The sequence below is a fragment of the Proteus terrae genome (genome assembly GCF_003144325.1).
Lineage (GTDB): Bacteria > Pseudomonadota > Gammaproteobacteria > Enterobacterales > Enterobacteriaceae > Proteus > Proteus terrae.
Window position 1 is genome coordinate 226,038 of record NZ_PENS01000002.1, and the last position, 109,088, is coordinate 335,125.

A 109,088-nucleotide genomic window follows, 5' to 3' on the forward strand; every position below is an offset into this window, starting at 1 on the left:
GAAAGTTTCATGGGAAAGAGAAGGTAATGCCTGTGTGGGTAATGATAAACATAAGCTTAATGCTATTGCATGTGCTAAAGGATTTTTTATTAGCATAATCAGATTTCCTGCAAATAAAAAAGGAACGCAAGTGCGTTCCTTTTAGTGATATCAAGAGAGAGGTGAAAGTTTGATTTCTTGTGGAATACCAAAGTAACTGGTAAACGTTAGTTCAGTGTTATCACCTGAAACGTTATATTTTACGCCACTATTTTTATCAGTAGGTTGCCATTTCCCGTTGATGGTGACATTGATAGTAACGGCAGTTGCTGCTTTCTGACGTGTCATGTTTAAATCTGGTGTAACAGCACTAACAGTGAGTGTATTTCCTTGATGATGAGTCATCACAATCGCAGGTTTATCAACCTTTTTGATCCATTTATCTTCGATTGAAGCAGATTGATAAAAGGCGTATCCCGTCACGTTGCTGAGTTTATCGTAAATAATATGAACATCTTTATCTTTACGAAGAACCTGATATAACCCATTATTTTCACGGAATTTTTTAGCCATTACTCCCATTTTTTCAGGAGTTGCATCTAAAAAGACCATATACTCATAACTAGAATCTTTAGGTTGAACACTGTGATCAATCCACGCTGAACTGAAGTTTCCTTCTGTTGGCTGGCGGTTTTTATTTTCAGCCGAAGTCTGGTGTTGACGACTGATATTCACTTTTTCAGCTTGAGTAATTAAATAACCATTACCGTTGCTATCAATTAACCAATCACCTTGTTTTAGTGTTGCTTGATAAGGAAACGCTTCAACTTTTTGTCCATTAATCCAAATGGTATTTAATGATGGCGTTATGGCATGTTGAAATAAGGTTGTTTCAACATCTTTATTCTTATCACTGCTATTTATATTGCTGCCAATAAAAATTAAGTGGTTATCAGCAGCTAATACACTCTTTTTCGCGGTAAAATTAGGATCAAAACGCTCAAGATTAGCAGGATAAATCAGATCGAATGCCATCATGCCATATTGACCTTCAAGAGCTGATGTTCCGCTAAATCCACGCTCGCCACGTTGCATTAATGTATGAGGTTTAGGGCTGTCTAATTCTTTAAGAGGAAGGTGAATTGTGGTTGCCCCTGGCATCCTATTCCAATCCCAACCTTCTTGCTGATAGCCCTGTGAAAGCTGCGAACCATTACTCACTATTTGAGCGACACCATGACTTTGATAACGACCATAACGGTTATCTTTGTTATAAATTTCAGATGACCAAACATTGGTATTATAAGCTTTCAGTGTCACCATTTTATCTTGCCAGCGATGAATACCAAAAGCCCCGCCATTAAAGGAATAGAAACCTTGAGGCAAAGCAGCTGGCGCAATAGTTTCTCCAAAAATAGCATTCGATTCGCTTTGTGTTTTATCACTTATTGCAAGATAAATAGACGCGAGTGTTTTATCTGGAGACGGTTTTGCAGACATGGCAAGCCAGTAGTAGCCTTGTGCGACGGATTTTAACGAAGGTGAGTTAAAGGGGTGTCGCCCAGCAAGAGGTAACCCAACTTCAGGGTTACTGTAAATCCACGCTGAGACCATTGCTTTTTTCAGGTTATTCCAACCGCTTTCACCCACTGAAAATGGTGTGCCACGTAGTAAATAAATGAGCTGAGAGGCATTTTTAAAGGCAGGGAAAGAGTAACCTGGATAGTTACCTTCATGGCGCCACGCCGTGCCATCAGGACGTAAACCATCTTTACCGCCTGGTGGTACCTGAGTTAACGCCCCTGTGATGTAATGACTGAAAGTATTAACTAAGTTGATGCGCTTTTGATCATCAGGCTCTAGTAGTAATAAAGCTAAGTGCTGACGAGATAAGGTATTGAAATAGTCTAAGTCTGAACTATCTGCTCCTACCTTCATATCAAAACTACTTTTAAACTCTCGTGAATACCACAGTAATGAATCATAAACTTGAGTTTGTAGATTTGCTTCTTTTAAGGCATCAGACATTAATAGTGTAGAAATGTACCACCAACGAGAACTGTACCCCCAGTGATGGGTTGTGACTAATGCACTTCCTTTAACAAAGCCTTGGTCTAATAAATGCTTTGTCATTAATAAGTACATTTGTTTTAACTGGGCTTTTTGTGACGGATCTTTTTCAAGGACATAAGCACGGCTGATATTAAACATTAATGTTGTGTAGTTACCAAGAATGACATAATTATCAAAAAGTGGCTTATCTTGAGCATTAAGGTTTTCTGGCTGATAAATAATAGTTTGTTTATCTGTGATCAGATGTCGCCCTTGTATTCCACCATCCGCTAAAGTGCGAATATTGAGTGCATCAAAGTCACTTTTTAATTTACTAATATTTTCTTCTAGCGCGAGATTTGTCTCTTTTTCACCACCGACAAATTCATTAATCAAGCGTTGACGAATAAGATCAATCGCCGCTAAATTTTCAGGTGTCACGGGTAACTGAGGTTGTACGTTATGAAATTGGATCTCAGGCTCTGATAAGCGTGTTTTAACTTGATAATCAGACCATTGATAGCGAGCATCATCGATAGAAAACATAATACGATCGATATAGATTTCACCCTGACCTACATTTGATGGGGCTTTAAATCGAATGCTATCGACATTAGCACCTAAAGAGCGCCCAATGCTGTCTTGAGTACCATCAGAAGAGGTATTCATTGCATTTAAGGACATCTCTCGATTTTCAAGATCATTATTTAAAGAGATCCCAATAGCACGCCAGCCAGTGAAATTTAGTTTTACTTTAAAACCCGCTTGCGCTTCGCTCGTTGAATTCAGCTTCTCTCCAAAATCGATAGTAAGATAGCCATCAATGGGTTTTTCATTATAAAGCCAAAATGATAAAACAGGTGTTGATGCACGTCCCCATGCTTTAGACGCTTCTTTATCTGTTGGGACAATAAGTTTTTTATGCAAAGTAAAACTGCTGCCACCTTTCCATTTCCACAAAAGGGATTGGCTTCCCATAACACTACGTTTATCAGATAACGTCAGTGTTGAGTTTTTATCTGATGAAAAGTCCGCTAATGGGTTACTTTGCGCAAAGTGATAGATTTCTGACTGCATCAGATGTTTAGGATCAAATGCAGGATTGCTGGTAGCTGCAAGTGCATTATAAGGGGCTGATAATAGCCCCAGTGTCATAGCAAGTGCAGTAAAGCGAAATATCGGCATTATTTTTCTCCTTAGAAACGTTGGCTAACGGTGAAGCCAATACGTCCTTCATTGAATTTGTCATAACGCTGATATCCCATTGTTGTGCCTAAATTTAACGATTGGGTAATATCGAGATTTGCCCCTAATTCAGCACTAATAATGTCGCCACCAACACGATTTCCTTTAATATCGAAGGTACTTCCTCCAGTATTAAAATATGTGAGGCTATGACGTTGATTAATATTATTGTCACCTGCAATATCTTTGAAATAACGCAGATTAAGGGATGGAGTTAATTTGCCATAAGTGGTTTGATAGCTATTCCATAAAGCAACTGAACCACCTAATTGATTAACAGCATAGCGTTGACCATAAGTTCGCATAGATAATGCAGAGCCTGTTTCTTCCCATGAATCAATATTTAGCCATTGATATTGGTAAGTCAGCATTGGTTTAATATGGATGAAATCAAAATCAAAATAGGTTCCAGCGTTAATTTGATAACCTAATTGCACACCAGAATAGTTGCCTTTTGCTTTGGTATTTCCTTCCCATCCAGTATTACCACCGATATCTCGTTCGCTATCGACAGTGTAATAACCAATATTTAAATTACCGTTTAGGAATAATGTGTCACTATACCAACCGGTGTAAGGCATAAATTCAAAATGGTTAATTTCTTTACTTGCGTTACGTTGTTTGGCATCAGCTTTTGCGTAGTTATAAGCAAAAGAAACACCGATAAGAGCATCTTGATTAATTTCGTAATCAGTACCGATTTGAATGCCAGTACGGTAGGTGTTGTAACCGTTAACTCCACCTTGATTACTTTGCGTACCATAACCGTACAGCACATTAGCCCAGCTATTCCAGCCAGCTTCTCTTTCTTCAATTGGTAATTGGTTATCATAGCGTAAATAGCGATGAGCAATATTATTGCGCATATCTTCAACCATGATTAATCCCGCTTGAATATCACTACCATCAGCTATAGGGGCTAAATCATTCGATAATGCAGCAATATTATTATCGTCATTTCCAGCTGCGACTAATAGACTCAGTGCTTCATCTGAAACTTGGCTACGCGTATTATTAAATTCATTTAGTACAGTTGGAATAACAAAATTAGCTGCTGCTAATCCATTTTCACTAACACCACCACGTTCGGCAGCACTAATAAAGTTATTACCACCTTCGTAGCTAATACCATAACGCGCAACTAACTGGTTACCACTAACACCACCGCTAATATTAGGTGGTGTAGTTTCTAACCATGAATCTGTTTTTTCTAATAAAGGAGAAACATCGGGTGCAATAGCATTTGCATCTGTAACCGTAATCCCAGCTTCATCTTTAATGGCTGAATTGGAAGAAATTAAAACAATATCTTTATTTATGATGTTATCGACACTGGTGCCTTTAAAATCTAGCTTGGCTTGGCTACCTTTCTTAAAGGTGACATCACCGTCAACATGAAGAATGGTTTCATCGGTATTGGTATTGTCATCAAGGCGGAAAATAAGCTGGCTATTTTCCTTATTCATGAAATTACCTTCCCAGTGGATCGTTCTATCTTTTCCTTGGATAGTTAAATTGCCGTGGTTTTCAATTAATGGAACACCTGTAATTTTATATCCATCAAATAGGGCATTTTGAGCACCACCTTGATAAGCGAAATTTATTTTAGTATCCGCATGGCTATTTCCTAAAACATCACCGTGGATCTCACCATTTACATCACTTCTAAAACCTGTTTTCAGTGTCCTAAAATCAATGGCTGCGGTTTTTCCACGAATAATGGCACCGTCTCTGATATAAACTCCCGTGCCTCGTTTAGGAAAATCACCTTCAACCAATATGGCTGTACCATTTTCACTGGTCACATTAGCGCCATTTAAGTTGATATTACTGCTAAAAGAAGCCCCTTGATTTATTTTGATGGCACTGGCTCCATCACCAGTAACAGTAATATTTTTTGTAATTGCTTGAGCTTTGTATTCTGTTGATGAGCCATTAAATACAACACCATCACCTTGAGAAACAGTAACATCTTTATTTATTTGAGCCGTATTCCCGTCATTAATATTAACTGTTTCACAGATATTTAAAGTAGGATCACATTCTGCCGCCCATGCTGAACCATAAATAGCTGATAAAATAGCAGCGCTCAAAAGTAACAATTTTTTATTTTTCACAATATAACTCCATAAACAATTATATGGTTTTAATTATTAGAATGTTGCTCGGAATGAAACTTTGAAATAATCCTGAGTTGATTTACTACCATCGTTTTTATTTTCAACTCGTTCATTATAATATTCCGTCATGACTCGCCATTGAGGTGATATTTGATAAGCCATTTGTAAGGTATAACGTGTCATATCTTTTTCGATATAAACGCCTTTATTTGTTCTATCTTCTATTTTCCCGAAAATAGATTTACGCATTGATGGAGAAACAATTAATCCTATTGGAGTTGTCCAGTTTACATACATACGTAATTGTTGATTATGGTTTGTTTCTTTTGTGTCGTATTCTTCATGTCGTATTGCTTGTTTACCACCATCAAAATAAGCCACAGTTGTATTAATATTAGGAGTGACAAAATAACGTAGACCTGGTTCAATTTCCCAGCCTAAGTAATCCGTATTTGTGATGCCATTACTGCGTTTGTCTTCTTTCTTTTGTAAGCCAAATAAAACGCTACCCGTTAAAACCCAATCTTTATTAATTGGAAATTGGTAATTAGTTTTTGATTCATAAAAATCAATAGTTAAGCGGCTACCATTATCATAATTAGTTAGATCTTGACGTACTTTTAAACCGGGTTGGATCCAACCATTATTTAATTTAAAGCGATAACTACCCTGTAAATCATAACGCTGATAACGATTTTTATTGTCATGCTCACGTTGACGAAAACCAACATCAAAATACCAGTTAGACTTATCTGGATTAATATTGAAATCTACACGATAACCAGCATAGTTATTTGATGTATCGTAATCTGCCGTTTCCCAAGAAAACATGGCATTGACATTAGCTGCCTGAGAATGAAAAGAAGTTAAACCTAAGCCAAGAAGAGGTAAAAAAAGAGCAATACGAAGTTTGTTCATGGTATATATCCAATTCTTTATTCGCTTTTATTTGTGTCAATTTTTAGGTGTAGGACATCTTTCCCTTTACTTTATTAAAAGGATTTTTTATATCAGCGAATTGGGTTTATATATAGCGCCATAAAACTATGGCGCAGATATTTTTATTATTTTTCTTTACATGTCGATATTGTTTTATTTAATTTATTGGTTGTTGCCGTAATAAATTCAGTGGCGCGCCAAGAATCTCCTGTTTTTTCCAACCAAGGGGTTAATTCTTCTTTAATTAATTTCTCAATTAAAGGCATATTATCTTTGGCAATATTTTTCATTTGATATGGATCGTTCACATTGTCATATAAAGTATATTTCAATGGTTGCCCATCTTGTCTATCTATAACCAAAGTATGAGTTTTGGTTCTTACACCTCGTTTACCAAATGAAGGTTCACCATAAGGAATAAAGAGATAAAGCTGAGAGTTTGCTGTGTCGCCTTTGCCTGTGACTACTCTATCTGCAAGATCAGTACCTTCTACTGAATCAGGGATCCATTCTGATAAACCAAGTAGCCCTAAGATTGTCGGATAAATATCAGGTGCTGACATTAATGCATCGTCAGTACCTGGTTTAATTTTACCTGGTAAACGAAACATCATAGGAACACGCATGGATTCTTCATAAGGATTATTTTTTGTTGCTTGTCCATTTGCCCCTAAGCAACTACCATGATCAGAGAAGAAAACAACGAGAGTATTATCAGCAAGGCCTTGTTTTTCTAATTCATCTACGATGCGACCAAATTGCTCATCAACACCGTTGACCATTGCCATATATTCTTTGAAATATTGAGGGCCATAGCCTTCTTGATATTCAGTATCCCACTGTACATTAGGGCGTGTATTGAGCTCTTTTGATGTCTTACCTTGATAAGCATCGAGGTATTTTTTCGGTACTTGATCATAAGGTGAATGAGGTGGATTCATTGAAACCACTAATGCAAATGGTTTTGAATTATCTCTAAATTGATTGTTTTCATTTTTGAGGAACTTGATTGCCATATCAGCTTCATGTTCAGGCCCCCATTGATCAATGTAAATTGGTTTATCACGAGGTGTATCGTTTGCCCAATACATTGGTTTTAAATGTAAATCGTAAGTACCATAAGAATACCAAAAATCAAAACCATGGCGTCTATCTGGTGCAGCCCATTCATTCCAATAACGACCTTCCATTGGGTTGTTGTAACTTTCAATAAATGGTTCGTAAGGTGCATCAAGGTGCCATTTTCCGATATAGCCTGTGCTGTAGTCGAGTGATTTTAAAACATCAGACCAACATTTTGCATAAGGAGATAAATCAATACCTACTTTGCCACCATAATCGTGAGCATTTCCTGTAATACCATTACGAACAGGGTATTGACCTGTCATAAACATGCCTCGGAATGGAGAACAAAGAGGGTAGTTTGAAGCCATCTGCGTCATTACTTTGGCTTGCTTCGCAAATTTATTCAAATTAGGTGTAATTGAAGGGTCTTCCCCCATAAACTGTAATGCGTGAGCACGCATTTCATCTGGGAAAACAATTAATAGATTAGGGGCATTCTCTGGACGCGATCGCGTGTTAGAAGCTGAATTTCCTGAATTAGCAATAACAGGGGTAGAAACAGTCATTGCTGCACCGCTGGCTGCGAGTCCTTTGATAAAAGTTCTGCGGGAAACAGTCATTGCTTCCTCCTATTTTACGTTTACTTTCGAATTGGTGTCTTTTATCTTATTTATACTTTTGTATAAGATCAAAAAGTAAGTTAACGAAAGATCAAGAATTGAAAGGGAGATCACAGAATGATGTCAAATTGTAAGCAATTTGACAGCCAAAATAGGAGTTGGAATATTGTTAAGAATAGATTAACTTTTTATTGTTTTATGTATCGTACTGATTTATATGGTTATTGTTTGTTTTGTGATGGCGATAGCAAAAATACTTAAAAGCCTCCATTTTTAGCTAGAAAACTGAATAAAAGAAAGTGTAAGTATTTTTCTTTCGTTTGTTTTCATTGTCCTTTAATGACCCACCAAGATGTGCCTTTAAACTCAAAATTTTTAACGATCTCCATACCTAGTTTTTGATGTGCTTTTAGTGATCGAATATTTTCACTATTCACAAATGCAATAGGATGCCCGCCATGTAAAGAAGAGATTTGCTGGTAGAGATCTTTTAATAGAGATTTTCCACGATGCAATTTATCTATACAAACAGGACCGTAAAACCAATTATTTTGTGTTATTTCTGGAAAGTGTTGATTAATAGCTTGAGCAATTGGAGGGATCGAAAAAGAGGTAACAGGAAAGCTAAAAACAACAGCCACAATATTTGCTTGATAAAGTGCAATGATGGCGTTAGTGCTACTTTGATACATCGCCTCAACTTTATTTAGAGGGTATTCGCCATATAATCCACCTTGCTGAGATTCAGAATTTGCCTGTAATAATAGTGCGACTGCATTAATATCTTTAGCGGTCATTTTTTGAAATATATAATTCATTTTTTATTCCTTTTTTCTCTAGCTTATAATCCTAGTATATAAAAAATAGTCTATATTACAAAAAATATATTAGAGATACTAAAGTTAAACTTATCGATCTCTCTTTAAATGGCTCATTTTTATTAAATTGCTAATTACGTTTTTTATAAACAAGCGGTAATATTACTTAGATATTACCGCTTTAATTATAAAGTTATTTTTTAATAATATTCTGATTATAGAAAAGAAAATCGATTACCAACCATAAGCTAATCCACCACCAATAATAATTTCCTTTTCACTATTAATGGAGGAGTTTAATCGAAATGCAATATCATTATTCGGTTTATATTGTACACCTCCAGCAAATGCTGTGCCTGTTCGATAATTACTAATACCGATTCCGCCACTTAAGGTGTGATGAGTAAGATAAGGAATGCTAGTCATTGCAACAGATGAAGCAATGCCAGCAAATACTTTCTTCTCTAACGCGATAATTTCTTTATCTAAATTTGCAATTGAATCTGTGATTTCAGCTTGTCTTTTTCTATAATAATTATCAAAATCATTAACATGGGTTTTAAGATCACTGATATCTGTACTGACAGTTCTTTTTAATTGATTAATGGCGTTAGTTGTTGTTATTCTATTTTTATCTACCAATTTCTTAGTTTGAATAAGATTTACTGCATCTGTATTATTTTTACCATCACTAATATTGACTAATCGAGAAGTATGATTATTTTCAATATTACCAAATGACACTGTGTTTTCTTCAGTTGCTAATGAATTAGCTCCTATAGCAACTGAATGTGTATTTTTAGCTTGGCTATTTGTTCCTATTGCAATTGAACCGTTACCAGATGCTTTACTTTTTTCGCCTAATGAAATACTGGGAATATTTACGATTATTGGTTCTTCTTTATTTTCTTTTATTGAATGCGTATTTGAATAGGAGAAAGCTGGAAATAAGAAAACAATTAAAAATAATTTTTTAAATAGCATTTAATTTAATCCTTTAATGATCTTTGGTGGTATGAATTAATGCTAAATGATTGCTTTTCTCATCACAAATGAAACATTCTGGATTTACTCTTAAAAATAGTTTTCAATAAGATACTAAGCTATTTAATATTTTATTAATAGTTGAGATAATATTCAATTAAATAGCATTTTAAAAATTATTTATTTTATGAAAAACTGCACCTTAATTAAGGTGCAGTTTGGGGTAAAATATCATTAACGTTTTTTTCTAAAAGCAAAAGCGACGGAAATTGCTTGTAGTAAACACATTGTTGACGTTTGAGAACGAAAGGTTTTTATTTGAGCTTCTTTAACTGTTAAACAAACATCGCTTAGACTCGCTAATGGGCTAATTGGACTATCAGTAACAATAATCTGTTTTGCTTCTTTGTAAGTCGCCATTTCACACATTTTTTGCATTTCATCTGAATACGGGTGGAAGTGAATGCCAAAGAGCACATCACGATGTGTAATATTTCTCAATTGCTCTTTGTACATCCCTCCTAAACTGTTAACAAAAACAGTCTCACAAGAGATATGCGAGAGAGCATGAAAAAAATAACTTGCAGCACTGAATGAGTGATGAAAGCCACAAATATAAATTGTTTCAGCGTGTTCCAGTAATTGTAATGTTTTATTTAACATTTCTCTGTGAGTCTGATTTGCCAATTGTTGCAATGAATGGCTATTTGCTTGCGCAAATTCTTGCAAAATATAGGCAGGCTCATTCAGATTAGGAGGCTCCTCTTTATATTTTTGTTTATAAGTTAAATTTTCATTTTCGTTTACCATTTCATTCATCAGATGATTTTGAAATAATTGTTTCATTTCATTAAAGCCATTGAAATGAAAAGCATTGGCAAAACGAATTAATGTCGATGGAGGAACATTTGCTTTATCTGCAAGGATCGCAATTGTATCAAATGCCACACTGTTTTTATTATCAAGTAGATAATGTGCAACCTGCTGTAGCCTTTTACTTAATCCATTATAGCGGGAGCGAACTTGTTCCTGTAGTTCATTCAGATTTGTTGCAGTAGACATGGTGCCCTCAATAAAAATACTATTGTAATTGTAGTGTTTTTTGCTTGGGATTTGAATGTTTTTAGCTAATAGTAATTAAAATGAAATATAGAGTTAATTCCAATTAAATGAATGACCTAAAGGTAATTATTTGATGTTTAAAACTCTATTTTATTTATTCTTTATTGCTTTTATTATCACTTTGTGAAATTAATTTTCTTTATTTGAAATTAAATGAAATTATTATTTCGTTCGTCTAAGTTGATATTAATAAGGATATTGGATTTAGTTGAATGGATTATACGTATTTGACATTATTCATTTTATATTATTGGGAATTTAACTTAAATTTTTATTTTTATTTGGTAATGTTGTCTCTATTTAAAATGTGAAGTGTTTTAATATCTTTGTGCGCGATGATTGATATTTATAATACGACGCTTGTTTTATTTGTTAATGATAGTAATTTATCACTATCTTAATTTAAATTTATTTTTATTGGTTGAAATTTTTATATGCAAAACGATCACTCGTGGATTAATTTATTAATGCACTATTGTCATGATCACTACTCAGAAATGATGCCTGTTATATTTTTTGTTTGTATTGTTGGTATTATTTTTGGTGTTGTACGTGAAATGCGCTGGTTATCCGTTTTTTTTACGGTCCCTCTCATTATTATCGTATTTTGTTTAATAAGTTCTAATTTAGAATAAGTGAAAAATACAATTGTTTTTATGGTTGGACAATTGTTGTATTGATCTTATTTAGCTTCTTATTTTTACTTCTCTATTTATTCTTTTTATTATGTATATAAACACCTGCTAATACACCTATCTTATTGTGAAAAAAACTGATCCAACAATGTCATTGATTAGATAATCAACAGAGTGACTAATAAGAGCTCATTACTTATTGATTATTATTGATAATGATAAGCAAATTATTTGTTGAATTATGGGCTAACAATTTATTCTCAATACACTAAACTAGATAACATTATTTTAATGAATTAGAAACTATTGGGTTTTTATTATGCAATGGCGAAATAATGTGTCTCGCTATGGTCACTTATCACTCCTTTTACACTGGGGGTCTGCGCTGACTGTCTATGGCATGTTTGCTTTAGGGCTGTGGATGGTGACGTTAGGATATTATGATAGCTGGTATCATTCTGCACCTGAAATACATAAGAGCATTGGTATTCTTTTATTTATTATTCTGATAGTACGTGTGATTTGGCGTTGGGTCTCACCACCTCCTAAAGCTTTATCAAGTTACAGTCAATTGACACGCATTAGCGCTCATATTGCACATATGCTTCTATATTTAATCTTATTTTCTATTCTGATTAGTGGTTATTTAATTTCAACCGCAGATGGACAAGCTATATCTGTATTTGATTGGTTTTCTGTACCTGCCATTTTTACAGGGGAAGCCGAACAAGCGGATTTAGCTGGTGATATTCATCTTTATCTAGCTTGGGCAGTGGTTTTGTTATCGCTGTTACATGCGGCTGGTGCTTTAAAACATCATTTTATTGATAAAGATGTCACGTTAAAACGCATGTTAGGAATGCGAACTAAATAATTAAACTTATAAAACGAAATTATGGAGATAACAATGTTTAAGAAAGCTTTATTAGGTTTAACCGCAAGTGCGTTGTTATTTAATGCAAGTACTGCTTTAGCAGCAGATTATGCTATTGATAAACAAGGCCAACACGCATTTGTACAGTTTCGTATCCAACATTTAGGCTATAGCTGGTTATACGGCACTTTTAAAGATTTCGATGGTACATTTAGTTACGATAAAGAAGATCCATCGAAAGACAAAGTTGATGTTGTGATTAAAACAGGAAGCTTAGATACTAATCATGCAGAACGTGATAAGCACTTACGTAGCGCTGATTTCTTTAATGTAAGCAAATATCCTGAAGCTCGATTTGTTTCAACTCAAGTCATTCGTGATGGCGAAAACTATGTAGTTACAGGTGATTTAACATTAAATGGTGTGACTAAACCTGTTTCATTAAATGCAAAATTAATTGGCGAAGGAACTGATCCTTGGAAAGGTTATCGCGCTGGTTTTGAAGCAACAGGTAAAGTGAATCTGAAAGAGTTTAATTTTAAATCAGATTTAGGACCAAAATCACAAGAAGCAGAATTAATTATCTCTGTTGAAGGTGTAAAAAAAGCGTAATTAAATGCTTTTTTAAGGCAATAAAGCCTCTTATTGCCTAGATGATTTATAAACCGATACTTTAACGTATCGGTTTTTTTATGCACAATTATGATGAATGATCTTATACTTAAATAATAATTCTTATTTTTTAATAGGATTAATATTTATGTTGAGGCTTTATCTATTCTAAGTCGGTGCAAAGAAAGGTCATAACAAAGAAGCCATCCATTCGTTTAACAGGAAAGAATCATAATGAAAAAATTACGCCATACTTTTTTGGGTACTCTACTTATCTCTGGTTTTTTCACAGTAGGTATTACTGATGTTGATGCATGTACTCGGCTTGTTTATTTAGGCGACAATAATCAAATTATTACAGCTCGCTCGATGGACTGGAAATATGATATAGGAACAAATTTATGGGTATTTCCACAAGGAATGCAACGCTCTGGAGAAGCTGGCGATAACTCGATAAAATGGACATCTAAATATGGAAGTGTGATTGCATCAGGTTATGATATTTCTACGACCGATGGTATGAATGAAAAAGGTTTAGTGGCTAATTTATTGTGGTTGGCTGAATCAGATTATCCAGCGTATACCAAAGAAAAACCGGCGATTTCAATTTCTGCATGGGCGCAGTATGTATTAGATAATTTTGCTTCAGTTGAAGAAGCTGTCAATGCATTAGACAGTGAGCCTTTTATTGTATTAACAGATAAAGTTCCTGGACAAGATAGAATGGCAACGTTACATCTCTCGCTTTCAGATGCAACGGGAGATAGCGCTATTATTGAATATATTAATGGTAAGCAAGTGATTCATCATAGCAAAGAGTATCAAGTGATGACGAACTCTCCTATTTTTTCAGAACAATTAGCGTTGAACAGTTATTGGCAACAAATTGGTGGAACCGTGATGTTACCGGGGACTAATCGAGCCTCAGATCGTTTTGCTAGAGCTTCTTTTTATGTGAATGCCATTCCTAAAGCTCAATCGAGTAAAAAATCGCTTGCCAGTGTATTTGGTGTGATCAGAAATGTATCTGTACCTTATGGACTAAGTACGGCTGAATCACCAGAAATTTCATCCACACGCTGGAGAACTGTCGCTGATCATAAAAACCAATTATATTTTTTTGAATCAGCATTATCGCCAAATACCTTTTGGGTTAATTTAAAGGAAATTGATTTTTCAAAAGAGAGTGGGAAAGTGATGACATTACCATTAGGTGAAGAGCAGTCGATAATCTATTCTGCAAATGCGACAAGTCATTTTAAACCCGCAGAACCTTTTAAATTTCAAGGATTAGATAATATTCCTTTAAATAACTAGCTGAGTATTTACGATATCTAATATGAAATTATCCGCAATACTGAATGTAATAGAGACATCTAAAGTGACAAGAAAAATGATGTCTTTATTACTTATCTTAAATGGTACTTTTATCATTTACTCTATTTTGCTGTCTCGTGGTATTTATCTGGATTGGGAAATCCATGGGGTTTCAGCATGGCTTAAATCTTTAGGTGTATTAAAACTTCTTGATATACCCAAGGTCATGTTAGCTTGTGCCTTAATCTTGCTTTCAATATTTATGTATCTGGGCGCTAGAATTGCGTGGTGCGTCTCGTTGATTTTATTAGCCACCATTATTTTTCTTGATGTTGCTGTTTATCAGCAAATGGGTTTTCAATCCTATTTTTCTTTTATTTTAGCTATTGGGTTGCTGATGAGTTGGCGTGCATTTCCGCATCATAGTTTAACTAGTGCTGGCTTTGTGGCTTTTATCTGTATCCTTTCTTTGCTGTTATTCTCAATGCTGGGAAGTCTTTATATTGGTGATGAGTTTAAGCCACATATAACAACGCTGATGGATGCGTTCTATTTTTCTATTGTCTGTATGACGACGCTAGGATTTGGCGATATTGTGCCAGTTAGCACGAATGCACGTATTTTTACTCTTACTGTTGTTATCTTGGGAATAACTGTTTTTACCACGTCCATTGTGTATGTCATGGGATTTCTTGCGCGTGGTACTCGCGATATTGTTAAGAAGAGGATAGCTAAAATGCATAATCATTTTATTATTATTGGTTCATCGGTATTAGCTTCTCAATTAGAAAAAGGGTTAAGAGAGCAAGGGAAACAGGTTATTGCGATTTGTACCGATAAAAGCAAAGCTTCTTATGATGCGCAAGCCAATATTATTGAAGGCGATCCTACTAATCTTAAAACATTACTATCTGCCAATATTGCAAAAGCGAGTTGGGTGGCGACTTTATCTGAAAGTGATGCAGAAAATACCTTTATTTTACTGACTATCCAAGAATGTTCTAATGTTAATGCCAAATTGATCACTATTATTAATCAAGATGAGAATAGAGATAAAATCAGTCGGTTACGCCCAAATATGCTGTTTTCTTTAGCATCATTAGGTAAAGAAATTATGATGAAAGTTTTGTGTGGTGAATCTATTTCTTCATCAGATGTGACTGATTTGCTTTTAAATAAATATTTAAAATCATAATTTTGATAAAACCTTCTTTACGAAAGATAATGATTACCATAAGATGTATTTAGAATGCATCTTAATTGAGGTTGAATTATGGAACTTGTAAGTTATAAAACAATGCCTGAGTGGACTCGTACATCCATTCCTTTAGCGTTATTAGAACGTCACAATACAAAGGAAGGCACTTATGCCCAAATGCGGGTATTGCAAGGTAACATGACATTTGTTGTTTTTAATGATGATGGTTCACAGATTTCAGTGGAGTGTGATACTGACAATCAGCCACCTTTAATTCAACCTCAACAGTGGCATAAAATAGATAAAGCGAGCGATGATGTTCGTTGCCAACTCTCTTTTTTATGTGCTCCAGAAGATAAGCTATTTAAAGAAAATGACTTATCATTACCACATTCTGAAGTACGTTATATGGCAACATTTACCCAGCCTTGTAAGGTGTTAGATTTAGGTGCTGGTCGTGGTCGAAATAGTTTCTATTTGGCATCTCAAGGTTATGATGTAACAGCGTTAGATATTAATGCCTCGCATATTGATGCTATTGAAACTGTTAAAACCAAAACAGGGTTAGCGGTAAAAAGCGGCTTATATGATATTAATGAAGCTTCACTGACAGATAAATACGATATTATTCTTTCAACTGTTGTCTTGATGTTTTGTCAACGAGAACGTATTGAAAGTATTATTAAAAATATGCAGGAATGTACCAACTCTAATGGTATTAATGTGATTGTTTGCCCTGTTAAAACGCCAAATAGTGATCCTGCTGAAATCCCATTTAAAACCTTTTTACGTCCAAATGAATTAGCTGATTATTATAAAGAATGGGAGATTATTAAATATAATGAAAACCCAGGGCATTTACATAAAACAGATGCAAATGGCAATCGTATCGCCCTAAACTTTGCTACTTTAATCGCACGTAAAAAATAGTTAAGTACAATCGTCTCTTTTTAAATACCCCAAATAATTGGGGTATTTTTTTATCTGTTTAAGCGAGTTTTATTGTTGTGGTAATTTATCGTTTTTAATGTCATTGGCTTTGTTTGTTTGCTCTTTTTCCTCAGATTTTTGCAATATTCGTTCTAATAAAACGGTATAAATAGGGCGACCACCTAATAGTTGTGCCAACATTGTTGCACCTAAGCAGGTAATGATCATCGGTAGGATAAGTTGATAATTATCAGTCATTTCTAATACGAGGACGATCCCTGTTAGAGGTGCTCTTACGGTTGCTGCAAATAAAGCTCCCATTCCAGCAATGGCAAATGTACCAATTTGAATTTGATAATCAGGGAAAAGTAAGGTTGCAGTTAATCCGAAGGCGCTACCAAATAACGTACCTAATGCCAGAGTTGGGGCGAATATACCGCCAGGAGCACCTGAAGCAAAACTGATAATGGATGTTATGGTTCGTAAAACAAAGAAAAGTAATAGGGCGATAAGAGAGTATTGTCCTGTGCTTAATGCTGGAATAATACTAAATCCACCACCGGTTATTTCAGGAATAATTAATGCTAATAAGCCACAAAGCCCGCCGATGATCCCACCTGTTAAAACAAAACGTGATGTTTTATCTTGATAAAAATGTTGAAACTGGGTTTGAATATAAAAAAGTAATTTACTGAAAATAACGCCAATAATGCCAAATAACATACCCAAAACTAAATATAACCAGAGTGTGTTTAGTGGTGCAGATGAAAACTTACCGATATGAATAATACCGCCTTCACCATTAAATAGGCGAAAAACAATGCAAGACATAATAACGCCAATAAAAACTGCTTTAATTGAAATAAGGCTGTATTTAAATTGAGGACGCATCTCTTCAATAATAAATAAAATACCAGCTAGAGGGGCATTAAAAGCTGCGGTTAATCCTGCTGCGGCTCCGGTAGCTAATAGAGTATGGCGTGACTCTTTATCTTTTACTTTAGAAATATCATTTACGAGCTGGCCGATATTGGCACCCAATTGTACTGTTGGGCCTTCTCGTCCTAATACCATACCAGAACCTAACGTCCCAATACTGGCAATAAATTTTACAGGCAATACTCGCCACCAACGAACTGGGCGAATATCTATCATGGCCCCTTCAATTTCAGGTATTCCGGATCCCCCTGATTCGGGTGAAAATTTCTTGACTAAATAATATCCAAGCATTGCCAGAATAGAGGAAAAAAGTAATGTACAGATTGCTAGGATATAAGGATTAGTAAAGGTTTTAATAAATTCTTCTTGTCGAAAATGAATCACCCAACTAACACTTTTTTCAAATAAAACACCCACTAGTCCAGCCAAAGAGCCAACTATAGCGGACAATAACAGGATTTTTAGTGGTGCAAGATTGGTTTCTTGCGCTTTTCTGAACAGATTAAAGCGTCGTTCATTTTGGCTGTTTTGTACTGATTTATGATTATGCATAACTTTGATTGAAGTATTGTAACGATGAACCTAATGATAGCGTAATTTAATAATGAAGTGATATTTCTCACATAACTAAGCCAATTTTAGAGTTAGTTGTTTTTTTTTCTAGCATATTTTCCTTTTTTCATCTTTAGTGTAATTGATAACAAAAAATACATATTTAGATAACATTTGGACGAGAAAGGGTAAATTATGGATTTCATCACAAATATATTAAGCGCTATAAATGGCGTGGTATGGGGAGTTCCGATGCTTGTCGGCATTCTCGGTATCGGCCTTTTTATGCAGTTTCGACTTGGCTTTTTACCTATTAGGAAGTTAGGAACAGGGTTTAAGCTTTTATTTGAAAAAAATGACAAAAGAGGTGAAGGGCAAATATCGCCATTTAATGCCTTAATGACCGCGCTTTCTGCCACTATTGGAACTGGTAATATTGCCGGTGTTGCAACAGCTGTTGTCTTAGGTGGCCCCGGTGCGTTGTTTTGGATGTGGATGACCGCATTAGTGGGAATGGCAACCAAATATTCAGAAGCCGTGCTTGCTGTACGTTTTCGTGAAGTTGATAAATACGGAAACTATGTCGGTGGCCCAATGTATTACATCAAAAATGGCTTAGGTAAAAATTGGGTTTGGTTAGGCACTGTTTTTGCTGTTTTTGGTAGTTTTGCAGGATTTGGTATTGGTAATACAGTGCAAGCAAACTCTGTCGCTGATGTACTGGAAAGTAACTTTGGTATTTCGACAACAATAACAGCTATTGTGCTCGTTGTTTTAGTCGGTGCTGTACTCATTGGAGGCATTAAGCGTATTGCTGATGTTGCCGGTAAATTAGTTCCTATTATGACCGTTGGCTATTTTGGTGCAGGTATTGTTGTCCTCGCACTGAATGCGACTGCGATCCCAGATGCAATTGTCCTTATTGTTAAATCTGCGTTTACACCTGTTGCTGCTCAAGGTGGTTTCGCGGGTGCAGCTGTTTGGGCTGCGATCCGCTTTGGTGTAGCGCGTGGTGTTTTCTCAAATGAAGCAGGATTGGGTAGTGCGCCAATTGCCCATGCGACAGCAAAAACACAAAACCCTGTTCGCCAAGGTTTGATTGCGATGTTGGGGACTTTTATTGATACCATCATCGTTTGTTCTGTTACAGGATTAACCATTATTATTACAGGACAATGGTTAACAGGGCAAAGTGGAGCAACATTAACCGCCGCATCATTCTCTACGGCTATTCCGGGTGGTAACTATATTGTGGCAATTGCATTAGCCATTTTTGCTTTTACCACCATTTTAGGCTGGAGTTTTTACGGTGAAAAATGTGTGCAATATCTTTTTGGACCTAAAGCGATTATGCCATTTAGGGTTGCATGGCTAATTGCGTTACCAATTGGTGCGACACAATCGTTAGAGTTTGTGTGGTTGTTAGCCGATACACTCAATGCAATGATGGCTATTCCTAACTTAATTGCATTGGCTTTATTAAGTCCTGTTGTTTATCGCTTAACAAGAGAGCATATAAAAGATGTTAACGCCGATAATATTGAATTAGATAAAGAAACTCACTCAGTGAGTAAAAAAGAAGCTGAAGTAGAGTAACTCGTTCTTACTTATGAGCTAACAACACAACATAAAACCGTATGCTTTATAGCGATAAGTATGCGGTTTTTTTTATGGTAATAATGTGGGGTTTGAGGAAATTACAGATAATAAAAAGCCTTCTGGGGAGAAGGCGAAGAGATGAGTATAGATATTATATTTATAAGAATTTAGAAAAGAGAGAAAATTTTATTCTTTCATACTGATAAAGATGTTTTTCACTTGGCTATAAGCATCTAACATCATTTTATGTGTTTCACGTCCTAAACCTGATTTCTTGTACCCCCCAAAAGGCGCGTGAGCAGGGAGTTCGTGATAAGTGTTAACCCACATACGACCGGTTCTTACTGCTTTTGCAACTCGTAAGGCACGGTTAATATCTTGAGTCCAAACACCACCACCAAGGCCATATTCAGAGTCATTCGCCATTTCGATCACTTCATCTTCATTATCGAATGGAATAACACATAACACAGGCCCAAAAATTTCTTCTCGGGCAACACGCATTTGGTTTGTTGCGTTGATGATGATAGTTGGACGAACAAAGAAGCCGTCATCATAACCTTCACCAGTAATACGCTCACCACCGGTTAAAACAGTTGCACCTTCTTTTTTCGCGAGTTCAACGTAGCCTAAGATGGTATCCATTTGATCTTGGCTAACTTGTGTACCCATTTGTGTATTCGGATCAAGTGGATCGCCGACACGTATACTCTCAAATTCAGCTTTTAATGCTTTCAAAAATTCATCATGAATATCTTTATGTAAGAACAAACGTGAACCTGATTCACAGGCTTGTCCTTGGTTCATCAATATTGCCAATGCTGAATATTTGACTGCTTTTTTCATGTTCGCATCAGGGAACACGATATTGGCTGATTTACCGCCTAATTCCAATGTTGCTGGGACCATTTTTTTCGCAGCAGCTTCTGCTACGGTATAACCCACATTGGTAGAGCCAGTAAACGCAAGTTTATCAATATCTTCGTGTTCTAAAATAGCTTGTCCTACAACAGATCCGCGTCCGGTAACAATATTAATCACACCCGCGGGTAATATTTCATTTAAAATACGACCTAGCTCTAATAATGAAAGGGAAGTCAGTGTTGCTGGATTAATAACCACTGTGTCACCCGCTGCAATCGCCGGTGCTAATTTCCATGCTGCCATTAATAATGGGAAGTTCCATGGAATAATTTGCCCCACAACACCAATAGGTTCGCGAATAACAAGGCTAATGGTATTTTCGTCTAGGACGGCACTTTCATCGGTATGAGAGCGTATCACGCCTGCAAAATATCGAAAATGGTCAATAGAGGCAGGTAAATCTATGTTTTTCGACTCATTGAGTGGCTTACCATTATCTAATGACTCAATCCAAGCAAAGCGTTCTTGTTCTTGCTCTAAGCGATCTGCGATTTTTAATAAGAGGGCTTGACGCTCAGCAGGTGACGTTTTACTCCATGTTTTGAATGCCTTACGTGCAGCACTGACTGCGCGTTCAACATCTTCAGCACTACCCGATTGGTATTCACTTAATAATTCACCCGTAGCTGGGCTATAGGTTTTCGTTGTTTTTTGCGATGTACTAGATACCCATTCTCCTCCAATTAGCATTTTGTAGCTTTCTAGAGGGCGAAATTCTGATGGAACATTATTTAATTTAATCATTTTTAATCTCCAATGTAGGGATGAGTATCATCCAAATGTGTAGTTTCATTTCGTAATACTCGTGCTAATAACATATCTCAATTGAAATAATTTTATTAGCTATTGATGCAATAGGTGATATTAACTATAAAAAATAGTAATGAATATTGCTGTTCTAACAAAAATGAATAAACTTAATCGTTTCATCTCTCAGTCTTTATATGATTAGATAAAAAACAACCATCAATAATTGTTAAATATTCCTTCTCATTTAGTCATCATCGGCACAATGCAATAGCACTCTCTTTTTTGGAAAAATTATTTTGAGGCTTAAGCAAAATCAAAGGATAAAAAAAGAGATATTAAAAGATTTGCTAAAAATTGCGTTAGATCAAACAACATTCAAATTGTTCAATATTGCACTTTCTCTCTTATAAAAATGGCGTATTCTTATGTTGCATATAGAATGCAACTTATAAAAATAAAGCGTTATCTTTTATTAGAAGGAATACGATATGTATTGTGTGCAATGTGAACAAACAATGAAAACGCCTGTAGGTAATGGTTGTGCCTATGCGCAAGGTATGTGTGGTAAAACAGCAGAAACTTCAGATCTTCAAGATTTACTCGTTGCAGTATTAGAAGGACTTTCAGCGTGGGCTTTGGCTGCGCGTAGTGTCGGTATTATTGATCATGATGTAGATAGCTTTGCTCCTCGTGCTTTTTTCTCTACGTTAACTAACGTCAACTTTGATTCTGATCGTATTGTCGGTTATGCGAAAGAAGCTATCTATTTCCGTGAAAGCTTGAAATCTCGTACTTTAGCGAAAAATGCAGCAATTCAAGTCACTAATCCAAGAGCTGAAATTCAATTAGCCGGTAGCGATTTAGACAGCTTACAAAAACAAGCTCAGCTTTTTGCTTTAAATGCAGATAAAGCGCAAATCGGTGATGATCTTCATGGGTTACGTATGCTGTGCCTGTATGGCTTAAAAGGGGCTGCGGCTTATATGGAGCACGCGCATGTTTTAGGTCAGTATGACAATGAAATTTATGCAGAATATCATCGCTATATGGCGTGGTTAGGCACTGATCCTTCAGATATGAATGAGTTGTTAGAAAATGCGATGGGCATTGGTCAAATGAACTTCCGTATTATGGCTATTCTTGATAAAGGCGAAACTCAAGCTTACGGCAACCCTACACCCGTTACTGTTAACGTTCGCCCTGTTGCAGGTAAAGCTATTTTAATTTCAGGTCATGATCTGAAAGATCTGCAAATGCTTCTTGAGCAAACTGAAGGTAAAGGGATCAACATTTATACTCATGGTGAAATGTTACCTGCTCATGGTTACCCAGAACTTAAAAAATACAAACACTTAGTGGGTAACTACGGTAGTGGTTGGCAGAATCAGCAAATTGAGTTTGCAAAATTTCCTGGCCCTGTATTAATGACTTCAAACTGTATTATTGACCCAAATGTAGGTAATTACGGTGACCGTATTTGGACACGTAGTATTGTTGGTTGGCCGGGTGTGAAACATATTACTGGTGATGATTTCTCTGAAATGATTGAACAAGCACAATCATTAGAAGGTTTCCCATACAATGAAATTGAGCATTTAATTACTGTCGGTTTCGGTCGTGAAACACTATTAAATGCTGCTGATACTGTGATTGATTTAGTCTCACAGAAAAAATTACGTCATGTTTTCTTAGTGGGGGGTTGTGATGGTAGCCGTGGTGAACGTAGTTACTACACCGATCTTGCAAGAGAAATTCCACAAGATTGTTTAATTATGACCTTAGCGTGTGGTAAATACCGTTTCAATAAACTGGATTTCGGTACTTTAGAAGGCTTACCACGCTTACTTGATGTGGGTCAGTGTAACGATGCTTACTCAGCGATTATGCTAGCCGTTAACCTTGCTGAGAAATTAGGTTGTGGTGTGAATGACTTGCCACTGTCTTTAATTCTCTCTTGGTTCGAGCAAAAAGCGATTGTTATCTTATTGACTCTGCTTTCATTAGGCGTGAAAAACATTTATACCGGTCCAACAGCACCAGCGTTCTTAACTGACAATCTGCTGGCGGTATTAAATGAGAAATTTGGTATGCGCTCTATTACTACACCAGAACAAGATCTTAAAGATATTCTTTCTGCTTAATGTTTTAAATTCATTATCATTACCGAAGCCTGCGGGCTTCGGTGAAGGATCAATATCCATGACGATGCCTACTTCTCTTTGTCCTAATCGTATGCAAGTTCACTCTATTAATCAGGAAACACCTGAAGTGTGGACGCTAAATTTAATTAATCATGACTTTTATTCTTATAAACCGGGCCAATTTGCACTGGTGAGTATCAATAATAGTGATGAAACATTGCGCGCTTATACCATTTCATCTTCTCCGGGATTAAGCCCATTTATCACCTTAACCGTTCGTCGTTTAGAAAATGGCATAGGCTCAGGTTGGTTAACATCACAAGTAAAACCAGGTGATTATCTTTGGTTATCTGATGCTCAGGGTGAGTTTACTTGTGCGGGTAAAGAAGGTGCGCGCTATTTAATGTTGGCGGCCGGATGTGGTGTGACGCCGGTTATGTCGATGACACGTTGGTTGTTAAATAATCAACCTAAAGCGGATATCACGGTTATTTTTAATATTCGCGAGCAAAGTCAGTTTATTTTTGAGAAAGAGTGGATCGAATTAGCAAATGCATATCCATACAATCTCAATTTTATCATGATGCCAAAATTGCCTGATAATAAAGGGTTGTTTAGTGGACGCATTTCTCAAGAAAAATTAGCTGCATTAGTCCCTGATATTGCGAGTCGTACTGTCATGTGCTGTGGTCCAAATAGCTATATGGAAGACACAGGACGTTTTGCAAGAAATCTTGGTGTACCTGCTGAGAATATCTTTATGGAACGTTTTGGTGATGAGCCTGTTTGTGTTGATGAAAATGAACAATTAACCATGACTATTCGTCATCCATTATCACAAATTAAAGTTCCTGTTGGTGTAACTTTATTATCAGCAATGGAAGAAAATAAAGTTCCTGTCTTTGCAGCTTGTCGTGCAGGAGTTTGCGGTAGTTGCAAAACTCGCATTGCGAGTGGTGATTATGATGTCAGCAGTACCAGTACATTAACGGCTGAAGAGATAGCTCAAGGTTATGTCTTAGCATGTAGCTGTCGTTTAAAAGGAGATGTTGAGCTCGCTTAACCTCTTTTTATTAAGTATTCCCTTCTATTTTCCTGTTTTTTTGCCCTGTTAATTTATTAACAGGGTTTTTTATGTCTATTCCTCCCATTAAAAAAACGAATAATCTGGAAAATGCTTCCCTTTATTTTAAATTAAAGATGGTTTTTATTTATTCAGAATAATAAAAATATTGGAAATGATGACTCATTAAAAATATATTTTAGTTAGTGGGGAGTTTCCTTATAAACATTCTGCTATTATTTAAACTATTGACTGGGTAGGGGGGATATATGAAAAAATTGTTAGTTATTTGTTTGTTTAGTGTCATGTTATCTGGCTGTGAAAAACCTCAACAAACCCTTGATGGCTCTAATGTAGAATCGCTACGTATCTCAATTGTTGAAATGCGCAATTCACTCCCCCTTGATGAACAAACGCGTTTTGATGAAGCAATAGAATTAGCTATTCTTAATGATATTAATTTTAATGATTTAGTTATCGCAGGGCGTCATAAAAATGCGGATATTATCACTCGTAAAATGTGTCAATCATTAGATGGTAAAACGGTAAAAGAGATATTTTTGCAAGCAGAAGAAATAAGAGTACAAAAATTAGCATTTAAATAATCAATTAATAAACAAATTCCTTCTTAGTATACGATTTTAACTTTCGTAGGAAAGCTTCATTTCTTTTTTATATATTAATTTCTAATGGAATTATATTATTTAATTGTATGATGAATGTCGTGAACTATTTTTCAATAGAACTTAAACAAAATCGTTATCGGGCTTTTCATTATATTGTGAGTGGTTATAATGCGCGCCGCATTCGCAAGAAAAGTGCAGTATCTCGTTAGGCGAGGCTCCTATACAAACACAGGTTACTGATCTGACGACGTCGAGAGACGCCCAAGATTAGGACAGGATATATCGACCGAAGGTATATCCCCATGTAACTTCCAGTATTCATCGGATACGTTGTATAGTGCTAAAACCGAGACGTGTAGATAGCTTTTGCATTCTCGCTTCTGGTTTCGCCCCTATGGAGAACTGATTTGCTAAACACAAACAGTAATAGGGAACCACAAAAATGAAATTCAATACTCAAAACAAAATGGATGCTGTATTAGTTGCAGATGCATCCTTAAACACACCTAAAAACAACTCAACTCAAGACCAATACAATCGTTTAAAAGATGATGCAACTGTTAGCGCATATATGAGCCAGTCCTATATTGCCATTTCTGTCGCTGATTCTGTTGAAAATGTGAAAGCTCAATTGGTTAATGATTTAAAAGATGAATTAATTCCAACCTATTTATATGTAGTGGATAAAGATAACTATCTAAATGGGATTTTGCCCGTTAAATCATTATTAACAGCTGCGAATGATCTATTTGTTTCTGATGTGATGCGTCAAACCTTTTTTTCTGTTTCACCAGAACAGAATCGTCATGATGTTTATCAACTGATTAGCCATAGCGGTTTAGACAGCGTACCGGTGATGCATTTTGGAAAGTTAGTCGGTGTTTTACGTCCTCAAGATATTGCTGAATTAATTGAAGATGAAAATACATTGGATGCACAAATGCAGGGTGCAACCTCACCTTTAGAGCAGCCTTATTTAGAAACTAGTCCAGTGACATTATGGCGTAAACGTGTTGTGTGGTTATTGATGCTGTTTGTGGCAGAAGCGTATACTAGTACGGTATTACATGCCTTTGAAGACAGATTAGAAGCTGCGATTTCATTAGCTTTCTTTATTCCATTGCTAATTGGTACAGGCGGGAATAGTGGTACACAGATCACCTCAACATTAGTACGTGCTATGGCATTAGGGGAAGTGAGCTTACGTAATGTTTGGTCTGTATTAAGAAAAGAGATAACCACATCCATAATGGTCGCACTAACTATGGGTATTGCCGGTTTTGTGCGTGCTTGGTTTTTAGGTGTGGGTATGGAAGTGATGATTGTTGTTGGCTTAACTCTCATTTCAATCACTGTTTGGAGTGCGATTGTATCGTCTGTAATTCCAATGGTATTAAAGCGTTTAGGTATCGATCCTGCGGTTGTTTCAGCACCGTTTATCGCAACCTTAATTGATGGTACAGGTCTTATTATTTACTTTGAAATCGCATCTCATGTGATGAGCGAGTTTGCTTAATACAATCCCACATATTTATTATCAAGATAAAGCCGATGTGACTTAATCAATACATCGGCTTTATTTTTATCTACACGAGTTCGTGTTCTATAAATTGTAAAATTGACTGACAATGACGGCAACGATATTGAGTTTCACCACGTAATACCTTGTTATGACGCCGAATTGTAAGTTGATGTTCTTCTTCACATTGGCAAGCATAAGGAAAGGTCTTAGCTTTAACGGCGCTGACATCAAAATGATGAGTACGTTTAGCTGAAACTTGTAATACAGTTTCCATCATCCATTTCCACTCTTTCCCATGAGGTGCTACACGACCAAAATGGCGATTAACTAATAAATGCGCTAATTCATGAGGAATAACTTCTTCAATAAAATTCTGTTTATTTTCAATCAATAATGTAGGATTAATACGGATTTCCCAATTTGCATAATAGGCACTGCCTGCAATAGTTCCTCTCTGATTATAATGTAGAGTAGGTTCTGGGTAATTTGTATTAAGATAAAGATTAGCCTGCTGCAATTTTTCACGCAGTGTTCGCATAACGCTTTGCACTAAGGCAATGGGGACTCTTACCGTTTTCATGTTACAGAGCATATAGCGCCTTATACAAACACGCAATAAAAAGAAAACTTGCACAATATATAAATTAACATATTATTAAAAAGTATATTGATTATGGAGTTTACCATGACACAACGAGTTCAACCTGATTTATTAGATGCAATGAAATTGGCGGCTAATGAAGCGTCTAGTATGCTTAAGACGTTAGGAAATGGCGATCGCCTCTTATTATTGTGTCAGCTAAGTCAGGGCGAAAAAAGTGTGAGTGAATTAGAAGAGAGTTTAGGTATTCGTCAACCGACGCTTTCTCAACAGCTAACCGTTTTGCGTAATGAAGGGTTAGTGAATACTCGTCGTGATGGAAAACGTATCTTTTATTCTATTGCTGATGAAAAAGTTCTTGTGCTACTCAATACGCTTTATCAGCTTTATTGTCCGATAGCAGGTTAATGTATGAATATAGATTGGGTTCACTTTACGCCTTTAAGTGCGGCAATTGGTGGGCTTATGATAGGTGCAGCTGCCGCCATTTTACTGTTATTTAATGGCCGCATTGCAGGAATAAGCGGTATTTTAGGTGGTGTGTTATCAATAAAGCAGCAAGGAAATGGTTGGCGTTGGGCATTTTTACTTGGCATGCTAATCGCACCTACTTTGTTTTATTTTTTTGATAAACCTTTATCACCAGTAATTGAAACGTCGCCTTGGATGCTAATTATTGCCGGGGTGCTGGTGGGAGCAGGCACTCGTTTAGGTAATGGTTGTACTAGCGGTCATGGTATTTGTGGGTTAGCACGATTATCTCGTCGCTCGATGGTGGCAGTTTTAGTCTTTATGGTGACTGCATTTATTACCGTTTATATTCAGCGCCACGTAATAGGAATAGGAGGCTAAGAAAATGACTAAGTTTGTTGCTTTTCTTTGTGGTCTTCTATTTAGTGCAGGATTGATTGTTGGTGGAATGAGCAATCCGCAAAAAATTCTAGGCTTTTTGGATATTACAGGAAACTGGGATCCCTCTTTATTGATCATTATGGGGGCAGGATTGCTTGTCAGTGTGATTGGCTACCAATTAACACGCCGTAGACAGCAAAGTGTTTTAGCGTGTCCTCTAAATATTCCGACCAATAAAGTGATTGATAAACCACTCGTGTTGGGCAGTGTATTATTTGGTCTTGGTTGGGGATTAGCTGGAATTTGCCCAGGGCCTGGTTTGGTATTAGCAGGTGCTGGATTTTATCAAGGTATTTTATTTGTCCTTGCCATGATAGTGGGTTGGTTGCTCGTTGGGCTTTTTCGTAAAACGCAATAATGACAACTTGCTATCATAACTTTAGCGAATATGTTAAACGGGAAGCCTGTGCTTCCCGTTTGTGTATTTAATACATTTGAGCGTTATTTAAAATCTGCATAAGGAATAAGAGGATTTGGCGGTAAATCTAAATCACCATTCCAACCATCAAATGAATAACGTAAGTACATTAATGCATGGCTTGGGGTATAGTTTTTTGCTTGTTGAATATCAATAGCCGCACCAATAAACCAATGCGGTGTAACTCGATGTTCGACTAGTGCTCTTGCGGTATAACCAAAACCATTACTGGAGTCCCCTTCATCAACAGCATCACGCTCTTGATAATAAAGTCTCATCATCTCTTCTCGATCTTCAGGGCTAAATCCATTGATATAGCGATTGAATTTATCGGGCGAAATGAGATTTTGTAAAGGATAGCGCTTCCTGTCATCTGTTTGGGAGTAAGACCAAGAAAGAGAGCCTGATAATTCCCAAGACCAATTTTCAGTGCGTTCACGATAATTAATCGGGATCCCTAAAGAGGCATATTTTTGAGGGCTATAATAACCACCTTGACCTAAAGTGTATCCGCTTAAGTCTTTATCATAATGCCAAAGCATTGTGCTTAATCCGACGGAAACGCGGCGATTGTTCTCATTGATAAGTTTGTAATAATAGCCACCCATTCCTCGAACACTGCTATTATCTTCAACGTTTTTACCCGTCAGTTTATCAACAGAAACCTCGCCCCAATAACCGTCTTTTCCGCCTAAGTCATAGCTTCCGCTTAAACGAATACCGGTTCTTCTCACTCCGCCCCATGTTTGGTTAGTCCAAATATCTCGTTGACCAGCAAAAGCCAGTTGAGAGCTATTTACTGGACGACGGTGAACATCAAATGCCCAGCCAACATTAAAAAGATCATGATTATAGGCGATTTTACCGACCCAATCAGTTACTTCGAAACCCAGTGGTGTTGTACCAAAATCCCATTGCCATTGACTATTTTCCCAGCCAATTGCGGGGCTCACACCAAAGGATTTTTGCTCTAACGGGAAACAGCCTGTACGATAACAAGTCCCAAATTTAGAGTCATAAGGTGATGTACCCAGTTTGCCACTGCTGAGATTAACTAAATCTGCCCGCCAAAAGAAACGACCATCATAAACAGGGTGATCGAGTTGTAACATCGTGGTGTGAGCGCGTAGTTTCGAATAACCTTTGCTACCACTAGAGCCCCAATAATCATGTTCAAGAGTAAAACGCCACTCTTGTTGACGATAAAGAGTGTGAGCATCAGCTCGTAGGCTTCGAGATAACCAGTTATCTTTTTCGTCATTACGCATTAATGTGGTGTACTCAATATTATCTTTTGGCAATCTATCTGTTATTCCATCCTTGATCATCGCTTGTTGATAATAATAGTGGGCTTGTTGACTATGTTGCTCATCACGCTGAAAACGAGCAATATCGCGCAATACTAAAGGATCAGCACTGTCCGGCTCTGTTTCGATTTTTTGCGTTAAATATGCAAAGTAATGTTGTGCTTTTTCTGTATTACCCACCTCTTTTTCTGCATTAGCAACGCGTCTAAGAGAATTGCTACTAAATTGATTGGGTGAAAGGGTTTCAATTTTAGCAAGATAATATTTTGCTTGTGTTTTTTGCCCTTGTTCTAAGACAATATCTGTTGCGCCTAATAATGCTGATTCATTGTTAGGCTCTAGATTTAGAACGGTATGATAATAACTTAAAGCTTGTTCAAGGTTATTTCGCTCTTGAGCCCAGTCTGCTAATAGCAAATAAGTCTGAATTTTCTGCTCTGGCGGAATATGAGCAAAAAGATAATCAACAGCTTGTTTTTCTTGTCCTTTTGCGCGTAGAGACTCTGCATGCGCTAATATTTCACCAAAACGTAATTGACTATCTAACGCTTTCATACTCTCACTACGTTGAGACAAAGGAATTGTTTTTAGTGTATTGAGTGCTTGAGGTTCTCGTCCTGTTTTATTGAGATATAGCGCATAGGCGTAAAGACGAGATGGATCATTAGGGAGACGGCGATTAAGTTGATTAAAATACTCTTCAGCTTCAGAGTCTTGTTGAGTTATTAATAAATCATCAGTAAGGCGATAAATATTCCAAACATCATTAGGATAATCTTTAGCAATTGCCTTACGTTTTTCAATCGCACTAAGGTATTGCTCTTTGTGTTCATCATCAGAGGCTAAATCTTGTCTTATGCCTGAGATAATATAGCCATAATCTTCAGCCAAATTTTTATATTGTCTTGGTGTTAAGCTATTAATAAATTGCTGAGCTTTATCATGTGACTGTTGGCGATAAAGTGCTGCGAGACTATGTAAAGTTGCGGGGTGATTAGGATGATATTTTAAGGCTTGTAAATAATGGCTTTCTGCAACATCCAATTGGTGCTGTGCAACGGCAATGTTACCTAAACCAATATAAGGCTCGCTTTCATAAGGACTTAACTTATTGAGTTGATTAAAATATCGTTCAGCTAATTTATAATCTTGCTTTAATAGCGCTTCATCGCCTTTTGAAAGTAAATGCCAATATTGATTAGCCTGAAACATGGATCGCCATTGACCGCTATTATCATGATTGGGTGATAATTTCAGCGCTTGTGAAAGATAATAAATAGCCGCACCACGTTGATTTGCGCGAGAATAACGCACTCCTAAAGCACCTACAACATCCGCATTATCAGGTTGTTGTCGTACTTTTTGTTTTAAAGTCGCAATAGGCAATGAGGCAACATCTGTTTTAGGTTTTACAGTGGAAGCCGTACTGGTTGTGCTTGTTGTAACTGTCGATTTTGATTGTTGCTGATAGAGATTGGCTATTTTCGCATTCTGAGGATATTGGCGATAAATATGATGAAGCCTATCTACCTTATCATCATGAGATGATTGCATAAGCACTTGAATATATTCCAGTGCTAAAGTCTCATCAGGTGGCACTCCGCGATAAATTTCATCGTATAAATTTAGTGCATCATCATAGCGTCCAGCTGTACGGTAAAGTTGAGCTCGCTGTAATTTTTGCCTATTAACATCCGTTGTCAGTGATAAAGTTTTTATTGCACGTTGATATTGCTCTGATTGAGGAAACTGAGTACCTAATTGAGTAAATAACTGTTGTGCTTTTGCATTATCTTTCTGTTTAACGGCAAACTGAATTTGCATTAATAAGATATTAGGATCATTGGGTTTAATTAACGCTAAACGATGCAACGATTGAGCCACTAACGCTTCATTTCCCGTGGATGTTCCTAATCTTACTTGCTCTTGCAAAAAGACTTCCGTTGCCTCTTCGCTGGCTTGTGTGACAGGCAAAATGCCTGTCAGCAAAAAGAGAGCAATAACAGAGTGGCGATGTGTGTGACCAAATTGCCACATAGCTTAATCCTTAGCCGCTAAACGACGTTGGCTTCTTATTTTCATTGCTCGCCAAATAAGAAGAGAGACAAGAATAATGCCGATAATTGCCGCTAAACCAAGCCATATAGGGTGAGATGCAAACACATACCAAACTTCTTCCCACCAAGGTAAATAACCGACGAAATAAGTGTCACCCACACGTAAGCTATTTACACCAGACTCTCTGACTAATACCACTGAACCATGCATTGCATCGCGCTTACCGCTATCACTAATTGCCTCATTTAACAGTTTGTAACCTTGTGTACTATCAGCTAATAGAGCGACAACGCTACGTTGTGAAAAGAATGGGGATTGGAAACCAATAATTGCACCCATTGAGCCTTTAGACGTCAGGGAGATACGGCTATCAGGACGTTTATCAGTGGGTTGATAACTTGTGTGGCTAAAGATACTGATCTCACGAGAAGGCAGAGTAATTTCACTACGTGCTTTATCAATCAGTACATTCATCTGTTTATCATTATTTAATGCAGGTGGAATTGTGCCGATAAGTAGCAAATCTACATCCCTTTTTTGCACATCCTCTAATGAATCGGTTAATGAAACATTCAGTGCAGGATAACCTGTTTGAGCACCGATATTCCCGGTTGAAATTAATAGAGTAGACAACTGAGTTGGAGATGGTTGCTGATTAACAAAAATCAGAGTTTCGGACAGATCTGCATAACGGCTAAATGGGAAGCCTGCGTGGCTGTAAACCCGCAAGTCAGGCAATGCAATATAGTGTCGATAATCACCGGTGAAGTTAAAACTAGATAAATCATCAATTGCCACTGCATTTGGAACAGGTTGATAAGTAATACATTGATCTACTGATCCCCCCGGAATTGGATTGGTATAATCAAAGGCAAATGTAATTTGGTTACGTTCACCTAGTTTTACAGCAGGAATATTCAATAAATTCTTATGCTCAATCCAGCCCTGAATAAGCGGTAAATAAGCGATAACAAGATTATCTTTTTTATCTTTCTCAAGAGGATAAGCTTTAATGAAATGGTCGTTTACTGAGATAGACATACGAGAGGCATCTTGAAACGCAGGTGCGGTATAACGATAACGCAATTGCATTTGTAATCCCGTATTATTAAACATAAAGAGATCAGGCGGTAACGTCATATTCAACGTAATAGGATTCGGTTTTAATCCGCGAGATTGCAACTGGCCTTCGTAGTCTTGCAATGTATTAAAATAGATAGGTTTATTCAACTGTACCCATTTGGGCGCATCATAAGGCTCACGAGGGATCAATTTTTCTACTTCATTAATTGTAACGATATTTCCTCTGAAAATAACTTGTCCACGGGCTATTCCGTTTACGGCAGTGATCAAATCATTATCATCCCGTCCCATAATAAGAAGTAATTTAATATAAGGATTGGTTGGGTGTGTCAGCATTTCGATAGTTGGCGCTTTAACATCGGGATGCTGTTTTAAAAATACTGGTTTTTGTTTATTAGTTGCAAAAACAATACTGTGTTGATTTGGTAAAGCATCATAATAAACAGGGTAATTTTGCTTACGCCAATCAACTTGAGTACCAAACCAAGAAGAGAGTATAGCAGCCGCCTTTTGTTGAACTAAATTAGGTGATTGATTGAATACCATCGGCAGTGTTAATTCACCAAAATCACGGCTGTCAAAAAATGGCTCTGGGAAGTACGCTAATTCATTACCTAAACGGAGTGAATGAAAGGTCAAATTTAATTGACTACTTTTACTCACATCAAGCCAGAGTGTCGTATTTGCTTGGTTTTCACAAATTTCACGATAATGGCCAATAAAAGAGAGTTTTATATGATTAAAATCTTGAATAAATAAAGGATCAATTGGGATCGTAATTTGGTTTTTCTTACCTAAATCTTCCTGTTTTAAGGTAATAACTCCCATCAATTCATCATTCAAATAGACATTAAGATGAGATTCCACAGGAAGGAGTGACGGAGATGGTGTAAATTCTAAATCGAGAGTCGCTTTTGAAACATATTCATCACTACGTACACCAAATTCTAAATAGCCGTCAGGGCTAACACCTGTTAAATGAAGAGCGCCATAACTAGGTGCTGTCTCTGCAAATTTTAATATCTTCTGACGAGTAGAAGGTATGACATCAGCAGAAGGCAGTTGTGTATTTCCAATACCTACTTGAGAAATAACTTCAGGAGCTGCTTCAGTTAGTGTAACGGGGGGGGCTGAAATATTAGTTTGCGCCTCTTGCGTTTCATTTCCATGAACCGAAGAAGTGAGCATAAATAAGGCAAATATGAGAAAACGTTTTTTCATTATTGTTACCCATGATCTTATTGTTTATGAATAAATTCCCAGAAAACTGAGTTTTTCCTTCAAGACTGATGAAATATTTGTGAAACATTAACGCGTTGAGGGAGTAACGATGAAAGCCACAGCAAAAACAAACCGAGTAAGCGAAATGTGGCGTAAATAAAGTAAGGTGCACGCTTTAACAAGGTGTTATAACCTTGCATGCTGATAAAAATAATGTTCTTGAGACTGTTTAAAGGCCTGTCGGCTGGGAGTTCGTTTTGCCAATCAGCCCATGTATCGGCTCGCTCAAAAGTACAAGCGGTAAATTGGATAGCTTTTTGTGTTGTCATTTCAAGAAGTTGTAATCCAATAATTTGCCCATCAATACGTGAAATATTGGCATTAAAGGCATGTTCGCGCTGATTTTCACTGAGTAATAGAGTGATGTTTTCATTTGTAGAGAGTGAAAGAGTGACATTATCAGGTAATAGAATGGCACAGCTATTATCAGAAAAATCATAGAGATAACAGCGATAGAGAGAGCCATTATTTAACAGCAACATAGCAGGAACTTTAACGCGAACGCGAGGGAAACGGCGTTGTTGCTTTGTTTCGACAGAAACTGCAATTGCAACACCGAGTAAGATAAGGTTATAGCAAACCCACAATAAACACATCACAACAGCCCAAACTTCATCAGGATCGCCTGTTGCAATACGCCAAAAGGCAAACAAAATACCCAGTAAATTTAGGTTGAGAAAGAGTAAATAAGGGCGGTTAATTCGCCAATCGACAAAGCCTTTTTCCATCACGCCACCCTTGCCAGTAACGTTGAAAGTTCCTTTATGAGGAGAGAAAAGAGTACTCAACACTGGGCGGGTGGTGTACCACGCCAAAATCGTTTCATAAACTTCACCCCAAAATGAGTGGCGATAAGTACCTTGTAACTTCGCACTCGCGAGTGAAATATGGATCAAATACGGCACAACATAGAGGGCGATGGCAACCGCAGGCGCATAAATGATATAGGCATGGAAAAAAAGAAACGTCAGCGGTGCAAGTAAGAAAACCATCCGTGGAATGCCAGAGAAAAAGTGCAACATGGCATTTAAGTAACAAAGACGTTGTGGCAGGCTCAAGCCTTTACCAAAGAGTGGATTATCAAGTCGGAATATTTGCACCATTCCTCTCGCCCAACGAATGCGTTGACCTATATGAGCGGATAATGATTCTGTCGCTAAACCAGCGGCTTGTGGAATACGAATATAAGCTGATCTCCAGCCATGACGGTGTAAACGTAATGAGGTATGTGCATCTTCTGTAACTGTTTCAACAGCAATACCACCAATTTCATCCAATGCACTACGACGTAAAACGGCACATGAGCCACAGAAAAACGTTGCATTCCAAGTGTCATTACCATCTTGAACTAATCCGTAAAAGAGAGTGCCTTCATTCGGTGTTTCACGGAAATTACCTAAATTACGTTCAAAAGGATCGGGTGAGAAAAAATGGTGAGGTGTTTGTACTAAAGCCATTTTTTCATCTTTTAAAAACCATCCCATCGTAAATTGTAGAAATGAACGTGTTGGAATATGGTCGCAGTCAAAGATAGCGACAAATTCGCCAGAAGCGAGTGTTAAGGCATGATTGATATTACCTGCCTTAGCAAAATCGTGTTTTTCTCGTGCGATATAACGAATACCCAATTCTTGAGCAAATGCTTTAAATTCAGGACGATCACCATCATCAAGCAGATAAATAGTGAGCTTATCTTTAGGCCAATCTAAATTTAAGCTGGCATAGATTGTAGGTTTAACAACTTGTAAATCTTCGTTATAGGTAGGAATGAAAATATCAACGCTTTGCCATTGTGTAATGTCTTCAGGCATAGAAACGGGTTTTCGATGCAGTGGCCAAATACATTGCATAAAACTGAGGAATAACACACACCAGGCATAAGTTTCAGCCAATAAAAGCAGTAAACCGCAAAATAAGCTAAAATTATCAATCCAATAAAGGGTTGATTGATAACGCCACCAAATATATCGACATGCAATTGTTAGTGCCAACATAACCATTGCGATTGAAGAGAAACGTCCTGGAATATCACGGATAGCTAAGGCAACTAGCCAAAGGACAATCACAAAAACAAACTGGAACGTAAGATCAAACGGCTGAGTGATACTGAGCAAAATAAAGAAAATGGCAGAAATAGCGATGACGAAATAGAGAGCATACTGCCAAAATGGTGTGGCTTTTTTCTTATAGTCAATGATGTCAATTGCGATAGGAGTGATATGAATAAAGAGTTTTTTGTATGTCTTTCGAATATAGGAAATCAGTTGTGTGGGTTTTTTAATCAGCAAATGCGCGACATAATGACAAGCTAGCCAAATGCTTTGCAACAAATAGCGTAGAGGATCAAAAACTTTGGGGCAACGAGGATCAATATGAGGATATAACTCTCGTTGTTTTCTGGCAATTCTCCGCCAAAAAGGAGATTCCATCCGTAAAAAAAACCACATAATGCCCATAAATAGCTCGCTAATAATAGCCGCGCTACGAGATGCACCGTTATGGCGATAAAACTTGTAGTAACGAATAAGAATATGTTGTGTCATATTCTTTTCGACTTTTTTCGTGGCATCGTAAGATGATGGCATTATGGCTGTCCTTCTTTCCTCTCAAATAACGAAAAACACCATTGAGCGAGTTGCGATATTTCTTCTACTAACATGCAATTAGCTCGATAATCATATAAAGGTAAACGTGAGGCACAGGTTTCTAGCGAGGCTTCATCTCGATGAAGAACGACAGGGCATAATGGAAATGGTGTTGTTTGCCAAAATTGATAAAAATCTTGGTGAATTTGGCTGGTGGCACGAAATTGGTTAATCAGTACGTATTCAGTTTCAATAAATTCGTGCTGGTGAAGGCGAATATGGCAGTTGCTTTCTGCCATTGCTACAGTGAAAAAAATATCCGCTTTTTCTATCCAAGGTGTGAAAAGAGTGTCTTCTACATGCTGTAAATCCATTAAAATAATGGCATCAGGGTGTAACTGAATAAATGTCGTTAAAAAATGGGTAAGCTGTTGTTTTGCTGAAAATGACAATTGTAAGAGCAAATTATCCTTCATATTAACCAAACCAAAAGGTAACACTTGGTAGTGTGGTCGATAGTAAAAAATACTCTCCTCTATTGGTGTTTCTGCTAATAATGCCTGACTTAATGTGGTATTTTTTTGCTGTACAGGAAAATAAAAAGATAAAATATTCTCGGTACAATTATCAATAATAAGCACTTCTTTATTTTGTTGGTTAAATTGTCGAGCAAGGGCAATTGCTGTGGACGTTGTACCCACTCCACCTCTGAGTCCTTTTAATACAATAAGTGGCATAGTTAGCCTCATTTAGTCATGTAATGAAATGCATTAAGTAATGGCCATCGATAAATAAGCACACTATTTTGTTCTTCTTTATTGATATCCTGATAGTGATAATTATTTAATGAAAATAATTTTTTTAGTTTATCAATGTCCTTATTTAGATTATTTTTTTCTATTTTCATATTTGAGTTAATAAAACTTTCATTTTTCATTTTAATAACCTCTGGATAAAAGAAAAATAAATTTCTATCAAAATTAAAATCTCGATAAAATAGTGGTTAATTAATGGTGTGTTATATTTATTTAAGCTTTCTATTTTAGAGTATGCTTTAAAATACATTATTTCAATTACGTAAAAACACATAAAATAGATATTTATTGTCTTATTTTCATAAATGATGACTATTGGTTTTATTTTTTATATTTTATTGGTTTTTTTTAATTACGCTCACTAAATAATAACTGAAAGAGTTTAGCTGCAAAATAAAGCAATAAAAAAGAAATGTAAATTAGCTGTTTATAACAATATATTAAACTATTCAAATCCGATAATCGTTATTATGTATTGATCTATATCATTTTTAATATAATAATCATTATTTTTAGTCTTTTAGTGATTGTTTATGTTCTTATATTTGGGTTTTTGTTTACTTGTTGATATTTATGTTTGTTGGTTGTTATGTGTTGTTATTAATGTGTACTTTGTTTTGTGTTTGTTTCGAAATATAAAAATAAGATAACTCTGTGTTTCATTATTTAATGTAAATAATTCATCACTTTTAAAAATAGACGCTATTATATAAATAGAACGTTGAGTGTTTTGTTTTTAAATCCAGCTTAAATAAGTTGGCTATCGCAATTGTCTTTCTTTTATATAAGAGGTCAGTATTTCCTGGCGAGATTTTCTTTTTTGTTGTTTTTTATTTAAGGGTTTTTACTTGGTTTTAAATAAATATTCTCTTATATGTTTATTTAGTAGTTAATTAAATATCAGAAGTAATAAAAAGACAGATGTGAGTAATCATATAACTGTCGAATTGGATTCATTTATACTAAAGAGTAGGAAATCAAAATGAACAAATCTAATACAACCCAGTTCGATTTTTTACATTACTGGCATGGGTTGGGAGCATGGAATTTCTATTTTTTATTAAAGTTTGTTTTACTTTGGTATGGTTATTTAAATTTTGATGCTTTTAGCAATTTACTTTTTCTAGCCTTTTTATTGTTCCCATTACCAAAAAATATTTGGCATAAAATGCGTAATTGGGTCGCTATCCCAATAGGGATAATATTATTTTACCACGATACTTGGTTACCCAGTTTTTCAACGGTTCTTGCACAAGGTGGACAGCTTAAACAGTTTTCCTTTGATTATCTTGTTGAGTTAACTGTTAATTTTATTAATATCAAAATGATAGGTGTCGCCTTTATTTTGTTAGTGGGCTACCTTTTTATTGAACAGTGGGTAAGGGTATCCGTTTTTATTATTGCGGGGGTGTTGTGGTTAAATCTTGGTGGGTTTACTCATTTTTCTCAAGGTGTGGTGCCTGCTGTTTCCGCTAATTCTTTTACGCAAGAAAGTAACATTAGTACAGAAAAAAACACGGTAGTAGCTAAAGATACTGAAGTATTACCAGCATCAGTTGAACCGCAAGTTTCCTCCGAAGTTGTACCAACTAAAGAAGTAGAGACTGTGTCTATTAATACCGTTTATCCACCACAAAAACTGAAGGCCACTAATAAGGTATTGGATGATTGGTTAACTCAGTTTTATGGTTATGAGAAAAAACGTATAACACCATTTCCTGCGCAATTAGCAGCCAATGCTCAGCCTTTTGATATCTTAATTATTAATATTTGTTCACTTTCTACTGCAGATGCGGCAGCTATTGGACTACAAGAACACCCTATTTGGGGTAACTTTGATGTGTTATTTAGTCACTTTAATACCGTATCTTCTTATAGCGGTCCCGCATCATTAAGATTATTACGCGCGAGTTGTGGTCAGACTTACCACTCTGATTTATACGATCCCGCAGATGCACAATGTTTACTGATGAATAATCTGGCTTCGTTGGGATTTGCCAAGAAATTGGTTCTTGATCATAACGGGAAGTTTGGTAATTACCTCAAAGAAATTCAGCAACTCGGTGATCTTAATATCGCCTTACAAGATCAAGAAAATCTTTCTCATCAAATTACCGCATTTGATGGCACCAAAATTTACAACGATAAGGAAACATTACAACGTTGGTTGAAAGCGCGTGAAGAGTCTAATGAGAGTCGCTCTGTGACCTTTGTGAACTTGGTATCATTACATGATGGTAACCGTTATGTAGGCGAAAATAACACCGCTGATTATGGCAAACGCGCTTCTACATTACTTGATGACTTAGATGGCTTTATGAATGAGCTAGATAAGAAAGGAAGAAAAGTGATGGTGGTGATTGTGCCTGAACATGGTGCCGCGTTACAAGGCGATAAGACACAAATGTCAGGTTTAAGAGATATTCCAAGCCAAAGTATTACTACCGTTCCTGTTGGTATTCGTTTCACAGGAATAAAGGATAGAGCACAATTTTATCCTCCTGTGATTGTCGATGAACCTAGCAGCTATTTGGCTATCTCTGAACTTATTTCTCGTAATGTGAATGGTGATGTTTTTAACCAATCTGTTATTGATTGGAACGCCTTAGCCAGTGAGCTTCCTAAAACTGCCAATGTTGCGGAAAACCAAGCTACGGTTGTGGTTGATTATCAAGGACAGTCTTATATCAAGTTAAATGGAGGTGAGTGGATTAACTACCCTAACTAACTTTTTATAGGAAACAGTTTCATCATAAATCTATGTTCTCGTTTTCTCTTATTGAGATCCCCGTATGATTGCGGGTTTTTTTTTATGAGTTTGATAAATAGAAGCCAATAAAAAGACCACATCTATAAAGATGTGGTCTTATCAATAACGTGATGTTATTGGCAAAAGATTTATTTTAAGCCTGCTGCTTCACGTAAGATTTCAGCTTTGTCTGTTGCTTCCCAAGGGAATTCAGGGCGACCAAAGTGACCGTAAGCAGCCGTTTTTTGGTAGATTGGGTGCAGTAAATCTAACATTTGAATTAATCCGTAAGGACGTAAGTCAAAGAATTCACGCACTAACAGAATCAGTTGTGCTGTTGGAACTTTTTCAGTACCAAATGTTTCTACCATAATTGATGTTGGCTCTGCCACACCGATTGCGTAAGAAACTTGAATTTCACAACGATCTGCTAAACCTGCTGCCACGATATTTTTAGCAACGTAACGAGCTGCATAAGCTGCTGAACGGTCAACTTTCGATGGATCTTTACCAGAGAAAGCACCGCCACCGTGACGAGCCATACCGCCGTAAGTATCAACAATGATTTTACGACCGGTTAAACCACAGTCACCCATTGGTCCACCGATAACAAAACGGCCTGTTGGGTTGATGAAATACTTAGTTTGTTCATTTAACCATTCTGCTGGCAGAATAGGTTTAATGATCTCTTCCATCACAGCTTCATGCAGATCTTTTTGTGATATCTCTTCAGAATGCTGAGTTGATAATACAACAGCATCAATACCAACAACTTTATTGTTGTCGTATTGGAAGGTAATTTGGCTCTTCGCATCAGGACGTAACCAAGGTAAAGTGCCGCTTTTACGCACTTGTGCTTGGCGTTGAACTAAACGATGAGCATAAGTAATTGGTGCAGGCATTAATACGTCAGTTTCGTTGGTTGCATAACCAAACATTAAACCTTGGTCGCCAGCGCCTTGTTCTAATGGATTTGCACGGTCAACGCCTTGATTAATATCAGGTGATTGTTTACCAATCGCACTGATAACTGCGCAGGAATTAGCATCAAAGCCCATGTCGGAACTGGTATAGCCGATTTCACGAACAGTGTTACGTGTAATTTCTTCTATATCGACCCAAGCTTTGGTGGTAATTTCTCCGCCTACCATAACCATGCCTGTCTTAACGTAAGTTTCGCAGGCAACACGTGCTTTTGGATCTTGTTCTAAAATTGCATCCAGAACAGCATCAGAAATCTGATCTGCAATTTTATCTGGATGACCTTCTGAGACTGATTCAGAAGTAAAAAGGTGTGTAGTCATTATATCTCGTTACCTTAATACAAACGGTTTAAGGATGGATGTTTTAACATCTAGACGTCTATTTTATGACTCTTCTCTCTTTAATTCCAGTTTTTTTTAATCAAATATAGGGATAAAGCAGAATCAAACAGTTAATCTTATTTTTTATTGCTCACTATTTTTGTATCAAGAAAATAGGGGGAGAGAAAAAAAAGTTTTTTGTACTTTTTGCTTTGCATTTTTAACTAACTAAAGGTATAACCTCGCGGTTACTGTGAAATCTGAACACAGTGTAAACCGCAGGATTTCTGATCCTGTTTCTCTGTTAGGGAAATGGCTTATAGGTTTAAGCCATGTGTGGAGTGAATGGGTAATGATCCATTGTCTACAGGTTAGTCTTTTCAAAAACCAAAACAGTACTCGTCAATACTATACACGTAGTATATCTAGAGTGATTTCCTCTTTGAGCTCCTTCTCTTTAGAGCGAAGTTGTCTGTTACTTGCCAATAGGTGATTGTGTTAACTCGTTATAGGTTAACTCGAGAACTTTCTACTATTATGTCCTGCGTATAGCTGGATAATCATATAAAAAATATATAGTGAGTCATTACTTCCAACTGTTATTTATCAGTCGTTTCAGATTTTTGTCGGATAATTGACTACTATGATGACAGGCAAGGTATAAACTCATACTCCCTAAGGAGAATGTCATGAATGATAACATCGCTCGTAAGATGCAGCAGACCTATAACATTGCATATTGGGGGGGCGGTTACTATTTAGCGAATAATCGGGGAAATATTAGCGTTTGTCCTAATCCTGATGTTCCTGATGCAACTTTTGATTTAACCGAATTGGTTAAACGAGTTCAAGAAGAGCAATCGAACCTGCGTTTACCAGCGCTTTTTTGCTTCCCTCAAATACTACAACATCGTTTACGTTCGATTAATGCCGCGTTTCATCGTGCGCGTGAATCCTATGGTTATAAAGGTGACTATTTTTTAGTTTATCCAATTAAAGTTAACCAACAACGTCGTGTTATTGAGTCATTAGTAAATGCAGGAGAGCCTTTAGGTTTAGAGGCTGGCTCTAAAGCAGAATTAATGGCAGTACTTGCTCATGCCAATATGACAAGTTCTGTGATTGTTTGTAATGGTTATAAAGACCGTGAGTATATTCGTCTAGCACTCACTGGCGAAAAACTTGGGCATAAAGTTTTCTTAGTTATTGAGAAAATGTCTGAGATTAAAATGGTTCTTGAAGAAGCTGAACGTTTAGAAGTTATTCCACGTTTAGGTGTTCGCGCTCGTCTTGCTTCGCAAGGATCAGGAAAATGGCAGGCTAGTGGCGGTGAAAAATCAAAATTTGGTTTAGCCGCGACACAAGTTCTGCAATTAATTGATATGTTACGCCAAGCTGACCGCTTAGATAGCCTGCAATTACTGCATTTCCATTTGGGATCACAAATGGCGAATATCCGTGATATCGCAACCGGTGTTCGTGAATCTGCACGCTTCTATGTTGAACTGCATAAACTGGGCGTGAATATTCAGTATTTCGATGTGGGTGGCGGTTTAGGTGTGGACTATGAAGGTACACGATCACAATCTGATTGCTCTGTTAACTATGGCCTTAATGAATATGCGAATAACGTTATTTGGGCGATAGGTGACGCATGTGATGAAAATGATTTACCACATCCAACCGTTATTACTGAGTCAGGTCGTGCATTAACAGCACACCATACTGTATTAATTTCTAATGTGATCGGTGTTGAACGTAATGAATTTACGGCAATTACACCACCTGAAGATGATGCTGCAAGACCGATTGCAAGCCTTTGGGAAACATGGGAAGAGATGCAAACAAAGGGGCATAGCCGTTCATTACGTGAATGGTTACACGATAGCCAATTAGACTTACATGATGTGCATACTCAATATGTTCACGGTATGTTAAGCCTGACAGAGCGTGCATGGGCAGAAGAGCTGTATTTGAATATCTGTCGTCGTATTCAGTACGATTTAGATCCAAGCAATCGCGCCCATCGTCCTATTATTGATGAGTTACAAGAACGTATGTCAGATAAGTTCTATGTTAACTTCTCATTGTTCCAATCTTTACCTGATGCATGGGGTATTGACCAGTTATTCCCTGTATTACCTATTGAAGGGTTAGATAAACCACTTGATCGTCGGGCAGTTTTACTCGATATCACTTGTGACTCAGATGGTATTATTGACCATTATGTTGATGGTGATGGTGTTGAAACAACAATGCCAATGCCAGCTTATGATCCTGAATATCCACCAATGATCGGCTTCTTTATGGTAGGAGCTTATCAGGAAATTTTAGGCAATATGCATAACTTATTTGGTGATACGGCAGCTGTTGACGTTTACCTTGATGAGAAAGGCAATCTAACTTACGTGCAAAGTGAAGAGGGCGACACAGTTGCTGATATGCTTCAGTACGTTAAGTTAAATCCTACCGTGCTGTTAGAGCGTTTCCGCACCCAAGTAAAAAATGCACAGTTAGATGAAGCGTTACAAGAGCAATTCCTGACTGAATTTGAAAGTGGTTTATACGGTTATACGTATCTGGAAGAAGAAGAGTAATTCTTCACTTTCCAATGCAAGAGTGATGTTATTAAACATCACTCTTTATCTATCATATTGATTTGTATGTTGCTTATTTTAAATAAGTAACAGAGGTAATAGCATGAAAAATAGTACGTTAGGTAATGAGACTGATAATTCATTGATCTCTAATGCATTTGGTTTTTTACGTTTTCCACTGAATTTTCAGCCTTATAGCAGTGATGCAGATTGGGTTATTACGGGTGTGCCTTTTGATATGGCAACATCGGGTCGTGCAGGAACTCGTCATGGACCAGGCGCTATTCGTCAAATTTCAACGAATTTAGCATGGGAAGGCAATCGCTGGCCGTGGGATTTCGATATGCGTGAACGTTTAAGCGTTGTCGATTGTGGTGATTTAGTGTTTAACTTCGGTGATGCGCAAGATATGAGCGATAAATTACAAGCTCATACAGAGAAGTTATTAGCCGCAGGTAAAAAGTGCTTAACGTTTGGTGGTGACCATTTTGTCACATTGCCTTTATTACGTGCCCATGCAAAACACTTCGGTAAGATGGCATTAGTTCATTTTGATGCGCATACTGATACTTATGGTAATGGGAGTAAATTTGACCACGGTACAATGTTCTTCCATGCACCAAATGAAGGATTAATCGATCCTAACCACTCTGTTCAAATTGGTATTCGTACTGATCATGACAGTGATAATGGTTTCACTGTATTAGATGCTGCACAAGTTAACGATCGTGGTGTAACTGATCTTGTTGATCAGATCAAAGGTATTGTTGGTGATCTCCCTGTTTATCTGACTTTTGATATTGACTGTCTTGATCCTGCGTTTGCACCAGGAACAGGAACACCGGTTGTAGGTGGTTTAACAACAGATAAAGCACTGAAGATCTTACGTGCATTACAACCGTTAAATATTGTCGGCATGGATTTAGTTGAAGTTTCTCCAGCTTACGATCAATCGGATATTACAGCACTTGCAGGTGCAACCATTGCTCTTGATATGTTGTATCTGCAAGCCGCAAAAAAATAATTTCTTTTAATTTCAGAAATTAAAGACAAAGCGATATCTGTTAGGTATCGCTTTTTTATTTTCCTTCTATCTATTAATAAGTTAAGCATTTTTTGCTAATAAATAAACTTACTTCTCAAATGTCTTTTCTGCTCTTTTTAGTGCTTATTTTATCATTTATAGAGTACTTATTCTAAATGATAATTATTTATAGAGTGTTTAATCGCTATTATTGAGTTTACTAGCGAATGATCGTTATTTTGTCACCCGCCTGTTTAATTGTTACTGTTAATCTATTAACAAAATTCTTTTTTAGAAGAATTTTTTCATCTGTAAATATTCAGGAGAAAGACAATGGCTTTGAATGGTAAAGTAATTTTAGTTACGGGCGCTGCTCAGGGAATTGGCCGTGGCATTGCATTGCGTTTAGCAAAAGAAGGTGCTGATATTGCTCTGGTTGACTTGAAAGCAGATAAGTTAGCGGATGTTGCAAAAGAAATTGAAGCTCTCGGACGTAAAACAACAATTTTTGCTGCTGATATTAGTCATCGTGATGAAGTTTTTGCTGCTGTTGAACATGCTGAAAAGGCATTAGGTGGCTTTGATGTGATGATCAATAACGCAGGTATTGCCCAAGTTAAGCCTCTGGCTGACGTAACACCTGAAGATATGGATAGGATCTTCAAAATTAACGTAAATGGCACCATGTGGGGGATCCAAGCAGCATCAGAGAAATTTAAAGCATTAGGTCATAAAGGTAAAATTATTAATGCTTCTTCTATTGCAGGACACGATGGCTTTGCAATGTTAGGCGTTTATTCTGCAACTAAGTTTGCTGTACGTGCGCTGACACAAGCCGCAGCAAAAGAGTATGCTAGTGCTGGTATTACTGTGAATGCATACTGCCCTGGTATTGTAGGCACAGATATGTGGGTTGAAATTGATGAGCGATTTGCTGAGATAACTGGAGCACCAAAAGGCGAAACCTATAAGAAATATGTTGAAGGTATTGCATTGGGTCGTGCTCAAACCCCTGATGATGTTGCTGCCCTCGTTGCTTTCTTATCAAGTGATGATTCTGACTATATTACAGGCCAAGCAATTTTAACTGATGGCGGTATTGTTTATCGTTAATCAATAAAATAAAAAGTTATTTATCAATACCCTGTGTGATTTAAAATAATGACACAGGGTTATTTATTGCGGGCGATTTATAACGAAATTAAAGCTGAAAATAACGAGCAAGCAGAGGGGCGGTAAAATTCTTTTTTAAATAGAAGCCTCTGGGTAAGGTCATAATACGTTGCCCATCTTCACCAATAGCTTCTGTTAATGCTTTGCTGTTTGCGGCTTTGGGACGGATTTGTAAGACTTGCCCGTGACGTGCGGTAATGCTTTCTACTTTACCTAACACAATCATATCCATTAGCTCTTCCCAATCATGACGTAATAGTTCTTCTTCAGTACTATTAGGGCTCCAAAGTAACGGAGAGGCGACGCGACGTTGTGCTAATGGTATTTCCCTTTCTCCTTCAACAGGCACCCATAACACTTTTGAGAGCTTACGTTTTACATGGCTATTTTCCCATGTAATACCGCTGTTTCCAGTCAATGCTGCGACACAGACAAAAGTGGTTTCTAAAGGCATACCCAATCTATCAATTGGAATTGTTTTTAGTTCAATGCCCAATTCACTGAAATCTTGTTCAGGTTTGCTACCCGCACTTGCGCCTAAATAATATTCCAACAACATACCTACCCAACCTTTATCTCTTTTAAGATCGATTGGGATAGGGAGTTGTGCAAAAGTGGCAAGTTCACCAAAAGTATAACCCGCAAGCGCTTTAGCTCGTTCGAATAAAACCTGCTCATTTTCGGGGGCGACTGGTGGCTTAAACATAGTTATTATCTTCTTGTATAAATAATAGACAGAAAAAACGGGTTGTTGATAACGTATTTAGCTTTATTTTATTTAAATCATAATAGCATGATATATCATCATTTTTTTGAGTTAATTCGCTAATTGAAATTTATAATTCCAAGTTGTGCACGGTTATCCTGAAATCATAAACAGGCTTTTACACTAGGTTATCCACAGCTTTATGGGATAACTCATAGAAAGTGAGATCACTGTTCTGATTTACAGCCTTGACTTTTACAGATATTTGCCAAAATTATCCTATTTTGTCTAACTAATCGGCATAACCTGTGGATAAAACACCCTATGGTTATTTTTTGTACGATTTAAGCGAGAGGGTCTTTTAATTGTTTTATCCAATCGCTGAAATAGGCATTAAAATTTGGCTACTAATTTGAATTATAAGTGATATTTTAAAAATTGTATCAACAGCCTTTCTAACAATACAAAAACTATACCCTGATTATCTCACTCTTTTTCACATAGATATCCACAGAAAAAGTGAATAAATCCCCTAAGTGTTTATGTGGGTGTTTATAACTTTCAAGGTTTCTGTGAATTAACATAAATAATGGTTAATTTGAACACTGAAAAGAGACGATAACCTATTTTAGCTTTGGTGTATCGATATCAGGCGTAAACCATGCTGATTTAAAATCAAACCAGCCAAAGGTATTCATTTTGACACCTCGTATAGTTCTCTGCCCTTGTAGCTCTAATAAATGATGAAATAGAGGATAAAGCCAAATATCTTGTGTTAATTGGCGACACCACTCTTCCAGTGGCAAGGATTTTTGGTGCCATAGTGTGAGCTCTTGTGAAAACGATGCTCCCAGACATTGGTGAAAGAGGGGTAATTCATAAAGTGCGGCAAAAATTGAGAACTCTAAAGGTTTATAAAAATTTACTGTCGCTAACCAAATATCACTGTCAGCTTGACCGTAATACCATTGTTCATAGTCAAGCACTTGAATGGTAAGTTCGATCTCATACTGAGATAAAATACTTTTTATTAAATCTGCAATAGTGCTGTATTCATGATGCTCTTTATAAAGAGTGACTGTCAGTTTTGTTAATGAAGCCGGTTTGGGATGTTGGCGGATTAATTTACTGTGATGCCAATGAAGTAATAACCCATAAGCAGGAGACCAATGGCGTTGATAGAAAGGATCACAATGCGTCAGCATATTAACAGGGGTTAACACACTGCTTAACCATTCCCTTATTTCAGTCTGTTGACACTGCTTTGAGCGACTATCATAGAGCAGAAAATAACACCCTTCCTCTTTACGGCTTTCTAGCGAATCTTTATTGGTATCATCATCTGTTAAATGAATAGTTGAACAGACCATTTTGTTATTCAGTTCTGGAACTACCCAAATATCAATTTCATCTAATAATGCCCGTAAGCCAAAATAGCGATTAAAGGCTTTGATTTGTAGCTTATGTTTATCATTGGCTATAACCTGATAGGCACCCGTACCAATAGGATGTTGTGCAAAAGAAGGGAGTGATGCCCATTCTTGCGGTAAAATAACAGCTTGTGGACTCCCTAATAACGTTGCAAATTGCTTATCAGCTTCGCTTAAGAAAATATCCAGCACATAAGGTTGAGGTGAGGAAATTTGTTCTATATGCGCATAAAGAAGATTGCAGTGTTTCATTCTCATTAAAGAAGCACTGATATCTTCAAGGGTGAGCTCACGACCATGATGGAAATAGATAGAAGGACGCAAATAAAACCGCCAATGTTGCTCTGTGATCATTTGCCAATGATGAGCTAACTCGGCTTCGACTTCCCCATTTTCCTCTTTTAGATGCACTAATGAGTTAAATATCTGACTCATTAAATGCAATTCAGAACGTCTTAATGGTGTTCCCGGTAATAAATTTCTAAAAGGACGATAGTAAATAATGCGCAGTAATTGTTGACCAGGATGAAAGCTTTTTTCAATCTGTGAAAGCACCATTTGGCGCACTGAATCTTTATCACCCATTAACGCGACAAGCTTTTCAATATCATTCTCTGCTATCAGTCTTTCAGCGCGATTTTGTTGGATCTCAAGTGCATTAGAGTGAAAAATAAGCGTGGATTTTTTACCTCGACCAACTTCTGCTTGCCAATTTATCCAACCTATTTCTTGCATCTTATTTAATAAAGAGCGGACATGACGACGAGTGCAATGCAGGGTTTGTGCTAATTCTTGTAATGTTGTTTCGGTTGCTTTTCCCTGAAAGGCTTGCCATAAGCGAATAAATTGTAATTCTAAGCGGGGTGAGGTCATAAAAGAGGAAATCCCTTGATAAAGTGATCAATTTTAATTTCCTTATATTAGACCCATAATGATTGCGTTTAAAGTTAGCTCTCATGTTAGTTATCACAAATTACGAATACTGACAGACTCCCCCATTTGAGCATTCGGTGATTACCGGCCAGTGATGATTGATCACTGGCTTTTTTTATTGGTTATTTATAAGAAGGGTTTTGTTGGGACAAAAAAAGCCGTAAACGAATTTACGGCAAGAATGACAAAGTAAACATCACAGAAAGTAGAAGAAGGTGAAAATTGTTCTAATTAGCGCATAAAGGCAGGTTGTTTTGCCTCGTAAGCACTAATATCATCTTGGTGTTGCAGTGTTAATCCAATGCTGTCTAATCCTTCAATCATACAGTGACGGCGAAATGAGTCGATTTCAAAAGAGAAATGTAATTCACCCGCTCTGACCTCTTGTGCCACTAAATCTACGGTAATGGGGGTGCCTGCATGTTCTTTTACCCAATCAAATAATTGTGAGACTTCATCATCACTTAATTTGATTGGTAATAATTGATTGTTAAATGAATTCCCGTAAAAAATATCAGCAAAACTGGGTGCGATAACAGCGTGAAAACCATAATCAGTTAATGCCCAAGGTGCGTGTTCACGAGATGAGCCACAACCAAAGTTTTCTCGTGCCAATAAAATAGAAGCACCTTGGTAAATTGGCTGATTCAAAATAAACGCAGGATTAGGCTGAGTACCTTCATCATCCAAAAAACGCCAATCATGAAATAGATGCTTACCAAAGCCAGTACGCGTTACTTTCTGTAAAAATTGCTTAGGAATAATGGCGTCGGTATCCACATTTGCTGCATCTAAAGGAACCGCAATACCCGTGTGTTGAGTAAATTTATTCATCATGTTCTCCTTTAAGATGCCACTGCAAATGTACGAATATCTGCAAAATGACCATTAATCGCTGCTGCTGCCGCCATTGCAGGACTAACTAAGTGTGTTCGACCTCCACGACCTTGGCGGCCTTCAAAGTTACGATTGCTGGTGGATGCGCAACGTTCGCCCGGATTTAATCGGTCGTTATTCATCGCTAAACACATTGAACAGCCCGGTAAACGCCATTCAAAACCTGCTTCAATAAAGATTTTATCTAAGCCTTCTGCTTCAGCTTGTGCTTTAACAGGGCCTGAACCCGGAACTACAATCGCCTGAACATGAGAGGCAACTTTATGGCCTTTTGCGATTTCAGCGGCCGCTCGTAAATCTTCAATACGTGAGTTTGTACAAGAGCCAATAAAGACTTTATCGATAGCAACATCTGTTAAGTTGACACCTTCATTTAATCCCATATAAGCCAAGGCTTTTTCAGCAGAAGCGCGTTCTACAGGATCGTTAAAGCTATTTAATAACGGGACTATTTGGTCAATAGCAATAACTTGCCCAGGATTGGTACCCCATGTGACTTGTGGCGCAATATCAGCAGCATTAATAGTGACTGTGGCATCAAAAGTTGCATCATCGTCAGACTTTAAGGTTCTCCAATAAGCGACAGCTTCATCCCAAGATTGATCTTTAGGTGCAAATTGACGCCCTTTTAAGTAGTCAAAAGTGGTGTCATCAGGTGCGACTAAGCCTGCTTTAGCCCCCATTTCAATCGCCATATTGCATAAAGTCATTCGACCTTCCATGCTTAATGCTTCAATGGCTTCACCCGCAAATTCAACGATATAGCCCGTACCACCTGCACTACCTAATTTGCCGATAATGGCTAATACGATATCTTTCGCAGTGATCCCAATAGCGGTTTTACCCTGAACTTCAATTTTTAATGTTTTAGCGCGAGACTGTTTTAAGGTCTGAGTTGCTAAAACATGTTCGACTTCTGAAGTTCCGATCCCAAAAGCTAATGAACCAAAGGCACCATGAGTTGCAGTATGTGAGTCACCACAAACAATGGTCATTCCCGGTAAGGTTAAGCCTTGCTCTGGCCCCATTACGTGAACAATCCCTTGATAAGGATGATTTAAGTCATACAGCGTCACGCCAAATTCTTGGCAATTTTTCATCAACTCTTGCATTTGAATTCTCGCCATATCACCGCAAGCATTAATATCTTTAGTTTGTGTTGATACGTTGTGATCCATTGTTGCAAAGGTTTTATTCGGTTGACGAACAGGGCGACCTTTTGTTCTTAATCCATCAAAGGCTTGAGGTGATGTCACTTCATGCACTAAATGTCTATCGATATACAAAATGGGTGTTTCATCACTCACTTCTCTGACAACATGTGCATCATAAATTTTTTGATATAATGTTTTACCCATGTTATGCCCCTTCACGAATATACTGAGCGATACGATCACCCATTTCGGCAGTTGTGATTGCGTTGCCATCACCCGCTAAATCTGCAGTGCGATAGCCTTTTGCTAATACTTGTGTGATAGCATCTTCAATGGCTTGAGCTGCATTATCTTCATTAAAGCTATAGCGTAATAACAGTGCAGCAGACAGAATTTGTGCAATAGGATTAGCAATGTTTTTACCTGCTATATCAGGCGCAGAGCCTCCTGCGGGTTCATATAAACCAAAGTGCTCTTCGTTAACACTGGCAGATGGCAACATTCCCATTGAGCCTGTGATCATTGCGCATTCATCAGATAAAATATCGCCAAAAATATTAGAGCACAGCAATACATCAAACTGAGATGGATCTTTAATTAACTGCATTGTCGCGTTATCGATATACATATGTTGAATTTCAACATCGGGATATTCTTTTGCTATCCCAGTGACAACTTCACGCCATAAAATAGAGCTTTGTAATACGTTAGCTTTATCAATAGAGGTTACTTTATGACGGCGTTTACGTGCCGACTCAAACGCAAAGCGTGCAATACGTTCAATCTCATAACGATGATAAACTTCAGTATCAAAAGCACGCTCTTGTGCACCTTCACCTTCACGACCTTTAGGCTGACCGAAGTAGATACCGCCTGTTAATTCACGTACACATAAAATATCAAAACCACGCTGGGCGATATCAGCACGTAATGGGCAGTAGGCTTCTAAGCCTTCATATAAGCGTGCAGGGCGTAAATTACAGAACAATTTAAAATGCTTGCGTAATGGCAATAAAGCACCGCGTTCTGGCTGTTCATTTGCAGGTAAATGTTCCCATTTAGGGCCACCGACAGAACCAAATAAAATCGCATCAGCTTGTTCACAACCTGCTAAGGTATCTACTGGCAACGGTGTGCCATGATTATCAATGGCAATGCCACCGATATCGTATTCTTTTGTTGTGATATTAAGTGAGAAACGCTCACTGATCGCCTTCATCACTTTTTGTGCTTGAGCCATGACTTCAGGGCCAATACCATCTCCGGGTAATACTGCAATATGATAATTTTTTGACATAATTAAACCGCTTCTTGTGTTGTATGTTGTTTGCGTTTTTCTATTTCGACTTGCTCTGAGCGCCAAATGCTATTGATAACGTGGATCATGGCATTCGCGGATGAACCTACGATGTCAGTTTCTAAACCCATTCCATGAAATTTACGGCCTTGATATTCAACAACGATGTCAACTTGTCCTAAAGCGTCTCTACCTTCACCTTTAGCGGTTAATTGGTAAGTGACTAATTTTAATGGATAACCTGTTGCACGGGAGATGGCTTGATAAACTGCATCAACGGGACCATTACCGGTTGCTGCTTCAGTAATTTCTTTATTACCATGAGTAATACTGACACTTGCGGTAGCAACGGTTGATGAACCAGATTGAGTATTAAAATAGTTCATTACAAACTCATCAGGCTCTTGTTGCTGTTGTCCCATAAATGCTAAAGCTTCCAAATCGTAATCAAAGACTTGGCCTTTTTTATCGGCTAAACGTAAGAAGGCCGAATATAAAGTATCCAAGTTATAATCTGTTTCGCGATAACCCATCTCTTCCATTCGGTGTTTAACTGCAGCACGGCCTGAGCGAGAAGTTAAATTCAATTGCACTTCTTTTAATCCGATAGATTCCGGTGTCATGATTTCGTAGGTTTCACGATTTTTCAAAACGCCATCTTGGTGAATACCTGATGAATGCGCGAATGCATTTGAGCCAACAACAGATTTATTAGCATGAATTGGCGTATTACATAATTGGCTGACTAATTGACTGGTACGATAAATTTCTTTGTGATTAATTCGTGTTTGAACATTCATCATTTGTTCACGGACTTTTATCGCCATAATGACTTCTTCTAATGCACAGTTGCCTGCGCGCTCGCCTAAGCCATTAATTGTCCCTTCTACTTGTCTTGCACCTGCTTGTACTGCGGTAATTGAGTTAGCAACTGCCATACCCAAATCGTCATGACAGTGAACAGAAATAATGGCTTTATCAATATTGGGAACACGCTCAAACAAGTTGGTGATAATGCCACCAAATTGATAAGGTGTTGTATAACCTACGGTATCTGGAATATTAATAGTGGTTGCGCCAGCATTAATTGCGCTTTCAACAATTCGACATAAATTATCGATATGAGTACGACCTGCATCTTCGCAAGAGAATTCCACGTCATCGGTGTAGCGACGTGCGCGCTTTATCGAATTCACGCCCATTTCAATAATATCTTCGAATGATTTTTTTAATTTGTGTTCAGCATGCAATGCTGAGGTTGCCAAGAATACGTGGATACGAAAAGCTTCAGCGACTTTTAAAGACTCTGCTGCAACATCAATATCGTTATCAACACAGCGTGCTAGTGCACAAATGCGGCTATTTTTGATTTCTCGTGCAATGGTTTGTACAGATTCAAAATCACCAGGAGAAGAAACAGGAAAGCCCGCTTCAATGATATCCACACCTAAACGCTCTAAAGCGTAAGCAATTTGTAGCTTCTCTTTTACGCTTAAGCTCGCCTGCAATGCTTGTTCGCCATCTCTCAATGTGGTATCAAAAATAATCACGTCGTTGCTCATAATCTGTTCCTTTCTCTTTTTATTTGCTGTTTGCGCTCTCCCAGGTATAAAAAAACCCGCGACTAGCGCGGGTTTTCTCTCTAAGGGCAGGTGTGTTTCACTTTTTACCCATAAGCCGACCGCGCATAAAAGTTGCGAGTAGTAGTAGGCTTGATAGTAAAATTGCGTTTAACATGAAACATCCTTAGATAAGTTCTCAATAATCTGTATTTATTGATACCTAATACCAATAAAGATGTCAAGCGTTGGAATTTATTAATTTATTTATCAGTGTTATTTATAAAATTTATATAGTGATTCTGACTAATATCTAAATTTTTACTAATGATTATAACTATTAAGTATTCATTGATTGGGTTAATGTTCCATACGTTGTTTGAAAAAGAGTGAAATGAAAAATTAAACGATTGTTTGCTTTTTTTTTAACCAGCTAGTTGAGAGAGAGAAAAGAGCCAGTTAGAGAAGGGATGATTGAGGAATGTGAGCAACGTTTTGAATGTAAGAATAAAAATCATTGTATTATTAATGATGATGGCTATCAGATACCTATTTTAGGAATGAAAGTACATTATTTTATTATGATTTTTATCATACTTTGTTTTATTATTTGCAAGGCAGAAGGTAAAACAGGTTGTAATATATATTGATATAATCATTTTCTATACATGTAATTTTAATGTCAAATTTCATCACTTATATGAAATACGTTTTTTTATTGATATGAAACTTATGTGTTTAGTTATATTCATGGATGATTAATAATAAATTTTAATAAATAGTTTAAGTAATAGTTGAAGCCTATCTATTATTAATAATATCTCGGTTAATAATATTTATTTTGCTATTATGATAACATAGTGGAGTAAGAAATGACGGATTACACATCAGCAACAGTTACCAGCAGAGAATCAACAGATATGCATTTACGTAATGTTGATCTTAATTTATTAACGGTATTTGATGCTGTTATGCAAATGCAAAATGTCACCCGTGCAGCGCAAGTTTTGGGCATGTCACAACCTGCAGTAAGTAATGCAGTATCTCGCCTTAAAATTATGTTTAATGACGAATTATTTGTTCGTTATGGACGAGGGATTCAGCCTACGTTAAGAGCTAAACAACTTTTTGGTCCAGTGAGACAAGCCTTACAATTGGTTCATAACGAGCTTCCAGGAGCAGGATTTGAACCAGAACAAAGTGAGCGTATATTTAATTTATCTATTTGTAGCCCTCTCGATATAAAATTAGCACCAAAAATAGTTGAACAAATTAAAAATGAAACACCTAATATTAACGTTAATATTAAATCTTATTTAAATAGCAATATAGAACACCAATTAAAATATCAAGAAGTTGAATTTTTTATTAGCTATAAGGAATTTGAAAAGTCTGAATTTCATTCACAACCACTATTTAATGATGAAGTTGTTTTGGTCGTTTCTAATAAACATCCTCGTATTAAAGAGAGTGTAACCCAAGAGATGTTATTAAATGAGCAACATTCCATTGTTTCTTTAGATGATATTGGTTCATTTAGTACATCTTATTATAAAAATACTCAATTGGAAGATTTAATCACTTATCAAGGAACCGATTTAAATAGTGTATTAAATATTGTTTCTAGAACTTATTTGGTTGCCATTGCACCAAAATGGTTAGTTGAGAGTTATTCTGAACAATTAGATATTAAAGCCGTGTCATTACCTTGGGAAAAAACAGAGCGTCCATGTTACTTGATTTGGCATGAGTCAACAGCGCGTGATAAAGGCCACTTATGGATGAAGAATTTATTAAGTGAAGTTTGTCAAAACTAGAGTGTTTTCGCTCATAATTAGTATTTATTACTAATTATGCAGAAATAGTGGCAGATAACGTTAGTTACTCAGCTAATGACCAAAATGGCGTTTATGCAGTTAGATAAACTAAATTAGATTGCTGTCACTATTTTTGCTCTTTCTTTGTAATAATGACTCTTATTTGTATTATTACTATGTTAAACCTATTTTTTACAATAATATCCCTCTCATTCTATTGTCATTGATTAAGTTATGACCATTACCCATTGTTATTTATCAGCTTTTCTTTTTAGCTTTTCATAAAAAATAAGATCATAAAATTTAATTACCTCACGGTGATGAGATAGGCTTTACTGACAAAACTTTTCATAACTCACAATTTTACAAATTTATGTAAAATTGAATTCCTTTATTTTGGCGGATCACTTAGACTTTTATCCGACTCAGCGAACAAGTGTAAGCTGAAATTGTAAGAGAGAGATTTTCTCCATTTCAGTTTCATAACACGGTCGCTTTTCCATAAATAGCAGGAAAATTATGATAACTAATAATAATCTTCATGATTATCATATAATTAGAAGATTGCAGATGCAGTTTTTGCACAGCGGGAATAAAATTGCTTATCGTCAGTGGGATGCTAAGCGCAATATCGAAATGTCATGGGAGTTGGTTGAAAAGAAAACACATGCGCTCTCAAATGCATTGTTAGAAATGGGTGTAAATGTCCAAGAAAACATTGGGATCTTTTCTCAAAATACCATTGATTGGTCTTTGGCTGATATTGCTTCTTTACAACTACGTGCAGTCACCGTTCCTCTTTATGCAACAAGTAGTGTTGAACAAGCCGCTTATATTTTAAATGATGCGAATATTCGTATTCTTTTTGTTGGCGACCAAAAGCAATACGATATTGTTTCTGAATTATTAGCGTTATGCCCTCAGCTTGAACATATTATTGTGTTTAACTCCGATGTTGTGTTAAACGAAAATACACCTTCATGCTATCTGGAAGATTTAATTAACCAGACACAATTTCAGTATGACGAAGTGTTAAAACAACGTATTAATGAATGCAGTTTAGATGACCTGTTTACTTTGATTTATACATCAGGAACAACAGGTGAACCTAAAGGCGTTATGCTTGATTATACGAGTTTGGCATCACAGCTTTATCTTCATGATGAGCGTCTATCATTATCTGATAAAGATGTTTCGCTCTGTTTTTTACCTCTTTCTCACGTTTTTGAACGCGCGTGGAGCTTCTATGTGATGCACACTGGTGCGGTTAACGTGTATTTAACAGATACTCATGCTGTGAAAGAGGCTATGAGTGCGGTTAAACCAACAGTGATGTGTGCTGTTCCTCGCTTTTATGAAAAAGTGTATAGCGCTATTCAAGAGAAAGTGTCTCAAGCTTCTGTGTTTCGTCAATTTATCTTTAAATGGGCGATAAAGCAGGGCGAAAAACAGCGTGAAGCACAACTGAATCAGCGTCAGCAAGGGTTTATTTCCCGCTTATGTTATCGCTTTGCAGATAAAAAAGTATTAAATCCATTGCGTCAAATCCTAGGTGGGCGTGTTCGCTTTTTACCAGCGGCAGGGGCTCGTTTAGATGATGCAGTGATACGTTTCTTCTTGGCTACCGGTATTAATATTAAATACGGCTATGGTATGACAGAAACCTGTGCCACAGTTTCATGCTGGGAAGAGAATAAATATAAGTTAGGCTCTATTGGTACACCATTGCCGGGCGTTGAAGTGCGTATTGGTGCGGAAAATGAAATCCAAGTACGTGGCAGCATTGTCATGAAAGGGTATTTCAATAAACCTGAAGATACGGCGGCTGCCTTTACAGAAGATGGTTGGTTACGTACTGGAGACGCAGGCGCACTTGATAGTGATGGCATGTTATTTATCACGGAACGTTTGAAGGATTTAATGAAAACGTCAAATGGTAAATATATTGCACCACAAATGATCGAAGGAACATTAGGGCAAGACCGTTTTATCGAGCATATTGCGGTGATTGCTGATACGCGTAAATTTGTTTCTGCACTTATCGTGCCTTGTTTTGATGCATTAGAAGAACATGCGCGTGTATTAAATTTAAAATATCAAGATCGTATGGAATTATTACGCCATACCAAAATTAAAGAGCTATTTGATGAGCGTTTACGTGAAATGCAAAAAAACTTTGCAGGTTTTCATCAAGTTAAGCGCTTTACTCTTCTTGCTGAAGGCTTTTCAATGGAATCTGGTGAGTTAACACCAACATTGAAACTTCGCCGTAAAATTATTTCTGAACGCTATCGAAACGAAATCGAATTAATGTATCAAGATTAATTTTAATTGATGAAAAAGCATCTAAATGGTGCTTTTTTCTTTTGAAATTACTTATTGATAGATAACGATGATTGAAATAATTGATAAAAGACATAAACGGAAACGTTGACGCATACGGTTTTATCAGTAAATTGTGTTAAAATGCAAAATCAGATCAGCATGATGACTGAAATTCATAGCAATATGTAATAAATAACACATTTAATAATTAAAAGAGGCTAATGTGAAACTGGATGAAATCGCCCGCTTGGCTGGTGTTTCACGAACAACAGCAAGTTATGTCATTAATGGTAAAGCTAAACAGTACCGTGTAAGTGACAAGACTGTTGAAAAAGTGATGGCGGTGGTCAGAGAGCATAATTACCACCCGAACGCTGTTGCCGCGGGATTACGTGCTGGTCGTACGCGTTCTATTGGTTTGGTTATTCCTGATTTGGAAAATACCAGTTATACCAGGATCGCAAATTACCTTGAACGACAAGCGCGTCAACGCGGTTATCAATTATTGATTGCCTGTTCAGAAGACCAACCAGACAACGAAATTCGTTGTGTTGAGCACTTACTGCAACGTCAAGTTGATGCCATTATTGTTTCAACAGCTTTGCCACCAGAGCATCCTTTCTATCAGCGTTGGGCTAATCGCTCATTACCGATTATTGCATTAGACCGAGCATTAGAAAGTGAGCATTTTATCAGTGTTGTTGGTGATGACTTAGAAGACGCCAAAATGTTGGCAACAGAACTAAAAGCATTCCCTTCGCAATCTGTACTCTATTTAGGCGCACTTCCTGAACTCTCTGTGAGTTTTTTACGTGAACAAGGTTTCCGTAATGTATGGAAAGATGATCCTAGAGAAGTTACCTACCTATATGCAAATAGCTATGAACGAGAAGCTGCTGCAGCTGCTTTTTCTGAATGGTTAAATAATAATCCAATGCCTGATGCATTATTCACGACTTCTTTTGCTTTATTACAAGGGGTTATGGATGTGACACTACAACGTAGTGGTCGTTTACCAACACAATTGGTTATTGCGACTTTCGGTGATCATGAGTTATTGGATTTCCTTGAGTGTCCTGTTTTATCTGTCGCTCAACGACATCGTGATATTGCAGAGCGTGTATTAGAACTTGTTCTTGCAAGTCTTGAAGAAGAACAAAAACCACAAGCGGGTATTACACGTATTCGTCGTGATTTATGCCGTCGAGGCAGCTTGGGACGTGCACGTTAATTGATGTCACTCTGTTGATAATTATCTGCATTTATACTCATCCCTGTTTTATTAAATTAAAACGGGGATGTTTTATTTGATTTAAGAATGTCGAATAGCTTAGAGAATATTAAATTTAAGATTAATCTTAAGCCTTTTTTTACTATTTCTCTCATTTTACTAAGTTAATAGATTAAATTTTGATATATCCATAAGTGATATTGCTTAAGTTTAATAAGTAATTAATTTTATTTTGGGAAGCTTAAGAAAAAAATAAATAACTATCTTCATGATATTGAATTATTTTTTTTCGTCTTGCTATTTTTATTTATATAAAAGCAACCCCAAATTATTATGTTGGCTAAAGGTAAATGAACTGCAATAAATTAGTTTTTTATAATAAAAATCATGATTTACTGATTATGATTTCTTTATCTGTTTTTCCTCCTTGTAATCGTTATAAATAATTACTTTTCGTGATTAAAAATAGAATTGGCAAAATAATCTCTATTAATCATAGTGTTAATATTTCTCTTTTTATTTTTGTCGATAATTTAAACATTTCGGTGTGCCTATCAAATTACTGTAAATATAAATAAAGCTTCCTATATCTGGCTTGACAACGTTTTCATACCATCCGTAAACTCTATTTGTGGGGATTTGTGGGATAATGTGGTGTAAATTACAAAGCTGGGGGTAATGAGGATGTTTCGTGGAGCAACACTCGTTAATCTTGACAGCAAAGGGCGAATAACAGTTCCTTCCCGTTATCGAACAACGCTGAGTGAGATTTCTGAAGGTCAAATGGTTTGTACCATAGATCTCAATCAACCGTGTTTATTGCTTTATACCCTTCCTGAATGGGAAAAGATTGAGTTAAAATTAGCGGCTTTGTCCTCCATGAACCCTGCGGAACGTCGAGTTCAACGTTTGTTATTAGGTCACGCCAGCGAATGCCAAATGGATAGCGCAGGACGTCTTTTGTTAGCTAGCACGCTAAGACAGCATGCGGGGCTAACAAAAGAGGTCATGTTAGTCGGTCAATTCAATAAATTTGAATTGTGGGATGAACAGGTCTGGTACAAACAGATCGAAAAAGACATTGTAGCCGAGCAAACCTCACAGGAACCGTTATCGACACGACTATTGGATTTATCACTTTAAATAATGACAACAAATAATTTTAGTCATACCAGTGTATTACTGGATGAAGCTGTGAATGGCCTGAATATCAAACCTTCAGGTATCTATATCGACGGAACATTTGGCCGTGGGGGGCATTCCCGTTTAATTTTATCTCAATTAGGTGAACAAGGTCGCTTGATTGCGATAGACAGAGATCCGCAAGCCATCGCAGTTGCTAATGAAATTGATGATGCTCGATTTTCTATTGTTCATGGGCCTTTTTCAAATATTGAACAGTATGTTAATGAGCTCGATTTAGCTGGAAAAATTGACGGTGTATTACTGGATTTAGGAGTTTCTTCTCCTCAACTTGATGATCCTGAACGTGGTTTCTCATTTATGCGTGATGGGCCTCTTGATATGCGTATGGACCCAACATCAGGGCAATCAGCTGCACAATGGCTGATGACAGCAGAAGAAGACGACATTACATGGGTATTGAAAACATTTGGTGAAGAACGCTTTGCTAAACGTATTGCTCGCGCCATTGTTGCTCGTAACAAAACAGAAGAGCCCTTGACTCGAACCAAGCAATTGGCGGATTTAATTAGCGATGCAAGCCCAGTAAAAGAGCGACATAAGCACCCAGCAACACGCAGTTTTCAGGCAATTCGCATCTATATCAATAGCGAGTTAGATGAAATTGAAAAAGCACTAAAAGGTGCCGTTTCTGTTTTAGCCCCAGAAGGGCGTTTGTCGGTAATTAGTTTCCATTCGTTGGAAGACCGATTAGTGAAGCGCTTTATTCGAGATGAGAGCAAAGGACCTGTTGTTCCAGCTGGTATTCCTCTCACAGAAGCGCAGATAAAAGAGTTAGGAAGTGCTCGCTTATCGAGTATTCACAAGATGAAACCGACTGGCGTGGAAGTTGAAGAGAATCCACGGGCACGAAGCTCTGTATTGCGTGTAGCACAACGTATTGAGGAATAAATGTCTACTGAACGACACTCACTACCGGGAGTTATAGGGCAGGATTTACTGCGTCATGGCAAATTACCTGTATGTTTACTGATTGCTGTGATCATTTCTGCGGTGTATGTCGTGACGACAGCACATAAGACACGTTTATTGACAGCAGAGAAAGAGCGTTTAGTGCTGGAAAAAAACGTATTGGAGATCGAATGGCGCAATCTCATTCTTGAAGAAAACGCTCTGGCAGACCATAGCCGAGTAGAGCGTTTTTCAAGTGATAGTTTGGGCATGATCCATGTCGACCCAACAAAAGAGAACATCGTGGTTACTAAATAATTAAGGCAAGTATGAAATTTTCACGTTCGGCAAAAGCGAAAGCAAAGACAAAGTCAAATGCCAAACTACGCAAACCTGAAGAAAAAACAGGATTTGTGAGTTGGCGTTTTGCGTTGCTTTGCGGTGGCATTGGTATCGCTTTAGCTTCGCTATTAATTCGTGTTGCCTATTTACAGATTATTAATCCCGATCCCCTTATTCGTGAAGGGGATATGCGTTCTTTACGGGTGCAAAAAGTACCAACGGCAAGAGGCATGATCAGCGATAGAATGGGGCGACCTCTTGCTGTCAGTGTGCCTGTTTATGCTATTTGGGCTGATCCTAAAGTTGTATTAGATGCAAATCCTGATATGACGGATTCTCGTTGGTTAGCACTTGCTGATGCACTGAAAATGCCAGTGAATCAAATTGAGCAAAAAATTGTCACAACGCCTTCTGCTCGCTTTATCTATTTGGCTCGCCAGGTGAATCCTGAAATTAGTGATTACATTAGCAAACTAAAAATCACTGGGATTAATATGCGTCAAGAATCAAAACGCTATTATCCGTCAGGTGAAGTCACTGCTCACATCATCGGCGTAACAAATATTGATGGTGATGGCATTGAAGGTGTTGAAAAAAGCTTTAATCAGTGGCTGACAGGTGCTCCCGGTGAGCGTGTTGTTCGCAAAGATGGTTTTAACCGAGTTATCGAGAACATCGCTCAAACAGATAGCCAAGCTGCTCATAACCTGATGTTAAGTATCGATGAACGTTTACAATCTGTGGTTTATCGTGAATTAACTAATGCGGTTATTAAGAATAAAGCAGAGTCAGGAACCGCTGTTTTAGTTGATGTAAATACCGGTGAAGTGCTGGCGATGGCAAACAGCCCATCGTATAACCCAAATAATTTAACAGGTACACCTAAAGACGCGATGCGCAATCGTGCTATCACCGATATTTTTGAACCAGGTTCTACCGTAAAACCGATGGTTGTGATGAGTGCTCTTCACAATCATATTATTAAAGAAAATAGTGTTGTGAATACTGTTCCTTATCGTATTAATGGACATCAAATCAAAGATGTAGGGCGATATAGTGAGTTATCGATAACAGGAATATTACAGAAATCGAGTAACGTTGGTGTTTCACGACTGGCGTTAGCGATGCCTGCATCTGAACTTGTGGATGTATATTCACGATTTGGATTCGGGAAGCCAACCAACTTGGGGCTGGTTGGCGAAAGTAGTGGCATATTTCCAATAAAAAAACAACGGTGGTCCGATCTTGAAAGGGCCACCTTCTCATTCGGATATGGGCTAATGGTAACACCGTTACAGTTGGCGCGTGTCTATGCAACGATTGGTAGTTTTGGCATTTATCGTCCTCTCTCTATTACAAAAGTTGATCCTCCTGTACCAGGAACACGTGTCTTCCCAGAACCTGTGATGAAAACTGTCGTGCATATGATGGAAAGCGTTGCATTGCCCGGTGGTGGTGGTGTGAGTGCGGCAATTAAAGGTTATCGTGTTGCGATTAAAACAGGGACAGCGAAAAAAGTAGGGCCTGACGGAAAATATATCAATCAATATATTTCTTATGCGGCGGGTGTCGCACCTGCAAGTAGTCCTCGCTTTGCGTTGGTTGTGATAATCAATGAACCTAAAGCAGGTAAGTACTATGGAGGCGCAGTATCCGCACCGGTGTTTGGTACAATCATGGGCGCAGTTTTACGTACAATGAACGTAGAACCTGATGCATTGACGCCAGACGATAAAAATGAATTTGTAATTAAAAAAGAAGAGGATACAAGTGGCCGATCCTAATTTAAGTGACCTATTAGGGGCACTCGGGATACAAGCACCGTCATTGATGCTCAAAGACATGACACTCGACAGCCGAAAAGCGGCGAGCGGTGATCTTTTTATCGCCATTAAAGGTCATGAAACTGATGGTAGACGCTATATTCCTCAAGCAATTGCTCAGGGTGTTTCTGCGGTATTAGCGGAAGCACAAGATGTTGCAACGCATGGTGAAATCCGTGAAAGTCACGGTATTCCAGTTATTTATATTAATAATCTTAATGCAGAGCTATCAAAATTAGCTGGGCATTTCTATCATCAGCCTGCGGAAAAACTGAAACTGATTGGTGTTACTGGGACTAACGGAAAAACGACAACAACACAATTGTTAGCACAGTGGGCACAAGGTTTGGGTGAAACCAGTGCTGTGATGGGAACAGTAGGTAACGGACTTTTAGGTCATGTTGTTCCTGCGATGAACACCACCGGATCAGCGGTTGATATTCAATTAGAGTTACAACAATTATTAAATCAAGGTGCGACATTGACGGCTATGGAAGTTTCTTCTCATGGTTTAGTTCAAGGTCGTGTCAGTGCGTTGCCTTTTGTGGCGAGTGTATTTACGAATTTAAGCCGAGATCATCTTGATTATCATGGTGATATGGCAAATTACGAAGAAGCAAAATGGTTACTGTTTTCCACGCATCAAAGTGGTGAGAAAATCATCAATGCAGATGATGCTGTTGGTCTAAAATGGCTGTCTCGTTTACCTGATGCTGTTGCAGTAACAATGGAAAATAAATTGCCACAAAATTGGCAAGGCCGTTTTGTTAAAACAACCCATATTAATTATCACGACGCAGGCGCAACCATTCACTTTAGTTCTAGCTGGGGTGATGGTGAAATTGAAAGCCCACTAATGGGGGCTTTTAATGTCAGTAACCTCTTGTGTGCTTTAGCAACATTATTGGCATTAGGATACCCATTAAGTGCTGTGATTAATGCTTCATCTGCACTCACACCTGTTTGTGGTCGCATGGAAGTGTTTAGCGCGGATAATCGTCCTACAGTTATTGTCGATTATGCTCATACTCCAGATGCTTTAGAGAAGGCTCTTCAAGCTGCTCGTTTACACTGCACAGGTAAGCTTTGGTGTGTATTTGGTTGTGGCGGAGATAGAGATAAAGGTAAGCGCCCACTAATGGGTGCGGTCGCAGAAGAGCTGGCTGATAAAGTTATCATCACTGATGACAACCCGCGTAGCGAAGAGCCTCAAGAGATTATCCAAGATATTCTTTCAGGCTTAATGGATCCGGGGCGTGCGATTGCTATTGAAGGCCGTGCTGAAGCAGTCACTAACGTGATTATGCAAGCAGATGCCAATGATATGATTTTAGTCGCAGGTAAAGGGCATGAAGATTATCAGTTGGTTGGCTCTCGTCGTCTTGATTATTCAGATAGATTAACCGTTGCTCGGTTATTGGGGGTGATGGCATGATCCCTCTATCTTTAGAAAATATTGCACAAGTTACCAAAGGCACATTGAGCCATATCGCTCAAAGCCAAGTGGATCAACTTATCATCAAATCGATTTCAACGGATAGCCGTAAAATTGATGGAGATTGCCTGTTTATTGCATTAGCGGGTGAGCGTTTTGATGCTCATGATTTTATTGCTGATGTAAAAGAAAAGGGCGCTGTCGCAGTTTTAGTTAATCGTGAGATTGATGTTGATTGCCCGCAAATCATTGTGAAAGATACCCATCTCGCAATGGGGGAAATAGCAACACATATTCGCTCGCTAAGTCATGCTAAGATTGTTGCGCTGACAGGCTCTTCTGGAAAAACTTCCGTTAAAGAGATGACCGCTTCTATTTTGCGTCACTGCGGTGAAACCTTATATACGCATGGCAATTTAAATAACGATATTGGCGTACCTTTAACGCTTTTTCGTTTAACACCTGAACACCGTTTTGCAGTTATCGAATTGGGTGCAAACCATATCGGTGAAATCGCCTATACCGTAAATATGGTAAAACCAGATGTAGCATTGGTAAACAACCTCTTTTCTGCACATATTGAAGGTTTCGGCTCACTGGAAGGTATTGCTCAAGCTAAAGGCGAAATCTTTTCGCACTTAAAAGAGCAAGGTACAGCCATTATTAATCTTGATAGTAATGACTTACCTCTGTGGCAACATCATTTAAATGCGCGCCAAACACAATGGTCGTTCTCTTTATCCGCACAAAGCAACGCAGATTTTTATCCTACAGATATCGTTGTTAAGCAATTCATTACAAATTTCACCTTACACACACCAGAAGGTTGTGTTGATGTCACTCTTCCATTGCCGGGGCGCCATAATATTGCGAATGCGTTAGCTGCAAGTGCACTTGCGTTATCTGCTGGGGCAACGCTTGAAGATATTCGCCTTGGCTTATCGACATTAAAAGCGGTACCAGGAAGATTGTATCCTGTTGAGTTAACTTCAGGAAAGATGGTGTTAGATGACACTTACAATGCGAATGATGGTTCGATGATTGCGGGCTTACAAGTGCTCTCTCAATTACCGGGATATAAAATTTTTGTCGCTGGGGATATGGCTGAATTAGGTAAAGATTCAGAAAAATGCCATCGCGATGTTGGTCGTTTTGCTCACAGTGTTGGTATTGATAGTGTCTTTACTGTTGGGCATCACAGTCATTTTATTAGTGATGAAAATCAAGGTGGTCAGCATTTTGCATTTAAAGCCGACTTACTTGCTCAATTAATTCCATTATTACAGCAGCATGATGTTGTTTCAGTTTTAGTAAAAGGTTCACGAAGCTCCGCGATGGAAGATATCGTGAACGCATTAAAGGAGTGCTTTGAATGTTAGTTTGGCTAGCCGAATATTTGGTTAAATATCATACATTTTTTAATGTGTTTTCTTATCTGACATTCAGGGCGATTGTTGGTTTATTGACGGCATTAATTATTGCTTTGTGGATGGGGCCTCATCTCATCGCATGGTTACAAAAAATGCAGATTGGACAAGTGGTTCGTAGTGAAGGACCTGAGTCGCACTTTAGTAAACGTGGTACACCAACAATGGGCGGGATTATGATCCTGTTCTCTATCTCCATCTCTACACTATTATGGGCAAGATTAGATAACCCTTACGTTTGGTGTGTATTGCTGGTTTTAATTGGCTACGGCGTAATTGGGTTTGTTGATGATTATCGCAAAGTTGTTCGTAAAGATACCAAAGGCTTAATCGCACGTTGGAAATATTTCTGGCAATCCGTATTAGCACTTGTTGTGGCATTTAGTATGTATGCCATTGGCAAAGATACACCAGCAACACAGTTAGTCGTTCCATTCTTTAAAGATGTCATGCCTCAATTAGGCATGCTTTATATTTTACTGGCTTATTTCGTCATTGTGGGAACAAGTAACGCCGTTAACTTAACGGATGGTTTAGATGGTTTAGCCATTATGCCAACTGTTTTTGTTGCCGCTGGTTTTGCATTAGTCGCATGGGCGACAGGTAACGTTAATTTTGCAAGCTACTTAAAAATTCCTTACTTGATGCATGCGGGTGAATTAGTGATTGTCTGTACCGCTATCGTTGGTGCGGGCTTAGGCTTCCTTTGGTTTAATACTTACCCAGCTCAAGTATTTATGGGTGATGTAGGCTCTCTTGCCTTAGGTGGTGCATTAGGAACGATTGCGGTGTTATTACGCCAAGAATTCTTATTAGTCATTATGGGCGGTGTGTTCGTAGTTGAAACACTCTCCGTTATTTTACAAGTCGGCTCATTTAAGTTGCGTGGTCAGCGTATTTTCCGTATGGCTCCAATTCATCACCATTATGAATTAAAAGGCTGGCCTGAACCTCGTGTTATTGTCCGTTTCTGGATCATCTCACTGATGTTAGTGCTTATTGGTCTGGCGACATTAAAGGTACGTTAAGATGGCAAATTATCAGGGAAAAAAAGTGGTTGTTGTTGGGCTTGGAATAACAGGCCTTTCCTGCGTTGACTTTTTTATCCGCCAAGGTGTTACACCTAAGGTTATTGATACACGCCAAAAACCAGGAGGCTTAGATAAGCTTCCTGCTGACGTCGAATATCATACAGGCAGTTTTCATCAAGCATGGCTTAATGATGCAGATTTAATTATCTCAAGCCCTGGCATCGCACTTTCAACACCCGCGCTTGTTGAAGCGGCAAATCATGGTGTTGAAATTGTCGGTGATATCGAACTGTTTTGCCGTGAAGCCAAAGCACCTATTGTTGCGATTACTGGATCTAACGGTAAAAGCACTGTGACAACGCTAGTGGGTGAAATGGCAAGTGCGGATGGTATTCGCGTTGGAGTCGGTGGCAATATTGGTGTTCCAGCGCTGACCTTATTAACCGAGCCTTATGATTTATATGTATTAGAGCTATCAAGCTTTCAGTTGGAAACGACTTATAGCTTACAAGCCGCGGCTGCAACGGTATTAAATATTAGCGAAGATCATATGAATCGCTATCCGTTGGGATTAGAGCAATATCGTGAAGCAAAACTGCGTATCTACGATAACGCTAAAACCTGCGTTTATAACGAAGATGATGTATTAACGCTACCTTTAGCAGGTAAAGATAATCGCTGTGTTAGTTTTGGTGTTGGACAAGGTGATTATCAGCTTGATAACACAAATCGCATTTTAAAAGTGAAAGGTGAGAAAGTCCTTTCAATGGCTGAAATGTATCTGTCAGGACAGCATAACTATACGAATGCATTAGCGGCATTAGCACTTACTGACGCAGTGGGTATTTCTCGTAAAGCAGCAACTGAGGTACTGAAAACGTATCACGGTCTTGCTCATCGTTTTCAATTAGTTTATTCACATCAAAATGTACGTTGGATAAATGACTCGAAAGCGACCAATGTGGGAAGCACAGAAGCAGCATTACGAGGGCTTGAAGTTGAAGGTACATTACACCTTTTATTAGGTGGTGACGGGAAATCGGCTGACTTCTCTTCTTTATTGCCTTATATCAGCGGTGACAATATTCGTCTGTACTGTTTTGGACAAGATGGACAAGCATTGGCAAATCTACGACCAGATGTCTCTTTATTAACAGTGACAATGGAAGAAGCCATGCGAGCCTTGGCACCGACTGTAAAATCAGGAGATATGGTGTTGCTCTCTCCTGCATGTGCAAGCTTAGATCAGTTTAAATGTTTTGAGCAGCGTGGTGATGAATTTGCACGTTTAGCAAGGGAGCTTGGCTGATGAGCATATTCGCAATGCGAAGATTAAAACAGTGGCTAGTGGGCAGTTATCAAACTGAGAATACGGCATTTGTGCCGTATGATCGCACTTTGCTCTGGTTTACTTTCGGATTAGCGGTTGTCGGCTTTGTTATGGTGACATCGGCTTCAATGCCAGTAGGTCAACGTCTTGCAGAAGATCCTTTCTTATTTGCGAAACGTGATGGTATCTATATCGTTGTCGCATTTTGTATTGCGTTAATCACCATGCGCATCCCTATGGCAATTTGGCAACGTTATAGCAGCTTAATGCTGTTTGGCTCGATACTCCTTTTATTGGTGGTATTAGGTGTCGGAAGTTCGGTTAATGGTGCTTCACGCTGGATTGCAGTGGGGCCATTTAATTTCCAGCCTGCTGAATTATCAAAACTCGCACTGTTTTGCTATCTATCGAGTTATTTAGTTCGAAAAGTTGAAGAAGTTAGAAACAACTTTTGGGGTTTCTGTAAGCCGATGGGGGTGATGTTAATACTGGCTGTTTTATTGTTATTACAGCCAGACTTAGGAACGGTTGTGGTTTTATTCGTCACAACATTAGCGTTGTTATTTTTAGCGGGCGCTAAAATTTGGCAATTCTTAGCTATCATCGGCTCAGGAATTGCAGCTGTTGTTATGTTGATTATCGTTGAACCTTACCGTGTTCGACGCATTACTTCTTTCTTAGAGCCTTGGGAAGATCCCTTTGGTAGCGGTTATCAGCTTACACAATCTCTAATGGCTTTTGGCCGTGGGGATTTACTGGGACAAGGTTTAGGAAACTCAGTACAAAAATTAGAATATTTACCTGAAGCGCATACCGACTTTATTTTCTCTATTCTTGCTGAAGAACTTGGTTATATCGGTGTGGTTTTAGTGCTTTTAATGGTATTCTTCATCGCTTTTCGTGCGATGCAAATTGGGCGACGTGCGCTGATCCTAGATCAACGTTTTTCAGGCTTTTTAGCTTGCTCTATCGGGATATGGTTTACATTCCAATCATTGGTCAATGTAGGCGCAGCGGCAGGCATGTTGCCAACAAAGGGATTAACCCTTCCTCTTATTAGTTACGGTGGTTCGAGCTTGATTATTATGTCAACCGCCATCGTGATGTTATTACGAATTGATTATGAAACACGTCTAGCACAAGCTCAGGCGTTTGTAAGGAGCCCGAAATGAGCGAGCGTAGACGCCGTTTAATGGTTATGGCTGGTGGTACTGGGGGGCATGTATTCCCAGGACTGGCTGTTGCTCATTATCTACAATCCCAAGGTTGGGAAATTCGATGGTTAGGAACGGCGGATAGAATGGAAGCCGATTTAGTACCTAAACATGGTATCGAAATTGAATTTATTCGTATCTCAGGCTTACGTGGTAAAGGGATTAAAGCGTTAATCGCAGCACCTATTCGTATTATTAAAGCGATTTTCCAAGCTCGTGCCATTATGAAGCGCTATCAGCCAGATGCTGTACTTGGTATGGGTGGCTATGTTTCAGGTCCGGGCGGTGTTGCTGCTTGGATGTGTGGGATCCCTGTTATTTTGCATGAGCAAAATGGTATCGCTGGATTAACCAATCGTTGGTTATCTAAAATTGCGAAACGTGTGTTACAGGCTTTTCCGGGGGCATTTCCTAAAGCACCTGTTGTTGGAAATCCTGTTCGTGAAGATGTATTGGCACTTGAAGCACCTTCAGTACGATTAAAAGAGAGAACAGGGTCTATCCGTGTACTGATTATTGGTGGTAGCCAAGGCGCTAGAATTTTAAATCACACCTTACCTGTAGTTGCAGGTTTGTTAGGTGAACATGTTACAATCTGGCATCAAGCAGGAAAAGGTGGCGAAAGTGATACAAAAACACGCTATCAGAACGAATTAGCAAAAAATTCAGTTAAATCTGAATATAAAGTTACTGAATTTATTGATGATATAGCGCAAGCTTACCAATGGGCTGATGTTGTGGTGTGTCGTTCAGGTGCATTAACCGTCAGTGAAATTGCCGCAGCGGGATTACCCGCTATTTTTGTTCCTTTCCAGCACAAAGATAGACAGCAATATTGGAATGCACTACCGCTAGAAAAAGCGGGTGCCGCACGAATTATCGAGCAAAATGATTTAACTCCAGAAGTCATTGCACAAACCCTGAAAAATTGGGATAGAGAAACTTTGTTAGCAATGGCAGAGAAAGCAAAAAGTGTTGCGATTACGGATGCCACAGAGCGCGTAGCAAATGTGATAATCGAAGTGGCAAAAAAATAAACGTAACTTGTAACCATTAACTTAGAGTGAAGAAGTAAATAGTGAATACACAACAACTGGCAAAATTAAGATCGTTTGTGCCTGAAATGAGAAAAGTTAAGCATATTCACTTTATCGGCATCGGTGGTGCGGGTATGGGGGGAATTGCTGAAGTGCTGGCTAACGAAGGTTATAAAATCAGCGGTTCTGATTTAGCACCAAATGTAGTCACACAACAGCTCGTTGCCTTAGGCGCAACAATCTATTTTAATCATCGCCCTGAAAATATTCGTGGCGCAAGTGTTGTTGTGGTTTCGACAGCAATCAGTGCTGAAAACCCTGAGATTATTGCAGCAAGAGAAGCGCGTATTCCCGTTATCCGTCGTGCTGAAATGCTGGCTGAATTGATGCGTTATCGTCATGGCGTTGCGATTGCTGGAACTCATGGTAAAACCACGACAACAGCGATGATTTCAAACATTTATGCGCAAGCGGGTTTGGATCCTACTTTTGTTAATGGTGGGCTTGTTAAATCGGCTGGTACGCATGCTCGTTTAGGTTGCAGTCGTTATTTAATTGCTGAAGCAGATGAAAGCGATGCATCGTTTTTACATTTACAACCAATGGTTGCTGTTGTTACGAATATCGAAGCAGACCATATGGACACATATCACGGTAATTTTGACAATCTAAAAGAGACGTTTATTACCTTTTTGCACAATTTACCATTCTATGGTCGTGCTGTGATGTGTCTGGATGATGATGTGATCCGTTCGATTATTCCTAAAGTGGGTCGTTACATTACAACTTATGGCTTTAGTGAAGATGCGGATGTTCGTATTACACATTATGAACAAAAAGGTGCTCAGGGCTTTTTCACTATTTCTCGTGAAGGTATGCCAGATTTACAAGTTGTCTTAAACGCACCTGGTCGCCATAACGCATTGAATGCGACGGCCGCGGTTGCTGTAGCCACAGAAGAAGGCATTGCTGACGAACATATTTTAGCCGCATTACTTAACTTCCAAGGTACTGGACGTCGTTTCGACTTCTTAGGTAACTATGGTCTTGAGCATGTTAATGGCCAAGAAGGTGAAGTCATGCTAGTGGATGATTATGGTCATCATCCAACAGAAGTTGATGCAACGATTAAAGCAGCGAGAGCAGGATGGCCAGACAAACGTCTAGTGATGATTTTCCAACCTCATCGCTATACACGTACTCGTGATTTATATGAAGATTTTGCCACTGTTCTCAATCAAGTTGATATTTTATTATTAACAGAAGTTTATTCTGCTGGGGAAGCGCCTATTGCTGGTGCTGACAGTCGCTCACTTTGTCGAACAATTCGCCAACGTGGGAAGCTAGATCCTATCTGGGTTTCTGATGTGGATAATATTTCATCAATATTAGCGGGTGTATTAACAGATAATGATCTTGTTTTAGTTCAAGGTGCTGGAAATATTGGTAAAATAGCGCGTCGCTTAGCAGATACGAAATTACAGCCATCTTTCAGCGAGGATTAAGACGGATGTTTGAGCAAGTGAACATCATTTATGGTGAAATAGTCAATAAACTAACTGTAATGATGGGGTGTTATGAAGAAAGTAACACTGTATTGGCGAAAAAAATGATCGGGAATTCGCTTGCTCAAATCTGTGTTGAGAAAAAATTTCAGTTAAAAAGTAAGAAAAATGCAGAAAAATTCGCTATTTCTTCTTTTAAAGTAAATAATTCTCAACAGATTGAACAATTTAGTGATTTAATTATCAAATCTAAAAGTGTTCATAAAGTATATATATGTAGGAAAAGTATTAATCGCTGGAATATCGGACAAAAGGATGGGCGATTCTCTTGTTTAAACGTTGCTCAGGAGTTAGTGGGTTAATATGTCACAAGCAGCGCTAAATATAAAAGAACATAAAGAGAAGCAACATTCTGACAGACCAAGTAATGGTACTTATTTATCAGGATTAATCTTTTTCTTATGTGTGATTGCCACCATCGTTTGGGGTGGAATACAAGTGGTTAATTGGATGAAAGACGCAAATCGTCTGCCAATATCAAAACTTGTATTAACAGGCGAGCGCCATTACACAACGAATGATGATGTGCGTCAGGCCATTTTGTCTTTAGGACAGCCGGGCACATTTATGACACAGGATGTGAATATTATTCAGCAACAAATTGAACGCATGCCATGGATTAGGCAAGTCACTGTTCGTAAACAGTGGCCTGATGAACTTAAAATCCATCTGGTAGAGTATGTTCCCTTTACTCGTTGGAATGATACTTACTTTCTTGATAAAGAAGGGCGTGTTTTCAGTCTGCCAACGCAGTTGGAAACCAAAGGAAGTTATCCTTTGTTATATGGCCCACAAGGAAGTGAAAAAATGGTGTTGTCAGGTTATATCACAATGAGAGATCAGCTTCTTGCAAGTAACCTGAATTTAAAAGCAGCGTCAATGTCTGCCCGTCAAGGATGGCAATTAGTTTTAGACAATGATGTCCGATTGGAGTTAGGTCGTAAGGATAACGAAAAACGGATCGCTCGCTTTATTGAGTTGTATCCGATACTGCAACAACAAACGGATAAACGAGTTGATTACGTGGATCTGCGTTATGACAGTGGTGGTGCAGTCGGATGGGCTCCTTTATTACTTGAGAATGAATAAACAAGACGTGGCAGATGACACGATGAAGGCGAAGGCAGAACAATAATGATCAAAGCGACGGACAGAAAATTAGTAGTTGGTCTTGAGATTGGTACGGCCAAAGTAGCCACCCTTGTCGGTGAGATCCTGCCTGATGGTGTAGTGAATATTATCGGGGTGGGAAGTTGTCCATCTCGGGGCATGGATAAAGGTGGCGTTAACGATCTCGAATCCGTCGTAAAATGCGTGCAACGGGCGGTAGATCAGGCTGAATTAATGGCTGACTGTCAAATATCTTCAGTATATTTGGCGTTATCAGGCAAGCATATCAGTTGCCAAAATGAGATTGGTATGGTGCCAATTTCAGAAGAAGAAGTAACTCAAGATGATGTTGATAGCGTGGTACATACCGCGAAATCCGTCAAAGTAAAAGATGAACACCGTGTTTTACACGTTATACCGCAAGAGTATGCCATTGATTATCAAGAAGGGATCAAAAACCCAGTTGGATTATCGGGCGTGCGTATGCAGGCTAAAGTTCATTTAATTACCTGCCATAACGATATGGCAAAGAATATTGTAAAAGCAGTTGAACGCTGTGGGTTAAAAGTGGATCAACTGATTTTTGCGGGGCTCGCTTCAAGTTTCGCTGTATTAACAGAAGATGAACGTGAATTAGGTGTGTGTGTTGTTGATATTGGTGGCGGTACAATGGATATCGCTATTTATACCGGTGGAGCATTAAGACATACCCGCGTTATTCCTTATGCAGGCAATGTTGTAACCAGCGATATCGCTTACGCTTTTGGCACACCGCCAAATGATGCAGAAGCTATCAAAGTTCGCCATGGTTGTGCATTAGGTTCTTTAGTTGGTAAAGATGAAAATGTTGAGGTTCCAAGTGTCGGAGGCAGGCCACCAAGAAGTCTGCAACGACAAACTCTTGCTGAGGTGATTGAGCCTCGTTATACCGAATTGCTCAATCTTGTTAATGAAGAGATTTTAAAAGTTCAAGAACAGTTACGTCAGCAAGGGATTAAGCATCATTTAGCCGCAGGTATCGTGCTAACAGGTGGTGCTGCACAGATTGATGGACTTGTTGAATGTGCTCAACGTGTTTTCCACACGCAAGTACGGATCGGTAAACCGTTAAATATTACCGGGCTAACAGATTATGCGCAGGATCCCTACTACTCAACAGCTGTTGGGCTCTTGCATTACGGTAAAGAATCTCACTTTGGTGAGGAAACTGAAACCGAGAAACGCTCTGCTGTCGGTGGTTTATTTAAGAAACTCACTGGTTGGCTAAAAAGAGAGTTTTAATAATCAGACAAATTTAAAAAGAGGTCGTTTGAGCAAGCGGCCCTGAGAAGGCACAAAACGGAGAGAAATTATGTTTGAACCTATGGAATTAACCAACGATGCGGTGATCAAAGTCATCGGCGTTGGTGGCGGCGGCGGTAATGCGGTTGAGCACATGGTTCGTGAACGTATTGAAGGTGTAGATTTCTTTGCAGTCAATACGGATGCTCAAGCGCTACGTAAAACAGCGGTCGGACAGACTATTCAAATTGGTAATGCCATTACGAAAGGCTTAGGTGCAGGTGCAAATCCTGAAGTGGGCCGTAATGCTGCTGAGGAAGACCGCGAAGGGTTACGTGCAGCACTTGAAGGTGCCGATATGGTCTTTATCGCAGCAGGTATGGGCGGTGGTACTGGTACTGGTGCTGCGCCTGTTGTTGCAGAAGTGGCTAAAGAATTAGGCATTTTGACCGTTGCTGTAGTAACTAAGCCTTTTAATTTTGAAGGCAAAAAACGTATGGCATTTGCGGAACAAGGTATTACTGAGTTATCAAAACATGTTGACTCATTAATCACTATTCCAAATGACAAATTATTAAAAGTACTTGGTCGTGGCATTTCATTATTAGATGCATTTGGTGCAGCTAATGATGTATTAAAAGGTGCAGTTCAAGGTATCGCTGAACTAATTACTCGCCCAGGTTTAATGAACGTTGACTTTGCTGACGTAAGAACTGTGATGTCTGAAATGGGTTATGCCATGATGGGCTCTGGTGCTGCGAAAGGCGAAGATCGTGCTGAAGAAGCAGCAGAGATGGCGATTTCAAGTCCATTATTGGAAGACATCGACTTATCTGGCGCTCGTGGTGTGTTAGTCAACATTACAGCAGGCTTTGACTTACGTCTTGATGAATTTGAAACAGTGGGTAATACCATTCGTGCATTTGCATCAGATAATGCGACAGTGGTTATCGGTACATCCCTTGACCCAGAAATGAATGATGAATTGCGTGTGACTGTGGTTGCAACAGGTATTGGTATGGACAAACGTCCAGAGATTACGCTGGTAACTAATAAACAGAATCAGCAAAGCGCAATGGAGAATCGTTACCAGCAAATGCAAAATAGCATGTCTTCTTTCTCTGCCGTAGAAGAAAGTAAGCCAGCTGCAAAAGCCGTTAACGAACAATCTACTCAGGCAAACAAAGAACCGGATTATTTAGATATCCCTGCATTCCTGAGAAAACAGGCTGATTAATCGCCAAAAAGATTGGCATCTCCGCTTTTTGTGCTAAACTGTCCTGCCAATTATAAGTATAATGATTGGTAGGACGGATAACATTGCGAGATAAAATGATGATCAAACAACGGACATTAAAACGAATTGTACAAGCAACTGGTGTGGGCCTTCACACGGGTAAAAAAGTTACGCTTACAATGCGTCCGGCGCCAGCAAACACTGGGGTCATCTACCGTCGTACTGACTTAAATCCACCGGTGGATTTTCCAGCAGACGCAAAATCAGTTCGTGATACTATGTTATGTACTTGCTTAGTTAACGAAGACGATGTGCGTATATCAACCGTTGAGCATTTAAACGCAGCACTGGCTGGTTTAGGCATTGATAATATCGTAATTGAAGTGAATGCACCTGAAATTCCAATTATGGATGGAAGTGCAGCACCTTTTGTTTTCTTGTTACTTGATGCAGGCATCGAAGAACTTCGTACTGCGAAGAAATTCATTCGCATCAAAGAAACAGTACGTGTAGAAGATGGCGACAAATGGGCAGAAATGCGTCCATACAACGGGTTTAAATTAGATTTTACTATCGATTTTAATCACCCTGCCATTGATGCAAGTACACAACGTTATAAATTAGATTTCTCCGCTGAGTCTTTTATGAGCCAAATCAGTCGTGCTCGTACTTTTGGATTTATGCGTGATATCGAATACCTGCAATCTAAAGGATTGTGTTTAGGCGGAAGCTTCGATTGCGCAATCGTAGTTGATGACTATCGTGTTCTCAACGACGATGGCCTGCGTTTTGAAGATGAATTCGTTCGTCACAAAATGTTGGATGCAATCGGTGATTTATTTATGTGTGGCTATAACATTATTGGTGAATTCACCGCGTTTAAATCAGGTCACGCACTGAACAATAAATTGCTCCAAGCTGTATTAGCAAAAGAATCTGCGTGGGAATTCGTCACATTTGAAGACGAAGCGCAAATGCCTGTGGCATTCAAAGCTCCCTCAATGGTCTTTGCTTAATTCCTGCGAAGGAAAGCGCGTTAATTATCTCTAATTAGCGTTCATCTTTGGTTGCACTTGTACTCTCTCCGGCAAGTGCAGCCAACCGCTCTAATCTCTCTCTTAATTTCTTCGGGCTTTTCTCTGCCAAATACTTCAATGATTGTGCGCTTTCTAAACTTAAGTGGCGTCTCTTTATAGGCTCTTGCTCTTTTAATGATGATATTAAAGATCTTTTTTCCTGTTTTATTCCCAAAGACGGATTTATTTTGATGTCTATTGAGGATAAGGATGGTAAAATTTCTTGTCTCAATGCAGAAAGTAATGATGGGGTTTCATAACGTAAACGCGTTAACCAACTTGCGTTTGCAACTTCAATAATTAAAATAGCACTGCGATAATTTGCGACACGGCACTTATCTCGTAAAGGAACGGGTAAAAGAGCCATGACGGCGCGATTTAATTTTAGTAAAATCGTTGCACGCTGTTGTATAAGTTGTAATGTACTTTTATTGGAACCTTCAAGTTCAATGAAGATTTTTTCCAATGATTGTGGGTAACTATCCCGCATAGATTTTGACTCCACAAAATAAAGATTAATGAGCAACGAAGGTTAATGAGCATTATAAGTTTTTGGCGACAGTTTGGCAGGCGATATTTTTGGTCGCATCTGCTTTTAGGGATGGTAGCAGCAGGTATTGGAATACCTTCGCTGTTGTCTGCTCATGCCGAAAATCCACAGCAAACTGATACCCCTTTATCTCAAAACCGTCAAAGTCAGGCACTTATTGCGTTTGATAACTTATTCTTACGTCAAAGTGTACAGAATCCTGCTTCATCCTTCACCTTTAATTACTGGCAGCAACACGCAGTAAAAAATGTGATTAAACAGCTCTCTTTTGCATTCACCATTAATTCGCCTGAATTGATGGTTAAAGCCAAAGATGAACCGTTACCTGTTTCTAATGTTGCAGAGGTTATGCTTGATACTCTGTATGCCTTATTAACAGAAACTCCATCATCAGCACTAAGCAACCTTCCTCTTTCTGGCTATGTTTTAGTACAGAATACAAATTCCTATCATACCGGATTATGGCTTGCACAAATCCGTGGCATTCGCGCAGGGCCTTACCTAACAGCTTAATGAGTCACTTAATCTAATAAGATTATGATTATCTCTGTTTATTGATAGATACAGAGGCTTTTTTCGGCGTTTCACGCCATAAATGAGAATAAAGATTTATGTTAGGTAAAATTGTAACCAAAATTTTTGGTAGTCGTAATGATCGTACAATCCGTCGTATGCGTAAAGTTGTTGGTGAAATTAATAAATTAGAACCAGAATTTGAAAAGCTGACTGATGATGAGCTAAAAGCGAAAACAAATGAATTTCGTGAGCGTTTAAAGAACGGTGAAAAAGAAGAAGATATTTTACCTGAAGCATTTGCAACCGTACGTGAAGCAAGTAAGCGTGTCTTTGGTATGCGCCACTTCGATGTGCAGTTAATCGGTGGTATGGTGCTAAATGAACGTTGTATTGCTGAGATGCGTACAGGTGAAGGTAAAACATTAACTGCAACATTACCAGCATATTTAAATGCGTTATCAGGTAAAGGGGTTCACGTTGTTACCGTCAATGACTATCTAGCACAACGTGATGCCGAAAATAACCGTCCTCTGTTTGAATTCTTGGGTTTAAGCGTTGGTATCAACTTGCCAAATATGGCGCCACCAGTAAAACGCGAAGCCTATAATGCTGATATCACTTATGGTACGAACAACGAATTTGGTTTCGACTACCTGCGTGACAACATGGCATTTAGCCCACAAGAACGTGTTCAACGTAAATTACACTATGCTTTAGTGGATGAGGTCGACTCAATCTTAATCGATGAAGCGCGTACTCCGCTGATCATTTCAGGTCCAGCAGAAGATAGTTCTGAGCTTTATATTCAAATGAATAAAGTGATCCCTCACTTGATTTCTCAAGAAAAAGAAGACTCAGATACTTTCCAAGGTGAAGGCGATTACTCTGTTGATGAAAAAACACGTCAAGTGAATATCACAGAACGCGGTTTGGTTAAAATTGAAGGATTATTAGCAGATGCTGGCATGATGAAAGAAGGAGAGTCTTTATACTCACCGGCTAACATTATGTTAATGCACCATGTGACAGCAGCATTACGTGCTCATGCGCTATTTACCAAAGACGTTGATTACATTGTCAAAGATGGCGAAGTTATCATTGTTGACGAACACACGGGTCGTACAATGCAAGGTCGTCGTTGGTCTGATGGTTTACACCAAGCGGTTGAAGCAAAAGAAGGTGTGAAGATCCAAAATGAGAACCAAACATTAGCGTCAATCACATTCCAAAACTATTTCCGTTTATACGAAAAATTAGCAGGGATGACCGGTACTGCGGATACTGAAGCGTTTGAATTTAACTCTATCTATCGCTTAGAAACCATTGTTATCCCAACTAACCGCCCAATGGTACGTAAAGATCTACCTGACTTAGTCTATATGAATGAGCAAGGTAAATTTGCCGCCATTATTGAAGATATTCGCGAGCGTACTCAAAATGGTCAGCCTGTTCTTGTGGGTACCATTTCAATTGAAAAATCAGAAGAAATTTCTAAAGCGCTGACTAAAGCGAATGTTCACCATAACGTGCTGAATGCGAAATTCCACGCAATGGAAGCGGACATCATTGCTAACGCAGGTTTACCTTCAGCGGTAACTATTGCAACTAACATGGCAGGTCGTGGTACTGATATCGTGTTAGGGGGTAGCTGGCAAACTGAAGTGGCTAAACTTGAAGAGCCAACAGAAGAGCAAATCGAAGAAATCAAAGCTAAATGGAAAGAGCGCCATGATGCAGTATTAGCATCAGGTGGTTTACATATCATTGGTACTGAACGTCACGAATCTCGTCGTATTGATAACCAGTTACGTGGTCGTGCGGGTCGTCAAGGTGATGAAGGTTCTTCTCGTTTCTATTTATCTATGGAAGACTCCTTAATGCGTATTTTTGCTTCAGACAAAGTGTCTGGCATGATGCGTAAATTAGGTATGAATGAAACCGAAGCGATTGAGCACCCTTGGGTAACCAAAGCGATTGCAAACGCACAGCGTAAAGTAGAAAACCGCAACTTTGATATTCGTAAGCAACTGCTTGAATATGATGACGTAGCAAATGACCAACGTCGTGCAATCTATACTCAGCGTAACGAATTACTGGATGTGGCAGACGTAAGCGAAACTATTGATAGCATTCGTCAAGACGTATTCACTTCAATGATTGATAACTATATTCCACCTCAATCATTGGAAGAAATGTGGGATATCGAAGGCTTAACGGCATGTCTACAAAAAGACTTTGATTTAAATTTACCAATCAAAGAGTGGTTAGATAAAGAGCCTGAATTACACGAAGAAACGTTACGTGAGCGTATTTTAGAAAAATCTATCGAAGTTTATAAAGCGAAAGAAGAGATCGTTAGCGCTGAAATGATGCGTAACTTTGAAAAAGGCGTGATGTTACAAACGCTGGATTCATTGTGGAAAGAGCACTTGGCTGCAATGGATTATTTACGTCAAGGTATCCACTTACGTGGTTATGCACAAAAAGATCCAAAACAAGAGTACAAACGTGAGTCGTTCGCTATGTTTGCTAATATGTTGGAATCACTGAAATATGAAGTGATTAGCACGCTAAGCAAAGTACAAGTTCGTTTACCAGAAGAAGTTGAAGAGTTAGAACGTCGCCGTCGTGAAGAAGCAGAACGTTTAGCTAAACAACAGCAATTAAGTCATGAAGTGACAAAAGAGTCTCAAATGTCAGCCGTAGATGGTCAAGTCGCCGCAGGTAAAAAAGTGGGTCGTAACGAACCATGCCCTTGTGGATCGGGTAAGAAATTTAAGCATTGTCATGGTCAGTTAGGTTAATTTATCCATTGATGACAATGGTTATTTAACCTTTCGTTGAACAAGAAAATCCCGCTTAGTAATAAGCGGGATTTTTTTATGGTTGATAGAAAAACTAAATTGAAGAGCGAAGGTGGGAAAGGTGACTTTTGGTTGTTTTACTTTGAGAGCCTGACTTGGGTTCAACTAATCCAGCAATAATCGGGCAATCAGGATTGTTGTCACCTTGGCAATCTTTCGCTAAATATTCTAGCGTTTTTGTCATTCGTTGTAGTTCAGCAATTTTATGATTGAGCTCTTCAATGTGGGAGAGTGCAATAGATTTCACATCAGCACTGGCGCGTTCTCTGTTATTCCATAAAACCAACAATGTTGATATCTGTTCTGTCGAAAAACCAAGCGCTCGAGAATGGCGAATAAAACGAAAGCAAGCTACGTCTGCATCCGTGTAATCGCGATAACCTGAATCAGTACGAATAGCCTTGGGAATTAAACCAATCTGCTCATAATAACGGATCATTTTGCTTGAAATACCGGACTTTTTTGCTGCTTGACCAATATTCATTATGTCCTCCTTATAGGATAATAAAGCACTCTCTATAAGTATAAAGTAGTCGCTTTATAATATTGAGCCAGATCCTTTGGAGTCTGGCTATAAAGAAAATCAATCTATTAATGTGTTTTCATTGGTGCTTGAAAACGTTTTAGTCGTAAGGCATTACCCAATACAAATACACTTGAAAGTGCCATTGCGGCGGCGGCAATAATGGGTGAAAGTAACATGCCATTAATTGGATAAAGCATGCCAGCCGCGACAGGAATTAATAAAGCGTTATAGGCAAAAGCCCAAAATAAGTTTTGTTTGATATTGCGAATAGTGGCTTGGCTTAAAGCTATTGCATCAACGACACCGCGCAGATCACCTGACATTAACACCACATCAGCAGCTTCAATAGCGACATCGGTTCCTGTACCAATCGCTAACCCAACATCAGCTTGTGCAAGTGCCGGAGCATCATTGATACCATCACCAACAAAAGCGACTTTGGCGCCTTTATGGCTAAATTGTTTTAAGGCTTCGATTTTTCCATCAGGAAGTACTTCAGCCGCAATTTCATCAATACCTAACTGTTTAGCAATCGCTTTTGCTGTGGCTTCGTTATCACCGGTGATCATGGCAACTCTCAAACCTAAATCATGTAAAGCTTTGATTGCTTCAGGGGTTGTTTCTTTAATCGGATCTGCAACTGCAATAATGGCAGCGAGACGCCCATCAATAGTGGCATAAAGAGGGCTTTTGCCTTGCTCACCGAGTTTCTGTGCTGAAGAGATAAAGTGACTGACATCTAATCCAAGTCGTTTCATAAAACGATCAGCACCAACAGATACGGCTCTTCCTCCCACTGTTGCACTTACGCCAAAACCCGGAACCGCTTCAAAATTTTCAACCATTGCAAGCGTTAATTTAGCCTCTTTAGCTGCATTGACAATAGCTTCTGCGATAGGGTGTTCCGAATAAGTTTCAATTGCTGCAACAAGGCGTAAGACTTCGTTATATTCAAAACCTTCTGCTGGAATTAAATCCGTTAATTCAGGACGACCTTTTGTTAATGTGCCTGTTTTATCAAGAGCAACAACATTGACATCACGTAAGGCTTGTAAGGCTTCACCTTTACGGAAAAGAATACCCAATTCTGCGGCACGACCTGTGCCTACCATAATGGATGTTGGCGTTGCTAATCCCATTGCACATGGACAGGCAATAATTAATACGGCAACGGCATTAATGAGCGCAAAGGTTAATGCAGGCTCAGGGCCAAAAGCTAACCAAATAAAGAAAGTGATAGTTGCGCCTAACATAACCGCAGGTACAAACCACATGGTGACTTTATCAACAAGTGCTTGAATAGGAAGTTTAGAGCCTTGAGCTTCTTCCACTAAGCGAATGATTTGTGCTAATACGGTATTGGAGCCAACTTTGGTGACTTTAAAACTAAAAGCACCTGTTTTATTGATGGTTCCACCCACAACATCAGAGCCAATCTCTTTCGATACAGGTACAGGCTCTCCGGTTATCATGCTCTCATCAACGTAAGAGTGACCGTCAATAATCTCTCCATCAACAGGTATTTTTTCACCGGGGCGAACAAAAACGATGTCTTCCATCACTACTTGATCCAGAGGGATTTCCAATGTCTCACCATGACGAGAAACTCGCGCTGTTTTGGCTTGTAAACCAATTAACCGTTTAATTGCTTGAGATGTATTTCCTTTCGCTTTGGCTTCAAGCGTTCTTCCTAACAAGATCAAGGTGACAATCACAACAGCGGCTTCAAAATAGATATTGGCTGTGCCCGCAGGTAAGACGTGAGGAATAAAGGTTGATACTACTGAATAGCCGTAAGCGGCGGCTGTACCAACAGACACTAATGAGTTCATATCAGGAGCACCGCGTAATAACGCTGGTATTCCTTTTTGGAAAAAGCGTAAACCAGGGCCAAACATCACAACAGTGGCGAGGATAAATTGAATATACCAGTTTAGTTGTTGCCCCAGTGTTTGAGTAACCCAACCATGTACGCCGGGAATAAAGTGTGAGCCCATTTCAATAACAAAAACGGGTAATGTGAAAATAGTGGCGATAAGTAATGCGCGGCGTAATGAACGTTCCTCTTTTTCACGACGCTCTTCACCTACATCACGTGTATTTGCTGGATCATCAGATAAACGACGGGGTTTATAGCCTGCGTGTACAACGGCGGCCTCTAAATCCGTGATCGATACTACGCCTGATAAATGGCGTACCCGAGCGCGTTCAGTTGCAAGGTTTACTGTGGCTTCTAATACACCGGGTACTTGAGCTAGTGCTTTTTCTACACGACCAACGCAAGATGCGCAGGTCATTTCTTCAATTGCCAGCTCGGTTATCTCTTCGGGTACTTTATAACCTGAACTTTCAATGGCGCTCACGGCAACTATTGGGTCGGGTGTATTTGTAAATGTAATATCTGCACGTTCAGTGGCTAGATTGACAACGGCATCTTGTATTTGTGGTACGGCTTTTAAGGCTCGTTCGACACGACCAACACATGATGCACATGTCATACCTTCAACAGGTAAACTCAACCGATTGGCAGAGGACAACGTAGTATTAGTGTTCATCAAAAATCCCCTCTTAAATATGGTATAAGATAAAGCTTAGGCTTTACCATTAGGGGAAGGTCAAGAAATCGATAGAGATTTAATTTCTACGATAAAATGTATTTTTCTATTTTTAATTCAATGCATTACCTTCTATTCCTCATTTTCTGCATTTAATTTAAATCTTAAAGAAGTGTAAATTTATTGGATGATCAGCGAAATCTAAGCAGATAAATAAAAAACCCGCTTATTGTGATAACAAGCGGGTTTGGCTTACAAAAGAATAGGCATTACTCTTTTATGAGGTATCTATTATTTTTCAGAAATAGACGATTTTGTATTTACAGTTTCATTAACTTTAACAGGTGATTTTAATGATAAGTCGCCACCTGTAAGTTGTTTCACTAAATCAACTGCAGATGATTTCAGATCAAGATCTGCACCGGCTTCATATTGATGACCTTCAATATTATTTAATTGAACGTTGCTACCACCTAAATCAACCTGACCTTGCTCACTTTTAATTTCAGCACCTGTAAGCTTAGTTGTACCACTTACATTTAATGAAATATCATTTTTGCTAGTTAAGGTTGTGGTTTGAGTCACCGCATCATTATCAATATGAGAAACTTTGATATCCGCATTGGCTGTATGACCTTCAGCACCGGTTACAATATTTTTGATACCGTTACCCACTGTGCCAACGCCTTTATCAATTTTGGCTTTTGTTTCGCCACTGATACCCGCTTTATCTGCGATAGTTGAAGAGAGTGAATTATATTTATCAGAGATAACATCTGTTGCAGATTTAATACCTGAATCAATGGTCTCTTTGATAGTGTCTTCTAATAGTGATCCACCTGCTTTAGCCGTTTTATCAACTTGGCTAGATTTAGGATCATTGTTGTGGTTATAACCGACATTTACATCAACATTAACGTGACGATCGCTGTCTTTTTGGCTAGTCACTGTAAAATCACCGCCCACATTACCCGTTACATTATCTGCAGAAACATTTGCACCAGAAAGCGCGAGGTTTTTGTCACTATTTACAGTTAATGTGCCTGTTTCTACAGAGGCATTTTGGTGTGTAGACTTTTGTTGATCTTCAACATTCACTAAAACTTTGCCACCAATATCATGGATAGAGGTTGCTGGGTTTTCTTCAGTCACTTCTTTTGGCGTTGTATTGGTTTGCTTGCCATTTAAAGAGATATCAGTACCCCAGTTATTTTTGTAATCAGTTGATTGTGCTGATATCAGCGTGGTATCACCAGATTGAGAAGTTAATTGCGTATCTTTGCTATTAACTTTAGTACCTTGAAGATTAACAGAGCTACCATTAACGGTTAAATTACCTTGGTTAGCAATGGTTCCACCTTCACGAGAAACACTCTTCTCATCTTGCTTACCAATAGCAAATTCAGCACCGCCTAAGCCATTGACAGAAGACGATTTATCACCTGTTTTTTGACCGAAGCCCGCTTGTAATCCACCCGATAAGTTCTTACCTGTTTCAGTACGTTGAGATTCTGTTGCTTGGAAATCAACTTTGTTAGTTGCAGTCAGAGCAACATCATTTTCGCTGGTTAAATGAGTGCCTTGTAAAGTCAGATTATGGCCTGAGTTTAACTCAATACCTTGAGAGCCATTCACTGAACCCGCTTTTGCTGTTGTCTGATCTTTTTGATGATTTGCACCACCTGCGTTAAAGCCACCACCGTAATCTTTACTGTCTGGTGTTGTACCTACTTTCAGGTTTGCACTGCCATTCATGTTATGTTGGCTTTCAGTGTGGGTATCTGCTACTTGTGCAAGTGTTAAATCACCACCAGCATTAATGACAGTTTTTCCATCTTGAGCATCAAACTTAGCGCCTTCATAATGAGCATCTTCACGTACATGAATATTGATATTACCGGCTGAATTAAATTGGCTACCTTCAGCTTTGGTTGTGGTTAGGCTTGTGTCAGTGGTTTTACCTTCACCTTTAATTGCTACGGTAATGTCGTTGCCTGTTTTGGTGCTGACACCTACTTGACCGCCACCAGTTGTTTCATGGAAGGACTCTTGGTGTTTGTTTTGGGCTGCTTCACTGGTATGAGTGTTAGCTGTTAGCGCAATATCACCTTGGGTCGATTGATAATGAGTACCTTGGTCATGTAGCGTTTTATTGCTGTCAGTATTAATTTTACCTGCAGTAATTGATGTTGAAACCGCTTGGCTATCACTTTGTGATTTCTGGCTACCGCCACCTTTAATACCAACTTCAACACCCACATTCGGCGCCTCTAAATTACTTAAGTTAGCAAGATTACTAATGGCATCTTTAAAGGTAACTTTTTTATCAATACCTTTATTGCTATCAGGATTAGCAACATCAACACCATCTTCAACGGCTTTCTTAATCGGCTGAGTAACGCCGCTGTAATCAAGATTAACACCCACATCGACACCGATATTTAAGGTATCTGTTTTAGATGTTGCACTATCATTTGCAGCAAGGTGATTGATATTTTCACCTGACTCTTTATACATACCATCAACTTTGTGTGATGCGCCTTGATGCGTCACATCATTGTTTGCAGTAATGGTTAAATCACCTGCAACTTGCGTTTCGCTACCTTTGTTTTTGGTGAGTTCAGTTGTTGTATGCTGTTTGTCATATTGGAAATCAGCTTTACTACCAATCTTATCAACACCACCGGTATAGCTAAAGCCACCTGAAATGGTTCTATCTGTACTGTCAGTCTCTTTTTTGTTTTCTGTTGAAACAAAAGCAACATTGTCACCAGAAACAGAGGCATTACCTGCGGTTGTTTTTAAGTCAGAGCCAGCAAAAGTGACATCTTTATCCGCTTGAACTTTAACACTGCCACCACTGAGAGTAGATCCTACTTGTTCAGTTTCAGTGCTATTGTTTTTGTTGGATGTATGAGTGATATGAAAACCTGCGCTATATTGCTTGTCTTCAACTTCTTTGGCATGACCAGTGATCTCTAATGATGTTTTTTCATCATTGATTTTTGTGGTTTGTTGTGCAGATCTAACGTTGATATCACCTAAAGATTCAATACCTAACTCATCAGCGCTTTTAATTAAGCTACCAATTACATTGACATCTTTGCCACTGACTACAGTTAACTCTGCATCAGAAACTAATTCACTACCCGTTGAATGCTGTTGGTTAGTTTCATTCTTGTGGGAGTTTTTAGTAATGTTAAATGCAGTACCTGTACGTTCATCTGTTTTAGTGATGGTTTCACTAATTGCATTATCAATAACAACGTCACCTTGAGTCGTTTTAACAAAGGCGCCTTGATTGCCTTTGACTTGACTACCTGTGATTTTGACACTGTTATCTGCTGCAAGTAACAGTTGTCCGTCAGCCGTTAATTGTGTTGAATGGCTGACTTCTTGTTTATTGTTATTGTTCTTATTATTACCACCGCCGATACCACCCCAAACAACATGATTGTCGGTTACTGTTTTATCATTGTTGGTATTTTGAACATTAAGATTGATGTTCTCTTTAGCGTTAACGACAACATTCTCATTAGAATGTAATTTTGCACCTTGAGCGACAACTGAGCCTTCAGCATTTAATCCCAGCGTTTTGCCTGCGGTTAATTCACTGGCTTTTAAGGTTTCTGTTTGATGGCTATTGCTCCAGCTACCAGTTTCTAAACGAGAAGTATGGTTACGCTTGTAGCCATTTTCACTGCGATTTTCTTTCTCAACTAATCCGTTGATATTGATATCTTGATTAGCATTAATTGCCAGTGTGTTACCCGCATTAATTTTGGCACCTTCAAGTGTTACATCACCTTTAGTTGCTGTTAATGTCGCACTGTTTTTGGCATCAATATGGCTACCAACTTGCTGTACTAGCTCTTTTTCTTTAGTAACATCATATTGCCAAGAATAGAACCAACGATTGTCAGTATCGGTATCTTTTTGCTGTAACTGTTTGCCATCAACTGTTAAATGAGCGCCTTGTAATAAAATATCATCACCCATTAAATCAGAGGCTTTAATTTGGTTTTTATTATCAGCAACTAATGTGATGTTTTTACCTTTTAATTCTGTTTTTGTCAGAGTTTGGCTTGAACCACTGTTATTAACAGCAATACCGCCACGGTAATTTTGATAGTTTTCACTACCATCTTTATCGTAGCTGTCATAGCGAACTTGGCTATCCGTTTGAATATTGTCCGCTCTGACACTTAATTCGTTATCAGAAACAAATTTACCTGTTAATTTAACACCACTACCTTCTGCAGTATTAATAATACGGATACGACCAGATTGCATACTACCAAAGAAATAGCTATCTAAGGCAGAAGCGGGTTTTTGTGATGAAAGAATATCAAAGCGTTGAGAGAACGTATTTTGACCAGTCAATGCAGAAATTTCTGCTGCAGTTATTTTGCCTCGGCTATCAATACGAGGCGCAATTAAATCTAAAAGGCCGGGAGCGTGTAATCCGTTTTTGCCAATAGAAAGTAAATTCGTATTGTTAAGCGTGCTATAACCTTTTAACTCACCATTTTCAAATAATGGGTTACCGACAACCAGGGAAGAGCGGCTGGTATTGATAAAACCGCATCCATCACAGGTAATACCATTTGGGTTAGAAAGTACATATTCTGCAGCGATACCAAAAACTTCTTGCTGACCTAATAAGAACGAAGGATTTCGGCTAACAACTTCATTTAAAATTAAAGAAGCTGCTTGTCCATTTAAATTGCTGTTGGCATTTAATTGTCCAGCAAGTTGTGATTGCCCCGCCTCTAAGGAGTTGTTAAAAACAGCGCCTGGTTTACCTACATTAAAATCTTGATATTGGTTATGAGAGATACCTTCGTTATTTGGTGTAACGATATTAATGACTTGAGTGCCACCATTGGCTGATGAAACATTCGGTCCTTGATTGCCCGCATCAGGAACAATACCGCCAGCATATGCATTTAGTGATACGAAAATAATCGCTAAAGATGCAGCAAGCCTACCCGAAGGAGAGAGCTTGAAGTTTTTTGATTTCATAGAGTTTTCTCCGTTTATTGCTATGAGTGTGAATCAAAATAAATATGAAAATCTAACTAACACTTGAGTAGGGTCTTTGGTTTTATTGGAATTCGTTTGGTTGTAAAGCAAATGCCCCTTGGCGACTTCAATATCGAATTGTGCTTTTTGATATTGGAGATTTAAGCCCGAACTTAGCCCATAGCCACTACGCCATCCTTCATAGTTACCATGTTGTTGAACTCGGCCTGCATCGAGGCCAATTCGAGGGGTGATTGAAAATGTGTTTATCCGATAAGGATAAGAAAGCGTATTACGTAAATAGCCGCCGTTATCGCCAGAAAGTGTACTTTGGTCAAAACCACGGATTGCGTTTTTATCCGTTAAACTAAGCCATTCCACACCCGGTAAGGTGTCGGGGCTATATTGACCAAAGAAGGCGCTATTGAATAAAAATGTAGAATTCGATAAGGCAAAACGATGTTGCCAATTGGCAAAAAGCTTAACTTTTGTAAAGCGATAGTCATTACCATTGCCATTAACAACACGAGGTGATTCATCTGCACCAAACCAACTAATGGCTTTCTCTGCACTTAAATTAATGCTGATGACACCATTTGGAACAATGTGTAAATGGTTGATACCTAACTCTACCGTTGTAAGTGCAGGGCTACTGAGCTCAAGGCGAATTTGGCTGAAATAGTTACGTATTCGCTTATGTGTTATCTGCATGTTTAAGGTATCAATCTGTTTTTGACTACGATAAAAAGCGTAATCTCCCCTTAAACCAACTTGTGTTGTATCACCGGATAAACGTACGGTACGTGTTTGTAGTGCTTGATGAAATTCATACTCCGAATAGCTACCAAAAGTGCTGAATGTCAATGCACCATAAGGTAAAGAATAGAGTAGGGTGTAAGCACGATTAAAACGTGTATTAGGGCTATCAGTGGTAATACTGGCATTTAAGCTAACAAAGTCAGATAACCCTAATGGGCTGTCTAAGCTCGCATTGGTTCGAACTAACCAGCGGCCTGAGTTTTTTTGTCCATAGTTATCACTTGAAATATTTAGATGCCACGGTGCTTGTTGCTGATTGGTGAGCTGAATAATAGAGCCACCTAATTGCGTACCAGGCAATATATCGAGTTTAACTTTATTCGACTGTAAGCGGTTTGCTTGATCTAGCCCTTGATCCAGTTTTGAAAGCTTAAGAGGCTCCCCTTCAACATGAGGGAAAAGTAGTGCTGTGTTAACACCTCGATCACCGCCTTCAATTTTTTCAATAAAGCCTTCAATAACATACAGCCCAAGCTGTTGCTCTTGATTTGGGCGTAAAAATTGAACTCTGGCAGTGATATAACCATGTTGGAGATAGCGTTGGGTTAACTCTTTGACTAAACGGTTAACGTCAGCACTTTTTATACATTGCTCTGGTAATGGTGTTAAGGAATCAAGATCTTTTTCATTAAGTAAAGTAATTCCTTGAACATATACACCATTAATAGGCAAACAATGCTCTGATTCAGTAATAAGTGTGGGGGTAGGTGAAACCTCTAATGCATTTTCTTGAAGTTGTTGATAGCGATTTTGTTCAATAAGTTGGTTTATTTCACGTTGGCTATCTTGTAATGCGCGCCGCGATTCTCCCATCGAGCCTAAATAGCCGGCGTCATTTGCTGTTAATCCACAGGTTGAAAATCCACTTAATAGTGTTAATAAAATAACTTTTTTTCTCATTTTACCTCAATATAAAGGTATTAATTCAAATATAAATAATATTGCTTAAATATATAAAGATAATAATTAATGTTTTTATATTATCGTTAATTTTAGAATAATAAATACCGGTCACTCTCAATATGAAAAGAAATTAAAAATCGATGAAATAAAGATAAATTTCCATCTCTTTCGATATTAAATAGTGACATAACTAAAATGATTGATATCTCAAATAGCATTATTTAAACAAATGATTCATTTAAGTGGATTATATAGTGTTGATTTTCATGGTTATAATCTTCCGTGTTATTTTTTCTTGCTTAAATTACCATCGATTTAGCTATGTTAATTGAAACCTTTTCATTTTTTATAAAGTGAAGATAAATAATGAGAGAGGATTCGAAGATATGAAAAAGAAGCAGATTAGTTAGCTTTTCATTTGTTATTTATAAATTTATTAATGTTGTATTCTGGAATAAATATTTCATGAATTATTATTTCATTTTAATGAATAAAACGAGCGCTAGAAAAGTAAAGAGATTAGGAGTTTATTGTTAAATTATTATTCATGGTAAAAAGTAAGGTTATTTAAATACAGCTTTCATTTTGTGAAAATGCAATATAAACACATGTATTACTACTTGATTTTATCAATAAAAATTTAAGTTATAAAAAAATATTTAATTAAAGATTAAAGTAAGTGATAGTGATCACGTTAATATATTATTTATTATAAATAGTGTGATTTTCGTCCAAAATATACTATTGTTATATTACTAATTATGTTTAACTGTTATATAAATTAGCGTGTAAATTGTACTATTTCCTGACTATAAGGGTTAAAGTATGTTCTCATCATTTAATGTTTTGATAATATTAAGAGGTTTCTTCAGATTGAAGAAATGGTTTAATATTGATTCTGAACTCGCCTTCTACTTTCCTGAAAAATAATCCTTTTTTATATCCATTCAAAATAATTTAATACTCTTTTTCCGTTTGATTTAAATGGGAAGATTATTTTATTTATTCTAATTTTATTATTTTAATTTATATTAAAGGTATTATCATGGCTAAAAGAATCGTAGAACCATTCCGTATTAAAATGGTAGAAAAAATCCGTGTTCCTTCAAGAGAAGAACGTGAAGCTGCATTAAAAGAAGCAGGATATAACCCATTCCTATTACCAAGTCATGCTGTTTATATTGATTTATTAACAGACTCTGGTACTAATGCAATGAGTGATCACCAGTGGGCAGCAATGATAACAGGTGATGAAGCTTATGCAGGTTCAAGAAACTATTATGATTTAAAAGATAAAGCCAAAGAGTTATTTAACTACGATTATATTATTCCTGCTCACCAAGGTCGTGGTGCTGAAAATATTCTTTTCCCAGTATTATTAAAATATAAACAAAAAGATGGAAAAGCGAAAAATCCTGTATTTATTTCTAACTTCCATTTCGACACAACAGCAGCACACGTTGAATTAAATGGCTGTAAAGCAATTAATATTGTTACTGAGAAAGCGTTTGATTCAGAAACCTATGATGATTGGAAGGGCAATTTTGATATTGCTAAATTAAAAGAAAATATTGCCAAACATGGTGCTGATAACGTTGTTGCCATTGTTTCAACAGTGACCTGTAATAGTGCTGGTGGTCAGCCTGTTTCAATGGACAATTTAAGAGAAGTTTACGAAATCGCAAAACAACACGGTATTTTTGTTGTTATGGACTCAGCGCGTTATTGTGAAAATGCGTACTTCATTAAACAGCGTGATCCTAAATATAAAAATGCAACCATTAAAGAAATTATTTTAGACATGTATAAATATGCTGACGCGTTAACAATGTCAGCGAAGAAAGATCCATTGTTAAATATTGGCGGTTTAGTCTCAATTCGTGATAATGAAGAAGTATTCACATTAGCAAGACAACGCTGTGTACCAATGGAAGGCTTTGTTACCTATGGTGGTTTAGCTGGCCGTGATATGGCTGCAATGGTACAAGGTTTAGAAGAAGGTACTGAGGAAGAATACCTGCACTATCGTATTGGTCAGGTTCAATATCTGGGTGACCGTTTACGTGAAGCGGGCATTCCGATTCAATATCCTACTGGTGGACATGCGGTTTTCGTTGACTGTAAAAAACTGGTACCGCATATCCCGGGCGATCAATTCCCAGCTCAAGCTGTCATTAACGCACTTTACTTAGAGTCAGGTGTTCGTGCTGTTGAAATCGGTTCGTTCTTATTAGGTCGTGATCCTGCAACAGGTAAGCAAAAACATGCAGATATGGAATTTATGCGTTTAACCATTGCACGTCGTGTCTACACTAACGACCATATGGATTATATTGCTGATGCACTTATCGGCTTAAAAGAGAAGTTTAAAACGCTTAAAGGTCTTGAGTTCGAATATGAGCCACCGGTATTAAGACACTTTACTGCTAGATTAAAACCTATCAAATAAATAATACTCCACAATAATAATGGCTCTCGTGCAATGCGAGAGCCCTATCCTTATTTCAGTAAGGACTAAAAAATGGAAAATAAGTCGGTAAACAAAGAACCCTCAATTATTGTAGGGGGGTTTGTGTTGGGCGGCGCCATGATTGGTGCGGGAATGTTTAGCCTACCAACAATAATGTCTGGTGCTTGGTTTGTTAACTCACTCTTTATATTATTTATTGTCTGTTTCTTTATGTTTCATTCTGGAATTTATATTCTTGAATGTATATCTAAATATGGCGCAGGGACAAACTACTTTCATATATCGAAAGAGTTATTACCTAAATGGGCGTGTTATCTTGCGAATGCGTCTTTGATATTCGTATTGTATATATTAATTTATGCTTATATCTCTGCTGCAGGTTCGATTATTTATGAAGCTTCGTCTTTATATGGTCTTAATTTAAACCTTAGAGTGATATTCGTTGTATTTACTATAGTGCTCGGAGCAACAATATGGTGGGGAGGCGCTTGTGCCAGCCGTTTAACCTCAATATTTTTATTTATTAAGATTGTTCTATTCGTATTGGCATTTTCGGGATTATTCTTTAAAGCGAGAGGTGATCTATTATTTACTGCAACCTTTGAAGGTAAAAGCCAATTATATCTTTATCCTTTTATTTTTATTATTATTCCTTATGCTATCACCTCTTTTGGTTATCATGGTAATGTTTGTAGCCTTTATAAGCTCTATCATGAAAATGAAAAAAAGGTTGTAAAAAGTTGTGTTATTGGTTGTGTTTTAGCGCTGGTAATTTATTTACTTTGGATGATTGGCACGATGGGGAATTTACCTCGTGAGCAATTTATTACAATTATCCAAAAGGGTGGTAACTTAGATGCCTTTATTGATTCTTTATATACTGTATTAAATAGTAAATATATTGAAGGATTTTTATTATGGTTTTCTATTAGTGCCGTATTCTGTTCATTTTTAGGGGTAGCGATTGGTCTGTTCGACTATATTTTAGCATCACTAAAATTTGAAGATAACAAGACAGGGCGCTTAAAATCTGGCGTTTTATGTTTTACGCCGCCGTTACTATTATGTTTACTTTTCCCTAATGGGTTCTTAATTGCGATTGCTTATGCAGGAACCGCCGCGTGTGTATGGGCAATTATTTGTCCTGCGGTTATGGCACTGAAAGCACGCGAGAAATTTCCAAACTCTGGTTTTAAAGTGTGGGGTGGCAAAGGGTTAATTTATGCTGTTATCGCTTTTGGTGCAGTAGGGATTATTTGCCAAACATTAGCACAGTTCGGTTTCTTACCTATTTATCGTTAATTAATCGAGATAATCAGGGAAAGAAAACCAGAGTAGCGCTGTTGGATATACGTTATAATATCGTTAAGTTGTTATAATAACGTGACTATTCAATAGGTTGTCTATAATGGATAAAAAAAAGCTACATATTGCTGCGGGTATTATTTGTGATCAACACAATAATGTCTTTATCACCCAACGCCCTCTAAAATCGCATATGGGGGGATTTTGGGAATTTCCGGGGGGAAAATTAGAAGATAAAGAGACTCCAGAGCAGGCGCTAGTACGTGAGTTACAAGAAGAAATCGGTATTGATGTAACGCAATGCTCACTTTTTGAAACAGTAGAGCATGATTTTCCAGATAGACACATTACCTTATCCTTTTTCTTAGTCACGCAATGGGATAATGAGCCCTATGGTAAAGAGGGACAAAAATTCAAGTGGACATCAATTGGATCGTTAAATGCTGATGATTTTCCGCCTGCTAACCGTACTATTGTGGCGTTATTGCAAAAGTAAGCACCTATAAATAAAATAGCCACTCAGTCGAGTGGCTATTTTTTATGTTCAGATCGGCACATTAAAAGTCTTTAGGCTCTTGTTGTGGCGCTTCACTCCAATCATCGCTGTCATTAATATCGCTTTGGCTTGGGATACGTTTTGATTCATCAGCCCATTCGCCTAAATCAATAAGTTGGCAACGCTTACTACAAAAAGGGCGATAAGGGCTACTTTCATTCCAAACAACTTCTGTTTGACAGGTTGGACATTTTACAATTAATTCTTCGCTCATTATCTCTCCTAGATCTCATTGGTGCTATTTATGCTCATATCAATAAACATAATGTTAGCAACAAGCGATCTCAAAAGGTAGCTCTAGAGGTACGGTTCCATTTTCACTATTAAGTGGTAAAAAGCGGATCGCATAGCGATTTTTATGCCCTGAAACTTGAGGATAGATTTGGTGGTCAATGGCTATCTTAATACGTAGCAATTCACCTTCTTCAGCGCTGTCTTGGTAAAAACCACGGTGACTAAGAGCAGGTTTAAATGTATCTGATTGGCGAATAAGCATGAGCAAACTATTTAATGCATTTTGTAATGGTAATAAACCTGCCAGCCAGCTTTGTAATCTTTCATCACGAGTTGCTTGAGGTAAATTTAACCATAAATGTAATGCTGGTACATCAAAGTTACAGCATCCACCAGGAATACTTAGACGTTGTTTGACTAAACTAATGACTTTATCTTGTTTTAAATGCTGACCTATGCGAGGGGCTTTACTTAATACGACTGCATTCTCAGCTAGTTCATCAATAATTTGAGTGACAATCGCTTTATCAACATTAGGAAATGAAAGCCATTGCTGTAATTTCTTTTGTCTTTTTTCTAATTCTTTAAGTAATTCAGCACGGATTTCTCCACGATCAAGGACTTCAATAAATTCTGATATCGCACGAAAAAACGAGAGTGCTGTGGGTAATGAATCAATTGCACGAAAACTGTTAATTTGAATCAATGAGTTTTCAATTCTAAGCCATGAACGCATTTTTTCATTGAGGGGATGTTCGAAGATGATTGTTGTGATGTCATCACTCATGACAATTGTCCTGTAACGCTTGTTGAGCTAATTCTAAGTAATGCTGATGGAGTTGCTTAACTTTTCCAATCATATTTTGGCTATTATCGTGATTTTCAATAATATCATCAGCGACGGCTAATCGTTCTTGTCTTTGAGCTTGAGCTTTTAAAATATTGAGAACTTGCTCTCGACTAACGCCATCTCGTTTTATTGTTCTTTCTATTTGCTCTTCTTGTGTAACATCGACAACAAGAACACGAGAGGCGAGATGCGTTAATTTATTTTCGACTAATAATGGAACAACCCAAATAAAGTAGGGCGCTTTAATCTGTTGTATTTGTCTTTGAGTCTCTTGCTGTATCAATGGGTGAAGAAGATTGTTAACCCAAGTTTTTTCTTCATTATTTTCAAAAATAATCTGGCGCAACTGTGCTCGGTTTAATGAACCATCGGGTAGCAAAATGCAGTCACCAAAATGCTGATGCAATGCATTTAATCCTAAAGATTGAGGCTCTACCACTAATCGAGCAATAACATCAGCATCGATGAGCGGTACACCTAATGAGGCAAAAGCATTAGCAACGGTAGTTTTACCACTACCTATTCCGCCTGTAAGAGCAACCGTATAAGCCATTTGTGTTTATCTGTCTTTAATGAATTAAAATTTACTATTAGTCTAGGTATTCTAAAGCCTAATTTTGTTTTTATCACAAGATAATAACCGCAATATTTGGGTTTTATTCGGTTATTATGATAGATGATTTTCTGCTACCCTGACATCCTACCTCATAATGCGCAACAGAATTACCATCAATCAATAAGTTAGTGCTACACATAATAACAGCATGTTACTCATAAAATTTGTGACTTACTGTATAGTATCACCTAACTGTAATATGGGAAGATACATAGCAATGATTAATGTGCCAATAATTAATGCAATGACCGTCATCAGTATTGGTTCTAACCAAACACTAATGGTATTTAATTGCTCATCAAGTTGATGATAAAACCAATCACTTAATTGCTGACAAAAATAGAGCAACTGCCCCGAGTTTTCTGCACAACTGATAAATTGATAACAAATAGGCGTAAAAAGAGGTTCATTTTTCATAAATAAGCTCAACGATTTACCTTGCATAATGTGGTCGCTCATTTGAGAAAGTACTTGCTTATAAATAGGGTGTGTAAGTTGTTCTATTCCTATCTTTAAACCTTGTAATAAAGACAATCCAGCTTGTTGTGTAATACTTATTATCTGAAAAATAAGGTGTAATTGCTGATACTTTAAAAGCTTACCTAAATAAGGAATATGAAGAAATAAAGTTTGCTCAACAAAATACAATAGTGAAAAAGAGTGTCGAATTAAGCGATAAGCAACTATTAATCCTATAAAGATAAACACTATTATACTGATATAATCAGTAAAGCATTGAGAAAAAGTAATTAAGGAGAGTGTTAATATAGGAAGTTCTGTATTAAATGAACTGTATAAAGACTGATATTCTGGTAAAACATAGAGCAACATAATACTGGTAATAAAAGCTAATACAGTGAGTAAAAAGGTTGGGTATTTAAAGGCTTTTTTGACTTTTTTAATAATCTCTCGGTGTTTCTTTAATTGTATTATTTGAAGCGTAATAACTTCATCTAACTTTCCACTTTCTTCACCAATAAAAATAAAGCGACTCAGTGCAATTGGGAAATAAAGTGGATAACGAGTTAATTGTTTAGAAAAAGAACCTCCTTGCATTAAGTTGAAAATGATATCTTCTAATACGCATTGCCAATGTGAGTAACGGCATTCGTCTTTTAATAGTGTTAATGCAGGAAGAAGTGCTAAACCTGAATGAAGTAATAGAGCTAATTGTTCGAATAATTGAATTCGATATTGCTTATCAGTATCTTGAAATAAAACAATTTTGAATAAACGTATTTTTATGGGGAGTTTTTGTTGTTGTGTTAGTTTAATAAATGCCTCGTTATTAGAGGATGCCAGTATTTTTCCAGTACACCATTCTCCTTGATAGGTTAATGCCTCATAGCGATAAATTAGCTGTAATCTCATTCAATATCCCCTAGTGTTTGATAAACCTCCTCAAGTGTCGTTATTCCTTGTTTAATTAATGAAAAGCCGGAATAGAGTAAGTGGTAAGGGGATGAGAGTGTTTGTTTTAAGGGCTCAAAGCAATCATAAATAGCCGTTCTTCCGTTATAGCCTGAACAGCATTGCTGGCAACCAACAGCTTGCCAGTTTGGTAGTTCGATCATTTCTTTGTTTATATTTATATGTTGTTTATTGGGTAGGCATATTTTGCAGTGTGGACATAAACAACGAACTAATCGTTGTGAAATAATTAAGCTAACACAGGAGTGAATAAGATCTTTTTCAATTCCTAAGTTATATAGATGCATTAATGTGGATGAAGCCGAATTAGTATGTAAGGTTGATAATACAAGATGTCCTGTTTGTGCTGCTTTTATTGCCATTTCAGCAGTCGATTGATCACGTATTTCACCTACCATAATAATGTCAGGATCTTGGCGTAGTAGTGCCCGTAATATTGTAGTGAATGAGATCCCTGATTTTTCGGAAATTTGGATCTGATTAATACCCTTTAGAGGTAATTCAACCGGATCTTCAACACTATTTATATTTAGGTTTTCTTTATTTAAATAACGTAAACAACTATATAGTGTGAGCGTTTTTCCGCTTCCCGTAGGCCCTGTAACTAAAATCATTCCTTGCGGTAAATTTAAATATTTCTTTAATAGTGTTAAATGTGAGGGTTGAAAGCCCAGGTGATTTAATTCCGGTTGTTGTAAATTATTGATAAGCCGTAAAACTACTTTTTCGCCATATAATGTGGGAAGTGTCGCAATTCGTATTGAATAGTTTTTTTCATGATAAGACCAATTAAACTGCCCATCTTGAGGTAACCGCTTTTCTGCAATATTTAAGTTTGCGAGTACCTTTAAGCGAGTCACTATTTCTTCAGAAAATTCATTTGGAGGTGGTGAAAATAGATATAAATGGTTATCTATTCTGGCTCGAATTCTTACATTGATTTGCTGTGGTTCTATATGTAAATCAGAGACACGCTTTAAAATACTTGTACGTAATAGATGCTCAATAAATTCTGTTGCAGAGTGTGTGATATCCATTCTTCACCTCTTTAATACTTTCTGACTTATCTGTGTTGTCTTCAATGTTTAAAATGCGCATCAGGAACACTCGATATGAGTGCTCCCTTTATATTAAAGCCCTAATATGATTTTAAAATCTCACTACACTGTTTTTGCAACGTAAGATTTGTTGTTGAACATTGTGTTTTCCATACCGGAACGAGGTCGTTAACTCCTTTCTCTGACGACATTGTGATTGTCAGACCATCAAGCTGAGTTTTCCCTGTTGCACTAATCACACCGTGTAACACATTTATATCGGATAAATATCGACTACGAAATTGTTGCGGCATAAAAGAGGAGTCAGAATTACAGTGTTGAGGTTCATTTTCATAACGGCATAATTCTACCGCAGAACGATAGGGAGACAGTGTTTGTAAGACATCGGTTAATGCGGCTTTTTGGATATAACCTTGATAGGCGGGAATAGCCACTGAGCTTAAAATTGAAATGATAGCAATCACAATCATAAGCTCCATAAGGGTAAAACCATTTTCATTAGAGTGATAATTAAGTACATTCATCTAGCGTCCTCCTTGAGTAATAGACACTAGAAGTATGAAAAAAAAAGACTTTATTAGCGAATAGATAAGATAAAGTTTGAGTAAAATATCGAAAAGAAAAAGGAGATATACATATTTAACCTTTATTATTGAGGGAAAGTTCGCATTTATTGATGAGTATGAGTTAAAAAAGTTATTGATAATGGCTAAAACAAAATAAAAGAGGGTTGATGTGGAAATTAAACAAGGTTGGCTAATCGATGCTAGACAGGTTCCTTCACCTAATCATGATAAGAGACCTGAAGGTGAGATCCCTTCTTTATTAATTGTTCATAATATCAGTTTACCTCCAGGTGAATTTGGTGGGCCTTATATTGACCAACTTTTTACTAATACATTATCAGAGCAAGATCATCCATTTTTTAGTGAGATTGTTAGCTTAAGAGTATCGGCTCATTGTCTGATTCGGCGTGATGGAGAAATTGTGCAATATGTGCCTTTTACTGAAAGAGCGTGGCATGCTGGCGTTTCTTTATATAAAGGCAGAGAAAAATGTAATGATTTTTCAATCGGTATTGAGCTTGAAGGCACTGATGAGTGCGATTTTACCCAGCAGCAATATCAACAATTAGTGAAGATTACTCAATCGCTTATTGCTCTTTATCCAGCCATTAAAGAGAACATTACTGGGCATAGTGATGTTGCACCAAATAGAAAGACCGATCCGGGGCCTCACTTTGATTGGGCCTATTACCGCAGTTTGTTAACAAAATAACCACCGAAATTGCATTTTAACTCACTTAATTAGAATTTAAATTCAAAATAATATTGCTGTCACGCTTCAGTTTGACTGTTTATGTGTTTAAAAAACGTTAAAAAATTTATTTTTAACGTTTCTAGATAATGCGATCTGGTTATCACTTTTGATGAATTTTTAAAATAATTTGTTAAAATTTGCAGGTTTTTATGATTTCGCTCAACAACTGTATGGACAGTTAGTGAATACTTTGTTACTTTATTATCCGTTATATTAAATTGGTATTACCAATTGACAACTCAATCACTAAGGTAATAGTTATCCAATAATGGCTTCCAGCAATATGGCTTATACAAAAATCCGCCAACCTAAGCTTTCTGATGTTATTGAGCAACAGCTTGAGCATCTGATTTTAGAAGGTACTCTGCGCCCAGGAGAAAAACTCTTACCTGAGCGTGAGCTGGCGAAGCAATTTGATGTATCTCGTCCTTCATTGCGTGAAGCTATCCAAAAATTAGAAGCTAAAGGTTTTTTACTCCGTCGCCAAGGCGGTGGTACTTTTGTTCAGCACAATCTCTGGCAAAGTTTTAGTGATCCTTTAGCTCAACTGCTTAGCGGACATCCCGAATCTCAATTTGATCTTTTAGAAACTCGTCATGCACTTGAAGGTATTGCTGCATATTACGCTGCATTACGTGGTACTGATGAAGATCTTGATCGTATCAAAGCTAGCCATGATTGTATTTTGAAAGCCCATGAAAAGGGTGATTTAGCCGCTGAGTCTGAAGCTGTATTGCAATATCAATTAATTGTCACGGAAGCTGCTCATAATGTCGTTTTATTGCATCTATTACGATGCATGGTGCCAATGCTTGAGCAAAATATCCGCCAGAATTTTGAGTTTCTTTACACTCGTAAAGAGATGTTAACTGCAGTAAGTGAGCATCGTAGTCAAATTTATCAGGCTATTATTAATAGAGAGCCAGAAGCTGCGCGTGAAGCATCACATCGCCATTTGGCCTTTATTGAAGATGTTTTGTTGGATATGAGTCGTGAACATACTCGCCGTGAGCGCTCTCTGCGCCGGCTACAACAACATCCTGATTTATTTTAGTAGCACAGATCCTGACCGCTGAGTCTGTACTACCTATCGCCCTGTGATTTTCAGGGGAAGCGGTAATAACAGCAGGGCCTATCTTCCCGTCATATCAGATGGGTATAACGGGAAGATAGGCTCCCATAACCATTAAAAACAGATAACAGATAAGGAATACACCATGTCAGATATGCTGAAAAATGACGTGGATCCGATCGAAACTCGCGACTGGTTACAAGCGATCGACTCGGTCATCCGTGAAGAAGGTGTTGAGCGTGCACAGTTCCTGATTGATCAGGTATTAAAACAAGCCCGTAATGGTGGTCTTAATATCGCTTTAGGCGGTTCTGTACACAGTGATTATATCAATACCATTCCTGCTGAAGATGAACCCGCTTACCCTGGCAATCTGGAATTAGAGCGTCGTATTCGTTCTGCTATTCGCTGGAACGCAGTAATGATGGTTCTGCGTGCATCCAAAAAAGATTTGGAACTCGGCGGACACATGGCGTCATTCCAATCTTCTGCAACTTTATATGAAGTGTGCTTTAACCACTTCTTCCGTGCGCAAAATGAAACTGATGGTGGTGACTTGGTTTACTTCCAAGGCCATATCTCCCCAGGTATCTACGCTCGTGCATTCTTAGAAGGACGTTTAACTGAAGAGCAATTAAACAACTTCCGTCAAGAGATTGGTGGTAAAGGTTTATCTTCTTATCCGCACCCTAAATTAATGCCTGAATTCTGGCAGTTCCCAACAGTTTCTATGGGTCTGGGACCACTATCTGCAATTTATCAAGCTAAATTCCTGAAATATTTGAATCACCGTGGCTTAAAAGATACGACTAAACAAACTGTTTATGCGTTCTTAGGCGATGGCGAGATGGACGAACCAGAATCTAAAGGTGCTATCACCATCGCAGTTCGCGAAAAATTAGACAACCTGTGCTTCGTGATTAACTGTAACTTACAGCGTCTTGATGGCCCAGTTACAGGTAACGGTAAAATTGTTAACGAATTAGAAGGTATCTTCGCGGGTGCTGGCTGGAACGTTATCAAAGTAATGTGGGGCGATCGTTGGGATGAGCTTCTGCGTAAAGACACTTCAGGTAAACTCATTCAATTAATGAATGAAACTCTGGATGGTGACTACCAGACATTTAAATCTCGTGACGGCGCTTATGTTCGTGAGCACTTCTTCAATCGTTATCCAGAAACAGCTGCATTAGTTAAAGATATGACTGATGATGAAATCTGGGCATTAAACCGTGGTGGTCACGATCCGAAGAAAGTCTTTGCTGCATTCCAAAAAGCAAAAGATACTCAAAATCAACCAACTGTTATTTTAGCTCAAACCATCAAAGGTTATGGTATGGGTGAAACGGCAGAAGGTAAAAACATTGCTCACCAAGTTAAGAAAATGAACATGGATGGCGTTCACCATTTCCGTGATCGTTTCAATATTCCTGTTGCTGATGAGCAAATCAAAGATCTGCCTTATATTACTTTTGATAAAGAATCAGAAGAGTACAAATATCTGCATGCACGTCGTCAGGATTTAGGTGGTTACCTGCCAGCTCGTCGTCCACGTTTTGAAGAAAAACTGGATATCCCAGCACTGGAAGATTTCAGCCAATTACTGGAAGAACAATCTAAAGAGATTTCAACAACTATCGCATTCGTTCGTGCTCTGAACGTAATGTTGAAAAATAAATCTATCAAAGATCGTTTAGTTCCAATTATTGCGGACGAAGCACGTACTTTCGGTATGGAAGGTCTGTTCCGTCAAATCGGTATTTATAGTCCGAATGGCCAACAATATACGCCTCAAGACCGTGAGCAAGTTGCTTACTATAAAGAAGACGTTAAAGGCCAAATTCTGCAAGAAGGTATCAACGAACTGGGTGCTGGCGCATCTTGGTTAGCGGCTGCAACATCTTACAGCACTAACAATCTGCCAATGATCCCATTCTATATCTACTACTCAATGTTTGGTTTCCAACGTATTGGCGACTTATGCTGGGCAGCAGGCGACCAACAAGCTCGTGGTTTCTTAGTAGGTGGTACTTCAGGTCGTACAACACTTAACGGTGAAGGTTTACAGCACGAAGATGGTCATAGTCATATTCAATCGCTGACTATTCCTAACTGTATCTCTTATGATCCAGCATTCGCTTATGAAGTGGCTGTTATCATGCAAGACGGTTTAGAACGTATGTATGGTGATAAACAAGAAAACGTTTATTACTACATCACTACACTGAACGAAAACTACCATATGCCAGCAATGCCAGCCGGTGTTGAAGAAGGTATTCGTAAAGGTATCTACAAACTGGAATCGTTGGAAGGTGCGAAAGGTAAAGTTCAGTTACTGGGATCAGGTTCTATTCTGCGTCACGTTCGTGAAGCAGCACAAATCCTGTCTGCTGAATACGGTATTGGTTCTGATGTTTATAGCGTAACTTCATTCACTGAATTGGCTCGTGATGGTCAAGATTGTGAACGTTGGAACATGTTACATCCATCTGAAGCACCGCGTGTACCATACATCGCTCAAATTATGAATGATGCGCCAGCAGTTGCATCTACTGACTACATGAAACTGTTCGCTGAACAAGTTCGTACTTATGTGCCAGCAGATGATTACCGCGTATTAGGTACAGATGGTTTCGGTCGTTCTGATAGCCGTGAAAACCTGCGTCACCACTTTGAAGTTGATACTTCTTATGTGATTGTTGCTGCATTAGGTGAATTAGCTAAACGTGGTGAGATTGATGTGAAGATTGTTGAAGAAGCAATCAAAAAATACAACATCAACCCTGAAAAAGTAAACCCACGTCTGGCGTAAGAGGTAAAGTGAATGTCTATTGAAATTAAAGTCCCAGATATCGGTGCTGATGAAGTTGAAGTCACCGAAGTGATGGTGAAAGTGGGCGACCGCATTGAGGAAGAACAATCCTTAATCACCGTAGAAGGTGACAAAGCTTCTATGGAAGTTCCATCACCACAAGCGGGTGTAGTTAAAGAGATTAAAATTGCCGTGGGCGACAAAGTCCAAACGGGTTCTCTTATCATGATTTTTGAAGCAGAAGATGTCGCACAAGCAGCACCAGCTCAAGCCACAGCTCCTGCACCAGTAGCAGCGCCTGCAACAGCTGCACTGAAAGAAGTTCATGTTCCAGATATCGGTGGTGACGAAGTTGAAGTTACTGAAGTAATGGTAAAAGTGGGCGATAGCGTTGCTGAAGAACAATCACTGATTACTGTTGAAGGTGACAAAGCTTCAATGGAAGTCCCAGCACCATTTGCTGGCGTAGTGAAAGAAATTAAAATTGCAACCGGTGATAAAGTGAGCACAGGCTCTCTGATCATGGTATTTGAAGTTGCAGGTAGCGCACCTGTTGCTCAAGCAGCACCAACTGCATCTGCACCAGTAGCATCTGCTGTGAAAGAAGTGAATGTTCCTGATATCGGTGATGACGAAGTTGAAGTTACTGAAGTGATGGTGAAAGTAGGTGATTCCATCTCTGAAGAACAATCACTGATCACTGTTGAAGGTGACAAAGCTTCAATGGAAGTTCCAGCTCCATTTGCTGGTGTGGTTAAAGAGATCAAAATTGCAGTGGGCGACAAAGTGAAAACTGGCTCACTGATCATGACTTTCGAAGTTACCGGTGCAGCACCTGTTGCTCAAGCTCCAGAGGCAGCTGCGCCAGCGCCAGCAAGTTCTGCTCCGGCAGCACCTGCTAAAGCACAAGCTACTGCGCCAGCAGCGAAAGAAGAGTTTGTTGAAAATGACGCTTACGTTCATGCAACACCTGTTATTCGTCGTTTGGCACGCGAATTCGGTGTGAATTTAGCGAAAGTGAAAGGTACTGGTCGTAAAGGTCGTATCTTACGTGAAGACGTTCAGTCTTACGTGAAAGAGTTAATTAAACGTGCTGAATCTGCACCAGCAAATGCAGGTGGTGGATTACCAGGCATGTTACCTTGGCCAAAAGTTGACTTCAGTAAGTTTGGTGAAATTGAAGAAGTTGAATTAAGCCGTATCCAGAAAATCTCTGGCGCTAACTTAAGCCGTAACTGGGTGATGATCCCTCACGTAAATCTGTTTGATGAAGCAGATATCACTGAGGTTGAAGAATTCCGTAAACAGCAAAATAAAGAAGCAGAGAAGAAAAAACTGGATGTTAAGATCACTCCGTTAGTCTTCGTAATGAAAGCAGCAGCGAAAGCACTGGCGGATATGCCACGCTTTAACAGCTCTATCTCTGAAGATGGACAGAAACTGATCCTGAAAAAATACATCAATATCGGTATTGCTGTAGATACACCGAACGGTCTTGTTGTTCCTGTTTTCAAAGATGTTAACAAAAAAGGCATTATCGAACTGTCTTATGAGTTAGCTGAAGTTTCTAAGAAAGCACGTGCAGGTAAACTGACAGCAGCAGATATGCAAGGCGGATGCTTCACTATTTCTAGCCTTGGTGGTATCGGTACTACCGGTTTTGCACCAATCGTTAACGCACCAGAAGTTGCGATTATGGGACTTTCCCGTTCTTCTATGAAACCAGTATGGAACGGCAAAGAATTCGTACCACGCTTGATTTTACCAATGTCATTATCTTTCGATCACCGTGTGATTGATGGTGCTGACGGTGCTCGATTCATCACTCTGATTAATCAGTACATGAGCGATTTACGTCGTTTGGTAATGTAATTTAAAACCGGTGCTTAGCGCCGGTTTCTCTGATTACAGTGATGGATTTTACAGTCATACATCTTAGGTTGTGAGATCCGTCATGTTAGAGCGCTTTTCAGTTTATTAACATTTCTGTAAACTGCATGCGGTATGTAAGTCTCGGTGTTAAATATGGATTATCGTCTGACTCGCCGGACAAATAAATAATGAGGTCACGATGAGTACTGAAATTAAAGCACAGGTAGTGGTTCTGGGTGCAGGCCCTGCGGGTTATTCCGCGGCGTTCCGTTGCGCTGACTTAGGTTTAGAAACAGTTTTAGTAGAACGTCACTCTACTTTAGGTGGTGTTTGTCTGAACGTGGGTTGTATCCCTTCTAAAGCGTTACTCCACGTTGCTAAAGTTATCGAAGAAGCGAAAGCATTATCTGAACACGGTGTTGTATTTGACGCGCCAAAAACAGATATCGACAAAATTCGCATCTGGAAAGATAAAGTTATTTCTCAGTTAACGGGTGGCTTAGCTGGCATGGCTAAAGGCCGTAAAGTTACTGTCGTTAATGGCGAAGCACGATTCACTGGTTCTCATACATTGTCTGTTGAAGGTGCTGAAGGTACAACTACCATCACTTTTGATAATGCAATCGTTGCTGCCGGCTCACGTCCAATCGAATTACCATTCATTCCACATGAAGACCCACGTGTATGGGACTCGACAGATGCACTGCAACTGAAAACTGTACCAGAGCGTTTACTGGTTATGGGTGGCGGTATCATCGGTCTGGAAATGGGTACGGTTTATCACTCTCTGGGTTCTCAGATTGACGTAGTTGAAATGTTTGATCAGGTTATTCCTGCTGCTGATAAAGACGTGGTTAAAGTATTTACCAAACGTATCAGCAAGAAATTTAACCTGATGCTAGAAACTAAAGTAACTGCGGTTGAAGCAAAAGAAGATGGCATCTACGTAACAATGGAAGGCAAAAAAGCCCCAGCAGAACCACAACGTTACGATGCAGTATTAGTTGCTATCGGTCGTGTACCTAACGGTAAACTATTAGACGCAGGTAAAGCAGGTATCGAAGTTGATGATCGTGGCTTTATCCATGTTGATAAACAAATGCGTACTAATGTACCTCACATCTTTGCTATCGGTGACATCGTTGGTCAACCAATGCTGGCTCACAAAGGTGTACACGAAGGTCACGTTGCAGCAGAAGTTATTTCTGGTAAGAAACACTACTTCGATCCTAAAGTTATTCCATCAATCGCTTATACTGAACCAGAAGTTGCATGGGTTGGTATGACTGAAAAAGAAGCGAAAGAGAAAGGCGTTAGCTATGAAGTGGCTTCTTTCCCTTGGGCAGCATCAGGCCGTGCAATCGCATCAGATTGTGCAGATGGTATGACTAAACTGATTTTCGACAAAGAAACTAACCGTGTTATTGGTGGTGCAATTGTTGGTTCTAACGGTGGTGAACTGTTAGGTGAAATCGGTCTGGCAATTGAAATGGGTTGTGATGCTGAAGATATCGCATTAACTATCCACGCTCATCCAACGTTATACGAATCAATCGGTATGGCTGCGGAAGTATTTGAAGGCAGTATCACTGACCTACCAAATCCAAAAGCGAAAAAGAAAAAATAAGCAACTTGTTTACTGAAAACAGCTTTACTGAAAATAGTTTTGCTGAAAACAGTTTACTAAAGTAGTTTAAATGATAAGGGCTAAGTTCTTTATAGAACTTGGCTCTTTTTTATTATGGCTTTAGCCAGTTTAAGTCGCGCTAGCGTCTTAAACATAAAACCACCTGCTTTGCAGGTGGCGTTCAAGGGTTATACCAAGAAAAACACCTTTCCGTTACGATATA

81 protein-coding genes and 1 riboswitch (1 of these 82 only partly in view) are annotated in these 109,088 nt (G+C 38.2%); of the genes, 47 read left to right on the forward strand and 34 right to left on the reverse strand.

What is annotated here, in order from left to right; genetic code table 11:
* The 8 genes from DK857_RS02990 to DK857_RS03025 all read right to left on the reverse strand — a co-directional run.
* On the reverse strand, nucleotides 1-96 hold the beginning of the coding sequence (locus DK857_RS02990) for a chondroitinase family polysaccharide lyase (protein WP_109401515.1). Its footprint begins 2,946 nt before the window's first position; 96 of the gene's 3,042 nt are visible here — the first part of the coding sequence; it begins with the start codon at nucleotides 94-96; its stop codon lies off the left edge, out of view.
* Between the two features lie 54 nt (nucleotides 97-150).
* The gene (locus DK857_RS02995; RefSeq protein WP_109401516.1) at nucleotides 151-3,216 is read right to left on the reverse strand and encodes a chondroitinase family polysaccharide lyase; all 3,066 of its coding nucleotides are present in this window, start codon (nucleotides 3,214-3,216) and stop codon (nucleotides 151-153) included.
* An 11-nt stretch (nucleotides 3,217-3,227) separates the two neighbouring features.
* Nucleotides 3,228-5,393 carry an autotransporter family protein gene (locus tag DK857_RS03000; protein WP_109401517.1) on the reverse strand — a complete coding sequence of 722 codons (2,166 nt, stop codon included), beginning with the start codon at nucleotides 5,391-5,393 and terminating at the stop codon, nucleotides 3,228-3,230.
* A 36-nt stretch (nucleotides 5,394-5,429) separates the two neighbouring features.
* On the reverse strand, nucleotides 5,430-6,314 hold the full coding sequence (locus DK857_RS03005; RefSeq protein ID WP_109392826.1) for an OmpG porin family protein: 885 nt from the start codon (nucleotides 6,312-6,314) through the stop codon (nucleotides 5,430-5,432).
* 146 nt (nucleotides 6,315-6,460) lie between these two features.
* The gene (locus tag DK857_RS03010; RefSeq protein ID WP_109401518.1) at nucleotides 6,461-8,020 is read right to left on the reverse strand and encodes a sulfatase-like hydrolase/transferase; all 1,560 of its coding nucleotides are present in this window, start codon (nucleotides 8,018-8,020) and stop codon (nucleotides 6,461-6,463) included.
* A 326-nt stretch (nucleotides 8,021-8,346) separates the two neighbouring features.
* Entirely contained in the window at nucleotides 8,347-8,838 is a 492-nt protein-coding gene (locus tag DK857_RS03015) for an N-acetyltransferase (protein WP_109392827.1), read from the reverse strand.
* Between the two features lie 234 nt (nucleotides 8,839-9,072).
* The gene (locus tag DK857_RS03020) at nucleotides 9,073-9,822 is read right to left on the reverse strand and encodes a YadA-like family protein (RefSeq protein ID WP_109392828.1); all 750 of its coding nucleotides are present in this window, start codon (nucleotides 9,820-9,822) and stop codon (nucleotides 9,073-9,075) included.
* Between the two features lie 234 nt (nucleotides 9,823-10,056).
* Nucleotides 10,057-10,884 carry a MurR/RpiR family transcriptional regulator gene (locus DK857_RS03025; protein ID WP_109392829.1) on the reverse strand — a complete coding sequence of 276 codons (828 nt, stop codon included), beginning with the start codon at nucleotides 10,882-10,884 and terminating at the stop codon, nucleotides 10,057-10,059.
* 1,014 nt (nucleotides 10,885-11,898) lie between these two features.
* On the opposite strand from DK857_RS03025, the gene DK857_RS03035 reads away from it, so the two are divergent.
* From DK857_RS03035 to tehB, 5 genes are all read left to right on the forward strand, one after another.
* A complete protein-coding gene (locus DK857_RS03035; protein WP_109401519.1) occupies nucleotides 11,899-12,453 on the forward strand; it encodes a cytochrome b in 555 nt (184 codons plus the stop codon).
* A 33-nt stretch (nucleotides 12,454-12,486) separates the two neighbouring features.
* Nucleotides 12,487-13,065, forward strand: coding sequence for a YceI family protein (locus tag DK857_RS03040; RefSeq protein WP_109401520.1), 579 nt, complete (start codon nucleotides 12,487-12,489; stop codon nucleotides 13,063-13,065).
* Nucleotides 13,066-13,296: 231 nt separating this feature from the next.
* Nucleotides 13,297-14,382: a linear amide C-N hydrolase gene (locus DK857_RS03045; protein ID WP_109401521.1), complete on the forward strand. Its 1,086-nt coding sequence runs from the start codon at nucleotides 13,297-13,299 to the stop codon at nucleotides 14,380-14,382.
* A 22-nt stretch (nucleotides 14,383-14,404) separates the two neighbouring features.
* A complete protein-coding gene (locus DK857_RS03050) occupies nucleotides 14,405-15,577 on the forward strand; it encodes an NAD-binding protein (RefSeq protein WP_109401522.1) in 1,173 nt (390 codons plus the stop codon).
* Nucleotides 15,578-15,655: 78 nt separating this feature from the next.
* Nucleotides 15,656-16,510, forward strand: coding sequence for an SAM-dependent methyltransferase TehB (tehB, locus tag DK857_RS03055; RefSeq protein WP_109401523.1), 855 nt, complete (start codon nucleotides 15,656-15,658; stop codon nucleotides 16,508-16,510).
* A 69-nt stretch (nucleotides 16,511-16,579) separates the two neighbouring features.
* Here the strand turns inward: tehB and clcA are convergent, their stop codons facing one another.
* Nucleotides 16,580-18,001: a H(+)/Cl(-) exchange transporter ClcA gene (gene clcA / locus DK857_RS03060; RefSeq protein WP_109401524.1), complete on the reverse strand. Its 1,422-nt coding sequence runs from the start codon at nucleotides 17,999-18,001 to the stop codon at nucleotides 16,580-16,582.
* 195 nt (nucleotides 18,002-18,196) lie between these two features.
* Between clcA and DK857_RS03065 the strand changes: the two genes are divergently transcribed.
* Nucleotides 18,197-19,597, forward strand: a complete 1,401-nt coding sequence (locus DK857_RS03065) for an alanine/glycine:cation symporter family protein (protein ID WP_109392837.1) — start codon at nucleotides 18,197-18,199, stop codon at nucleotides 19,595-19,597.
* A gap of 189 nt (nucleotides 19,598-19,786) precedes the next feature.
* Here the strand turns inward: DK857_RS03065 and DK857_RS03070 are convergent, their stop codons facing one another.
* Nucleotides 19,787-21,268, reverse strand: coding sequence for an aldehyde dehydrogenase family protein (locus DK857_RS03070; protein WP_109392838.1), 1,482 nt, complete (start codon nucleotides 21,266-21,268; stop codon nucleotides 19,787-19,789).
* A gap of 494 nt (nucleotides 21,269-21,762) precedes the next feature.
* Here DK857_RS03070 and hcp point away from each other — a divergent pair, with 494 nt between their 5' ends.
* The 4 genes from hcp (at nucleotide 21,763) to mgtE (ending at nucleotide 26,620) form a co-directional block, all read left to right on the forward strand.
* Complete coding sequence (gene hcp / locus DK857_RS03075) at nucleotides 21,763-23,415, forward strand: hydroxylamine reductase (RefSeq protein ID WP_098942158.1); 1,653 nt, start codon at nucleotides 21,763-21,765, stop codon at nucleotides 23,413-23,415.
* Between the two features lie 58 nt (nucleotides 23,416-23,473).
* Entirely contained in the window at nucleotides 23,474-24,478 is a 1,005-nt protein-coding gene (gene hcr / locus DK857_RS03080; protein WP_109392839.1) for an NADH oxidoreductase, read from the forward strand.
* Nucleotides 24,479-24,747: 269 nt separating this feature from the next.
* On the forward strand, nucleotides 24,748-25,083 hold the full coding sequence (locus DK857_RS03085) for a DUF6694 family lipoprotein (protein ID WP_109392840.1): 336 nt from the start codon (nucleotides 24,748-24,750) through the stop codon (nucleotides 25,081-25,083).
* Nucleotides 25,084-25,298: 215 nt separating this feature from the next.
* A riboswitch (M-box (ykoK) riboswitch) is annotated at nucleotides 25,299-25,470 on the forward strand.
* A gap of 76 nt (nucleotides 25,471-25,546) precedes the next feature.
* Entirely contained in the window at nucleotides 25,547-26,620 is a 1,074-nt protein-coding gene (gene mgtE, locus DK857_RS03090) for a magnesium transporter (RefSeq protein ID WP_109392841.1), read from the forward strand.
* Nucleotides 26,621-26,690: 70 nt separating this feature from the next.
* On the opposite strand, the gene DK857_RS03095 is transcribed toward mgtE, so the two are convergent.
* The gene (locus DK857_RS03095) at nucleotides 26,691-27,206 is read right to left on the reverse strand and encodes a SprT family zinc-dependent metalloprotease (RefSeq protein ID WP_138158011.1); all 516 of its coding nucleotides are present in this window, start codon (nucleotides 27,204-27,206) and stop codon (nucleotides 26,691-26,693) included.
* A gap of 105 nt (nucleotides 27,207-27,311) precedes the next feature.
* On the opposite strand from DK857_RS03095, the gene DK857_RS03100 reads away from it, so the two are divergent.
* The 3 genes from DK857_RS03100 to DK857_RS03110 are packed head-to-tail and all read left to right on the forward strand — an operon-like array spanning nucleotide 27,312 to nucleotide 28,497.
* Nucleotides 27,312-27,635 carry an ArsR/SmtB family transcription factor gene (locus DK857_RS03100; protein ID WP_036912417.1) on the forward strand — a complete coding sequence of 108 codons (324 nt, stop codon included), beginning with the start codon at nucleotides 27,312-27,314 and terminating at the stop codon, nucleotides 27,633-27,635.
* Nucleotides 27,636-27,638: 3 nt separating this feature from the next.
* Entirely contained in the window at nucleotides 27,639-28,079 is a 441-nt protein-coding gene (locus DK857_RS03105; protein ID WP_109392842.1) for a YeeE/YedE family protein, read from the forward strand.
* 4 nt (nucleotides 28,080-28,083) lie between these two features.
* Complete coding sequence (locus tag DK857_RS03110; RefSeq protein ID WP_109392843.1) at nucleotides 28,084-28,497, forward strand: YeeE/YedE family protein; 414 nt, start codon at nucleotides 28,084-28,086, stop codon at nucleotides 28,495-28,497.
* A gap of 83 nt (nucleotides 28,498-28,580) precedes the next feature.
* On the opposite strand, the gene bcsC is transcribed toward DK857_RS03110, so the two are convergent.
* Genes bcsC through bcsR form a run of 5 tightly spaced genes read right to left on the reverse strand, consistent with a single transcriptional unit; the run spans nucleotide 28,581 to nucleotide 37,808 of the window.
* A complete protein-coding gene (gene bcsC, locus DK857_RS03115) occupies nucleotides 28,581-31,901 on the reverse strand; it encodes a cellulose synthase complex outer membrane protein BcsC (RefSeq protein ID WP_109401525.1) in 3,321 nt (1,106 codons plus the stop codon).
* Nucleotides 31,902-31,904: 3 nt separating this feature from the next.
* Nucleotides 31,905-34,226, reverse strand: a complete 2,322-nt coding sequence (bcsB, locus tag DK857_RS03120) for a cellulose biosynthesis cyclic di-GMP-binding regulatory protein BcsB (RefSeq protein ID WP_109401526.1) — start codon at nucleotides 34,224-34,226, stop codon at nucleotides 31,905-31,907.
* Between the two features lie 59 nt (nucleotides 34,227-34,285).
* Nucleotides 34,286-36,871 (reverse strand): UDP-forming cellulose synthase catalytic subunit, encoded by a 2,586-nt coding sequence (gene bcsA / locus DK857_RS03125; protein ID WP_109401527.1) that lies wholly within the window; start codon nucleotides 36,869-36,871, stop codon nucleotides 34,286-34,288.
* Nucleotides 36,871-37,608, reverse strand: a complete 738-nt coding sequence (locus DK857_RS03130) for a cellulose synthase operon protein YhjQ/BcsQ (protein ID WP_109392847.1) — start codon at nucleotides 37,606-37,608, stop codon at nucleotides 36,871-36,873. The genes bcsA and DK857_RS03130 overlap by 1 nt, the downstream gene beginning before the upstream one ends.
* A gap of 8 nt (nucleotides 37,609-37,616) precedes the next feature.
* A complete protein-coding gene (gene bcsR, locus DK857_RS03135; protein ID WP_109392848.1) occupies nucleotides 37,617-37,808 on the reverse strand; it encodes a cellulose biosynthesis protein BcsR in 192 nt (63 codons plus the stop codon).
* An 860-nt stretch (nucleotides 37,809-38,668) separates the two neighbouring features.
* On the opposite strand from bcsR, the gene bcsG reads away from it, so the two are divergent.
* Nucleotides 38,669-40,414 (forward strand): cellulose biosynthesis protein BcsG, encoded by a 1,746-nt coding sequence (gene bcsG / locus DK857_RS03140; RefSeq protein WP_109401528.1) that lies wholly within the window; start codon nucleotides 38,669-38,671, stop codon nucleotides 40,412-40,414.
* Between the two features lie 170 nt (nucleotides 40,415-40,584).
* Here the strand turns inward: bcsG and metK are convergent, their stop codons facing one another.
* Nucleotides 40,585-41,739: a methionine adenosyltransferase gene (gene metK, locus DK857_RS03145; protein ID WP_075670747.1), complete on the reverse strand. Its 1,155-nt coding sequence runs from the start codon at nucleotides 41,737-41,739 to the stop codon at nucleotides 40,585-40,587.
* A 689-nt stretch (nucleotides 41,740-42,428) separates the two neighbouring features.
* On the opposite strand from metK, the gene speA reads away from it, so the two are divergent.
* The 3 genes from speA to DK857_RS03160 all read left to right on the forward strand — a co-directional run bounded on the left by speA (nucleotide 42,429) and on the right by DK857_RS03160 (nucleotide 46,473).
* Nucleotides 42,429-44,336 (forward strand): biosynthetic arginine decarboxylase, encoded by a 1,908-nt coding sequence (speA, locus tag DK857_RS03150; protein ID WP_109392850.1) that lies wholly within the window; start codon nucleotides 42,429-42,431, stop codon nucleotides 44,334-44,336.
* Nucleotides 44,337-44,439: 103 nt separating this feature from the next.
* The gene (gene speB / locus DK857_RS03155) at nucleotides 44,440-45,360 is read left to right on the forward strand and encodes an agmatinase (protein WP_036912424.1); all 921 of its coding nucleotides are present in this window, start codon (nucleotides 44,440-44,442) and stop codon (nucleotides 45,358-45,360) included.
* Nucleotides 45,361-45,693: 333 nt separating this feature from the next.
* Nucleotides 45,694-46,473 (forward strand): acetoin reductase, encoded by a 780-nt coding sequence (locus tag DK857_RS03160; RefSeq protein ID WP_109401529.1) that lies wholly within the window; start codon nucleotides 45,694-45,696, stop codon nucleotides 46,471-46,473.
* Between the two features lie 88 nt (nucleotides 46,474-46,561).
* Here DK857_RS03160 and mutH read toward each other — a convergent pair whose 3' ends face one another.
* From mutH to leuA, 6 genes are all read right to left on the reverse strand, one after another.
* A complete protein-coding gene (gene mutH, locus DK857_RS03165; protein WP_109401530.1) occupies nucleotides 46,562-47,239 on the reverse strand; it encodes a DNA mismatch repair endonuclease MutH in 678 nt (225 codons plus the stop codon).
* A gap of 623 nt (nucleotides 47,240-47,862) precedes the next feature.
* The gene (gene sgrR / locus DK857_RS03170; RefSeq protein WP_109401531.1) at nucleotides 47,863-49,542 is read right to left on the reverse strand and encodes an HTH-type transcriptional regulator SgrR; all 1,680 of its coding nucleotides are present in this window, start codon (nucleotides 49,540-49,542) and stop codon (nucleotides 47,863-47,865) included.
* A 291-nt stretch (nucleotides 49,543-49,833) separates the two neighbouring features.
* Entirely contained in the window at nucleotides 49,834-50,439 is a 606-nt protein-coding gene (leuD, locus tag DK857_RS03175; protein ID WP_088494910.1) for a 3-isopropylmalate dehydratase small subunit, read from the reverse strand.
* 8 nt (nucleotides 50,440-50,447) lie between these two features.
* The gene (leuC, locus tag DK857_RS03180; protein WP_109401532.1) at nucleotides 50,448-51,857 is read right to left on the reverse strand and encodes a 3-isopropylmalate dehydratase large subunit; all 1,410 of its coding nucleotides are present in this window, start codon (nucleotides 51,855-51,857) and stop codon (nucleotides 50,448-50,450) included.
* Nucleotide 51,858: 1 nt separating this feature from the next.
* On the reverse strand, nucleotides 51,859-52,950 hold the full coding sequence (leuB, locus tag DK857_RS03185) for a 3-isopropylmalate dehydrogenase (RefSeq protein ID WP_109401533.1): 1,092 nt from the start codon (nucleotides 52,948-52,950) through the stop codon (nucleotides 51,859-51,861).
* A 2-nt stretch (nucleotides 52,951-52,952) separates the two neighbouring features.
* Entirely contained in the window at nucleotides 52,953-54,512 is a 1,560-nt protein-coding gene (gene leuA, locus DK857_RS03190; protein ID WP_109392855.1) for a 2-isopropylmalate synthase, read from the reverse strand.
* An 869-nt stretch (nucleotides 54,513-55,381) separates the two neighbouring features.
* Between leuA and leuO the strand changes: the two genes are divergently transcribed.
* From leuO to lpxC, 19 genes are all read left to right on the forward strand, one after another.
* The gene (gene leuO / locus DK857_RS03200; RefSeq protein ID WP_109392856.1) at nucleotides 55,382-56,326 is read left to right on the forward strand and encodes a transcriptional regulator LeuO; all 945 of its coding nucleotides are present in this window, start codon (nucleotides 55,382-55,384) and stop codon (nucleotides 56,324-56,326) included.
* Between the two features lie 519 nt (nucleotides 56,327-56,845).
* Entirely contained in the window at nucleotides 56,846-58,651 is a 1,806-nt protein-coding gene (locus DK857_RS03205; protein WP_109401534.1) for an AMP-dependent synthetase/ligase, read from the forward strand.
* Nucleotides 58,652-58,874: 223 nt separating this feature from the next.
* Nucleotides 58,875-59,882, forward strand: a complete 1,008-nt coding sequence (gene cra, locus DK857_RS03210) for a catabolite repressor/activator (protein ID WP_075670767.1) — start codon at nucleotides 58,875-58,877, stop codon at nucleotides 59,880-59,882.
* Nucleotides 59,883-60,566: 684 nt separating this feature from the next.
* A complete protein-coding gene (gene mraZ, locus DK857_RS03215) occupies nucleotides 60,567-61,025 on the forward strand; it encodes a division/cell wall cluster transcriptional repressor MraZ (protein ID WP_075670769.1) in 459 nt (152 codons plus the stop codon).
* Between the two features lie 3 nt (nucleotides 61,026-61,028).
* Nucleotides 61,029-61,976 (forward strand): 16S rRNA (cytosine(1402)-N(4))-methyltransferase RsmH, encoded by a 948-nt coding sequence (gene rsmH / locus DK857_RS03220; protein WP_098942181.1) that lies wholly within the window; start codon nucleotides 61,029-61,031, stop codon nucleotides 61,974-61,976.
* A complete protein-coding gene (gene ftsL / locus DK857_RS19465; protein WP_023581490.1) occupies nucleotides 61,977-62,294 on the forward strand; it encodes a cell division protein FtsL in 318 nt (105 codons plus the stop codon).
* 11 nt (nucleotides 62,295-62,305) lie between these two features.
* A complete protein-coding gene (gene ftsI / locus DK857_RS03230; RefSeq protein WP_109392858.1) occupies nucleotides 62,306-64,102 on the forward strand; it encodes a peptidoglycan glycosyltransferase FtsI in 1,797 nt (598 codons plus the stop codon).
* Entirely contained in the window at nucleotides 64,089-65,576 is a 1,488-nt protein-coding gene (murE, locus tag DK857_RS03235) for a UDP-N-acetylmuramoyl-L-alanyl-D-glutamate--2,6-diaminopimelate ligase (RefSeq protein ID WP_109392859.1), read from the forward strand. Before ftsI ends, murE begins: the two co-directional genes overlap by 14 nt.
* Complete coding sequence (murF, locus tag DK857_RS03240; protein WP_109401535.1) at nucleotides 65,573-66,955, forward strand: UDP-N-acetylmuramoyl-tripeptide--D-alanyl-D-alanine ligase; 1,383 nt, start codon at nucleotides 65,573-65,575, stop codon at nucleotides 66,953-66,955. The genes murE and murF overlap by 4 nt, the downstream gene beginning before the upstream one ends.
* Nucleotides 66,949-68,031 (forward strand): phospho-N-acetylmuramoyl-pentapeptide-transferase, encoded by a 1,083-nt coding sequence (gene mraY, locus DK857_RS03245; protein WP_023581493.1) that lies wholly within the window; start codon nucleotides 66,949-66,951, stop codon nucleotides 68,029-68,031. The genes murF and mraY overlap by 7 nt, the downstream gene beginning before the upstream one ends.
* Before the next feature lies 1 nt (nucleotide 68,032).
* Nucleotides 68,033-69,343 carry a UDP-N-acetylmuramoyl-L-alanine--D-glutamate ligase gene (gene murD, locus DK857_RS03250; protein ID WP_109401536.1) on the forward strand — a complete coding sequence of 437 codons (1,311 nt, stop codon included), beginning with the start codon at nucleotides 68,033-68,035 and terminating at the stop codon, nucleotides 69,341-69,343.
* Nucleotides 69,343-70,536 carry a cell division protein FtsW gene (gene ftsW, locus DK857_RS03255; protein WP_109392862.1) on the forward strand — a complete coding sequence of 398 codons (1,194 nt, stop codon included), beginning with the start codon at nucleotides 69,343-69,345 and terminating at the stop codon, nucleotides 70,534-70,536. Before murD ends, ftsW begins: the two co-directional genes overlap by 1 nt.
* Complete coding sequence (gene murG, locus DK857_RS03260) at nucleotides 70,533-71,615, forward strand: undecaprenyldiphospho-muramoylpentapeptide beta-N-acetylglucosaminyltransferase (protein WP_109401537.1); 1,083 nt, start codon at nucleotides 70,533-70,535, stop codon at nucleotides 71,613-71,615. The genes ftsW and murG overlap by 4 nt, the downstream gene beginning before the upstream one ends.
* A 41-nt stretch (nucleotides 71,616-71,656) precedes the next feature.
* On the forward strand, nucleotides 71,657-73,120 hold the full coding sequence (gene murC / locus DK857_RS03265) for a UDP-N-acetylmuramate--L-alanine ligase (RefSeq protein WP_109401538.1): 1,464 nt from the start codon (nucleotides 71,657-71,659) through the stop codon (nucleotides 73,118-73,120).
* 5 nt (nucleotides 73,121-73,125) lie between these two features.
* The gene (locus DK857_RS03270; RefSeq protein WP_109401539.1) at nucleotides 73,126-73,482 is read left to right on the forward strand and encodes a hypothetical protein; all 357 of its coding nucleotides are present in this window, start codon (nucleotides 73,126-73,128) and stop codon (nucleotides 73,480-73,482) included.
* A gap of 1 nt (nucleotide 73,483) precedes the next feature.
* A complete protein-coding gene (gene ftsQ / locus DK857_RS03275) occupies nucleotides 73,484-74,269 on the forward strand; it encodes a cell division protein FtsQ (RefSeq protein ID WP_109401540.1) in 786 nt (261 codons plus the stop codon).
* A gap of 45 nt (nucleotides 74,270-74,314) precedes the next feature.
* Nucleotides 74,315-75,571 (forward strand): cell division protein FtsA, encoded by a 1,257-nt coding sequence (gene ftsA / locus DK857_RS03280; RefSeq protein ID WP_098942190.1) that lies wholly within the window; start codon nucleotides 74,315-74,317, stop codon nucleotides 75,569-75,571.
* 70 nt (nucleotides 75,572-75,641) lie between these two features.
* Nucleotides 75,642-76,808, forward strand: coding sequence for a cell division protein FtsZ (gene ftsZ, locus DK857_RS03285; protein ID WP_023581499.1), 1,167 nt, complete (start codon nucleotides 75,642-75,644; stop codon nucleotides 76,806-76,808).
* Between the two features lie 98 nt (nucleotides 76,809-76,906).
* Complete coding sequence (gene lpxC / locus DK857_RS03290) at nucleotides 76,907-77,824, forward strand: UDP-3-O-acyl-N-acetylglucosamine deacetylase (protein ID WP_036913397.1); 918 nt, start codon at nucleotides 76,907-76,909, stop codon at nucleotides 77,822-77,824.
* A gap of 34 nt (nucleotides 77,825-77,858) precedes the next feature.
* Here the strand turns inward: lpxC and DK857_RS03295 are convergent, their stop codons facing one another.
* Entirely contained in the window at nucleotides 77,859-78,374 is a 516-nt protein-coding gene (locus tag DK857_RS03295) for a DUF721 domain-containing protein (RefSeq protein ID WP_109401541.1), read from the reverse strand.
* A gap of 45 nt (nucleotides 78,375-78,419) precedes the next feature.
* Between DK857_RS03295 and secM the strand changes: the two genes are divergently transcribed.
* Nucleotides 78,420-78,947 (forward strand): secA translation cis-regulator SecM, encoded by a 528-nt coding sequence (gene secM / locus DK857_RS03300; protein ID WP_075670795.1) that lies wholly within the window; start codon nucleotides 78,420-78,422, stop codon nucleotides 78,945-78,947.
* A gap of 98 nt (nucleotides 78,948-79,045) precedes the next feature.
* Nucleotides 79,046-81,754, forward strand: a complete 2,709-nt coding sequence (gene secA, locus DK857_RS03305) for a preprotein translocase subunit SecA (protein WP_098942193.1) — start codon at nucleotides 79,046-79,048, stop codon at nucleotides 81,752-81,754.
* Between the two features lie 94 nt (nucleotides 81,755-81,848).
* Here the strand turns inward: secA and cueR are convergent, their stop codons facing one another.
* The 4 genes from cueR to DK857_RS03325 form a co-directional block, all read right to left on the reverse strand.
* Nucleotides 81,849-82,298 carry a Cu(I)-responsive transcriptional regulator gene (gene cueR, locus DK857_RS03310; RefSeq protein WP_109392868.1) on the reverse strand — a complete coding sequence of 150 codons (450 nt, stop codon included), beginning with the start codon at nucleotides 82,296-82,298 and terminating at the stop codon, nucleotides 81,849-81,851.
* A gap of 107 nt (nucleotides 82,299-82,405) precedes the next feature.
* Complete coding sequence (locus DK857_RS03315) at nucleotides 82,406-84,895, reverse strand: heavy metal translocating P-type ATPase (protein WP_109401542.1); 2,490 nt, start codon at nucleotides 84,893-84,895, stop codon at nucleotides 82,406-82,408.
* A gap of 291 nt (nucleotides 84,896-85,186) precedes the next feature.
* Complete coding sequence (gene hpmA / locus DK857_RS03320; RefSeq protein WP_109401543.1) at nucleotides 85,187-89,920, reverse strand: calcium-independent hemolysin HpmA; 4,734 nt, start codon at nucleotides 89,918-89,920, stop codon at nucleotides 85,187-85,189.
* Between the two features lie 33 nt (nucleotides 89,921-89,953).
* The gene (locus DK857_RS03325) at nucleotides 89,954-91,639 is read right to left on the reverse strand and encodes a ShlB/FhaC/HecB family hemolysin secretion/activation protein (RefSeq protein WP_109401544.1); all 1,686 of its coding nucleotides are present in this window, start codon (nucleotides 91,637-91,639) and stop codon (nucleotides 89,954-89,956) included.
* Between the two features lie 828 nt (nucleotides 91,640-92,467).
* Between DK857_RS03325 and tnaC the strand changes: the two genes are divergently transcribed.
* The 4 genes from tnaC (at nucleotide 92,468) to mutT (ending at nucleotide 95,913) form a co-directional block, all read left to right on the forward strand.
* Nucleotides 92,468-92,572: a tryptophanase leader peptide gene (gene tnaC, locus DK857_RS19545; protein ID WP_088494935.1), complete on the forward strand. Its 105-nt coding sequence runs from the start codon at nucleotides 92,468-92,470 to the stop codon at nucleotides 92,570-92,572.
* A gap of 115 nt (nucleotides 92,573-92,687) precedes the next feature.
* Complete coding sequence (locus DK857_RS03335; RefSeq protein ID WP_109392872.1) at nucleotides 92,688-94,091, forward strand: tryptophanase; 1,404 nt, start codon at nucleotides 92,688-92,690, stop codon at nucleotides 94,089-94,091.
* A 72-nt stretch (nucleotides 94,092-94,163) separates the two neighbouring features.
* Nucleotides 94,164-95,414, forward strand: a complete 1,251-nt coding sequence (locus DK857_RS03340) for an aromatic amino acid transporter (protein ID WP_109401545.1) — start codon at nucleotides 94,164-94,166, stop codon at nucleotides 95,412-95,414.
* A gap of 106 nt (nucleotides 95,415-95,520) precedes the next feature.
* Nucleotides 95,521-95,913: an 8-oxo-dGTP diphosphatase MutT gene (gene mutT / locus DK857_RS03345; protein WP_109392874.1), complete on the forward strand. Its 393-nt coding sequence runs from the start codon at nucleotides 95,521-95,523 to the stop codon at nucleotides 95,911-95,913.
* Nucleotides 95,914-95,974: 61 nt separating this feature from the next.
* Here mutT and yacG read toward each other — a convergent pair whose 3' ends face one another.
* From yacG to ppdD, 6 genes are all read right to left on the reverse strand, one after another.
* The gene (gene yacG / locus DK857_RS03350) at nucleotides 95,975-96,187 is read right to left on the reverse strand and encodes a DNA gyrase inhibitor YacG (RefSeq protein ID WP_088494938.1); all 213 of its coding nucleotides are present in this window, start codon (nucleotides 96,185-96,187) and stop codon (nucleotides 95,975-95,977) included.
* A 54-nt stretch (nucleotides 96,188-96,241) separates the two neighbouring features.
* Nucleotides 96,242-96,994 (reverse strand): cell division protein ZapD, encoded by a 753-nt coding sequence (gene zapD, locus DK857_RS03355; RefSeq protein ID WP_109392875.1) that lies wholly within the window; start codon nucleotides 96,992-96,994, stop codon nucleotides 96,242-96,244.
* The gene (gene coaE / locus DK857_RS03360) at nucleotides 96,987-97,610 is read right to left on the reverse strand and encodes a dephospho-CoA kinase (protein WP_109392876.1); all 624 of its coding nucleotides are present in this window, start codon (nucleotides 97,608-97,610) and stop codon (nucleotides 96,987-96,989) included. Before coaE ends, zapD begins: the two co-directional genes overlap by 8 nt.
* A 234-nt stretch (nucleotides 97,611-97,844) precedes the next feature.
* The gene (locus tag DK857_RS03365) at nucleotides 97,845-99,044 is read right to left on the reverse strand and encodes a type II secretion system F family protein (protein WP_109401546.1); all 1,200 of its coding nucleotides are present in this window, start codon (nucleotides 99,042-99,044) and stop codon (nucleotides 97,845-97,847) included.
* Nucleotides 99,041-100,141: an ATPase, T2SS/T4P/T4SS family gene (locus DK857_RS03370; protein ID WP_109401547.1), complete on the reverse strand. Its 1,101-nt coding sequence runs from the start codon at nucleotides 100,139-100,141 to the stop codon at nucleotides 99,041-99,043. Before DK857_RS03370 ends, DK857_RS03365 begins: the two co-directional genes overlap by 4 nt.
* Before the next feature lie 101 nt (nucleotides 100,142-100,242).
* Complete coding sequence (gene ppdD, locus DK857_RS03375; protein ID WP_109392879.1) at nucleotides 100,243-100,686, reverse strand: prepilin peptidase-dependent pilin; 444 nt, start codon at nucleotides 100,684-100,686, stop codon at nucleotides 100,243-100,245.
* 211 nt (nucleotides 100,687-100,897) lie between these two features.
* Here ppdD and ampD point away from each other — a divergent pair, with 211 nt between their 5' ends.
* The 5 genes from ampD to lpdA all read left to right on the forward strand — a co-directional run bounded on the left by ampD (nucleotide 100,898) and on the right by lpdA (nucleotide 108,865).
* The gene (gene ampD / locus DK857_RS03380; RefSeq protein ID WP_109392880.1) at nucleotides 100,898-101,440 is read left to right on the forward strand and encodes a 1,6-anhydro-N-acetylmuramyl-L-alanine amidase AmpD; all 543 of its coding nucleotides are present in this window, start codon (nucleotides 100,898-100,900) and stop codon (nucleotides 101,438-101,440) included.
* 325 nt (nucleotides 101,441-101,765) lie between these two features.
* Nucleotides 101,766-102,536, forward strand: a complete 771-nt coding sequence (gene pdhR / locus DK857_RS03385; RefSeq protein WP_075670940.1) for a pyruvate dehydrogenase complex transcriptional repressor PdhR — start codon at nucleotides 101,766-101,768, stop codon at nucleotides 102,534-102,536.
* A gap of 163 nt (nucleotides 102,537-102,699) precedes the next feature.
* The gene (gene aceE / locus DK857_RS03390; RefSeq protein WP_109392881.1) at nucleotides 102,700-105,366 is read left to right on the forward strand and encodes a pyruvate dehydrogenase (acetyl-transferring), homodimeric type; all 2,667 of its coding nucleotides are present in this window, start codon (nucleotides 102,700-102,702) and stop codon (nucleotides 105,364-105,366) included.
* A gap of 12 nt (nucleotides 105,367-105,378) precedes the next feature.
* Nucleotides 105,379-107,238 carry a pyruvate dehydrogenase complex dihydrolipoyllysine-residue acetyltransferase gene (gene aceF, locus DK857_RS03395; RefSeq protein ID WP_109401548.1) on the forward strand — a complete coding sequence of 620 codons (1,860 nt, stop codon included), beginning with the start codon at nucleotides 105,379-105,381 and terminating at the stop codon, nucleotides 107,236-107,238.
* 199 nt (nucleotides 107,239-107,437) lie between these two features.
* Nucleotides 107,438-108,865 carry a dihydrolipoyl dehydrogenase gene (gene lpdA, locus DK857_RS03400; RefSeq protein ID WP_075670832.1) on the forward strand — a complete coding sequence of 476 codons (1,428 nt, stop codon included), beginning with the start codon at nucleotides 107,438-107,440 and terminating at the stop codon, nucleotides 108,863-108,865.
* Nucleotides 108,866-109,088: the final 223 nt, after the last annotated feature.

What these genes read in the sequence shown, in the direction of transcription:
- DK857_RS03365 (WP_109401546.1), bottom strand. Translation starts at nt 99,044, where the DNA reads ATGAGATTACAGCTAATTTATCGCTATGAGGCATTAACCTATCAAGGA.
- leuC (WP_109401532.1), bottom strand. Translation starts at nt 51,857, where the DNA reads ATGGGTAAAACATTATATCAAAAAATTTATGATGCACATGTTGTCAGA.
- DK857_RS03095 (WP_138158011.1), bottom strand. Translation starts at nt 27,206, where the DNA reads ATGAAAACGGTAAGAGTCCCCATTGCCTTAGTGCAAAGCGTTATGCGA.
- DK857_RS03160 (WP_109401529.1), top strand. Translation starts at nt 45,694, where the DNA reads ATGGCTTTGAATGGTAAAGTAATTTTAGTTACGGGCGCTGCTCAGGGA.
- DK857_RS03130 (WP_109392847.1), bottom strand. Translation starts at nt 37,608, where the DNA reads ATGCCACTTATTGTATTAAAAGGACTCAGAGGTGGAGTGGGTACAACG.
- DK857_RS03340 (WP_109401545.1), top strand. Translation starts at nt 94,164, where the DNA reads ATGGAAAATAAGTCGGTAAACAAAGAACCCTCAATTATTGTAGGGGGG.
- DK857_RS03270 (WP_109401539.1), top strand. Translation starts at nt 73,126, where the DNA reads ATGTTTGAGCAAGTGAACATCATTTATGGTGAAATAGTCAATAAACTA.
- clcA (WP_109401524.1), bottom strand. Translation starts at nt 18,001, where the DNA reads ATGCATAATCATAAATCAGTACAAAACAGCCAAAATGAACGACGCTTT.
- mraZ (WP_075670769.1), top strand. Translation starts at nt 60,567, where the DNA reads ATGTTTCGTGGAGCAACACTCGTTAATCTTGACAGCAAAGGGCGAATA.
- sgrR (WP_109401531.1), bottom strand. Translation starts at nt 49,542, where the DNA reads ATGACCTCACCCCGCTTAGAATTACAATTTATTCGCTTATGGCAAGCC.
- DK857_RS03085 (WP_109392840.1), top strand. Translation starts at nt 24,748, where the DNA reads ATGAAAAAATTGTTAGTTATTTGTTTGTTTAGTGTCATGTTATCTGGC.
- tnaC (WP_088494935.1), top strand. Translation starts at nt 92,468, where the DNA reads ATGTTCTCATCATTTAATGTTTTGATAATATTAAGAGGTTTCTTCAGA.
- hpmA (WP_109401543.1), bottom strand. Translation starts at nt 89,920, where the DNA reads ATGAAATCAAAAAACTTCAAGCTCTCTCCTTCGGGTAGGCTTGCTGCA.
- bcsA (WP_109401527.1), bottom strand. Translation starts at nt 36,871, where the DNA reads ATGCCATCATCTTACGATGCCACGAAAAAAGTCGAAAAGAATATGACA.
- DK857_RS03370 (WP_109401547.1), bottom strand. Translation starts at nt 100,141, where the DNA reads ATGGATATCACACACTCTGCAACAGAATTTATTGAGCATCTATTACGT.
- pdhR (WP_075670940.1), top strand. Translation starts at nt 101,766, where the DNA reads ATGGCTTATACAAAAATCCGCCAACCTAAGCTTTCTGATGTTATTGAG.
- metK (WP_075670747.1), bottom strand. Translation starts at nt 41,739, where the DNA reads ATGACTACACACCTTTTTACTTCTGAATCAGTCTCAGAAGGTCATCCA.
- DK857_RS03065 (WP_109392837.1), top strand. Translation starts at nt 18,197, where the DNA reads ATGGATTTCATCACAAATATATTAAGCGCTATAAATGGCGTGGTATGG.
- murD (WP_109401536.1), top strand. Translation starts at nt 68,033, where the DNA reads ATGGCAAATTATCAGGGAAAAAAAGTGGTTGTTGTTGGGCTTGGAATA.
- hcr (WP_109392839.1), top strand. Translation starts at nt 23,474, where the DNA reads ATGACGATGCCTACTTCTCTTTGTCCTAATCGTATGCAAGTTCACTCT.
- lpxC (WP_036913397.1), top strand. Translation starts at nt 76,907, where the DNA reads ATGATCAAACAACGGACATTAAAACGAATTGTACAAGCAACTGGTGTG.
- DK857_RS03010 (WP_109401518.1), bottom strand. Translation starts at nt 8,020, where the DNA reads ATGACTGTTTCCCGCAGAACTTTTATCAAAGGACTCGCAGCCAGCGGT.
- DK857_RS03110 (WP_109392843.1), top strand. Translation starts at nt 28,084, where the DNA reads ATGACTAAGTTTGTTGCTTTTCTTTGTGGTCTTCTATTTAGTGCAGGA.
- hcp (WP_098942158.1), top strand. Translation starts at nt 21,763, where the DNA reads ATGTATTGTGTGCAATGTGAACAAACAATGAAAACGCCTGTAGGTAAT.
- lpdA (WP_075670832.1), top strand. Translation starts at nt 107,438, where the DNA reads ATGAGTACTGAAATTAAAGCACAGGTAGTGGTTCTGGGTGCAGGCCCT.
- DK857_RS03100 (WP_036912417.1), top strand. Translation starts at nt 27,312, where the DNA reads ATGACACAACGAGTTCAACCTGATTTATTAGATGCAATGAAATTGGCG.
- murG (WP_109401537.1), top strand. Translation starts at nt 70,533, where the DNA reads ATGAGCGAGCGTAGACGCCGTTTAATGGTTATGGCTGGTGGTACTGGG.
- secM (WP_075670795.1), top strand. Translation starts at nt 78,420, where the DNA reads ATGAGCATTATAAGTTTTTGGCGACAGTTTGGCAGGCGATATTTTTGG.
- secA (WP_098942193.1), top strand. Translation starts at nt 79,046, where the DNA reads ATGTTAGGTAAAATTGTAACCAAAATTTTTGGTAGTCGTAATGATCGT.
- DK857_RS03035 (WP_109401519.1), top strand. Translation starts at nt 11,899, where the DNA reads ATGCAATGGCGAAATAATGTGTCTCGCTATGGTCACTTATCACTCCTT.
- DK857_RS03295 (WP_109401541.1), bottom strand. Translation starts at nt 78,374, where the DNA reads ATGCGGGATAGTTACCCACAATCATTGGAAAAAATCTTCATTGAACTT.
- leuB (WP_109401533.1), bottom strand. Translation starts at nt 52,950, where the DNA reads ATGTCAAAAAATTATCATATTGCAGTATTACCCGGAGATGGTATTGGC.
- ftsI (WP_109392858.1), top strand. Translation starts at nt 62,306, where the DNA reads ATGAAATTTTCACGTTCGGCAAAAGCGAAAGCAAAGACAAAGTCAAAT.
- mgtE (WP_109392841.1), top strand. Translation starts at nt 25,547, where the DNA reads ATGAAATTCAATACTCAAAACAAAATGGATGCTGTATTAGTTGCAGAT.
- DK857_RS03205 (WP_109401534.1), top strand. Translation starts at nt 56,846, where the DNA reads ATGATAACTAATAATAATCTTCATGATTATCATATAATTAGAAGATTG.
- leuO (WP_109392856.1), top strand. Translation starts at nt 55,382, where the DNA reads ATGACGGATTACACATCAGCAACAGTTACCAGCAGAGAATCAACAGAT.
- DK857_RS03020 (WP_109392828.1), bottom strand. Translation starts at nt 9,822, where the DNA reads ATGCTATTTAAAAAATTATTTTTAATTGTTTTCTTATTTCCAGCTTTC.
- DK857_RS03025 (WP_109392829.1), bottom strand. Translation starts at nt 10,884, where the DNA reads ATGTCTACTGCAACAAATCTGAATGAACTACAGGAACAAGTTCGCTCC.
- DK857_RS03315 (WP_109401542.1), bottom strand. Translation starts at nt 84,895, where the DNA reads ATGAACACTAATACTACGTTGTCCTCTGCCAATCGGTTGAGTTTACCT.
- DK857_RS03050 (WP_109401522.1), top strand. Translation starts at nt 14,405, where the DNA reads ATGAAATTATCCGCAATACTGAATGTAATAGAGACATCTAAAGTGACA.
- tehB (WP_109401523.1), top strand. Translation starts at nt 15,656, where the DNA reads ATGGAACTTGTAAGTTATAAAACAATGCCTGAGTGGACTCGTACATCC.
- aceF (WP_109401548.1), top strand. Translation starts at nt 105,379, where the DNA reads ATGTCTATTGAAATTAAAGTCCCAGATATCGGTGCTGATGAAGTTGAA.
- speA (WP_109392850.1), top strand. Translation starts at nt 42,429, where the DNA reads ATGAATGATAACATCGCTCGTAAGATGCAGCAGACCTATAACATTGCA.
- ftsQ (WP_109401540.1), top strand. Translation starts at nt 73,484, where the DNA reads ATGTCACAAGCAGCGCTAAATATAAAAGAACATAAAGAGAAGCAACAT.
- yacG (WP_088494938.1), bottom strand. Translation starts at nt 96,187, where the DNA reads ATGAGCGAAGAATTAATTGTAAAATGTCCAACCTGTCAAACAGAAGTT.
- mutT (WP_109392874.1), top strand. Translation starts at nt 95,521, where the DNA reads ATGGATAAAAAAAAGCTACATATTGCTGCGGGTATTATTTGTGATCAA.
- bcsR (WP_109392848.1), bottom strand. Translation starts at nt 37,808, where the DNA reads ATGAAAAATGAAAGTTTTATTAACTCAAATATGAAAATAGAAAAAAAT.
- mraY (WP_023581493.1), top strand. Translation starts at nt 66,949, where the DNA reads ATGTTAGTTTGGCTAGCCGAATATTTGGTTAAATATCATACATTTTTT.
- mutH (WP_109401530.1), bottom strand. Translation starts at nt 47,239, where the DNA reads ATGTTTAAGCCACCAGTCGCCCCCGAAAATGAGCAGGTTTTATTCGAA.
- rsmH (WP_098942181.1), top strand. Translation starts at nt 61,029, where the DNA reads ATGACAACAAATAATTTTAGTCATACCAGTGTATTACTGGATGAAGCT.
- speB (WP_036912424.1), top strand. Translation starts at nt 44,440, where the DNA reads ATGAAAAATAGTACGTTAGGTAATGAGACTGATAATTCATTGATCTCT.
- DK857_RS03325 (WP_109401544.1), bottom strand. Translation starts at nt 91,639, where the DNA reads ATGAGAAAAAAAGTTATTTTATTAACACTATTAAGTGGATTTTCAACC.
- coaE (WP_109392876.1), bottom strand. Translation starts at nt 97,610, where the DNA reads ATGGCTTATACGGTTGCTCTTACAGGCGGAATAGGTAGTGGTAAAACT.
- bcsB (WP_109401526.1), bottom strand. Translation starts at nt 34,226, where the DNA reads ATGAAAAAACGTTTTCTCATATTTGCCTTATTTATGCTCACTTCTTCG.
- DK857_RS03005 (WP_109392826.1), bottom strand. Translation starts at nt 6,314, where the DNA reads ATGAACAAACTTCGTATTGCTCTTTTTTTACCTCTTCTTGGCTTAGGT.
- DK857_RS03040 (WP_109401520.1), top strand. Translation starts at nt 12,487, where the DNA reads ATGTTTAAGAAAGCTTTATTAGGTTTAACCGCAAGTGCGTTGTTATTT.
- zapD (WP_109392875.1), bottom strand. Translation starts at nt 96,994, where the DNA reads ATGAGTGATGACATCACAACAATCATCTTCGAACATCCCCTCAATGAA.
- DK857_RS03070 (WP_109392838.1), bottom strand. Translation starts at nt 21,268, where the DNA reads ATGATTAAATTAAATAATGTTCCATCAGAATTTCGCCCTCTAGAAAGC.
- leuA (WP_109392855.1), bottom strand. Translation starts at nt 54,512, where the DNA reads ATGAGCAACGACGTGATTATTTTTGATACCACATTGAGAGATGGCGAA.
- bcsC (WP_109401525.1), bottom strand. Translation starts at nt 31,901, where the DNA reads ATGTGGCAATTTGGTCACACACATCGCCACTCTGTTATTGCTCTCTTT.
- bcsG (WP_109401528.1), top strand. Translation starts at nt 38,669, where the DNA reads ATGAACAAATCTAATACAACCCAGTTCGATTTTTTACATTACTGGCAT.
- ftsW (WP_109392862.1), top strand. Translation starts at nt 69,343, where the DNA reads ATGAGCATATTCGCAATGCGAAGATTAAAACAGTGGCTAGTGGGCAGT.
- leuD (WP_088494910.1), bottom strand. Translation starts at nt 50,439, where the DNA reads ATGATGAATAAATTTACTCAACACACGGGTATTGCGGTTCCTTTAGAT.
- DK857_RS03335 (WP_109392872.1), top strand. Translation starts at nt 92,688, where the DNA reads ATGGCTAAAAGAATCGTAGAACCATTCCGTATTAAAATGGTAGAAAAA.
- DK857_RS02995 (WP_109401516.1), bottom strand. Translation starts at nt 3,216, where the DNA reads ATGCCGATATTTCGCTTTACTGCACTTGCTATGACACTGGGGCTATTA.
- ftsL (WP_023581490.1), top strand. Translation starts at nt 61,977, where the DNA reads ATGTCTACTGAACGACACTCACTACCGGGAGTTATAGGGCAGGATTTA.
- aceE (WP_109392881.1), top strand. Translation starts at nt 102,700, where the DNA reads ATGTCAGATATGCTGAAAAATGACGTGGATCCGATCGAAACTCGCGAC.
- cueR (WP_109392868.1), bottom strand. Translation starts at nt 82,298, where the DNA reads ATGAATATTGGTCAAGCAGCAAAAAAGTCCGGTATTTCAAGCAAAATG.
- murF (WP_109401535.1), top strand. Translation starts at nt 65,573, where the DNA reads ATGATCCCTCTATCTTTAGAAAATATTGCACAAGTTACCAAAGGCACA.
- ppdD (WP_109392879.1), bottom strand. Translation starts at nt 100,686, where the DNA reads ATGAATGTACTTAATTATCACTCTAATGAAAATGGTTTTACCCTTATG.
- ftsZ (WP_023581499.1), top strand. Translation starts at nt 75,642, where the DNA reads ATGTTTGAACCTATGGAATTAACCAACGATGCGGTGATCAAAGTCATC.
- ftsA (WP_098942190.1), top strand. Translation starts at nt 74,315, where the DNA reads ATGATCAAAGCGACGGACAGAAAATTAGTAGTTGGTCTTGAGATTGGT.
- DK857_RS03015 (WP_109392827.1), bottom strand. Translation starts at nt 8,838, where the DNA reads ATGAATTATATATTTCAAAAAATGACCGCTAAAGATATTAATGCAGTC.
- DK857_RS03105 (WP_109392842.1), top strand. Translation starts at nt 27,639, where the DNA reads ATGAATATAGATTGGGTTCACTTTACGCCTTTAAGTGCGGCAATTGGT.